Genomic DNA, 115,343 nt, shown 5'->3' on the forward strand with positions numbered 1-115,343 from the left:
AGCCTTGCTGGCGTACTTGATTTTGTCGGGTTGGTGAAAGCGGAACACGCGACCGTTCGCAATATCCGTCAGGCTTATCGCCACTACGAATGCAACCCGCATGGCCCGCATAGCGAGGCCTTTCGACGTCAGTTCTGCCATGATGACGTTAGGATCGAGATGGTCGGCGTCTGGGATACCGTCAAGGCACTGGGGATGCGGCTGCCAGTGTTGTGGCGAATGGCGGAGGCGCGACATGCGTTTCACAACCATCAACTGGGTCGAACCATCAAGAACGGATATCATGCGCTGGCCTTGGACGAAACTCGCCAAGTGTTTGAGCCCGTACTGTGGCAGTGTCCGCCCGGTTTCAGGGGGCGGATTGAACAGGTCTGGTTCCGCGGAACCCATGGCGATGTCGGTGGTCAGCTTGGCGGATTTGAAGAAGCCCGCCCCTTTTCAAACATCTCTTTGATCTGGATGTTGGAGAAGGCGGAATGGCATGGACTGCCCCTGCCGGAAAACTGGCGGGACCGATTTGTGAGTGATGCCAAGGCTCCGTCAGTCGGAACGTGGCGTGGTTGGGGGAAGATTTTTCTGCTCCGCCGCCGCCGGATTGTTGGGCGCGACCGAACCGAGCGTTTGCACGAAAGTGTTTGTCCCGAAGAAGTTCCGGCCCCCCTCATAGAACCCTTCCTGCGTGCCCCGCCTCCGCAGGACCCTCCGGTGGACAATTCTGATGTGGCTACGTCGACCTGATTTTGGTTTTCGCGACGATGTCCAATGCGCGTAAATACTGCACGCTGGGTTGGTTGTCGGGCTATCCTCTTGGCAAATCCAGAACGATACATGTCGTGGAACCGGTTGCATAAAGCCGATCGTCGTCGACGCCGCGGATCTCTCCATGGGCGACGCCAGTAGATCGACCGACGTGATCCGAGATGCCAATTGCGTCGACTTCGACTCCCAACGGGATCGCCCGTAGAATGTTGATCTTGTACTCGAGCGTTGTGAATGTGGTGCCGCGAGGGACCATGCTTTGGATCGCACAGGCCATTGCTCCGTCCAGCAACGTGCCATACCATCCACCATGCACGACACCCAGCGGGTTGCAGCAGTCGAAATCCGGCGTCCCGCGGAAAATCACGCGACCAGACTCGGCGGAAAAAAGACTGTAATTCAGCGGTTTGCCGATCGGAGGCGCCGGGAGCCGCCCATCCAGAATCCCTTGCAGGAATTCAAGACCGGACATTCCAGCCAAGTCGGTCGCTCCGGGCAATTGTTCCGGACTGTCTGCAAAAAACATCCTCGCCTCCCCTGTTCGGCCTCACGCTAGCAAGGCCGGGGGACCAGACAAGAATTACGCAACGTTGCGCAACTCGGCCTTGGGCGTGACGCCCAAAGCGTGGCAGACATCGCGGGTCAACTCGGGACGGTTGAGCGTGTAGAAATGCAGTTTGTCGACGCCGCCATCGATAAGATCCGAGCACAGCTCGGTGCAGATCGCGGTTGCCAGAAGATCCTCGCGGCCATCGCGCGTCGCCTTTTCGAAAGCGTCTTCGACCCATTTCGGGATCGAAGTGCCGCAACGGCGGGCAAAATTGCGGGCGCCTTTCCAGTTTTCGATAGGCAAGATACCGGGCGTAATCACTGATCCGTCGATCCCTGCCTTTTCGCATGCATCGCGGAAACGGAAGAACGTGTCGGCCTCAAAGAAAAACTGGGTCAGTGCTTCGCTCGCACCAGCGTCCAGCTTGCGCTTGAGCCAGTCGATGTCAGCCTGTGCGGATCCGGCCTCGGGGTGGATGTCGGGGTAGGCCCCCACACGGATATTGAACGAACCGGTTCCGGCCAGTGCTTCGATGAGTTCCACGGAATGGGCAAAGCCACCTGGATATTGGGTGAACGCACCCTCGCCCTTGGGAGGGTCGCCGCGCAACGCGACAATATCCGTCACCCCAGCCTTGGCGAAGTCTTGGGCAATCTTCAATGTCTCGTCCCGCGTAGCGTTTACGCAAGTCAGGTGCGCAGCAACCCGGAGGCCGGAATTCTTGTGGATCGTTGCCACGGCATCGCGGGTCAGATCGCGTGTCGTTCCCCCAGCGCCATAGGTTACCGAGACAAAGCGCGGGTCCAGCGGCGTCAACACCTGTACGGTGTCCCAAAGGCGGAAAGCGCCTTCCAGATTCTGGGGCGGAAAAAATTCGAACGAAATGGCGGGAACGGTCATCTGTCTGCTAAGTCCTTTGATTTCGGCTCTTGTCGCACGTGCAGCATTGTGAGACAACTTCATAATACTCAAGAACAACATGAGTCAGACCTCAGGATGCACATCGAGTTCCGCCATCTAAGAACCATCAAGGCCATTCATGACTGTGGGGGGCTTGCACGGGCGGCAGACCAACTGAACATCACCCAGTCGGCACTGAGCCATCAGATCAAGGGACTGGAGGATCAGGCCGGGGTTGAATTGTTCGTGCGCCGGTCAAAGCCGATGAAACTGTCGCCGGCGGGCCTGAGATTGCTCCGGCTTGCGGAACAGATCTTGCCGCAGGTAGAGGCGATGCAGGCAGAATTCTCTTCGTTGCGTGACGGGCGTACCGGCCGAATGCACATTGCAATCGAATGCCACGCCTGTTTCGAATGGCTGTTCCCAGTGCTCGAATCCTTTCGCAAGAACTGGCCCGACGTGGATGTGGACATCAAGCCGGGGCTCGCCTTCGACGCTTTGCCCGCGCTGAAAAAAGAAGAAGTCGATCTCGTAGTGTCTTCGGACCCCGAAGATCTTCCGGGCATCGAATTTGTTGAACTCTTTGACTATGCACCTGTTTTTGTCGCTTCCGCTTCACATCCCCTGGCCGAGAAATCATATGTCGAAGCCGAAGATTTCCGAGGTCAAACCCTGATCACCTACCCGGTCGAGCGCACGCGGCTGGATATCTTCAGCCAGTTGCTGATCCCGGCGAAAGTCGAACCCGGAGCTATTCGGCAAGTTGAGCTGACGGCGGTGATCCTTCTTCTCGTCGCATCAAACCGGGGCGTGGCGGTGCTCCCCGACTGGGTGGTGCGCGAGGTAAAATACAGCTCGGACTATGTGACCCGTCCGCTTACCAGGGATGGCGTCACGCGGCGACTTTTTGCTGCGGTTCGGACCGAAGACCTTGAAAAGCCATTTGTTCAGGAACTAATAAAGCTGGCCCGGTCCGAGGCGCGCAAGCTTCAGGCGGCCTAGCCCTGTTCCTCTGCAATTCGGAAATGCCGTTTCGGCCTTTCGGCCAGACCCATACACGATCCGTTCAGGCCTTGATGCCAGCCAAGGCGGAGGGCGAAGAGCAGCTATGCGCGGCTTGCCTCTTGGCAAGGGGCGATGTGGCAATTATACGCGCGTTCTGACCGAACAGGAGCTTCCGGATATGATTGGCAGTGCAAATCTAAACATCATGATCAAAGCCGCGCGCAAAGCGGGTCGGTCGCTGGTCAAGGATTTCCGCGAGGTGGAGAACCTTCAGGTTTCGACCAAGGGTGCTGGAGACTTCGTGTCGAAAGCCGATATTTCTGCCGAAGACATACTCAAGGAAGAACTGCGAACCGCTCGCCCAAGCTATGGCTGGCTGGGCGAGGAGAGTGGCGGAGAAGATGGAGAGGATCCGACCCGGCGTTGGATTGTCGACCCGCTGGACGGCACCACGAATTTCCTGCACGGGTTGCCGCATTGGGCCGTTTCGATTGCCTTGGAGCACAAAGGGCAGGTCGTCGCGGGCGTGGTGTTTGACGCCGCCAAGGACGAGATGTTCTATGCCGAAAAAGGGGCTGGCGCCTGGATGAATGACAGGCGAATCCGGGTCTCGGGGCGATCCCGAATGATCGAATCTGTATTCGCCACGGGTCTGCCATTTGGTGGTCGTACCGACCTGCCGGTCGTTCTGCAGGATCTGGCACGGATCAGCCCTGCGGTTGCTGGTATCCGGCGCTGGGGATCGGCTGCGCTCGACATGGCCTATGTGGCGGCGGGCCGATATGAAGGCTATTGGGAGCGTCGTCTGAATTCATGGGATATTGCCGCCGGGATCATTCTGGTGCGCGAGGCAGGGGGGCTTGTGCAACCGCTGGATCCAGCGGGCGACCTGCTGTCAGACGGCGAAGTGATCTGCGCCAACGAGCCAATCTTTGACAATTTTGCCAAGGTGATCCGGGGCTGACCATTCCGCCGACGACCCCATGACCTGTTTCTGCGCCCCGCCAGTCCAGTCTTTTGCATAGGCTTTGATCAACGCCGCGGGGGTTTCCCGGGCGGCTTGCGGTAGGTGCTGCGCCCGGCTCTCGGTATGCGCGTCGCCGAAAAACGATAGTCTGGTTCCGGATGCGGAGGGTGCCCCTCTGTGCGGGTCCAGAACGCCGGCCCTCCGCGCCGCAACCAGAGCGGCAAAGTCAGGACGAGGCCAACGAGAAAGCCACCCGTATGTGCCCAGTACGCGACGCCACCCTGATCCGGATCCGAGCTCAGGCTGCCCAGAAACTGCATGCCTAGCCAGACGCCCAGCATCACGAATGCGGGGATTGAAAAGACCCGGAAATACACGATCAGGATAAGCAGGATGTCGACCCGTGCCTTGGGAAACAGCAGGAGGTAGCCGCCCATCACGCCTGCAATGGCACCCGAAGCTCCGACGGTGGGCACCACCGAATAGGGCGACGAGATGATATGGATCAGGCCTGCGCCAATGCCGCTTGCAAGGTAAAAGGCGAGAAACAGCAGATGTCCCATCTCGTCTTCGAGATTATCTCCGAATATCCACAAGAACAGCATGTTACCTGCCAGATGCATGATGCCGCCGTGCAGGAACATCGAGCTCAAAACGGTTTCAAATCCGCCACCGTCTGTGATGCGGGCCGGGATCATTGCGTATTCCGAGAATAACTTATTAATCAGCTGAGGGTTGTCCATCATCCCCCAATAGCTGACAAAAACCAGAATGTTGGCTGCCATCAGAACATAGACAACGTACGGAGTGCGGCCGGACGGATTGTGATCGCGTATCGGAAAAATGGTGAGCCTCGTAGAGTCAGTGTTTTCAGGTGCTTAATTGGTTGTCTGCCGGATCAAGCCACCTTGATGTTCACCTTTATCCAGTAACAATTGGCTTCGATCAACCGGCAACACAAGTTTGGTCGAGGCGTGGACAGCGGCCGGGAGTCCAGCCCACCTGACGTCGATCATGGCGGGTGCGCGCATTGCCCGGCGACAAGCACTGGGCATTGGGGCAAGAAAACAATGCTGCCCATGAGATGCCGGCGTTTAGCTATCGGCGACTGTGTTTCCAGCCGAAGCGAAAAAAGCCGAGAGGTCGCCTTGAAAGAGCTCTGTCTGATCTGCCGCATAGAATGGGCGCCGGCGTTATCTCCAAGCGGGAGTGCATGAGCGCGTCAGCTCATGCCCCCCAACAAGGCGGCATTTCCCCCGGCGGCGGTTGTGTCGACACAGACATGACGCTCGCTGCGTACGCGGGTTAGGTCAGGCACCCCCGGCATCATCGGCAGAATTGGGCCATCCCGACGTGACAGGTGTTGTTCGATCCTGCGCGCGGTATCGTCATCCCCCCACCAGAGAACCCCTGAAATTCCCTGCACGTGCTCAAGCCGATGCAGATCAAGTGCGCCGGTTGCCCGGATCGCCGTGCCTCCTAGCTTTGCTACCGCTTCGGCTTGGATTGCCACTGCCTCTGGCCCCGGACCAAGGCAGAGCAGCGGCGATCGGGCACGCGTACTGAGGCGGTTGGATTCGCCGGTCGGTCCGGGCAGTGAAGACGTCTGCACCGAGGCTGCCCTGCCAGATGGTGCGGGCAGCTCGTTCATGACTGTTTTCCATTCGCCTTGGGTAAACTGCCTGTCTGGGGCGCAGAACCGGGCCATGTAGTTCGGCCCGCCTGCCTTCGGGCCGGTGCCTGATAATCCTTCGCCACCAAAAGGTTGCGAACCGACAATGGCTCCGATCTGGTTGCGATTGACATAGATATTGCCGGCTTCGACGGCATCGGTCACATGCTGCACGCGATCGTCGATACGTGTGTGCAGGCCAAAGGTCAGCCCATATCCCGTGGCATTGATCGCATCAATGATCCTGTCCAGATCCTCGGACCGGAAACGGGCAACGTGCAGCACCGGTCCGAATATTTCCTGTTTGAGCGCGGATATGCCGGGGAGCTCGATCAGAGTTGGGGCTACAAAGGTGCCGTGTTCCGGGATTTCGATTTCCTTGAGGATGCGTCCCTCGCTGCGCGCCTTGTCGACATGGCCTGCAATCCCGTCACGGGCGGCGCTGTCGATGACCGGGCCAAGATCGGTCGAGAGATGCCACGGATCTCCGGGCCGCAATGCCTCCATGGCGCCCTTGAGCATCGTCAGAAAATCATCGGCGATGTCTTCCTGAACATAAAGACATCGCAGGGCGGAGCATCTTTGCCCGGCAGATTGGAAGGCGCTCTCTATGATGGATTGAACAGCCTGCTCGGGCAACGCGGTGGAATCGACGATCATTGCGTTCAGGCCGCCGGTTTCTGCGATCAGCGGGGCGCCGGGACGGAGGTGCTCGGCCATGACAGAGCGGATCTTCCGGGCTGTGTCCGTCGAGCCAGTGAATGCAACACCGGACACGCGCGAATCCGAGGTCAGCGCCGCTCCGACCGCTGGCCCGCCGGGAAGAAGTTGCAATGCCTCGCGAGGCACGCCGGATTCATGCAGCAATTGTACTGCGCGGTGTGCAATCAGCGGTGTCTGTGGTGCCGGCTTTGCCAGAACAGCGTTTCCAGTTGCCAGCGCGGCAGCGATCTGACCCGAGAAGATTGCCAGTGGAAAGTTCCACGGGCTGATGCAGGTGAATATGCCTGCCGGTTTTGCCTCGGGGATGCGGGCCGCGTAATATCGCAGAAAGTCTACCGCTTCGCGCAACTCGGCCACGCAATCGGGGAGCGTTTTTCCTGCTTCTCGCGAAAGAAGGGCGAACAGCTCTCCGAAACTGGCTTCGTAGAGATCAGCGGCGCGGTTGAGGATCTCGGCACGCTCCGATGCTGGCGCTGACCACGTGCTGGCAGCTGCCAGCGCCTGCTCCACATCGCTGGCGCTGGCCGGAGCAACGATTCCCGGCCGATCGGCGGGGTTCGCCGGGTTAGAAACCGCCTCATCAGCCTCTGGAGAGGCCTCTTCGGCGGTCAGCGGCGCAGCGCGCCACTGGTGGGAGACAAACGGTCCGCGCGCCATTTCGATTGCCGCAAGGGTGGGCGTGTGGGTCAGATCAAAGCCTTTGGAGTTAATCCGTTCCGGAGCAAACAACTCCGGCCCGGAAACAAGAGGGCGCGCCGCGTGGACAAGTGCCTCAAAAGGGTCGGCGGCAACCACTTCGGGCGGCACGTCCTCGTCAACGATCTGATTGACGAACGAACTGTTCGCCCCATTTTCCAGCAGCCGACGGACAAGATAGGCCAACAGGTCACGATGAGCCCCGACCGGGGCGTAGATCCGGCAGCGTGACCGATTCCGAATGCGGACAAGATCATGCAAAGTTTCGCCCATGCCATGAAGTCTCTGAAACTCGAAAGGCGCATCGCCGGCCATGTGAAGGATTGCACTGACAGTATGCGCGTTGTGAGTGGCAAACTGGGGATAAACCCGGTCGGTCATGTTCAGCAATTTGCGCGCATTGGCGATGTAGGAGACATCTGTGGCAGCCTTGCGGGTGAACACCGGGAATCCGTCAACCCCTTCAACCTGCGCGCGTTTGACTTCGGTATCCCAATAGGCCCCTTTGACCAGTCGCACCATCAGCTTGCGATCGTAACGTGTGGCCATCTCGTAGAGCGCATCAATAACCTGCCCGGCACGTGGGCCATAAGCTTGCACCACGACGCCAAAGCCATCCCAGCCCTTGAGCGCAGGGTTGGCCATGACTGTTTCGATCACCTGTAGTGATAGCGACAGCCGATCAGCTTCTTCCGCATCAACGTTCAGACCCATTCCTGCCGCCTTTGCGAGCAATGCCAAGGCCTCGAGACGGGGAACAAGCTCGTCCATGACCCGCTGCTCCTGAGCCACTTCGTACCGGGGATGCAGTGCGGAGAGCTTTACCGAAATTCCGGGGTTGGCTCGGATATCTTCGCTTGAACAGGCTTCGGCAATGGCAGAAATGGCTTTGGAATAAGCAAGATGGTAACGGGCCGCGTCGGAGTCGGTTCGTGCGGCTTCGCCCAGCATGTCATAGGAGTAGGTGTATCCCTTATCTTCCATGGCGCTGGCCCGACCCATGGCCGAGGCAATGGTTTCGCCCAAGACGAACTGACGACCCATCTCTTTCATGGCGCGGGACACCGCCGTTCGGATGACCGGCTCGCCCAGACGTTTGATCGCCCCGCGCAAAGCCCCCACTGGGCTTGTGCTGTCCTCCAAAACCTTTCCGGTCAGCATCAAGGCCCAGGTTGAGGCGTTGACCAGCGGGGACGAGCTTTGTCCCAGGTGCCGCCCCCAGTCCGACGGGGCAATCTTATCTTCGATCAGAGCGTCGATCGTGTCGGCATCCGGCACCCGCAGCAGCGCTTCGGCCAGACACATCAGTGCGATGCCTTCGTCGGTCGAGAGGCCATATTCGGCAAGAAAAACCTCCATCATGCCCGGCGCTGAGCTTGAGCGGATATCGCGCACGAGATCAGCAGCGGACTGGCAGATCGCCTGGCGCTCACCTTCGGTGAGTTGCGCCTGTGCAATCAGTTCAGCAAGAACGGCGTCAGTATCGGCATAGGTGCCGACATCAATCCGGTGACGTAGATCGTTGGTCATCAGGCTCTCGCAATCCAAAGTGTTGAACGTTTTGGCCAGCATAGCGTTTGCGAGGCGGGACAATCGCCCGAATATTTGCTACCTTAAAGTCAATCAGACTTAATTTTGGCGAGGATGTGATCGAATGGACTTTCCGGGGCTTGATAGATTCGACCAGGCGATTCTGGCTGTTCTTGCCGAAGACGGACGGATATCCATCGCAGACCTTGCGCGTCGAATTGGTTTGTCAAAGTCTCCGACGCAGGCGCGGCTCAAGCGGCTGGAAGCCGAAGGGATCATTACAGGATACCGTGCAATGGTCGATCCGATCCGGCTCCGACTGGATCATGTCGCTTTTGTCGAAGTTCGCCTTTCCGATACGCGTGAGTCCGCGCTGGGCGCGTTCAATGCAGCCGTTTCCCGGATCGCGGAAATCGAACAAGTCCACATGATCGCTGGCAATTTCGACTATCTGATGAAAGTTAGAACGCGCTCGATGGCGGATTACCGCGCTGTTCTGGCAGAGAAAATTTCGACACTTCCGCATGTGGCATCAACAAAAACCTTTGTCGCCATGCAGGCTGTCAAGGAAACCGGGGCGCTGGGTCCGCTCGAAAACGTGAATTGACCCGTGCAGCAAAGGTGTCAGCATAAATGGTATGACGCCACGAATTCCGACTCTGATATTTGCGACAGCGCTGGCAGTGTCTGTGACCTGCGCAGCGACAGCCGAGACCTGCCCACCGGCACCAGACCATACCGAAGGACTGGATCTGTTGATCGCTGAAGTTAAGCAAGCCGACACGGAATTGGAAGCGCGCCGGATCGCCAACAAGATGTGGGAATTCTGGGCCGATGCGCCGAACGAACAAGCGCAAGAAATTCTGAAACGCGGCATGACCAAGCGGGCGGCGTGGGATCTGCTGGGAGCGCTGGAGGATTTCGATGCTCTGGTTGGCTACTGTCCGAATTATGCCGAAGGCTACAATCAAAGGGCGTTCGTGAATTTTCTGCGTGAAGATTTTGCCACGGCGCTGGTAGATCTGGACCGTGCTCTCGAGCTGTCTCCAAACCATATTGCCGCCATGAGCGGCCGGGCGCTGTCCCTTTTGGCGCTGGACCGGATCGATGAGGCGCGGACAACTCTGGACGATGCCCTACAGCTCAATCCATGGCTGCCAGAGCGACATCTTGCGGCACCCGGTGGTGTTCTGAACATCCCGGGACAGGAACTTTGACCGCAGGCGGCTCTTCCCGATGAACGCGGTCGCAATACGGCCCTACTTCTTCCAATAATGGCATGTTAACACTTTCGGGAAACTCAATGCAGGAGGCCCTATGGCACTGACAGTCAAGGACATGATGGAGGCTGCCAATGCGGTGGTCGAACGGATAGACGGCGCCCAAGCGCAGGAGCTGGTGGCAAACGGCGCCCTGCTGTTGGATATCCGCGATGCGCCAGAATTGGAGAAAGCGGGCCGGGCGGCCGCATCTCATCATATCCCGCGGGGGATGCTTGAATTCCGAGCTGACGCAAACACGCCGTTTCACGACCCCGAGCTGCAATCGGATCGAACGATCGTGCTGCATTGCGCCTCCGGCGGGCGCGCGGCGCTGGCGGGTAAGCTGCTCAAGGACATGGGCTATCAGACGGTCTACAACATGGGCGGTCTAGATGAATGGCGTAAGGCCGGCGGGGACATGATCGAGCCAGTTGACCCGGGGATGTAAGAACCTGCCAGCTTTGATCGAGGTCAATGCCGGACATTTTCAAATGTGGATTTGTCTGTGGTGCGACGCTGACGTCAGCGACGAACCCCGACGGGAGCAGAACATGCTGCGGCTTGCATCCATGATTTATTCTCTGATCTCGACCACTCTGGCCGGGACAGCCGTCGTTGTCGCTCTGGTCGCGGGTCTCTCGAGTCTGTCTTCGCTGCTGGCGGCTGCCGCGGCAGGGTTTGTCGTGGCGGCTCCGGTGTCATGGCTGCTTGCTCGCAAGCTCTATGACGATCGCTCCGTCTGACGGCTGCGCTTAGGCATTCAGGAAGGCCCGTACCGAAGCTTCGAACTCGCGCGGTCGTTCTGCGTGCAGCCAATGGCCTGCTCGCGGGATTTTGGCAAAGCGTGCGCGAGGGAACAAGCTGCGGATGCGGTCGCGATGCTCGGGGAGCACGTAATCCGACAGCGACCCCGACAGAAACAGGGCAGAGCCGTCCCATTGCCCATCTACGTCCGGAAAGCCGATGATCTTGGGCATCTCGGCTCGCAGTACGTCAAGGTTCAGTCGCCAGCGCTTGTTCGGCAGGTCGAGCGATTGGGTAAAGAAACTCTGAAGGGACTTGTCCACCCCTTTGGCCGCAAGTTGCGCTTCGGCATCTGAACGGCGCACCACATGGTCCAGATCGACTGAATTCATGGCTTCGATAAACTGGGTCTGATCGTGGCTATAGGCAACGGGCGCTATATCGGCCACTACGAGCTTGTTGATCATTTCCCCGTGTCGCAGCGCCAGCAGGATCGATGCCTTGCCGCCCATGGAATGACCAACGACGTCCGCGTTTCCGCCATGAGCGTTGATTACCTCGGCAAGATCATCGGCCATTGACGGGTAGTCATGCACCGGGTTCCACGGGCTTTGGCCGTGGTTTCGCATGTCGACAGCGATCACCTGGCCCCGATCCGACAGGCGCTTGGCGATGACGCCCCAATTCCGTCCCGATCCATAGAGGCCGTGAACAATGAGGAGTGGCGGCGCAGCGCCCGGGCTGCCATGGATGATCGTGTTCAGCATGGGCTGTGATACCCTTTGCGAACTCGGGCGACCAGCCCCTTCCTGCCGTGTTGTGGGCAATTGCCGGACACGGTAGGGTGCCAAGGTAAAAAGTGAAGGCTGACCATGGCTCAGGCTGACATCATCCAATCTGATATCGCGCAAGTTTCCGGACTTTTGCGCGAGAAACTGGGTAGCAACGGGGTAACCCTTGCCGCGGCGCTGAAGAAGGCCCGTCACCGCCTGCCGCGCAGAATTTACCGGCAGGGACAGAAGCTGGCTAAGGCCGAAGCTGTAGCGGGGCATCCGAAGCTGCGACTGACAGTTGATACGCCGGGCCTGCACAAGGCTGCCCGTGAAGTGAGCGCACATCTTGAGACCATTGATCTCGCCGACAGGCGCAAGGGGTGGTGGCTGGGAATGCTCGGTGGCATGGCTTTCAACATTCTCGCCTTCATAGCGGTATTGCTGATCGTGCTGCGCTGGCGCGGCTTTATCTGATATGACCGGCCTCAGGCGGCACAAAAAACGGCCCCGAAAACGGGGCCGCTAATCTGCAGGATGCGGGTTTGTTACAGATTGGGGTAGAGCGGGAAGCGCGCGCAAAGCTCACCCACTTCGGCCCTCACCTTCTCTTCAACCGTCGCGTTACCCTCTTCACCGTTGGCTGCCAGCCCATCGACGACCTCAATGATCCAATCAGCGATCTGGCGGAATTCGGATTCGCCAAAGCCCCGGGTGGTGCCGGCAGGCGATCCAAGCCGGATCCCCGAAGTGATGGTCGGCTTTTCCGGGTCAAAGGGCACGCCATTCTTGTTGCAGGTGATATGCGCGCGGCCCAGCGCCGCTTCGGTAGCATTGCCCTTGACGCCTTTGGGGCGCAGGTCGACAAGAACTACATGCGTGTCGGTTCCGTGGGTCACAGTGTCGAGGCCGCCTTTGATAAGCTGTTCGGATAGGGCCTGTGCGTTGGAAACAACCTGCTTGATGTAGGTTTTGAACTCGGGACGAAGCGCCTCACCGAAGGCCACAGCCTTCGCTGCGATCACGTGCATGAGCGGGCCACCCTGAATGCCGGGGAAGATGGCCGAGTTGACCTTTTTGGCGATGGATTCGTCATTGGTCAGGATCATGCCACCGCGCGGCCCGCGCAGTGTCTTATGTGTCGTGGTGGTCGCGACATGGGCGTGGGGGAACGGCGACGGGTGTTCGCCTGCGGCAACCAGACCGGCAAAATGCGCCATGTCGACCAGCAAATAGGCGCCGACCTTGTCGGCGATCTCACGCATCCGGGCGAAATCGATCTGCCGGGGAATGGCCGAACCGCCCGCAATGATCAGCTTGGGGTTATGCTCAGTGGCGAGTGCTTCGACCTGATCATAGTCCAACTGGTTATCTTGCTGGCGAACACCGTACTGAACGGCATTGAACCATTTGCCCGACTGGTTCGGCTTGGCTCCGTGCGTCAGGTGGCCACCGGCATCGAGGCTCATCCCCAAAATGGTGTCACCGGGTTTGATCAGCGACTGAAACACGCCCTGGTTCGCCTGGCTTCCGGAATGCGGCTGCACGTTGGCGTAGTCGCAGCCGAACAAGGTCTTGGCCCGTTCGATGGCGAGGCTCTCCGCAATATCCACGAACTCGCAACCGCCATAATACCGGCGGCCCGGATATCCTTCGGCGTATTTGTTGGTCATCACCGATCCCTGTGCTTCCATCACGGCAGCAGATACGATGTTTTCCGAGGCGATCAGCTCGATTTCGTCGCGCTGACGTCCGAGCTCCGATCTGATGGCGCCAAAGATATCGGCGTCGCGAGAGGAAAGAGATTCAGTGAAGAAACCGTCGTCACGTGGGGGCATGTTCATGGGAGCTCCGCAGAAAGAGGAATTGGCTTGGCGCGTTCCTATTTGAAACAGACGTTGGGAAAAAGGCTTTAAAGCGACGAAATGGCCTTCTGCGGCGTCAAGTCTGGCCTATGTCGCCAAGGTGTGCTTCTTTCGGAACCGAATGTTCAATACCGGAAACCCAAGTTCATGAGCCAGAAAATCGCGTTTCTAGCTAGCGATGCACCGGTCGCGCAAACTGCGCGTGCTGCACTGATCGGGCGGTATGGGGATGTCCCGCCGGAACAGGCAGAGGTTATCGTGGCCCTGGGCGGTGATGGCTACATGCTGCGTACCCTACATGCCATGCAGAACCTTCCGGCCCCGGTCTACGGCATGAACAGGGGAACCATCGGGTTTCTGATGAACGAATACAGCGAGACCGACCTGCTTGACCGCCTGGCTGCTGCCGAAGAAGAAGTCATCAACCCGCTTGCCATGACAGCGATGGATCGATCGGGGCGAATGCACAAGGCGCTGGCCATCAACGAGGTGTCGCTGCTGCGGGCCGGTCCACAGGCCGCCAAGCTGAAGATCACCGTGGATGGCCGGCTTCGACTGGCAGAGCTGGTCTGCGACGGGGCGCTGCTGTCCACCCCGGCCGGGTCAACGGCGTACAACTATTCGGCGCATGGTCCAATTCTTCCGATTGGTTCGGATGTTCTTGCTCTGACAGCTATTGCCGCGTTCCGTCCCCGGCGCTGGCGCGGTGCATTGCTGCCCAAAACGGCGCGTGTGCGGTTTGACGTTGTTGATCCCGATAAGCGGCCAGTCATGGCGGATGCGGATTCCATATCGATCACGGACATTGATTGGGTCGAAATCCGTTCGGATCCAGAAATCGAGCACAGAATTCTGTTCGATCCCGGTCACGGATTGGAGGAACGTTTGATTTCAGAGCAGTTTACCTGAGCTGTCAGGACCTCCGGCCCGGCGGATCACCAATCGGCTCGTGTTGGGGTGCAGCAAATTCGAAGTATTTGCCGAGATGGCATCTCATCGGATTAAGCGTGTGTTTTCCTTTGTGTGAACTAATTCACAGCATCCCTTGAAAGGGTCGTGCACACTGATCTTGCTGGTGTTAGCAGCTAGAGTTCTCATGATTTCTTCCGAGGTGTTAACTTAACGATTTGCTTTTTGTGCAACGGCGGATGCAGGGAGTGGCCTGTATCCGCCGCTTTTTTGTTGCGCTCAGCCCATGCGATCCCAGAGTGGAAGACACATCGTGCCAACACGATCTTCAATGGCTTGCATTGCATCGACAATCAGATCCTCGCGCCACCGCGGCCCAACCAATTGCACCGAAACCGGTTGAGGGCCGTTCGGAAGATCGGCAAGCCGGGTCGGGATGCAGCCCGCAGGCTGGCCGATGAAATTCATGGAATAGGAATAAACAGCCGAGCCCAGAGCCTCGTGTATGCCGTTCGACCCTTCGGTATCGCGGTCGGGGCCAAAGAAGGGGCGCGGCAGGAAGGGTGTTAGCACCAATGGGTATTTGGACAGAAACAGGGACCATTCCCGCGCGTAGTGGCTGCGCTTGGCCATCATCTCCAGTAGGTCCTTCTCGAGAAATGGCGGGAATTCGCGGAAATAGCCATCGAACACCGCGCGGATTGTGTCTGATCCATAAGCCTCGATGTCCTGTTTCATCAAGGTCCAGACTTCACCCATCAGCGCCCGGTAACCGGCGCGCCCGCATTCATACACGTTCGGTGGTTCGACTTCGTGCAGGTCGTAACCGGCATCCGTCAGGGCGTCCCTTGCCGCGTCCAGCGCAGCATCGACCTCGGGGTGGAGGTCATATTCAAAGGTGTTTTTAGTGAATGCAACCTTGACCGGTCCATTCGGATGATCGCCTCGCCACGGTAGCGGCACGTGAAACGGATCGCGCGGGTCCGGGGCGATCATGGTCGGCATTGCAAGATGCAGATCGGCGGCCGTTCGGGTGATCAGGCCCTGAACCGACATGGCCTGCGCAAGCATCCCGCGCTCTGCTTTCTGGCTGGGGTTCCACGCGGGAACACGGCCAAGACCGGGCTTGACCGTGACCGCGCCATTGGCGGCCGCCGGGAAGCGGAGCGAACCTCCGATGTCGTTGCCGTGTGCCAGTGCCCCGATTCCAGCCATCACGGCCGACCCGGCGCCACCCGAAGACCCGCCGGGAGAAATGTGGCGCCCCCACGGATTGAAAGTTCTTCCGTGAAGGGGGTTGTCGGTATCGGCTCTAAAGGAAAATTCAGGTGTGTTCGTCCGCCCGATGACGACTGCTCCGGCGCTCTGCAGATTGGCCACAAGGGGTGCATCATCGGGGGCTATCAAGTCCTTTAGTGCCGGAACACCGTTCGAAGTGGCATGACCTTTCTGATCCACGTTGATCTTTATCGTTACGGGAACACCGTGCAGCGGGCCGGTGCTTTCGCCATCATCGCGGGCCCGATCCAGGGCGTCGGCCCGGGCCAGAGCCTCGGCCCCCAGATCTTCGACCACCGCATTCAGTTCAGGATTGACCGAATTCATTCGGTCGAGCGCAGATGAAACAGCATCTCTCGCGGTGATCTCACCGGATTTGGTACGGGTGGTCAGATCGGTGGCGCTCAGCCGCCATAGGTCGCTTGATGACATGAAAAATCTCCCTGCGTGTAGATTAGGCGGATCGGGTCCACACGCAAGGTTCATTCGGATACGCCGTGGCGATGCCGGGTGTTCTGATGTTTGCCAATGGCCGCGCACAGGTTCCGGAGCTATGTGGCGCTGTGCCTCCCCTTTAGGCAGGAGCCAAACAAGGGGAGGCCAATGGGTGTTGTCCTATGCTGCGTAACCGATGGTTTTCAATGCTTCGGTGATCTCGTCAAGGATCGCCGGGTCGTCGATGGTGGCGGGCATCTTGAACGACTTGCCGTCGGCAATTGAAACCATGGTGCCGCGCAGGATCTTGCCGGATCGGGTCTTGGGCAGTCGATCTACGACAACAGCCAGCTTGAAAGCCGCAACGGGACCAATTTTCTCGCGCACCAGCTTGACCACTTCGGTGACGATATCGGAGTGTTCGCGGCTTGTGCCGGCATTCAGGCACAAAAATCCGACGGGCATCTGCCCTTTGAGCTGGTCCGTGACGCCAATCACAGCGCATTCGGCTACATCAGGGTGCGCGGCAAGCACTTCTTCCATTGCGCCGGTGGACAGGCGGTGGCCGGCAACGTTGATCACGTCATCGGTGCGCGCCATGATGTAGACATACCCGTCCTCGTCCATCATTCCCGCATCGCCGGTCTCGTAGTATCCGGGAAAGGTATTGAGGTAGGACTTCTGATATCGCTCTTCGGCGTTCCATAGGTTTGGCAGGGTGCCGGGCGGCAGCGGCAGTTTAATCGCGATCGCACCCAGCGTTCCGGGCGCAACAGGGTGCCCGGCGTCATCAAGAATGGTGACATCGTAACCCGGCATCGGCACGGTCGGCGAGCCCAGCTTGGTCGGCAGCTCTTCGATGCCCAGCGGGTTGGACGCGATTGCCCAGCCTGTTTCTGTTTGCCACCAGTGGTCGACCACAGGCACCTTTAGCTGATCCTGGGCCCAGACAATGGTATCCGGGTCGGCGCGTTCGCCGGCAAGGTAGACCTGCTTGAGACAATTCAGATTATATTTCTTGACAAGCTCGCCTGTCGGGTCTTCGCGTTTGACGGCACGAAAGGCGGTCGGGGCGGTGAAGAAACTCTTGACATTGTGTTCCGAGATCACGCGCCAGAACGTGCCCGCATCCGGTGTGCCCACAGGCTTGCCTTCGAACACGATGGTGGTGTTGCCGTGGATCAGTGGCGCGTAGCAGATGTAGGAATGCCCCACGACCCAGCCCACGTCCGAGGCGGCCCAGAACACGTCACCGGGGTCCACATTGTAGAGGTTCTTCATTGTCCAGTTCAGCGCCACAAGCTGACCGGCCGTGTGGCGGATGACGCCCTTGGGGGCCCCGGTGGTGCCAGAAGTGTACAGGATGTAAGCAGGGTGGTTGCCTTCGACCGGGACACATTCCGCAGGTTCGACGCCATACTGGAACCCGTGCCAGTTGAAGTCCCGGCCTTCGATCAGTTCGGCGACCTCTTGTTCGCGTTGGAAGATCACGCAGAATTCCGGCTTGTGAGTGGCCTGGTCAATGGCACCGTCCAGCAACGGCTTGTAGTGCACCACGCGACCTGGCTCTAACCCGCAAGACGCGGCAATGATCGCCTTGGGTTTCGCATCGTCGATACGCACGGCCAGTTCATTGGCGGCGAACCCGCCGAAAACGACCGAGTGGATGGCTCCGAGACGGGCGCAGGCCAGCATGGCTTCGAGCGCTTCGGGGATCATCGGCATGTAGATGATCACCCGGTCGCCTTTGTCGATGCCCTTGGCGCGCAGCGCACCGGCCAGGTTTGCAACTCGGTTGCGCAGTTCGACATAGGAGATCTCGCGCTTGGTATGGGTGATCGGGCTGTCGTAGATGATAGCGGTCTGTTCGCCACGTCCTTGTTCGACATGCCGGTCAACTGCGTTGTAGCAGGTGTTGACGCGGGCATCCGAAAACCACTCGTAAAGGGGGGCCGCCTCGTCAAACAGCGCCTTGCTGGGCGGCTGGACCCAGTCGATCGCTTTGGCCGCTCCCATCCAGAAGCCCTCGGGATCGTTTTTCCAACCTTCGTAGACGTCTTTGTAAGACATGCCATCCTCCTCCGAATAGGTTGAAACAGGTGTTAGGATGCGGGTCAGGCATCGGGCAAGCCCGCAGCGCAATCCAGCGTCAGATTATCGCAAAAAATTTGCAGAATCGACGAAATCGGCTCTGCAAAATTTGCAAACCGCCAACTTCGGAATAATTCTCGGCGAAACTGACTGATTTCTGCAAATCTGCAAACTCAACGGGTGCAAATTCGGCAAGCGGCTTGCGCCGGAGATTCGGATTGTCCGGCGCAGTTGTGCATGGACATTCGATCAACCGTAATGGGCGACCGGGGTTCCGGCAATCGCGGCCATGTTCAGAAGCCCGCGAGCGGTGATCGACGGCGAAACGATGTGCGCCCTGTTGCCCATTCCCATCAAGATGGGGCCAACCTCGAGCCCTCCGGCGCGCATTTTCAGGATGTTGCGCACTGCGCTTGCGGCATCGGCGTGAGCAAAAACGAGCACATTGGCCTCGCCCTGCAGTCTGGAGCTAGGGAAAATCCGGTCGCGCAGAGCCGGGTCCAACGCAGTATCCACCGGCATTTCGCCTTCATAGACGAAATCCCGTGGTGCACTATCCAGTATGGCAAGCGCGGCGCGCAGGCGTTTCCCGGCGCCTTCTTTCTGATTGCCGAACTGCGACTGAGAGCACAGAGCGATACGCGGTTCCAGTCCGAAGCGGCGCACATGCCGGGCTGCACCAATGGCAATGCGCGCAATCTCCTCAGGCGTCGGGAGTTGATGCACATGCGTGTCGGCGATGAACAGCGGCCCATCTTCCAGGATCATCAGCGACAAGCCGCCATGTGGGCTGAGTGTCGATGAGCCCAACACCTGAGTTACATAGTTTAGATGCCACCGATACTCTCCGAAAGTGCCGCAAATCAGGCTGTCGGCCTCGTTGCGATGCACCATGATCGCACCAATGGCTGTGGTGTTGGTTCGCATGATTGCCTTGGCCAGATCCGGCGTGACCCCGCGCCTTTGCATGATGTCGTAGTAACTGTTCCAGTAATCATAATAGCGTGGATCGTTTTCCGGGTTCACGAGCTGAAAATCCCGCCCCGGGCGGATTCCCAGTCCCATGCGCTCGCATCGGCTTTCGATAACCTCGGGACGTCCAATCAGAATTGGGGTTTCCGTGGTTTCTTCGAGAATTGCCTGCGCGGCCCGCAGTACGCGTTCCTCTTCGCCTTCGGCAAACACGATACGGCGGGATGCGGCTCGGGCAGCCTCGAACACCGGACGCATAAGGAGGGCTGATTTGAATACTGTCTGGTTCAGCTTTTCTTTATAGGCCTCCAGATCCGCAATTGGAGTTTTGGCGACCCCGCTCTCCATGGCGGCCTGTGCGACCGAAGATGAAACGACGCCGACAAGGCGCGGATCAAAAGGTTTCGGGATCAGGTAGTCGGCACCGAAGGTCATCTGCTCGCCCTGATATGCGGCGGCGGCCTCGGCGCTGGTGGTGGCGCGGGCCAGCTCGGCAATACCGTCAACACAAGCGATCTGCATTGCGTCGTTGATCTCTGTCGCACCGGCATCCAGCGCGCCCCGGAAGATAAACGGAAAACACAGCACGTTGTTAACCTGGTTCGGGAAATCGCTGCGCCCGGTGGCGATGATGGCATCCGGTGCCACCTTGCGGGCCTCGTCTGGCAGGATTTCCGGAACCGGATTCGCCAAGGCGAAAATAATCGGGCGGCTGGCCATCTTTGCGGCCATCTCTGGCTTCAGAACATTGGGGCCGGAAAGTCCGAGAAACAGGTCCGCACCCTCGATCACTTCGCCCAGCGTGCGCAGGTCGGTCTTTTGGGCATAGGCTGCTTTCTGCGGGTTCATATCCTCGGTCCGACCTTCGTAAACAAGCCCGTGAACATCGCACAGCCAGACGTTTTCCCGTTTGACGCCGAGCTTCAGAAGCATGTTGAGGCAGGCGATCCCGGCCGCGCCGCCTCCGGTCGAAACGATCTTGATGTCCTCAAAAGATTTTCCGGCCACGTGTAGCGCGTTCTTGGCTGCTGCTCCGACCACGATGGCGGTACCGTGCTGGTCGTCGTGAAAGACCGGGATGTTCATGCGTTCCCGGCAGAGCTTCTCGACGATGAAACAATCGGGTGCCTTGATGTCCTCGAGGTTGATGGCTCCGAATGTCGGTTCCAGCGCACAAACGATGTCAGCCAGCTTCTCCGGGTCGGGTTCGTTCAACTCGATGTCAAAACAGTCGATGTTGGCGAATTTCTTGAACAGAACGGCTTTGCCTTCCATCACCGGCTTTGAGGCGAGTGCTCCGATATTACCCAATCCCAACACCGCAGAACCGTTTGTCACCACGGCCACAAGGTTGCCGCGTGCCGTGTAGCGTTCGGCATTTGCCGCGTCTTCCTTGATCTCGATGCACGCTTCGGCCACGCCGGGCGAATAGGCTCGGGCGAGATCACGGCCATTCGCCATCGGTTTGGTCGCTTTGACCTCGAGCTTTCCGGGTTTCGGATGCTCATGGTAATGCAGGGCAGCTTGGCGGAGGTTCTGGTTTTCGGACATGTGGGCAACTCCGGGAAATTTGGTTTAGCGTTAAACTATTCTTGAGCGCAGGGGAATGCGTCTTTTGGGTCGGCATTTCGGCCATTGCTGTGGCTTGCAAACCAGTGTGAGCACGGCCAGTGTTTCGTCCGCAACCCGGAGGACAATCGTGAGCGACTCAATAGCAGAAATGCGCCTGCCTACACAGGAATTGCGCGATGACATTCCCTTTTACACGAATACATTGGGGATGCGGATGGACATGATCTATCCGGCAGATGATCCCAGAGTGGCGGTCTTTTCGGGGCACGGACTGCGCCTGCGCGTCGAAAGGGGGGCCGCTGAATCCCCCGGCACTATTCGAATCCTGACTGATGCTCCGGATGATTTTGCAAATGGAGAACGCGTTCTGATTGCCCCAAACGGCACCCGCGTCGAGATCGAGGAGCGCAATCCACCGCTGGATTTGCCGGTAACAGAGCATGCCTTTGTCGTTCGAAGGCTCAAGGATCAGGCGCCGTGGGTGATCGGGCGCGCGGGCATGCAGTACCGGGATCTGGTGCCGTCGCGGTTGGGCGGATCGATCATAGCCTCGCACATAAGGATACCTGACGGCGGGCCGGTTCCGGACATGGTGCATTTCCACAAAGTCGGGTTTCAGTTGATTTTCTGCATCAACGGCTGGGTCGATGTGCTCTATGAGGATCAGGGCGACCGGTTGCGCCTGACCCCGGGCGATTGTTTCATCCAGCCTCCTGAAATTCGCCATCGTGTTCTCGAAGCCAGTGACGATCTGCAGGTCATTGAGATCGGTGTTCCCGCCGAACATGTCACGGAAATCGACCACGATATGGAACTGCCTACACCGCATCTTCGGCCCGATCGGGAGTGGGATGGCCAGAAGTTCGTGCACAATCTTGCCAAGTGCGCGGATTGGCAGCCGTTCCGCGTGCCAGGCTTTGCCTGCCGGGATACGACAATCGCCGAGAACACCTCGGGTGTTGCTGGTGTTCAGGTTGTTCGCCGGGGCAATGGCGCACCACAGTGGGCGGCCCATGATGCCGATATTCATTTCACATTTGTCATGAACGGCCGTGTCAGGCTTGAGGGCGAGGGGCAGCTGCCGCGTGACTTGGAGCAGGGCGATGCTTTTGTCGTTCCGCCGGGAATGCGCACACGGCTGAGCAATCCGTCAGATGAGGTGGAGCTTCTGGAGGTCGCATTGCCCGGATACTTCAAAACCAGCTTGGGATGAGATCCGATTCGATGGAACCGGGCCGTAGGGCGCAAGCGGTGCTGTCCGGAACCGGTCAGGTACCGTTTCAACAAGGGGAGGCAATTCGTCTAGAAATGATACCGGCATTCGGTCGCCATAGTGATCTACATCTCCCACCCGGAGGTCGGATAGGGTATTGAGTTCTGACCAGATGATCAAAAAAGGGAATCGCCATGAGCCTCAAGAATGTCGCCCTCGAAGTTCGCGAGAACGCGCATGCACCCTATTCCCGGTTCAAGGTCGGTGCCGCAGTGAGGGCTGCCTCGGGAACCGTCTACGCGGGTTGCAACGTGGAAAACATCGCTTCGCCCGAAGGAACCTGCGCCGAGGCAGGGGCGATTGCGGCAATGGTGGCGGCCGGTGAGACCCGCCTCACCGAAGTCTACGTGGTCGCGGCCGGGCCGCAACCGGTCACACCCTGTGGCGGTTGCAGGCAAAAGCTGGCGGAGTTTGGCGCAGGCGATGTTCGGGTGACCATGGCCACGACGGATGGGGCAGAGACAGCGATGACCATCAACGAACTTCTGCCCGGTGCCTTTGGTGCCGGCCACATGACGGGCAACTGAGGCAATGGATGCCCGCGCGATCATCGCCAGGCTGCGCCGGGGCGAAACGCCCGCGGTTGACGAGCTGAGCTGGTTTGCCGAAGGGTTGGCCGACAACAGTGTCAGCGACGCGCAGGCGGGTGCGTTTGCTATGGCTGTCTGTATGAGAGGGTTGAATTCCGTCGGGCGGGCAGCGTTGACGCTGGCAATGCGCGACAGCGGCGATGTCCTGAGCTGGGATCTTGATGGCCCTGTGATCGACAAGCACTCAACCGGCGGGGTCGGTGATTGCGTTTCGTTGGTGCTTGCCCCGGCTCTGGCCGAATGCGGGGCCTTTGTGCCGATGATTTCGGGTCGCGGGCTGGGACATACCGGCGGTACGCTGGACAAGATGGAGGCAATCCCCGGTGTCACCACGCAGGTTGGGCCCAAGCGGCTGGCGCATGTCGTTTCTGAGGTTGGCGCCGCAATTGTCGGCGCAACCGCCCGCATTGCACCGGCTGACAAGCGGCTTTACGCCATCCGGGATGTGACAGCGACGGTAGAAAGCCTGGACCTGATCACGGCTTCGATCTTGTCCAAGAAGCTGGCCGCAGCCCCTGATGCGCTTGTGCTCGATGTCAAACTGGGCAGCGGCGCGTTCATGAAGACGCAGGAAGAGGCCCGCGCGCTGGCCTGTGCCTTGGTCGAAACGGCCAACGCGGCGGGATGCCGAACGTCCGCCCTAATCACAGATATGAGCCAGCCGCTGGCCCCGTCTCTCGGGAACGCGTTGGAAGTGGCAGAGGTGATGCGCGTGCTTACCCAAGGCCGGGAAAACCCCCTTGCTGTTCTTGCGGCAGAACTCGGAGGCGTCTTGCTGGCGGATGCAGGGTTGTCCGACACGGCAGAGGAGGGCTCGGCGCGTTTGGCGGACGTCATCCGGGATGGGCGTGCGGCGGAGAGGTTTGGCCGGATGTTGGTGGCGGTTGGCGGACCGCTCCACTTCGTAGAGAGCTGGCCCCGGTTCTTGCCTGAGGCGAATGTCATCCAGGAAGTGGTCGCGCGGGAAGACGGCTATGTCGTTGCCATGGACGGTGAGGCTCTTGGGCTGGCGGTTGTCGAGCTTGGCGGCGGGCGGCAGGTCGAAAGCGATGTGGTGGACCCGTCGGTCGGTATGTCGGGTGTGGTCCGTCTGGGTGACAAGGTAGACAAGGGCGCTCCGCTTGCGGTGATACATGCGGCCCGGGAGGATGCCGCCCGCCGCGCCGATCTTGCGATTCGGTCGGCAATAACTCTCGGACCCGAGCCGATTCCGGCACCCAATCTTGTGCATGAAAGGATCTCAGCTTGAGCCGGGCATTTCTTGTGGTCATGGATTCTGTGGGAATCGGCGGAGCGCCAGACGCCGCAGAATTCTTCAACGGTGCTGTGCCGGACACCGGTTCCAACACCGTCGGGCATATCGCCCAGGCCTGTGCCGACGGCAAGGCCGAGATCGGCAGGTCCGGGCCACTCCATGTGCCGACACTTGCAGGGCTGGGGCTGGGCCGGGCAGTGCATTTGGCCTCGGGGCAGGCAGCGCCGGGTCTGAGTGCTGAACCGACCGGCCTTTGGGGGTGTGCGCGGGAAACCAGCCGGGGCAAGGACACGCCATCGGGCCACTGGGAACTGGCAGGACTACCGGTGCCTTGGGATTGGCATTACTTCCCTGACACTGTTCCGGCTTTCCCGGATGACCTCACCCGCGCCGTGACCGAAGCGTGTGGATCGGATGGGATTCTTGGCAATTGCCACGCATCGGGGACAGAGATCATTGATCGCTGCGGCGCCGATCACGTCCGAACCGGCCGGCCCATCTGTTACACATCCGTCGACAGCGTTCTGCAGATTGCCGCACATGAAGAAAGCTTTGGCCTTGAACGCCTGCTGGACCTTTGCCAGGCCATTGCCCCGCGCGTTCACGAGATGAAGGTGGGTCGGGTCATTGCGCGTCCGTTTGTCGGTTCTGAGCAGGATGGTTTCACGCGCACTCCGAACCGCAGGGACTTTGCCATAACCCCGCCCGGACCGGTCCTGACCAACTGGGTGCAGGACGCCAGACGCCGTGTTTATGCCGTCGGTAAGATCGGCGACATCTTTTCCATGCAGGGGATCGACTGGGCTGTGAAGGGGCCGGATTCAAGGCTGATGGAACACCTGTCTGACCTCATTGACACTGCCGAAGACGGAAGCCTGACATTCGCAAATTTCGTGGAGTTCGACACCAATTTCGGCCACCGCCGCGATGTATCGGGCTATGCATGCGCATTGGAAAGGTTCGACGAACAGATAGGTGCACTGCTGCCAAGGCTCCGAGAGGGCGACATGCTTCTGCTGACGGCGGATCACGGCAACGATCCCACTTGGGTTGGCACCGACCACACCCGCGAACAGGTGCCGGTACTGATCGCCGGGAAGGGGCAGGGCGAACTGGGTCAGGTCGGTTTTGTCGATGTGGCAGCCGCAGTTGCCCAGCATCTGGGCGTTCCGTCGCAGGGGCCGGGAAGGAGCTTCCTGTGACGAGCAATGAGGACATGCCGGACCGGAACGTGGCGGATCTGCCAAAGGTAGAGCTGCATCTGCATCACGAAGGCGCAGCGCCGCCCGGGTTTATTCGGCAACTGGCCCATGAAAAGAAAGTGGATCTGAGCGGCATTTTCAGACCCGATGGATCTTATGATTTCAGAGATTTCGCGCATTTCCTGAGCGTCTATGAAGCCGCGTGTGAGGTGCTGACGGGCCCAGAGGAGTTTCGCCGTCTGACCCTTGCGGTTCTCGAAGAAAGCGCTGCCAATGATGTGGTCTACTCGGAGACATTTCTGAGCCCGGATTTCTGCGGGGGCGGCGATGTCGCTGCATGGCGGGACTATCTGGCGGCGATTCAGGATGCGGCGGATGAGGCCGAGGCAAAATTCGGCATAACCTTGCGCGGGGTGGTGACCTGTGTTCGCCATTTCGGACCCGAGAAAGCCAAGGCTGCCGCCTTATGTGCTGCGGAAACTTCCGGAGATTGGATTACCGGTTTTGGAATGGGTGGAAACGAAACCGTCGGAATGCAAGGCGACTTTGCATGGTCTTTCGATTGCGCCCGCGAGGCCGGGTTGCGGCTAACCACACATGCGGGCGAGTTCGGTGGGCCCGAAAGCGTCCGTGATGCAATACGCAAGCTAGGCGTTGAGCGTATCGGACACGGAGTTCGGGCGGTCGAAGATCCGGATCTGGTTCATGAGCTGGCCGACCGAGGCATCACGCTCGAGGTATGTCCCGGCTCGAACGTAGTGCTTGGCCTGTATCCCGATTTCTCATCTCATCCGATTGCGCGCTTGCGGGATGCTGGCGTCCGGGTAACGGTTTCCACCGATGACCCGCCCTTTTTTCACACCACCATGCGGCGTGAATATGAGATGCTGAACCGGGCCTTCGACTGGGGGGCAGAAGATTTTGCCGCGCTGAATGCGATAGCGCTCGACGCGGCGTTTTGTGACGAAGACACCCGTGAGCGGGTCAAGACAAGGCTGGAGAAACCATGAGCGAACATCTGACAATCGTTGATCACCCACTGGTGCAACACAAGTTGACCCTGATGCGGGACAAGGGAACATCCACAGCTTCCTTCCGCCAGCTCCTGCATGAGATCACGTTGCTGCTCGCCTACGAGATCACCCGCGAAATGCCGTTGACCACGCGCCATATTGAAACTCCGATGGAGGAAATGGACGCCCCGATCCTTGCCGGGAAGAAACTGGCGTTGGTGTCGATCCTGCGTGCGGGCAATGGAATGCTGGACGGGGTTCTCGAACTCATCCCTTCGGCGCGGGTCGGATTTGTCGGTTTGTATCGGGATGAAGAAACCCTTGAGCCGGTTCAATACTATTTCAAGGTGCCCGAGGGATTGCAGGACAGGCTGGTCATTGCGGTCGATCCCATGCTCGCCACTGGGAACAGCTCGGCGGCTGCGATCGATCTGCTGAAAGAGGCCGGTGCGACGGATATCCGGTTCCTCTGCCTGTTGGCTGCTCCCGAAGGTGTCGCCCGCATGAAAGAGGCCCATCCCGACGTGCCGATCGTGACGGCTTCGCTCGACCGAGAGTTGAACTCAAAAGGCTATATCCTGCCCGGATTGGGTGACGCGGGCGACAGAATGTTCGGCACGAAATAAGGCCGGCCCCTGAACAAGCCGACTTTACTCATGGTGGAATATGCTGCATCCTTGCCTCCACATCTTGTGGGGGCTGCCATGAACGTTACAAGAGCTATTGTCGGTGCCGTTGTCTTGGGGGCCATTTCTCTGGGCGGCGCCGTTGCGCAGACATCTGGCGCGGTTGCATCCAATCCTCTGACACCGCCCGCCGAGTTTCCGCCCGCCTCATATGCCGGCAAGCAGTATGTTGACAGCCGCGGCTGTGTCTATGTCCGCGCCAGTATTGATGGTGTCGTTGCATGGGCGCCGCGCGTGACGCAACAGCGACAGCAGGTCTGCGGCCAGAAACCGACGCGCGTTTCAGCCTCGGTGGCGACGCAGGTACAAACGTCAACCGCGCAAACGACCGGTGCATCTGTTCGCGTGGCACCTGCTGCAACATCAGGCGGTTCTGCCCGGGCTCCGGCGCGCTACATTGCCTGGAACTATGAGAACGGCCAGCGACAAAAGGTGGGGGTTCTGCTCAACGAGAACACGCGGGTCGTGCCCCGTCACGTCTACGATCAGCAGCGTCTCTCGCAGGACGTGAAAGTTCCGCGGGGCTACCAGAGGGTTTGGGACGACGATCGGCTGAACACACGCAGAGCAGAACGCTCGATGCGCCCACCTGTCTATACCAACCAGGCGAAACTGCCAGCGGGCTATCAACTGGTGGACCGGGAAGACGGCAGGCTGAACACCCGTCGTGGGATCCGCACTGAGCGCGGAGATGAAATGATGGGCGGAATATGGGATGGCGAAATCCCGAGACGGCTCCGGACGGTTCCCACGCAGGGTCGGGTAATCTCTGCACCGGACGTTCCAGCCTATATCGACGCGGCTCAGGCACCGGTTCTGGTGCGAATCTCGACGCGATCAGGGGCTGAGCCCCAAACCCCGTCCGGGCAAGGCCGTTATGTTCGTGTTGGGCGCTTCGTTTCGGACACAGAGGCTCAGGTGGTGGCGCAGGCACTGGTCCAATCGGGAATTCCAGCAAAGCCCGGCAAAGCCAGACGGGGGGAAGACGCATATCCCGTGGTTCTTGTCGGTCCATATGGCTCCAAGCGAGAGGCAAGGGCTGCGCTTAAAAAGGTCCGCCGCGCGGGCTACCCGGATGCGCGCCTCAGCCGATAGGTTTGTATCAACCGGGCAAAATACCGGACGAGCCTGAGAAAGATCGGCACACGCTATCATGAGTTGCCAACTTTCCAGCTGGAAATCTGGAACGCTTCAGCTACCGCAGATGCTTTGTAAAAGGACCCAGTCCCGGTCGGGAAGAACCTGCTCCAGCGTCCGACCCGCCATCGGGTCGGCTTCGATCAGGCCCAGTGTTGTTTCGCCGGTGATGTCCCGCGCATAGGCGTAGGGCGATGACGGGACTGCGGCTTGGGCAAAAACCGCCAATAGCGCCTCATCATCCGGCGTGGGTCGGGGCTCGGCCAAGACACGTTCCGTATAGCGATCGAGTATGCCGGGCGTGAGTTCGCCGGTGGTCAGCAAACGGAACGAGGCCGAGATCCCGGCGTGTTCCAGCAGCTCCGCAAGAGGGTCCTGTGCGTTTGCTCTGGCCCGCTCGGCGATAATGTAGCCGGCAGCAACAGCAGGTTCCTCATGGTCTTCGATCAGGGATATGTGCAACAGCACCGTGCCACCCGGCAGGAGCAGGCTTTCGGCAACGCCTGACGGTAGGATCACGACATTCCGAACGCCGGTTCGACCCGCCAGTTGGTTAAGTACGGGGACACTGTCTTCGGTGGTGCAGGCAGCGCCAGTCACGCGCTCGATCCGATCCAGAATGGCCGCTCCGATGTCCTGCCGTTTGATTTCCGGGACAACGCTGACCGCGTGACGCTGCATCGCGGACGGCAACCACAAAGCAAGTGCTGCCACGACGACCAGAACCATGCCAAGGATACTGACCAAACGCAGCCGGCCCGGGTGCGGCCGCGCGCGATCAATGGCGCTTCGCAGCCGCTCGATCGCCTCGATCATTTCTGATTCGTTTTCAGACAGTTCCAGCGTTTCACCATCGTCGCCATCCGGGTGATAGATGGCCGGGCGCTCGCCGGGGTTCAACCGTTCCACGGCCGCAAGCGACCAGTGGGTCAAGGGACGGTCGTTCATGTCAGTGACAGTGAGAGTGGCGTCGCCCATCGAGACGATCACTTCGCGCCGCTGCTCTTCGGGAGTGGCGCGCCACAGCCCGGTCGCTTCGATCCGCTCGTATTGAGTCAGCGCCGTCATTATCTGCTGGTTCTGCCCGTGTTGTTCTGCCCGTATCGGTTTTGTCACTAGCGTAGCACGCGCGCCGGGCGGGCGGCAAACAGCTTTGCCGCCTCATGTCGAGATCTCAGACGGTAGCCGCAAGTTTTCTGAGCTCGAACTTTTGTATTTTCCCCGTCGACGTCTTTGGCAATTCCTGAAAGACAACCTTCTTGGGGGTCTTGAAACCGGCAAGTGTCTTGCGGCTGAACGCGATGATTGCAGCTTCGTCGGCGCTAGCGCCCTGTTTCAGCTCGATGAAGGCGCACGGGACTTCGCCCCATTTTTCGTCCGGTTTCGCAACCACCGCAGCCAGCAAGACGTCGGGATGGGCCATCAATACGCCTTCGACCTCGACCGACGAGATGTTTTCACCGCCCGAGATGATGATGTCCTTGGCTCTGTCGGCGATCTGGATATAGCCGTCTGCGTGCTGCACGGCGATATCGCCAGAGTGAAAAAAGCCGCCCTTGAACGCCTCTGCCGTGGCCTCGGGATTTTTTAGATAGCCCTTCATCACCCCATTTCCGCGCATCACGATTTCGCCCTGTGCTTTGCCGTCCATGGGTATCTGCGCCATATCGTCGGCCATGACGGTGATTTCTTCCATGAAAGGCATCGCCACGCCCTGCCGGGCCTTGATGGCAGCCCGCGCATCGCCTTCGAGATGGTCCAGATGCGGTCCCCAGGTGCATTCGGTGGCAGGGCCATACACCTCGGTCAGGCCGTAAACCTGTGTGACATGGAAGCCCATCGGCTCAATTTTGGCCAGAGTTGCCGGGGCCGGGGGCGCTCCGGCCGTGAAAACCTCGACCACGTGATCGAAGGGGCGTTTTTCTGCTTCCGGTGCGTTTACCAGCATGTTCAGGACGATCGGGGCACCACCAAAGTGGGTTGCACCTTCGTCGGCGATGGCATCGAAAATCGCTGCAGCGGTAACATCCCGGCAACAGATCAGGGTGCCTGCCACCATCGGCATCAGCCAAGTATGGCACCAGCCGTTGCAGTGAAAGAGCGGCACAATGGTCAGATATCGCGGACGCAGCACCATTCCCCAGCTGATCACTTGGCCCATTGCGTTCAGATAGGCCCCCCGATGATGGTACACGACCCCCTTAGGGCGGCCGGTGGTGCCAGAGGTGTAGTTCAGCGCAATGCTTTCCCATTCGTCTTTGGGCATGATCCATTCAAAATCGTGGTTGGCATTTCCCAACACGTCTTCGTAGCAGGCATAGCGCCCGGTGGCGGGATAGCCGGCCAAAGCGTCAGAAACTTCGACAAGAGTGGGGCCTTCGCCGGCCATCGCCTCGATGGCCGCCTCTGCGACGGGAAGGAACTGTGTATCGACCAATGCGACACGGGCGTCGCCATGTTCGAAGATGTAAGCAACCGTTGCGACGTCGAGCCGGGTGTTGATCGCATTAAGGACCGCGCCGCAGGCTGGAACGCCGAAATGGGCCTCGGCTGCAGCTGGGATATTTGGCAGGATCGTTGCCACCACATCGCCGGGTTTTACGCCCATCGCAGACAGGGCCGAAGCCAGACGTGTGCAGCGGTCGTAGTATTCGGCATAAGTCTTGCGGTGGCGCCCGTAGACAACGGCGTCTTCGCCCGCGAAAACATGGGCCGCACGGCGCAAGCCGGATAGCGGCGTCAACGGAACATAATTGGCCGCGGTCTTGTCCAGCCCGGTTTCATCTGCCATCCAACCCATGAGAGCCTCCCAAAGTCATCTGCATTGTCGCTTTGAGAGCAGATATTGCGCAGACCGGAGGGCAAAGGGAAGTCCATGAAAGCAGGTAACCTCTCTCCGCAGCTTGCAGCTGGCATGATGATGCTGTGTGCGATGCTAATCCTTGGCATCATCGACAACCTGATCCCCCTTGTCGCGCGTGAGATCGGGCTCTGGCAATTCCACTTTGTGCGAACACTGATGGCGCTGCCACTGATCTGCAGCCTCAGCCTGTTAGGACTGGGGGCGGTGCGACCGAACCGTCCTGGCGTTTTGGTGTTGCGAAGCGCCTTGGTCGGAATGTCGATGCTGTTGTATTTCAGCGCCCTGGCCCTGATGCCGATTTCGCAGGCGCTGGCGGGGCTGTTTACCTCACCGATCTTCATTCTGCTGATCTCGGCAACTTTGCTAGGCCAGCGGATTGGGCCGTGGCGTGTTCTTGCGGTTGCAACAGGGTTTGTGGGTATTCTCTGCGTTCTGCAACCGGATCCGCAGGATTTCGAGCTGCTGGTTTTTCTGCCCGTCGGGGCCGGTTTTTTCTATGCGCTCGGGGCAATTGTCACCAACCGGTTGTGCAAAGACGAAAGCACGGTTGCATTGCTGGTCGGGCTTTGGGTCTTTCTGGGCATAATGGGCGCACTCGGACTGCTCATTCTGCAGGTTTGGCCAATTGATACACTTCCCGGCCCACAAGGGTTCGTCACGCGTAGCTGGGTTTGGCCAATTTGGCAGTCTTTTCCTTGGATTGTCGTGCAGGCCATTGGGTCGGTGTTTGCAGTTTTCCTGATCATCCGTGCCTATCAAGTTGGTGATCCGACCCGTGTTGGAGTATTTGAGTTCTCGATCATGATCTTTGGCCCGCTCTTTGGCTGGTTGGCTTTCGGGGCGCCGATCGGCATCTGGCAGATAGCCGGGATCGGTTTGATCTGCCTTGCAGGGGTGATCATTGCGCTCCGGTCGAAATGAAGTAGCCTGCCAGCCATGATCCTGAGCCAAGGGCGTCGCTACGTCTTTATCCATATTCCCAAGACGGGGGGCACTTCTCTGGCCCTGGCGCTAGAGCAAAGGGCCATGAAGGATGATGTCATGCTCGGCGATACACCCAAGGCCCGGCGCAGGCGCCGCCGGCTCGAAGGCGTCAAATCCGCCGGGCGGTTGTGGAAGCACTCGACGCTGGCGGATATAGCGGGGCTGATACCCGATGAGGAACTGCGTTCCTTCTTTGCCTTCACGTTGGTTCGAAATCCGTGGGACCGGGCGGTCAGCTATTATCACTGGCTGCGCGAACAGCACTTCGATCACCCGGCGGTGCAATTGGCACGCGATCTGGAATTTGAACCTTTCATCCTGCACCCGCAAACGCTTGCGTCTTTTCGAAAAAACCCGGCGCGCAGTTACATGCAGCACAGAGACGGATCCGAACAATGCGCGACATACATTCGCCTTGAGCATTTCGACGAGGATGCCAAGCCCCTGACCGATCATCTCGGTTTTGATCTTGACCTGCCCCGCATGAATGCCAGCACTCGGCACCGGGATTTTCGTAGCTATTTCACCGACCAGAGCGCCGAGGCTGTTGCCGAGTGCTGTGCCGAGGATATCGCTCGTTTCGGGTATCGTTTCGAATGGGATTGTTCCTGATCAGGGATCAAACCGGGCCACTTGAACTACATTACTGACGGCCACCGCAACATTGCCACAATCATGCCCTGCTTCTGACGCACGGGTGGCAGGTGCCTCGTGTCAGATAAAGGGAATCTCAATTCAACCGGGCAGATCTTGAAAGCTGCCAATCGAGAAGGCCGGTTTGATGATAAAATGGAAAGACAAGGCCGCCGATGGCGTGGCCAAGGCCGTGGAACACAACGCGGCGCTGGAGGGGATGTTGATCACCGGAAACGGCGGTTTCGTCGCCGGGACCCGAGTCGCGACCAGCGCAGGCTGGCGCGTGGCCGAAAAACTACGAGTGGGCGACAAGGTTCTGACCTTTGACCACGGAATGCGGCCGATCGTTGATATCCAACGGGAAACCGTGAACGTCGAAGACGGCTATCTGCCAGCCGCGCAACGCCCTGTCATGGTGCCGGAACATGCGCTGCACAACAGTCGGGCGCTGTGGCTGATGCCGGAGCAGGGGATGTTGGTGGAAAGCGAAGCAACGCTGGACATGCTGGGCGACCCTTTCGCCATCGTTCCGGCCCGCGCACTGCAGGGTTTCCGCGGAATCAACAGCGGCATTCCGGAAGGCGGTCTTCAGGTTACCACTGTGGCGTTTGCCCATGATGAAGTGATTTATGTAGAGGGCGGTCTGCTTGCATTCTGCCCGGAACCTCGCTGCATTCTGACCGAAGGGATCAGCGAACAGGATGATCTGTACAATCTTCTGCCCATGTCCGAGGCCCGGCCCCTTGTCGAGGCCTTGATCGCACTGGACGACGCGGAAGCCTTATCTTGCGACGTGGACGAGCTGGTCGGCATCCCCGATACAGTCAGGCCAAATCGTCCGATGCTGCTCTGAGCTGCATAGTCTGCAAGGGGACGCCCCGGTGAGATTGAGCCCGAGCCGGGGCGTTCTTATCGTTTTGTCGGATAAGGGCGAGGTGTTCCTCGCCTACCGGCGAATTTCCAGAGGAAACTACAAGCCAAAAACTCTGCGAGGTCGGTGTTGGCCTTGAATGCCTGCCGGTTGAGCTGGGGCAGAATACCTGAACCGATATCGGTTCGATGACCCTGAATGAGATCGTGGCCCGGATGATCCGGGCCACGGGATTTCAGATTAGGCAGCTTTCGCTTCGGGATCGAAACGGCCATAGAAGGACTGGCCCTTTTCGGCCATTTCCCGCAGCAGGGCCGGGCAGCTGAACCGCTCGCCATAAGCTTCGGTCAGCTGGTCGCAGCGTTCCGCAGCATAGGGCGCACCGATCATGTCAACCCAGCTGAGCGGGCCACCGGACCACGGTGCAAAGCCCCATGCGAGGATCGCGCCGACATCGCCTTCGCGGATATCTTCCAGAACGCCTTCTTCCAGCGCCCGCACAGCTTCCAGTACCTGTGCGAACATCAGCCGGTCTTGAACTTCCTGAAGCGAGGGCTGGCTTTCAGCCTCGGGGTACTTTTCGGTCAAACCTTTCCAGTAGCCCTGACGCTTGCCCTTCTCGTCATAGTCAAAAAAGCCCGCGTTGGCCTTGCGGCCGAGCCTGCCCAGCTCTTCCATCCAGAAGATCAGGTCGTCGGCAGCGCTTTCGGGATAGGCATCGCCCATCGCGGCCTTGGTTGCGCGCGCGATCTTGGCTCCGAGATCGATCGAAGTTTCGTCGGTCAGCTGAATCGGGCCGACCGGGAATCCCAGCTGCCGGGCTGCATTGTCAATCAGAACCGGCGAAACACCTTCGGTGATCATCCGTGCGCCTTCGTTGACATAGGGAATGATGCAGCGGTTGCAGTAGAAGAAGCGCGCATCATTGACCACGATCGGAGTCTTGCGGATCTGGCGAACGTAGTCCAGCGCCTTTGCCACGGCCCGACCGCCGGTTTCCTTGCCCTTGATGATCTCGACCAGAAGCATTTTCTCAACCGGCGAGAAGAAGTGAATGCCGATGAACTGCTCGGGCCGTTTGGAAGCCTTGGCCAGCCCCGTGATCGGCAGGGTCGAGGTGTTGGACGCAAAGATGCAATCCTCGGGAATGATCGCCTCGACTTTCTGGGTCATTTCTGCCTTTACGCCGGGGTCTTCGAAGACCGCTTCGATGATCAGATCACACCCTTTCAGAGCGTCCAGATCCGGTGTTGCCGTGACAAGGCTCAGGATGGCCTCTTTCTTGTCGGCGCTGACCTTCCCGCGTTTCATACCCTTGTCGAGGTAAGCTTCGGTATAAGCCTTTCCCTTGTCCGCGGCATCCTGATCCCGATCGATCAGAACAACTTCCATACCTGCCTGAGCCGAAACCAGGGCAATGCCTGCGCCCATCATGCCCGCGCCAAGCACGCCAAGTTTTTTGACCCGTTGATCGGGCACGTCCTTGGGGCGAACCGCGCCTTTCTCCAGAGCTTCCTTGTTGAGGAAAAGCGAACGGATCATGGCCGAGGACGAGGGGTTCATGAGGATTGAAGTGAAGTGCCGTGCTTCGATTCGCAGAGCCGTGTCGAAATCAACCAGCGCACCTTCGTAGATGGCGCTCAGCAGGGCCTTGGCAGCAGGAAAGGCGCCTTGTGTCTTGCCGTTTACCATTGCGCTTGCGCCAACGAAGGTCATGAAACCTGCTGGGTGGTAGGGGGCGCCACCGGGCATTTTGTAGCCCTTTGCATCCCACGGCTTCACCAGATCGGCGTCGGACGCGTTCAGAACCCATTCCTTGGCGGCAGCTACGGGATCATCCGAAACCGCGTCAACGATCTGGGCGCCTTTCGCCTTGCCCGGGTCCATCATCTTGCCTTCCAGCAGCACTGGCGCGGCGGCCATTGCGCCGACCATGCGCGAGTAACGGATGGTGCCGCCGCCGCCCGGGAAGATACCCAACAGGATCTCAGGCAGACCAATTTTGGCCTTGGGGTTGTCGGTCATGACCCGGTGGTGACAGGCCAGCGCAATCTCGGTGCCGATCCCCGCACAGGTGCCATTGATGGCGCAGGCGATGGGTTTTCCGCCCTTTTTGGTTTTGGGGTCCATGCCGGCCAGTTCCAGCTTACGCAGAATGTGATGACCGCCCATCACGAAATCGAACAGCGCTTGGGCAGGGTTGTCCCCGGCCTCCTGCCGGATGGTGGCAAGGGTGCTCAGATCCATGCCACCAGCAAAGGACCCTTCCTTGCCGCTTGTGATGACGATGCCCTTGACCTCGTCATCGTTCAGCGCCTCGTCAACCAGATCGCTGACAAGCTCGAATGCTTCGCGCGTCATCACGTTCATGGATTTGCCCTGGGCGTCCCAGGTGAGGAAGGCGACGCCGTCTGCGTCTTTGGTCAGTGTGAAATCACTCATTGTCGTCTCCGATCTGGTCAGCCGTCAGAGGGCTGCCATCCTTGCAGGTAAAGCGGGATCCGTCGGTATCCGTTTTCACCATCATGTCGATATCGCTGTAGTAAGCGGTTTCCGTCGGGGTGCGCGTGCCGACTACCAGAAAGGCGGCAGGCGCATCGGTTCTGTTGATCAGGTGGTGACCGTTCGGGTCACCGGCTGGGAAGGTGGCGCAATCACCGGGCCGCATTTCGTGCTCGCAATCATCATCGACAAGCACCAGTGTGCCTTCGATGGCCATGGCGAACTCGTCCTGCTCCAAGTGGTAGTGCCGCAACGAGGACATCCCACCCGGCTCCAGCCGCACCATGTTCACCCCAAACTGGGTGAGCCCGCCCGCATCTCCCAGACGCAAGCTGGAGCGACCATCCATAGTCGCGCGCAGCTTGCCCGGATAGGTCGAGCCGGTGCGACGTTCGATCCGAGTGAGGTCCAGCTTGGGCATTACACGCGCTCGATAATCGTCGCGGCGCCCATGCCCGATGCGATGCAGAGCGTTGCGAGACCGGTTTCCTTATCCTGACGCTCCAGCTCATCGAGCAGGGTGCCGATGATGATCGCGCCGGTGGCACCCAGCGGGTGACCCATGGCGATCGAGCCGCCGTTGACGTTTACCTTGTCCGGGTCCGCATCAAACGCCTGCATGAACCGCAGCACGACAGAGGCGAAAGCTTCGTTCACTTCGAACAGGTCGATGTCGCTGAAGTTCATGCCATTGTCGGCAAGGATTTTCTCGGTGACAGGCACCGGGCCGGTCAGCATGATTGTTGGGTCGGTTCCGATCTTTGCGGTTGCCCGAATACGCGCACGTGGCTTGAGGCCGTATTTTTCGCCGAACTCCTTGTTGCCAATCAACACGGCGGCAGCGCCATCCACGATGCCGGACGAGTTGCCCGCGTGATGGATGTGGTTGATCCGCTCCAGATGCGGGTATTTCATCATAGCAACCTTGTCGAAGCCCGGCATCTGCTCGCCCATCATCTGGAACGAGGCGTTGAGCGATCCGAGGCTCTGCATGTCGGTCTGCGGGCGCATGTATTCGTCATGATCGAGGATCGCCAGACCGTTCTGGTCGCGCACGGTGATAACAGATTTGGCGAACCGGTTGTCATCCCACGCGGCCTTGGCGCGACGCTGCGATTCCACCGCCAGTGCGTCGGCCTGATCGCGAGTGAAGCCGTATTCGGTGGCGATGATGTCGGCCGAAATGCCCTGCGGCACGAAATACCGGTCCATGGCAACCGATGGATCCACGGCAATCGCCGCACCGTCGCTGCCCATGGCCACGCGGCCCATCATTTCCACGCCACCGGCGATATAGGCCTCGCCGGCACCGCCCTTGACCTGGTTGGCGGCCAGGTTCACCGCTTCCATGCCCGAGGCGCAGAAACGGTTGATGGCAAGGCCCGGGATCGACTCATCAAGGTCAGAGGCCAGAACGGCCGAGCGCGCAAGGCATCCACCCTGTTCCATCACCTGGGTGACATTGCCCCAGATCACGTCCTCGACGGCGTGACCTTCGAGGTTGTTGCGCTCTTTGACTGCGTTCAGCGTCAGGGCTGAGAGTCGCAGCGAGGTTACCTCGTGCAGCGATCCGTCCTTGCGCCCCTTGCCGCGCGGCGTGCGCAGGGCGTCATAGATGTAGGCTTCGGTCATAGTTGGGTCTCCTCAAGCTCGATCCGACGGGTTGCCGGGCATCAGGTCATACGGGGGTTTCCAGCCGGGTAGTTCCGATATCCGGGTCAGCCAGGCGTCGATATTGGTCCATTCCGTTCGGTCGAAGCCGAACGGTTCGGGGTAAAACAGATAGCCGCAACAGCTGAGATCGGCATTGGTCACGTCGTCTCCGACGATCCATTCGCGACTTTCAAGATGGGCTTCAAGTGTCTGGTAAGCGGCGTTGAGCCGGCCTTTGTTGAACGCGATCACGTCGGCGCTGCGGTTCCATTCAGGAATGAAATTCATGACGAAACGGGTCATGCCCGCCATCGAACTGAGCTTATGGTTGTCCCAAAGGACCCAACGCAGAATGTCATAATTCTCTTCCCTGGTCTTGCCGCCGAATTTTCCTGATTTTTCGGTGATATATGCCTGAATTGCACCAGATTGACTGACGCGGAAGTCACCATCAACCAGAACCGGAGCCTCGCCCATTGCGTTTACGTTGGCCCGGTACTCCGGTGTCCGGGTTTCGCCGTTAAAAAAGTCGACATAGATTGGTTCCCATTCCAGTCCGGACAGCTCCAGTGCCAGAGCCGCCTTGTAGGAATTGCCGCTTTCGCCGAAGCAGTAGAGTTTGATGGTCATGAATTGGCCCCTCCCAAGGCGCGTTTGGCTATGTCGGATTTGAGTATTTGGAAAAAGATGAAGCGATCTCGGTTACTCATCCTTAACCCTCGTCTGTTCTTGTGGTCCCGCGGTACAGGCTGGAGAGCCGATGACCGCAAAAGGTGAAGTCGTCCCTGTCCTGATGGCGAGTGCGCCCGGTGGCAGGGACGCGCCGCCTGTTTCATCTTTTCTCAAATACTCCCGCCGGAGGCATCCGGCCTTGCGGCCCGGTAGTCGGCTTGCAAGAGCGCGGGCAGTTCACCGCTTGCGCGCCTCAAGTTCCGAATTGAACAAACGTAGCCGGTGGGTCAGGTTTTCCTCGTTGATAACGCTGTTGAAATTCTCGAACAGGAAAGACAGTGCTTCACCTTCGTCCAGCCCGGCCTCACGCGAAAAGTTCTTGAGGCGGCGATACCCATCTTCGGTCATTGCGATCGGAAAGCGTCGGGTCAGTCGAAAGCGTTTGGGCATGAAAATCCTCGTGAGCTGCTGGTTCCGCGAGGCACATCCCCGCGAAACCAGTTTCCGGTCAGAAGTTTGCCGCGTCCAGTGCCATCACAGTGTCGGCGCCGGTCTGGATTCGTGCCAGATGCATTGACGTGGCGGGCAAGCGGCGGGCCATGTAATAACGGCCAGTGGCGATCTTGGTTTCGTAGAACTCCTTGTCAGACGCCCCGCCATCCAGAGCAACCTGAGCGGCCCGGGCCATTTGCGCCCACATCAGGCCAAGGCATACATGGCCGAACATGTGCATGAAATCATACGAGCCGGACAGCGCGTTGTTGGGGTTGGACATACCGTTCTGCATGAAATACATGCCGGCGGCCTGCAGATCCTTGGACGCGGCCTTGAGCGGTTCGACAAACGCCGTGTCATAGGCCTCGTCCTGCCCGCCATTCTCCTTGCAGAAGGATTTGACCATCTCGAAAAACGCCATAACGTGCTTGCCGCCGTCCTGCGCCAGCTTTCGACCAACGAGGTCAAGGGCCTGAACACCGTTGGCGCCTTCGTAGATCATGGCGATCCGGGCGTCGCGTGTATATTGCGACATGCCCCATTCCTCGATGTAGCCGTGGCCGCCATAGACCTGCTGGGCCTGAACGGTCATGTCATAGCCTTCGTCCGTCAGAAACCCTTTGATTACCGGAGTCAGAAGCGAAATCAGACCGTCGGCATCCTTATCCTGAGAACGGTGCGCCTTGTCGATCATGGTCGCGCCCCACAGAATGAAGGCCCGGGCCCCTTCGGCAAAGCTTTTTTGATCCATCAGGTTGCGGCGGATATCCGGATGCACGATGAGCGGGTCTGCCGGGCCGTCGGGATTCTTGGCTCCGGTTACATCGCGGCCCTGCAGGCGGTCCTTGGCGTATTCCAAAGCGTTTTGGTATGCCGCATCAGCTTGCGCCAGACCCTGCATGCCGACGCCCAAGCGGGCTTCGTTCATCATCGTGAACATGGCGCGCATGCCCTTGTGCTCCTCGCCAAGAAGAAACCCGGTTGCACCATCATAGTTCATCACACAGGTGGAATTGCCGTGGATGCCCATTTTTTCTTCGATCTTACCAACCGAAACGCCGTTGCGCTCGCCCGGAGATCCGTCGTCGTTAACCATGAATTTGGGCACGATGAACAGGGACACGCCCTTGATGCCATCTGGGCCGCCGGTGATCTTGGCAAGAACCAGATGGATCACGTTGTCGGACATGTCGTGGTCGCCGGCGGAGATAAAGATCTTCTGACCCGTTATCTTGTAGGATCCATCCGCCTGCGGTTCCGCTTTGGTGCGCATCAGGCCAAGATCCGTTCCACAGTGCGGCTCTGTCAGGTTCATGGTACCGGTCCAGTCGCAGGCGACCATCTTGGGCAGATAGGTGTCCTTCTGAGCGTCGGTGCCATGCGCCAAGATGGCCGAAGCCGCGCCATGGGTCAGGCCTTGGTACATGGTAAAGGCCTGGTTTGATGCCGAGAACATCTCGCCGACCGCGGTTCCCAGCACGTAAGGCATATTCTGACCGCCGTATTCCTCGGGCATGTCGAGCCCGGTCCAGCCGCCTTCCTTCATCTGTTCAAAGGCGTCCTTGAACCCTGTGGGCGTATAGACAACACCGTTTTCCAGCCTACAGCCCTCGGTATCGCCCACAATGTTAAGCGGGTGCAGCACATTCGTGGCGATCTTGCCGGCTTCTTCGAGAACGGCTCCGGTGAATTCCGGTTCCAGATCCGAGTACCCGGGAATGTCCGAGGCGGAAATATTCAGGACATCGTGCAGGACAAATTGGGTGTCTTTGGTCGGTGCATTGTAAATCGGCATCGGAGGCTCCCTGGACTTTGATACCTAGTTTGGATGCGGTAGGTCGCCAGTTACTCGGCGGCCTTCTTGTCTTCGTTCATCGAGCTGATGATCTTTTCACCCCAGCTCAACTGTTCGCGCAGATCGTCGATGGCCTGTGTCAGCTCATCCTGCTGTGCTTCCATATCGGCAAGGCGTTCCTTGGCGATCTCATAGGTTTTGGCCAACTGCGTCTGCTGCTGGTCACCCATGTGATAGAGATCAAGAAGCTGGCGGATCTGTTCGAGGCTAAAGCCGAAACGCTTACCGCGCAGGATTAGCTTCAAGCGTGCCCTGTCGCGCTTGGTAAACAGGCGTTTCTGGCCCTCGCGGATCGGAAACAGCAGTTCCTTGGACTCGTAGAAACGCAGGGTGCGCGGTGTCACGTCATACGCGTCGCACATCTGTCGGATCGTTTTAAGATCTTCGGTCATGGTCTCATCACTCTATTGCACCTGTCGACTTGCCGGTCAGGTGCGATCTGCTGGACGCGTTTACAACACCTGATTGACGTTTACGTAAGTTGAACGTCACGTCAAAAGAGCTTTGACGTGGGATCATCGCTGAATCGAATGGGGGAGCACCATTCTCACCAGCAATGGCGCCGTTATATCAGTATGGATTACCGTACGTCACCTGCCACCTTGGTCTCTGGCCGGATATCAGAAGGAATCGGCAGGATCACCGTGTCGACGACGGGCTAACAGCCGAAAGCGCGGCTGGCGAATTTGGTTCAAAGTTTCTGAAGCGTGGCTTTTGTCGCGTCGCGCAAGGTGGAGAGTTCGTTCATGGCCTCGTCCAGCTGACTGCGCTGAATTTCCAGTTCCTTCATCTGGCGGTCGGCCATTTCGAGAAATGTTTCCATTTGCGCACGGTTGCCTTCGTCCTCATAGATCAGCAGCCACTGCCGGATCTCTTCCAGGGAAAATCCGAATTTTCGTCCGCGCAGGATCAGTTTCATCCGAGCGCGTTCCCGTGCACCGTAAAACCGGGAGCGTCCTTCGCGGTCGGGCTGGAGGAGTTCGATATACTCATAATATCTGAGCGTCCGCGGTGTAACGTCGAACTCCGCGCACATTTCTTTGAATGACAGACGTTGATCAGACATCGGCAAGTCTCCTCGTTTTGCAAACTAGGGCGTGTGCCAAACGAGCGCAACAGCCGGTCTTGCCCTTTCCGTGAAAGGTTGACCATAAAGGTTCAGGCCCGTCCGGAAGTGACATTGAATGGACAGGGTCGGAAAGGCTGGCTGAGGCGAACCCGATGATCGACAAGAAGAAACTGGCGCGGCAATTCATCGAGGCCATTCCCCATGCCTCCGCATTGGGGTTGTCGCTTGATGAAATCGGTAATGGCGAGGCCTCGATGACCTTGCCGTATAGTGAGGCCCTTGTCGGAGACCCCGAAACCGGCGTCATCCACGGCGGCGCGGTTTCGGCAATGATGGATACATGCTGTGGTGCGGCTGTAATGAGCCACCCCAAGGCGCCCGGCGGGACTGCCACAATAGACCTGCGCATCGATTATCTTCGCGCAGCGACTCCAGGTCAGACCGTGCATACCAAGGCGACTTGCTATCATGTTACCCGAAACGTGGCATTTGTTCGGGCGGTTGCCACCGACGATGACACAGAACATCCGGTCGCCACGGCTTCGGGCGCATTTACCATGGAGGCGAGGTTTTGAGCAGGAAACGTCCGGAGCCAATGCAGGTGGTCAAACAGCGGCGCGATGCAGCGCTGGCCGCGATGGTCGAAGGTGTGCCTTTCATTCGTTTTCTCGACATCAGTTTCGATCGCCGGGGCGACGAACTGACCGGCGTTCTCAACTTCAAGGACGACCACATCGGCAATCCGATGCTGCCAGCCATTCATGGAGGCGTGACGGCCGCCTTTCTCGAGGTCACATCCATCATAACGCTGGGCTGGTCCAACTTGTTTCCCCGCATCGAATCCGGCGAGATCGATGCGGATGCCGTCGCTGACGGAAAATTGCCGCGTCTGCCCAAGACTATTGATTTTACTGTAGACTACTTGCGTTCCGGCCTGCCTCGTGACGCCTATGCGAGGGCCACGATTTCGCGGGCAGGGCGTCGTTATGCTTCGGTACACGTGGCCGCGTGGCAGGATCACCATGACAAACTGTTTGCGCAGGCAACAGGGCATTTCTTGATGCCACCACCGGAGGAAGACGGCGATGGCTGACAGCCACTCGCCGGTGACACATCGGCGGGTTCTCAAGATCGCCGTACCCATTGTTCTTGCCAATGTCACAGTGCCAATACTGGGCGCGGTCGATACCGGCGTCGTGGGCCAGATCGGTTCTGCTGCACCGATCGGTGCGGTTGGGCTGGGGGCGATGATCCTGTCGGCCGTGTACTGGATTTTTGGCTTTCTGCGCATGGGCACGGTCGGGCTGACCAGCCAGGCCCGCGGGGCAGGTGACGACGCCGAGGTCGCAGCCCTGCTGAGCCGGGCATTGCTGATTGGCGCCGCGGGAGGCGTGGCGCTGATCCTGTTGAAGGTCCCTTTGTTCTGGGGTGCATTTCAGGTTTCGCCGGCCACGGCTGAGGTCGAACAGCTGACCCGGGGCTATATGGGTATCCGTATCTGGTCTGCCCCCGCGGCCATTGCCCTCTATGGCATCACCGGATGGTTGATCGCGCAGGAACGCGCGCGCGCTGTTCTGGCTTTGCAGCTGTGGATGAACGGGCTGAACATCAGCTTGGACCTGTGGTTCGTGATGGGGCTGGGCTGGGGCGTGCAGGGTGTTGCCATTGCCACCTTCCTTGCCGAATGGAGCGGGCTGGCACTTGGCCTGTGGTTCTGTCGCGGAGTTCGCCGCACCCCGGAGTGGCGCAACTGGGCACGGATCTTCGATGTCGAGCGGCTGCGTCACATCATGGCAGTAAACCGGGACATCCTGATCCGCTCGATGCTTCTCGAGGCGGTGTTTGTCTCGTTCATGTTTGTTGGGTCCGGCTTTGGTGATGTGACGCTGGCCGCCAATCAAGTTTTGTTGCAGTTTCTCCTGATTACGGCCTTTGCAATGGACGGTTTTGCTTTTGCTGCCGAGGCGCTGGTTGGGCACGCCTACGGCGCGCGCCGGCGCACCGAGTTGCGGCAGGCGGCATGGGTCAGCAGCCTTTGGGGGCTGGCGGTCGTTGTCACTCTGGCCCTTGGCTTTGCCATCGCCGGAGGCTGGGTGGTGGCCATCATGGCCAAGTCAGAGCCCGTGCGTGCGACAGCAGCCGTTTACCTTCCCTACATGGTGGTTGCGCCGCTTGCTGGCTGGGCTGCGTGGATGCTGGACGGCATCTTCATCGGAGCCACAGCCACGCGGGATATGCGCAACATGATGGCTGTCAGCTTTCTGATCTATCTCGCGGCGGCCGTGACTTTGGTTCCGCTTCTGGGCAATCACGGCCTTTGGTTGGCGTTGCTTCTCAGCTTCCTTTCCCGGGGCATAACACTGGCGCTGCGCTATCCTGCACTGGAAGCGCGAGCCGGCGGCTGAGCCGGTTCACCTGATCGGCTCGTAGGCCCCTCAGAGCAGCGCCTTCAGCGCTTCGGGAGGGCGACCGATGACGGCTTTGCCGTCCTTCTGCGCCAAGGGGCGTTCAATCAGCGCCGGATGTTCGGCCATTGCGTTCAGCAATATGTCGTCGCTGCTGTCGCGTGACAGGCCCAATTCCTTGAAGAGCTTGTCCTTGTTGCGCATCATTTGAGCAGCGGGTGGCTTGCCAAGCGCGGTGTGCGCGGCCGCCAGTTCGGTCCGGTTCGGCGCATCTTCAAGATACTTTCGAACTGTCACCTCGGCGCCGGCATCCTGCAGCAGGGCCAGTCCCTGACGTGATTTCGAACAACGGGGATTGTGCCAAAACTCGATCACAGCCATTCCTCTCTCTTGCTTCCGACCGCCTCGCCGACCGACGTGAACCCGTCGCGCTGAAGCAGATCATCCAAGTCCCGCACGATACGCGGCACCATCGACAAACCGCCATAAACCAGCGCCGTATACAACTGCACCGCACCCGCGCCGGCACAGATTTTTGCATAGGCTTGTGCGCCGCTGCTTACCCCACCCACTCCGATCAGAGGTATCTGGCTGTCGGTGAGTTTGCTGAGCCGGGCCAGAATCCGGGTGGAACGATCGAACAGGGGTGCACCGGACAGGCCTCCGGCCTCCTCAGCGTGACGGCTTTTCAACCCTTTGCGCGACAGCGTCGTGTTGGTTGCGATCACTGCGTCAACACCGCTCTCCATCGCCACCTCGGCCACGTCTTCCAGTTCCGAAAGTTCAAGATCAGGAGCGATCTTGAGAAACACCGGTATCCGCCGAGTGAGCGTGTCGCGCGTTTCGATCACCCCTGCCAACAGCCCCGAAAGAGCGGCCTTACCCTGCAGATCCCGCAATTTTTCGGTGTTCGGGGATGAAACATTTACAGTGGCGAAATCCAGATCCTTCGCGCAGCAGGCAAGAACCTTGGCGAAATCCGCCGGGCGGTCCGCGCTGTCCTTGTTGGCGCCTAGGTTCAATCCGATCACGCCTTCTTTTGGACGCCGGGACAGACGCGCCCCGATGGCTTCCATGCCTTCGTTGTTAAAGCCGAACCGGTTGATCGCGGCTTTGTCTTCAGTCAGGCGGAACAGGCGCGGCTTTGGGTTGCCGAGTTGAGGGCGCGGTGTGGCAGCACCCACTTCGATGAACCCGAAGCCGCTTTGCACGAGCGGCTCAAGTGCTTCGGCGTTCTTGTCGAAACCGGCCGCAAGGCCAAGCGGATTCGACAGTTGAAGACCGGCGATGCTGGTTTTGAGCCGGGTCGATGTTACCGGTCCTGGGGTCGCTGTGAGGCCTGCCTTGAGCGCCTTCATTGCCAAGCCATGCGCCGTTTCTGGATCTACCCGGTGCAGGGCCGCGAGGCCGATACGCTCAACGAAATTCATGCCAGATCCTCCGGGAACTGATGGGCGCCGTCGACCAGCGGCAGGGGCTTGGCCCACAGCACATCCTGTAGTCGGAGCGGGCCATAAAGGTGGGGAAACAGGTCACCGCCGCGTGACACCTCCCATTTCAGAGCCTCGCCCAGAGAACCGGCATCCAACGCCAGCAAGGTCAGCCCCTCGGCTCCGGTGAAATGCCTGGCTGCGGTTTCCGCAGCCTGTTCGGCCGTCGAGAAGTGCACAAAGCCATCGGCCAGGTCGACCGGCGCACCGTTTGATTGTCCTTCGGAACGAAGCGCAGACCATTCGTTTGCGCGCAGAATTTTGTAGATCAGCATGCCGGGGTCATGCCGATTAGCTGCCGCAAGATCAAGCGCCAATCCCTTTGACAAATGCGGAATGTGCGGCGCAGGATCGTTGAATAACAAAATAAGGGAGATATTGATGCTGACACGATTGCTGACCGCTTCTGCGGCACTTGCGCTTACAGCAGGGATGGCCGCGGCCGAATACAAGTTAACAATTCTGCACACCAACGATTTTCATTCCCGGTTCGAGCCGATCAGCAAATATGACAGCGGCTGCAAGCCGGAGGACAACACCGAAGGCAAGTGTTTTGGCGGCACCGCGCGTCTGGTCACTGCAATCGACGAGGCCCGTGCTCGAGCCGGAAACTCGATCCTCGTGGACGGGGGCGACCAGTTCCAGGGCACGCTGTTCTACACTTATTACAAGGGTAAGGTTGCCGCCGAGATGATGAACAAGCTCGGCTATGACGCGATGACCGTGGGCAACCATGAGTTCGACGACGGCCCCGAAGTCCTGCGAGGGTTTATGGATGCTGTCGACTTCCCTGTGCTCATGTCGAATGCCGATATCAGTGCAGAGAAACATCTTGCTGACAAACTGCTCAAGTCGACAGTAATCGAGATCGGCGGTCAAAAACTGGGCCTGATCGGCCTGACACCGCAGGATACCGATGAGCTTGCCTCGCCTGGTCCGAACATCACATTTGGCGATCCGGTGCCGGCTGTGCAGGCCGAAGTCGACCGCCTAACGGCGGAAGGTGTGAACAAGATCATCGTGCTGAGCCATTCAGGCTATGGCGTGGACAAGCGGGTTGCCGCTGAAACCACTGGTGTCGACGTGATCGTCGGCGGTCATTCCAACACGTATTTGTCGAATGTCTCAGAAAAGGCCGTCGGGCCTTATCCGACTGTCGAGAACGGAGTGCAGATCGTTCAGGCCTACGCCTACGGCAAGTTCCTCGGCGAGTTGAACGTAACCTTCGACGACGATGGGAATGTTACTGCTGCCTCGGGTGAACCACTGGTGATGGATGCCTCGGTGGCAGAGGACGAAACCACCGTTTCGCGTATTGCCGAACTTTCCATGCCACTCGATGAAATCCGCAACAAGGTGGTTGCCAGCGCTGCGTCTCCCATTCAGGGAGAACGGGATGTCTGCCGGGTGCAGGAATGTGCGATGGGCAATCTCGTGGCGGATGCGATGCTTGACCGTGTCGCGGATCAGGGGGTGACGATTGCATTTGCAAACTCGGGCGGCCTGCGGGCGTCGATCGACGCCGGTGAGGTGACCATGGGTGAGGTGCTGACGGTCCTGCCGTTCCAGAACACATTGTCGACCTTCGAGATTTCCGGGCAGGGGCTGATCGATGCCTTGGAGAACGGTGTCAGTCAGGTCGAAGACGTCAAGGGACGCTTTCCGCAGGTGGCTGGCCTGACCTTCACATGGGATCCATCGGTTGCACCCAATGAGGGCCGGATCCAGGAAGTCATGGTCGCCAGCGAAGACGGGTTTGCACCGATCGATCCGTCGGCCACCTATATGGTCGTTACCAATGACTATGTGCGCAACGGCGGTGATGGCTACAAGGTGTTCTCGGGAGATGACAAGAACGCCTATGATTTCGGCCCGGATCTTGCCGATGTAACGGCCGAATACCTTGCCGCGAATGCACCGTATCAGCCTTACACGGACGGGCGCATCAAGCAGAAGTAGTCAGAACTGTTACCAATAAATGAAGGCAGGGCAGCGAACGCCCTGCCTTTTTCTGTTCAGGTCATCTGGTTCTTTGGATCAGAGATTCGGCCACAGTTCGGGATCCAGCCCATCCACAAGCGGTGCAAGCATCTCGGCGTGCTGTTTCCAACCTCCGACTGACCTTGTGTGAACCTGCTGCCGCAACTGAGTAACGCTCATGGTCAGAACCTGTTCGACATTCTCGTTCGGGCGGGTCATCGGCGCTTCCCATTCCAGATCGCAATATTCTGCGAGGCTCTGGCTGTGCGAATAGATATCCGAGACCAGATCTTCGTAGGCAAGTGTCATCATCCGACCGGGGAACACCGAGTTCCAGTGCCGCATCAACTGTGCAAACAGATTGAAACGATGTGCCATCCATTTGAGGTCATTGATGTAGGAATGACCGCCATCGCCAAAGTTCGATTTCCACATTGAGAGGGCCACGTCGCGGGGATCGCGGGTAATGCTTATGATGCGCGCGTCTGGGTAGGCCGACAGCAGGAAGCCGACAAACCGATAGTTGTCGGGCATCTTGTCAACATAAGCCTGCGTTCCCGGCGGAAGCTCGGGCAGCAACGCCTGATCGCTCGCAACGAATTCCCGCATCTTCTCGGCATCGAAAGGCACGTCTCTTTCGATAAGCGGTTTCAGCAGTTTGTTAGTCGCCGACCGTTCGCCAAGCCCTTTGACCTTGGAATTGGCGCCGAGGACCGCCTCGGTCAGGGTTGTTCCGGACCGTGGAAGACCAAGCACATAGATCGGGCGTGGACCGGACGGCATGTCTTCCAGAGCGGGGGAGGTCCCATCAAACCGCGCCATGATCTTCTTGGCGTGTTCGGTATCCTGAACGGGATCATAGGGAATCTGCCGCGCCATGATCCGCTTGCCGCTGCGCCAAGCGTCTTCAGCGTCTTCGGTCCGTTTGTTCTGGTTCAGAACCCGGCCGAGTGCAAAGAACAATTGCGCGCTTTCGCTGGATTTGGGGGAATGCGCTGCCAGGGCTTGTTTGATCTGCGGCTCGAGGGCCGCATTTTCCTCACCGCTTTGCATGGCGACCAGCCGTTCCAGCGCGGCGGCATGGATCGGATCAGCTTCCAAGGTGGTTTGAAACCCGAGACGGGCCTCTTCGGTGTTTCCAAGTGCAAGATGCTGGGTCGCCAGCCAGTATCGGCTGCTGACATTCGCGGGATCAAGCGCGACCGCCCGCTCAAGCGCTTCAAGCGCCTCCTGATGCATCATGTGCTGCGACAGAGGAAGGCTGGCATTGAGCAGGATTTCAGCATCATTCGGCGCCAGACGCAGGGCTTCGCGGAAACACTCAAGCGCTTCGACGATCTGTCCCAGCTGCGACAGAATCAAACCACGCAGATTGTGGGCTTGGGCAAAGACTGGGTTCATTTCCAGTGTCTTTTCTACCGCTTCCAGCGCACCGTCGGGATCGGCACATTCAAAGCGCGCAAGCCCCAACATGTGCCACGCCTGGGCGTCTTGCGGCGTTCTGGTCACCAGTTTGTTCAGCATGCGATTTGCCTTTTCGTACTGCTTCAGGAAGAGCAGCGTCTGGGCAAGGTTCTTTCGGGCGTCGTGAAACTCCGGCTCCAGTTTCAGAGCTTTCTGAAAAAAGGGCACAGCCTTGTGATGTTCGTTTTGGCTGGCAAGTGCGATTCCGGCGAGATTGGGAAAAACCGGGTGCTGCTTGTGTCGTTTCATTGCCGATTTTGCGGTTTTCAATGCGGCGTTGTGCCGGCCTTGCCGCAGCTGGTCGGTGGTGATCTGGAAGTCGGACTGAATGCTCATGGGATTTGGTTAAGCGAAACCGGGCAAACTGCGCAAGTGACTGCCGCTTGCTCCGGGGAAAAAACCACATGAAACTTTCGATCCTGCTGCTAATCTCTAAACTCTCGGGAAAAAAACCGGCCTTGCCGATGAAAACGACAGGATAGACAAACGCGATGTGCGGAAGATTTTCTGTCACCTTGCCAAATGACGCTATGGCGCAACTCTTTGCGGCACAACCGGCGAATGCCTTGCCGCGGGTTCCGAACTTCAATGTTTGTCCCACAAATGCGGTGCATGTGGTTCGGTCCGGCGAGACCGGTCGGCAGCTGCTGCCTATGCGCTGGGGGTTCTTGCCGCATTGGTACAAAACTGAAAACGGCGGGCCGTTGCTGATCAACGCGCGCGCCGAAACTCTTGCAGAGAAACCTGCGTTCCGCGCCGCCTGCCGCGATCGACGATGTCTTTTGGTAGCAACGGGGTTCTATGAATGGACGAAGGATGCCGAGGGAAACCGGATGCCTTGGTACATCCACCGTCGGGACGGCGCGCCGATTGCGTTTGCCGGGATTTGGCAAAACTGGGGTAAGGACGACCCCAATCCGACCTGCGCAGTGGTTACGACCGCCGCCAACCTGACCTTGTCGGCAATCCATCACCGGATGCCGCTGATCCTTGAACCCGACGATTGGCCGCTTTGGCTGGGCGAAGCGGGCAAGGGTGCTGCGGCCCTTATGGTGCCGGGAAACGAAGAGGTTCTGGCGTTTCATCGCGTGGCGCGCGACGTGAACTCGAACCGGGCATCGGGCGCGCAACTTATCGAACCGCTCCCCGCCTGAAGCAGTTCATTTCCATCGCGGGCCCTGCCGCGACTTTCCCTTCCTTTTCTCACGGGGTAGATCTCGGCCATGCCGATTGAATACAAAACTCTGCCTCAGGTGTTGGCGCATGGGTTCGATACCGTCATCGACGTCCGCAGCCCGGCCGAATATGCAGAAGATCATCTGCCCGGTGCGATCAGCCTGCCGGTGCTGTCGAACGAAGAACGCGCCGAAGTCGGCACTATCTATGTGCAGCAAAGCCCGTTTCTGGCGAGAAAGCTTGGTGCGGCTCTGGTGTTCCGCAATGCCGCACGCCATGTCGAAACAGCTTTACGCGACAAGGAGGGCGGATGGCAGCCATTGGTCTATTGCTGGCGCGGTGGCCAGCGATCGGGATCCTTCGCGTGGATGCTGCAGCAGATTGGGTGGCGCGCCAATGTGATCTCCGGCGGCTATCGCAGCTATCGGCGGCTGGTGAACCGATACCTATATGACGATCCTCTGCCGCATCGGGTGATTGCACTTGACGGGTATACAGGAACCGCCAAAACAGAACTTCTGCATGTTTTGTCCGGGCGGGGTGTGCAGGTCGTTGATCTGGAAGGATTGGCCAATCACCGGGGATCGCTGCTGGGAGAGCAGCCGGGCGGGCAACCAACGCAAAAGTCTTTTGAGAGCAGACTGGCGCAGGCTTTTTGTGCTTTGGATCCGGCGCGACCGGTTCTGGTTGAGGCGGAATCAAGCAAGATTGGTGAACGTATTCTGCCACCTTCGCTGTGGACTGCGCTGTGTCATGCGCCGCGGATCGAAGTTGCCGCTCCGATCGAAGCGCGCACCGAATATCTGACGCGTGCATATGACGACATACTGTCGGACGCAGAGCGGCTGGAAGATCGCCTGAATCCGTTGCGCCGGCACCGCAGCCACGCGGTTGTGGATGGTTGGATCGAAATGATCGCCCGCGGGGACAAGGCCGGTTTGACGCGTGCATTGATGGAGCAGCACTACGACCCGGCCTATGAAAAGTCCCGCGGTTCCCACCCGAACCCCCGGCTTGCCCGGGTCGAGGCGCAGGGGCTCGATGCCCCGAGCCTCGATGCACTGGCAGGCGAAGTCGAACGGGTGATGTCTCAGGTTTGAAGGGTGATCCGAAGGGTGTCGCCGGACAGATGGCCTATGATGGCAGCTGGATACCCGGCATCGACCAAAGCGGTGAGAAGTGAGTTTGCAGACGCGGGATCAACTGCCGCCAGCAACCCGCCGGCCGTTTGTGGATCGAACAGCAGATCATTTTTTCCGCTTTCGGCGAGATCCATTGCCAGAACCCGGTTTTCCGGAAAAATGGTGGAACGTATTCCGGCTGATGACAGGTCTTCGGCCCCGGGCAGTGTCGGGATCGCAGCCAGATCCAGAATTGCGCCGCATCCCGATGCTTCACAGAGGCCGGCCAGATGCCCTGCCAGACCAAACCCGGTTACGTCGGTCATGGCGTGGGCGTTTTGCAAATGATGAGAGGCAGCACCTTGCGGCTGCATCATGGCCTCGTAGCAGGCGGTCACGTCTTCTCCTCGTGCCTTGCCCGCCATTGCGGCGGCCATGATGACACCGGTTCCGATCGGCTTGGTCAGGATCAACGCGTCCCCGGGCTTGCCGCCGGCAAGTGTCACGGGGTCAGTGTCGCACAGTCCGGTAACGGTAAAACCGATCGTCATCTCGTCGCCCATCGAACTGTGGCCACCGACAATTGCTGCGCCGGCGTTGGACATCACTTCGTCAGCGGCCTCCATGATCTCGCGCAGGGTTCGTTCCTGAAGCGCCGGAGCCATGCGTGGCAGGATCAGAGTTGCGGTTGCAGCCTGCGGTTTGGCGGACATCGCCCAGATGTCGCCAAGCGCGTGAATTGCGGCGATGCGCGTCATCAGGACAGGGTCCGGCGTCAGGCTGCGCAGGTGGTCGGAACTGATCACCTGCCGTGTTCCGCCGGTGAGCAGCAATGCGGCGTCGTCTCCGGGCAGGGCCGTGATGTCGTCCCGGTCAGAATGTGCCAACCCGGCAAGCCCGACCCGCAGCGCATTTCGGCCCAGTTTGGCACCACACCCACCACAGAACGGTTTTTCGCCAAGCGCTTCTGGTAGCCCGTCGGCATGAACAGGGGGCACTTCCGGGCCTTCCATTGCTGGCAGATCGCGGAACTTCTGCATGAACTTGCGGTCAATTCGATCCTTCCAGCGCCACATCAGAGGCCCTGAGGGTGTCATGCCGAACCTTTCGGCCAGGGCGGATTTGCCGCCAAGCGAGATGAGTTTCAGATAGTCCGACTGCGGATTGTAGGCGCGCAATTGGCCGCCGGACAGCGCGGCGCAGATATTGTCGTAAAGGACAGGCGCCTCCCGCACAGCATAAACACCGGCCTTCGGGCGGGGGGCGTGGTCAAGATGAGCACAATCGCCCACGGCAAAAACATGGGGGTCGCTGCTGCGAAGAGTTTCGTCGACGCGAATGAACCCCTTGTGCAGATCCAGACCGGATCGCGAAACCCAGTCATATGGTCGGGCACCGGCGGCGCCAGTTACGAATTCGGCCGGTATCTGTCTGCCGTCACTCAGGTCCACGCTCCCGGCTGTGATGCAGTTGATCTCGGCTTTCTCAACCAGTTCAACACCCAGATCGATCAAGGCAGTACGCAGCTTCGCGGCGGCGGTTTCGCCTATGGCGGCAAGCGCGGTGGTATTGTCGATTAGCACGACAGAAGCCGGCCGGCCTCTGTCTTTAAGCGCATATGCCATGCCGGCGGCAATTTCGGCCCCTGCAACCCCGCCGCCGATGACAACGACGCTTGCCGGGCCGCTTTGTTCGACATACGCGGCCCAGCGGGTAGCAAATGGACCGAGCGGTTTTGCGGGAACGGCATGTTCGGCAAACCCTTGGAGCGCGGGCATGCTTGATGTGATCCCAATATTGACAGAAGCGAGGTCGAAACCAATTGCCGGTCGCCCGGGAACGAGCACCTGCCGCACGGTGAGATCAATTTCCTCGACCTCTCCGATCACCACGCGCGCGCCAGCAAATTGTGCCAGCTGGACCAGATCGATATCCAACGCTTCACGGGGGTAGTGCCCGGCGACATGGCCGGGCAGCATGCCGGAATAGGGGGCGGTTGGACCGGGATTGATGACAGTCACGCGTACGCCCGGCAAAGGCCGCATTCCCCATTTGCGAAGCACGAGCGCATGCGTGTGCCCGCCACCGACCAGAACGAGATCACGCGTGGCAGGCAGATTTGAGTGTTTCATAGGAGCCTATGGACCTCGGTCAGTGTCACGCGCTCTTTGGGTGGTTCCCGTCGCTGTCGAGTTCTTCGATGTCATGGGTTGCCCAGATACCGTCTTCGCCGGCGCGTGGCAGGGTTTCCGGCTTTTCGTGGCGATGGATGTGCGCCTTTCCAATGAAATGGGCGGTTATCGGCGCGGTCAGGAACAAGAACAGCGTGATCAGCAATTCGTGCAGTGACAGCCGCTGTTCGATCGCAATCGAATGCAGGATCGAGGCGATCAACACGCCTCCGACACCCAGAGTGGTTGCCTTGGTGGGGGCGTGCAGGCGTGACATCTGATCCTTTAGCTTGAGCAAACCGAAGGAGCCGACGAATCCGAAGATACCGGACACGACCAGAAAGAGTGAAATCAGGAGTTCTGCTGCAGCTACCATTTCTGCCTCACTCGATGATGTTGCCGCGCAGGATAAAGCGCGCATAGGCCACGGTCGAAACAAAGCCCAGCATGGCAATGATCATAGCTGCCTCAAAAAAGATCTCGGTGCCAAGGGTCAGGCCGTAGAGGATCAGCAGTGCGATAGAATTGATCACCATCGTGTCGAGCGCAAGGATCCTGTCCACCACGTCGGGTGCTGTTGCAACCTTCCAAAGGTTCATCAACAAGGCTGACCCAAAACAGAAATAGGCGAAATAGAGGGCATAGGCGATCATTCGAAAATCTCCTTCAACCGGCGCTCATAGCGATCCTTGATCTCATCCCGGACGGCGTCCGGATCCGGTGCGTCAAGACAATGAACAAGCAGGCAATGTCCCTCGGCAGACACATCCGCAGAGACGGTGCCGGGGGTCATTGTGATAGTTCCTGCCAGAACGGTGATTGCTTCGGGGCGCAGCAGATCGAGCGGGATACAGATCCATGCCGGGCTGCGCTCTTCATCACGTTTGAACAGGATGATCCGGGCCACGATGATATTGGCCATGACGATATCCCAGAGCACGATCAGAATGTACTCAACGATCATCAGCCAGTTCCGAAGCTTGGGCCGATCCGGCCAGTAGGCGCGCGTCAGGAACGGGATGACGATGCCGAGGAACAAACCGAACAGCAGCGAATTCAGGCTGGCCCGGTTGGCCAGCAGCATCCATACCAACGTCAGCAGGATCGTCAGGTGAGGATGGGGGAAAATCCGGCGAAGAAGGGTCATTTATCGCTCCTCCCCAGCACGGTATCGATATAAGCCGCAGGTTCAAAGAGTTGATCGGCGGTGGCTTCGGCATAAGACATCATCGGCCCGGCAAAGACTGTCAGGGCAACAAGTCCGCCAACCAGCATGAACACAGCAGAAAAGGCGAGGCCGGGGCTGGGTTCTGGGGCGGGGAGGGGTTTCGCCCCGCCGTCGCGATCGTGTTGTTCGTAGCCAGGTTGGTCCACCGCATCCGGATCGTGGCTTTTCCAGAAGATCAGAGATCCCGCGCGGGCAAGTCCAACTATGGTTACCAGCGAACTGATCAGGATCACGGCCCAGATCATCCACACATCGTCGGCCCCGCGCGCCGCGTCCATCACGAGCAGCTTGCCGAGGAAACCCGAGAGCGGCGGCATGCCGGCGGTGGCGATTGCGGAAAGAAAGAACACGCCAGCCACCAGCAAAGATTGCGGCATTGGTGGTCGGGGGGCAATCTCACCGCCACGCCGTTCCATCACCAGATCGGCAACGATGAAAAGAAGAGCGGCAGCCAGCGTCGAGTGCACCGTGTAATAGAGCGCCGCGGCTGCAGCCTGAGGCGTGAACAGGGAAACGGCGATCAGCAGGGTTCCCATCGAAGCAATCGCTGCAAAGGCCGCAAGCCGCCCGATTTCCCGCGCGCCCAAAATGCCGATCGCACCGACCGCGAGTGTCGCTAGCGCTGCGGGCAACAGCCAGTCGCCCACGAGCCCTTCGGTCAGGGCCACATCGGGTCCAAAAACCAGCGTGTAGATCCGCAGGATCGCGTATGCCCCAACCTTGGTCATAATGGCAAACAGGGCGGCCACAGGGAGCGGTGCGTTGGCATAGCTGGCAGGGAGCCAGAAATGTAGCGGCAGGACTGCGGCCTTGATCGCAAAGACCAGCAGGAGCAAGACAGCCCCGACCCGCAGCAATGCGGTGTCTTCAGCCGGAAGCTCTGCAACCCGGACTGCAAGATCGGCCATGTTCAGCGTGCCAGTCACCGCATAGAGCGTTCCCAGTGCGAACAGGAAAAGAGTGGATCCCAGCAGGTTGTAGACAACGTATTGCACGCCAGCCCGTAACCGGACGGCACCGCCTCCGTGGATCATCAACCCGTAAGACGCAATGAGCAGAACCTCGAAGAAGACAAACAGGTTGAATGCGTCGCCGGTCAAAAAGGCACCGCAGACACCCATGATCTGGAATTGCAGCAAGGCGTGAAAATGCCATCCCCGTTCATCCCAGCCCGAACCGATGGAATAGAGCACGACGGGCAGTGTCAGTGTCGCGGTCAGCAGAACCATGAGTGCCGACAGCCGGTCGAGAACCAGAACGATACCAAAGGGTGCCGGCCAGTTGCCCAACTCATAGACCTGAACGGTTCCATCGGCGGCCTGCGCCGTCAGCATCAGCGAAATCGCAAGCAGTGCCACGCTTCCGGCGACCGAAAAGATCCGCTGCAGGTCAAGGTGGTGTCGCAGCACCATGATAATGAACGGCGCCAGGATTGCCGGCAGCACGACGGGGGCGATAATCCAGTGGTTCATGATGGTTCTCCCGTCCCGTCAGAGCCTTGTTCGTCAGGGTCGGGTGTCAAATCGATCCGGTCGGTCCGCGATGACAGATAGGCGCTGAGTGCAATCATCACGATCACAGCGGTCATTCCGAACGAGATCACGATCGCGGTCAGGACCAACGCCTGCGGTAGCGGGTCGGTATAGGCGATCTTTTCGTATTTATTGTAGATCGGAGGGGCGTTTATTGCCAGCCGGCCGGTGGCGAACAAAAAGATGTTCACCGCATAGGACAGCAGAGAAACACCCATGATGACCGGGAAAGTTCGACGACGCAGCACAAGGTAGATGCCGGATGCAGTCAGAATGCCAACGGCTGTTGCGAGAAGGATTTCCATCTCAGGCCTCCTTCTCTTCTTGGTCTTTGGTCTTGTCGGGCCCCTGAGCAGTATCTTTCCCGTCGGCTTCGGCGGCCTCGTCGCGGGCTGGGTCGATGTCCATCGGATGTTCGGACACCATTCCGGGTTGCCAGGCAAAGCGGGACAGGCTTTCCAGCGCCAGCATCACCGCTCCGACGACGGCCAGGAAGACACCGAGGTCAAAGGCCATGGCGGTTGCCAGTTCGAATTCTTCGAGCGGCGGCAGATGCACATAGCCGAAATCGCTGGTCAGGAAGGGTACGCCGTTGAACCACGCGCCCATACCAGTGACCGCAGCGATGAGGACACCTGAACCAATGATGCCATGATAAGGATAGCGTTGCCGCTCAACCGCCCAGCCAAAGCCCGAGGCCATGTACTGCATGACCACGGCGATCGCTGCCACCAACCCTGCGATAAATCCGCCGCCGGGCAGGTTGTGTCCGCGGAAAAAGATGTAGGCGGCCACCATCAGCGCAATCGGCATCATTACACGGGTGGCAACCACCATCATCAGCGGATGTGCGTCGCCGGCCTGCGGAACGGGCTTTCGGTTCAGCAGATAAGCCCGGACACGGGAACTCAACACGGCTTCGGTCAGGGCAAAGATGACAAGCGCGGCGATACCCAGAACAATAATCTCGCCAAATGTGTCAAAGCCCCGGAAATCAACGAGGATCACGTTCACCACATTGGTGCCGCCACCGCCCTTGTAGGAGTTTGCGAGGTGGAAATCAGAGATCGTCGGAAAGGCGAAGTCACGGGTGAGCAGTGCAAACAGGAGCCCACCGACCCCTATGCCGCCCAGAATGGCGAGGCCGCCGTCCCGAAGCCGGCGGGTCGGACTGCTTTCAACCGGGCTTTCCTTGGGCATAAAATTCAATGCCAGCAAAAGCAGAATGATCGTCACCACTTCGACCGAGATCTGTGTCAGTGCAAGATCAGGGGCCGACAGGTAGTTGAAGGCCAGCGACACGACCAATCCGACGACACCGACAAGGACCAGCACAAGCAGGCGGTTGCGGTGGAAAGCAACCATCGAGATTGTTGCCCCGACCAGGCAGACCCAGCCCACCATCGGCAAGGGCGGAACCGGCAGCAGCTCTCGTGTCGGCGCGCCCATTGAACCGGTGGAATAGGCATAGAACGCAATTCCAAGGGTGAACGCCACAAAGATAGCTGCATAGCGAGTAACAGCGCCGTTGTGCAGCAGGTCTGTGATCCGGTTACTGGCCGCTGTGCAGGCTCCGATGACAGCATCGAAGATCTGTTTTGCCTCGGGGCGTGGCAACGCGTTCCAGATGCGTTCAAGACGCGGATGAAGGGCCAGCAACAGAACGCCGCCCAGAACAGCCACGATGGACATGTAAAGCGCCGGCGTGAATCCGTGCCAGATCTTCAGCGAATAATAAGGCAGCTTTTCGGACCCCGTGACCGCCTTGGCGGCAACCTCTACGAGAGGGCCGACAATTGCCTTGGAGAACAGGCCGATAGCGACGACCAGCACCACGAGTATTGCTGGTGACAACCACATACCGGGGCCGGGATCGTGCGGCGTGGCAGGATAATCATCGCGCTTTGGTCCAAGAAAGACGTGCGCAATGTAGCGGTAGGAATAGGCCGCTGAGAACAGCGCTCCCAGAAGGGCGAGGCCGGGAACCAGATAGTGCGAGTTCAACCATACCGTTTCGGTGGTTTCTACCAGCATCATTTCCTTGGATAGGAACCCGTTGAGCGGCGGAAGGCCCGCCATGCTGAGCGAGGCAATCGTTGCGATGGTGAACGTCACAGGCATCAGGTGCCGCAGCCCGCCCAACCTCTTGATGTCGCGGGTATGCGTCTCATGATCGACAATACCGGCGGACATGAACAATGCCGCTTTGAACGTCGCGTGGTTGATTATGTGAAACACTGCAGTCAGGGCGGCGAGCTGTGTGCCGAAGCCGAGCAGCATTGTAATCAGGCCAAGGTGACTGACCGTAGAAAACGCCAATAGTGCTTTAAGGTCGTCCTTAAAGAGCGCGATCACCGCGCCCAGCACCATTGTCACCAGCCCCGTGGTAGCCACGATGTAGAACCATTCCGGCGTGCCCGCCAGAACAGGCCACATCCGGGCCATCAGGAACAATCCCGCCTTCACCATCGTGGCCGAATGGAGGTAAGCCGAGACAGGTGTGGGCGCCGCCATCGCATGCGGCAGCCAGAAATGGAAGGGGAACTGCGCCGACTTGGTGAAACAGCCCAGAAGTATCAGAATCAACGCAGGCAGATAGAGGGGCGAGGATTGAATCAGGTCCTTTTGCTGAAGGATCACGCTCAGATCATAGCTTCCTGCAATCTGGCCCAGAATCAGCATGCCCCCGATCATGGCCAATCCGCCAGAGCCGGTTACCGCAAGCGCCATCCGGGCACCCTGACGACCCGCCGGAAGGTGTTTCCAATACCCGATAAGCAAGAATGACGACAGCGACGTCAACTCCCAGAAGACAAGCAAAAGCAATATGTTATCTGACAAAACGATTCCGACCATCGCCCCCTGAAAAAGCAGGAGATAAGAATAGAATTGCCCCATGGCGTCTTCGCGCGACAGGTAGTACCGGGCGTAGATTATGATCAGTAGCCCGATCCCAAGTATTAGTCCGGCAAACAGGAACCCCAGCCCGTCCAGCATGAAATTGGCATTCAAGCCCAGTCCGGGAAGCCAATCCAGCCGGGCGGTGATCACTTCACCCCGAAAAACCGCCGGAGCATTGACCAGCAAGCCGATCAGGGCAAGCAAGGTTACCGAACCAGCTGACGCGGCAGAAACATTGCGCCCGGCCCGGATCAGCAGTGCTGGGAAAACGGCGCCCAAGAATGGAAGGGCGGCGATCAGGAACAGGGACACTGGCGGTTCTCCGTCAAGTCAGTTCAAATCAGGCATCATGCCTTTTTAGGGATTTTTCCCGATCAGTCCAAGTATCGCAAGATCGTAAGTTGCAGAGGAAGAAAGAAATTCCGAATTTTGGGCGCGGCCGAAGACAAGGGTACTTGTTCTGACGTGTTCTTGAACAAACCGTTGCAATGAGCAGCGGAAATTCTGGTCTCATTGTGCTAGTTCCCCAAGCATACGGCGATCTGGGGAGGCACCTTGATGCGACAATACTCAATTCTGACCCGCCGAGTGTTTCTGGCCCTTGCCTGCGTTCTGGTTGTGGCGGCCGGCGCGGTCTACTTCTCTGGTCGTTACGCCTATTTCGAGACGCTGAGCCCGGACTATTCCGGTAAACAGTTGACTGTTGAGGACGCGATGCAGGGTGCCTTGTCAGGCGAAGTGATTCTTGTCGACATTCGGACACCTCGGGAATGGCGCACAACCGGGGTACCTGCCGGTGCGCATCCTCTTGACATGAGACGGCCGGATTTTGCGCAGGCGCTCGTCGCCTTGGCGGGAAACGACCTCAACCGGACCATTGCCCTGATCTGTGCCAGGGGCGTGCGGTCCGCCCGACTGGGAACCGCATTGAGCGCCGCCGGATTCTCTGACATTCGCGACGTCCCCGAAGGTATGCTGGGTTCACATTCCGGACCGGGCTGGCTTGCCGGTGGGCTGCCTGTGGTCGCTTTCAAGGAAGACGCCGGATGATCCGAACCTTTGTTTTGGCAGTCGGGCTAAGCGTTGCCGCCGAAGATGCACTGGCCGTTTGCGCTAAAGAGCCTGATCCTTGTCCCCTAGGGAATGGCGACTATCACTTGCGGCTGCCTGAAGGCGTGGAATCGCCGCCGGCGGTGATGTTCCTGCATGGAGCCGGCAGTTCGGGGGCGGCGGTCATGCGTAACTCGGCATTGGTTTCCGGTCTGCTGGAGCGGGGCTATGCGGTGATTGCTCCGACGGGCAGCAGGCAGTTTCGTCAGAGCAAGGGATATGTCTGGAATTTCTATCCTGGATGGGAAGGGCGAGACGAGCCGGGTTTTCTGGCGGAAGTGGTAAACGATGTCGCGCAAAGGTTCGGTGTCCGATCCGAGCAGGTGGTTCTCGGTGGCTTCTCGGCCGGTGGCTTCATGGTAAACTATCTTGCCTGTGCGACGCCCGGTGCATTCGCAGCCTATGCGCCAGTTGCCGGCGGGTTCTGGCGTCCGCATCCCGAGACTTGTGCCGGACCCGTGCGCCTGCTGCACACGCATGGCTGGGCCGATAAGGTTGTTCCGCTTGAGGGGCGGTTTCTCGGTGGAGGCCGTTACCAGCAGGGCGATATCTTTGCCGGGCTTGAGATTTGGCGCCGAGCGAACCAATGCCCGGACAACCGGCCGGACAATTTTCCCGGTGCAGGTGAGGCGCTGCGCCGGGAATGGACGGGATGCGCCAAAGACAGTGCGCTGGAGTTCGTTCTTTATCCGGGCGGGCACGGGATCCCTGCGGGTTGGCCGGGGATGATGCTGGACTGGTTCGAGGGACTGCCGGAGCCGAACTAGCCGACAACTCGGCGTGCACCGCGATGTCTGAAAAATGCGGCGACTGTCGGCGAGATCAGGCTGTCACGGTTTCTTACTCGGCAGGGGTGGCCGTGTGTTGCCCTTCCAGCCAGTTTCGGAGTTCGTCGCGATAGTGCCGCGCGGCCCGTGTGATGGGCGGCTCACGCATCTCGTTGCGGGTCGCCATCCAGCGCCGTGCGGGGGTGTGACCGCTCAGGGCCGAAAGGGGTATTGCCAGGGCAAGGCTCACCGCGATCGGCAACAGCCAGGCCGATACCAGCCCTGACAGGATTCCCGCCATCAAGGCCCAGCCGCTGACGGTTTCCAGCATATGCGCCACCGCCAGTGTCCGCAGCCCGTATCGGCCACCTTCGCGCATTTGCGGCGCCCAGCCCTTTTGCAGGCCCAGAACGGTGCGGAAAACGCCGATCATCTGCTGAACCATCAGGATCGGGGCATAGAGAATGGCGAGGACCAGCTCGGACAGGAACGAAATAGCAAATCGACCCGGACCGCCGAAATCAGCCAGCCGCGCTCCGGTCAGTGGTAGCGCCGCGGCGCCCAAAACCTTTGGCATCAACAGCATGGCATACATCACCACGATCAGCAGCATGTGACGCGGTTCGGTGATTTCTGGCCAAACAGGCATCAAAGGGCTGGCCTCGTTAAAGTAGGTCAGAACCGAAGCGTCTTCACCGTGGCCGATGAGCGCCCACATGATCAGCAGGGCAAACCAGATCGGCGACAGCAGATACCCGATCGCCCCATGAAACATGTGAAACCTTGATATTGATCGGAATCCGCGGGATCTGAGCAGACGCAGATGTTGCAGGTTGCCCTGACACCAGCGGCGGTCGCGCTGAATGTGATCGGTCAGAGTTGCCGGGGTTTCTTCGTAAGACCCACGGATGCGAGGCAGAAAGCGTACGGTCCAGCCGGCGCGTCGCAGCAGGCCCGCCTCGACGAAGTCATGGCTCATGATCAGTTGGTTCCGTCCCGAGTAGGACCGCAGATGAGGCAACCCGGCCGAATTGGCAAAAGCGCGGGTGCGAATGATTGCGTTGTGACCCCAGTAATTGCCTTCCTGACCGCACCACAGCGCCAGACCTTCGGCAAGGGCCGCGCCATAGACGCCATTGGCGAATTGCTGAGCTCGTGCGAACACCGATTTGGCACCGATCAACTGTGGAAAGCTCTGGATAAGCCCGGCACCGGGATCACGAGCCAGCGCATCCGTAAGCCGGGCAATAGCGCGGCCAGTCATCAGGCTATCAGCATCAAGCACCAGCATCGCGTCCCAATCGGCGCCCCAGCGGCGCACCCAGTCGGTGATGTTGCCAACTTTTCGGTCGGTGTTCTCGGCCCGTCGACGGTAGTAGATCCGAAGGTCCGGCGTCAGCGAGGCGCGCAGGGCTTCGATGCTGGCCTGTTCCTGTGCGGCGATGGCCGGATCTCGTGTGTCGGAAAGAACGAACATAGCATAGTCATGCTGTCCCCCTCTGGCTCGTAATTCCTCCAACATCGAACGCGCGTTTCCGAGCACATACCATGGAACCTCGTTGTGCACCGGCATCAGCAATGCCACCCGCAAGGAGTCAGTTCGACCCCGGTCCGGGCGCGATGGCTGACGGCTGAGAGAAACGATGCCGAGACACACCGTGCTCACAGTGAAACTGATCCAAAAAAAGTTGAAGGCGATAAGTGTGAGCAGGACAGCTTCGGTCCAGCTTATTCCGCCGCCTGAAAACCAGTCGCGCATGAGCCAGAACAAACCGCCGGTGGCGGCAATCGCCGGGGCAAACGCCAGCAATCTCCACAGCCCCGGCCTGCCCGAAGAAGGAGATCCGGGCGCCAGCTGGTCGTGGAAATCCGCGGCAAAATCCTGCTCGGGCATCGCCAGCGGGGCCTCGGGCGGCATGATGTGCAGATCTGGGCTCATGCCGTCCACCGATAAAGCCAGACTTCGGAAGCGGCTGCGCCGTCTTTGCGCAGCTGGGCCCGTAATTCCACGTGGTCGCGCTCGGCCGGATCAAAACCGAATGCCAGCCGCATGCCACCGGTATCGGGGTTGCGTTGCAGCACACCCTGTGTGACTTCGGCGTGAGGCGATTGAACATAGATTGCCATCGCATCGGGCCCGTCGTCGAATACCGGGTTGGCTTCGAACTCCACGATGGCAAGGCGTCCCTTTCCGAAAGTATGGGCGCCCATGGAGCTCTCGATCACACGGGGCAGATCGGTGCGGTGGGGCTCTTCCCCCCACGTCAGACGGTAAGAGAGGTTGACCATCTCGCCAGCGGCAAACGGGGCTGCCGGACGCCAATAGGCGACGATGTTGTCGTAGATTTCCTTGTCGGCCGGGATTTCGACCAGTGTAACCGTCCCTTTACCCCAGTCGCCCAATGGTTCGACCCACAGGCCAGGGCGTTTGTGATAGACGGCTTCGAGATCGTTGAAATCCGAAAATGCCCGTGCGCGCTGCATCAGGCCGAATCCGCGCGGGTTTTCATCCACGAAATGCGACAGTTGCAAGGTTTTTGGGTTGGCCAGCGGGCGCCACAGGATTTCTCCTGCGCCGTTTGCGACCTGCAGCCCGTCACTGTCATGCACCGCAGGGCGAAAATCATCAAAACGCGTGCGATTGGTTGCGTCGAACAGGAACATCGACGTCAGCGGCCCGATCCCCACGTTGTCCAGCTCTTCTCGCGGAAAGAGCGTGGCCTCGACATTCATCACGCAATCTTCGCCGGCGGTAATGTCGAACCGGTAAGCGCCGGTAACCGATGGGCTGTCCAGCAAGGCATGAACCACCATGTTGGTCTGGCCTGTTGCCGGGCGTTCTAGCCAAAAACGGATGAAATCCGGAAACTCTTCGCCGCGCGGGTCGCCGGTGCGGATGGCCAGCCCGCGGGCAGACAGGCCGTAGGCTTCGTGCAATCCAATGGCACGAAAGTAGCTGGCCCCCTGAAAGACGCAGAACTCGTCAGTTTTGCCCGGCCGGTGCATTTCGGTCCGCAGGCGCAACCCGGAGAAACCCAAAGTATCGTCCACGGGCAAATGCGGGACTTCCTTGCCTTTGTCGAACATTGCAAGGTCAAACCCAACGGGCCGTGCCTGTCCGTCCTCTACCTCGAACACCTTGACGGCATGGGGGAAGTAGAGGCCCGGTGTAAAAAAATCCACGTTGAAGGGCGTGGGCGTTTCATACCAGAGCGCCTTATCGAGTCGAAACCGGATCGAACGGTATTCCTCATAAGTCAGATCCTGCCACGCCTGCGGCACCTTTGGGCGCTCGGCATAGGGGCGGGACGCGAGATCGCGGGCTTCGGCCACGACCAAATCCCGGTCAAACGGCATGGATGCAGCCGTTGCCGATCCGGATCCGGGCAGAGCGGGCAACAAGGCAAGTGCCGAAGCAGAAGTCAGGAAACGGCGACGCGACAGGCTCACTTCCTGGCCCTCCAAGGCTGAGATTTGAACCAGGCAGCTGTGTGCGCGACACAGATGATCATGGCAAATCCGATGAGGTTTGCCGCCAGCACCGGCCAGAATTCGCGGCCCGTTTGATCAAGCGCGACACCAATCAGGCGCGCGGCGGCCATGGAAAACACAAAAACTGCAAGAGACTGCTGACCAACCTTGATGATCTGTGCCAGCACAAACTCCCATATTTGCGACAACAGCCCCGACCCGCTGGCCTTGAGCCGGGCGCCCTTGGGGCCTGCAGCCACCCAGCCGAGATAGGCCAGAGACAGGAAATGCAGGTATCGAAGCAGGCCGAACTCGGTTTTGTTCCGAAGCCCTTCGGTCAGCGGCCAGACCTTGCGGATCTGCGCGGCAACATCTGGGTTCCATGCGTCAATCCAGAGGAACACTTTCCACGACCCGAAAGGGGCAGACAGCACGACAAACGCCGCTGAGATCCAAATCAGGGTCTTTGAAACCGGCGGGGCCGGAATCCAACCCCTCATGAAACCGAACCCGGTAAAGAACAGAAGTTGCCAGCCGAACGGGTTGAAGAACCATTGCCGCTCGGACCAAGGTTCGGCAGGCAACGCCAGTGCACCTGTTTGCGCCACCGCCCAGATCGCTACGGAGGTTGCTGCCACGGCCCAAAAACTCAGCCCGGACAAAGCCATGAACAGCGGCATAAGCGCCAGAACCACAAGATACATCGGCAGGATGTCAAAGTAGTTTGGCACATAAGTCAGCGTGAACAGGCCGACTATCTGCGGAATCGGATCGTTGAAGAAGTGCTGCAAATTCAGAGAGTTCACATACGTTTTTTCAAACATCCCCGAAAGATCCAGCGCTGCCATCGACATCGCCACGAAGAAGAACAGGCAGATATGCGCCCAATAGACCTGCCAGACCCGGTACACCACTCGTGCAGTGCCCATCCTCCAGCCTTGCCGGGCAAAACAACCGCCAAAGGCAATGGCCGACGCCATCCCCGAACAGAAAACAAAGATCTCGGTCGCGTCCGAATAGCCAAAGCGCGCCGGGATCCATTTTGCCCAAGGATCGCTGGGAATGTGGGCGATCAGGATGATGAACATCGCAATGCCGCGATAAAAATCAAGGCGCGGATCGCGCACGCGTCCCTGTGCCTGCACTTGGGCAGGAGATCGGCTCACGCTCGAGCCTGTTCCAAAATCACTTGCGGGCGAAGTGGTCGCCATTCTTTCCTCGGTCTTTCAACGGTTGTGGCTATGCTGACATGTGCGCGGCGGCTTCATTCAGCCGGAACACTGCAGATATCGCTGCCGCTGCCGCGCCCGGCCTGAATCAACGCCCTGCGCCGGCTGGCATAGTTGTCCTCGCGGCCGCCGCGTTTCTGGCGGCGGTCGTCAAGTATTTCTTCGACGGCGTCAAGCCGTCCCGCACGCAATCCGGCATCGATGGTAATCCGCTCGAACACGTCGCGCTGGGCATGACTACCGCCAGCGGCCTGCATATGCGGCCGGGACAGCGCAAGATGCTTAAAGGCCTCGTCAAAATTTCCGTCTCCGAACGCGACCAATCCTTCGGCAGCAGAGGCTCCGGGTGATGCCATGCGTTCCGCCATGTCGCCGGAGCCGGATTCGGCATCGCTATGAATGCGACGCAACATCGTCACCGCCGCTTCGTCGCGCCGCTGTCCAGTCAGCGCCAGCAAATAATGAAGGTCGGCAAAAATCAGGCTTCCATCTTCGGTGCGCGCGGCGCTCAGATCGGCCAATTCTTCCCAGCGGTTGCCGACATTCACCCCGTCCAACTCCAGACGCATCAGCAGCGAAGCCGCATTCGAAATGTCCCGGTAGTCATCGGTCCGGTCCTTCCGGATCTCGGTGTCATATAGATCCAATACCCGGTCGACCTGACCGAGATCCAAATGCATCAGCGCCTTGTGCCACCAAACGTGGTAACGGAAGTTGTTGCAATGCGCCCATGCGTCTTCACGGCCGGCCAGCCAGTCCAACCCGGTTTTTGCATTTCCGGTCATGTCGTGCACATGGGCCACGGCATGCAAACCCCAGGCGTCGTCCGAAACCATCCAAAGCGCCTGCCGGCCCGCGATTTCTGCTTTGTCATAGGCCCCGGTCTCTTCGAGGGCGAATGCGTGACATCCCAACAGGTAGCCCCGACCCGGATGATCAGGTGCATAAGACGGCATGACACGTTCGATCGACCGGCGCATTCCCGAGCAATCGCCCAAAACGAACCGGGTGGCATGGGACAGCTTCATTGCCAGCGTATCTTCGGGATGAACGCGGAGGATGTGCTCGAAACACTGAACCGAATGTGTGGGCTGTCCGTCGAGCCAGAACCGGAGCGCATCGATATAAAGCTGTTCCCGAACACTGATGCCACCCTGAGCCGCTGTCTGTGCTGAAACGAGAGCCTCGCGGGCGACCTCCAGCACTTCGCGCCGACCAAGCAAAACAGTGAACAGGCCCTTTACCGCGTGTCCGAGCGCGAACTCCGGTTCAGCCGTCAGAGCGGCTGCGAGATGTTCCGGCGTGACCGCGGCATGGGCCATGAAGCCCAGAAGAACACCGTTCCATGCCTCCGCCCCTTCGGCCGTATGCAGGCTGTTCATCTGTCCGAATAGGTCTTGTTTCATCCTCTGGTCCATTCCCTGTGTGGAACCCGCCTCTTGCGTGGTCTGTCCTGACCATATTTGACGGAAACAACAGATACGACGCCGCTCACGAGGTGGTGAAGGGGTGTGTAGGGAAAAGTGTGGAAAATCGCCGATTTACGGAAATGTTTCAGGCGGGTTTCCGCGCCCGGCGACAAAGTGTTTCAGTCTTCGAACGGGTCGTTGGATCCAAGCACGTCCTGGGTATCGGCTCCGAACTCCGGGGGCGGTCGGCGATACGTGACGGGGGTGCGCGACAGTTTCAGCGGGTTGCCGATCAGCTCGACTTGGCCGGGCGCAGCCTGCATCGCGAACCGCATACCCCGCGCGGCCACCTGATCGCTATCAAAGACCTGATCGAGTTGCTGAACCGGCCCAACCGGAACCTTCTTTTCTTCGAGCCCGGCGATCACCTCGGTCATCGACAGCGCTGCAAGCGCAGGCCGCAGCACGGCGTTCAGCGCATCCCGGTTTTCCAATCTGTCCGGGTTTCTGGCAAACCGGGGATCATCCGCCAGCTCCTCCAGTCCGAGAAACTGACAGAACCGCTGGAACTGTCCGTCATTTCCCACCGCGATGATCACGTGCCCGTCGGAGGTTTCGTAAACATCGTAGGGAACGATGTTGGGATGTCCGTTGCCGCGCCGCTGGGGGACCTGTCCTGACGTGAGATAATTCACGCCCTCACTGATCAGCCAGCCGATTTGTGAATCGACGAGGGCAAGATCGATGTGTTGGCCTTCTCCGGTCTGATCCCGATGGCGCAAGGCAGCGAGAATTCCGACAGTCGCGTACATTCCACACATGACATCGGCAATCCCGACTCCGACCTTCATCGGAGCACCGTCTGCCGCACCAGTCAGGGACATGATGCCGCCATAGCCCTGCGCCATAAGATCATAACCCGGTTTTGAGGCGTTGGGACCGGTCTGGCCATATCCCGAGATGGAACAATATACGAGGCGCGGGAACTTCTGAGACAAGGTGGCATAGTCCAGCCCGTATTTTGCCAGCCCGCCCGGTTTGAAATTCTCGATCAGGATGTCCGCGTGCGCCGCGAGGCGCAGGATTTCGGCCTGACCTTCGGCAGAGGCGATATCCAGCGCAACCGATTTCTTGTTGCGGTTGGAGGACATGAAATAGGCAGACAGATCCGACCGATTGCCGTCTTTGTCCTGCACGTAGGGTGGGCCCCATTGGCGGGTATCATCACCCTCGGTAGAGGGGTTTTCGACCTTTATGACGCTGGCCCCCAAATCCCCCAGAAGCTGGGTGCAGGTGGGCCCGGCCAAAATACGGCTCAGGTCCAGCACTTTGACGCCGCTCAGGGCTCCCTCAGATCCGGCCATCATATCCTCCCGGTTCAATCTCGGCAGCGATCACAGAAAAACGGTCGGCCTGCAATGCCTCTTGTAACGCTTCGCGCAATTCCTTGCGGTTGCGAACCGTGTGTCCATGACCCCCGAGGGCGCGGCCGAGCGCGGCAAAGTCATGGCGGGCAAAGTCGACACCGCGATTTGTCATTTGACGTTGACGTTGTTTGAGTTCGATCAGCGCGAGGGACGCGTCAACATAAACAAGGAAAATCGCATTTCCGCCCAACTCGGCGGCGGTCGACAGTTCCCCGGCCACCATCAGAAAGCCTGCGTCGCCGGAAAAGCTGATAACCGGGCGGTCCGGTTCAGCGAATTTCAACCCTATCGCCATCGGTACGGCGCAACCCATCGTGCAAAGCGCCGACGACTGGATCAGTCCGCGCGGTTCGGGGGTGCGCCACATTTGCGATAGCAGGATACGATGCGCGCCGCTGTCAGCACTGGCCAGCGTGTCGTCTGGCAGAACCGCCCGGGCTTCGGCGATAACACCGGCTGGACCCCAGTCATCGTCATCCGGAAATGCCTGGGCCAAAGCGGTGCGGGCCGCTTGCGGCTCGCCGTCGGGCCAAGTCGCTCGCCCGGGGATGCCTTTGGCCATCGCCTCCAGCGTGGCGCCGGTATCTGCAACAAAATTCAAACCGGCCTGATGCATATAGTGGTCGTTTGGGACTGCGGATATGTCGATTACCCGCTGTCTGCCCGGATCCCATGCTTCGCGCCAGCCCGGCCGCATTTCTATGGGATCATAGCCGAGGCACAGGATCAGGTCTGCATCCGCCACCAACGGCAGCAGATGTCTGTCGGCCAAAGGCGACAGTCCCACACCGCCGAGGCAGAGAGCATGATCCTCAGGAACGATGCCCTTGGCCTTGTAGGTGGTTACAAAGGGGATGCCAAAATGTTCCAGAAAGGCCCGGACAACCCGATGAGATCCGTCCGAGAGCACATCAAGACCGATTATCGCAAACGGGCGCCGGGTTTCGCCCAGCCAATCCCGGGCCTGCTCGAGTTGCGATCCCTGCGGCAGGACCGGAGCAGCAGGTGTCAACCGGCGCAGACGCGGCGGCGCCACGGGCGCATCGGCAACCGAGATTGGCACATCAATGTGAACCGGCCCGGGTCGGGATTGTGTCGCCAGCGAAACCGCCTTGTCGGCCACAATGTCAGCCCCGTCGACCGAAAGACGAAAGCTGCCTTTGGTGATCGGGCGGAAAACCTGTTCGTGATCCATTACTTGATGGGTGTAGGTCAGGGCTTCGTCGGCGTCGACGCAGCCGGTCAACACGACCATTGGCACCCTGTCCTGAAGCGCGTTGGCCACGACGTTCACGCCATTCATTGCTCCGGGGCCCAGCGTTGCCACAAGGATCGCGGGGGCCCCGTCGCGGTGATGGACAGCTTCGGCCATGAAACCGGCCGCGTTCTCGTGTTTTGCCAGATGAAAGGCGATGCCCGCCTTCTCCAGCGCGTCAACGAGGGTCAACACTTCTCCGCCTGGCATACCGAAGGCGTGGCGGCATCCGGCTTCGTAGAGCCGCCGGGCCAGGAGGTCGGCTGCGCGGAGGATGGTGTCCTGCATCAAGTTCGCTCCGTTGGTCTTTCTCTGCCGAAATTGCTGAGCGCAGAGGCAGGTGCAAGCCCGATCACGCTACTGTGACGGATTGACTGCGGTTTCCGCAACCTTGCGGAACGCGTCGTCCAGTTCGCTTGCGATCCCCGCGAGCGTGTCACCACCTGCATCAAGATAGGGGGCAAAGACATGGCTTGGTCGTTTATAGGACAGGATCGCAGTTCCGTCCTTGTTTTCGGTGACATAGAACCGGATGGGAGCCTCGATCATGGCCGCCGTCGAGGTTTCCAGAACTCGAACGGCAAAATCATTGTTGAACGCGCCGATCACGCGGTTCCCGGGGATGGTGATACCGCGGTTCGCCGCCGCCTTGGTCGGGCCCGCCTGTGTCACGACGATGAGCCCGTTTGCCGTGATCGCATCTACTGTCGCGCCGACCAGTTCAGAGTAACTGAGGCCGGTTGCGTATACTGCCCATCCCGGCCGATCGGCGAGATCGGAAGCCGAAGCGCCAATGGGCGCCAGTGCAAGCAGAGTGGCGAAGGAAAAACGCAGCATTGATGGTCCTCCAGTATTGGGGTCCCTTCCGTGATGCCAGTTTTTTTGACTTCGTGGGGTCACATTCGCGTGCCCGTTTACGCAGCGTAGGATCCGGCTTAACGTTCGCGTCAACACGGAGGGATCCCTATGTCGGAAATGAATGGTGCCGAGAGCCTTGTGCACAGCTTGTTGCGCAATGATGTGGATCTTTGCTTCACCAATCCCGGTACGTCTGAAATGCATTTTGTGGCGGCGCTCGACACCATTCCGGGTATGCGGTCGGTTCTTGCCTTGCACGAAGGCACCGCGACCGGCGCGGCAGATGGGTACTGGCGATTGGCCCGGCGTCCGGCCTGCACCTTGCTGCACCTCGGGCCGGGTTTGGCCAATGGGTTGTCGAACCTGCACAACGCGCGCAAGGCCGGGTCAGGCGTGGTCAATATTGTCGGCGAACATGCGACTTCTCATCTAGAATTGGACGCTCCGTTGGCGTCGGATATCGAAGGAATCGCCAGACCGGTTTCGCATTGGGTCGAGACTTCTGGACATCCCGCTATGGTCGGTTCCGATGCCGCGCGCGCTGTGCAGGCCGCGCGCACCGAACCGGGGCAGATCGCGACACTGATCCTTCCCGGTGATACCGCATGGCCTGCGGGGGGGCAGGTGGCCGGGAAACTGGAACCGCCGGCGCCAGTGGTTGCCGAGGAGCACCTTGTGGATCAGGCTGCGAACCTGCTTCGCAGCGAGGACAGCTTGCTGTTGCTCGGAGGCGAAGCCCTTACCGAACGCAACCTGCGGCGCGCCGGTGAGATAGCGGCAAGCACCGGATGCGCGCTTTTGTCGGAATGGTCCAATGCACGCACCGAACGGGGGGCTGGCCGAGTCTGGGTCGGCCGTGTGCCTTATCCGATTGATATTGCTATAGAGACTCTGTCGCGCTTTCGGCGGATCGTGCTGTTGGGTGCACGCGCGCCAATCGGGTTCTTTGCATATCCCGACAAGCCGGCAAAACTAACCCGCCCTGACTGCGAAATCCTGACCTTGGCGGATCCCGCAGCAGATCTGGCTGGAACCCTCGAGACCCTGCATTCCGCTCTGTGCTCCGGCACCAAGCAGACCGCCCGATTGGCCGAGCGTCGGTTTGCAGGCATCCCCGTCGGAGCTCTGACACCCGAGAGCATCGGCGACGTGCTGTGCCATTCGATCCCAGAGAATGCGATCGTCGTAGATGAATCGATCACGTCGGGCCGGGTATTTGGAACCGCGACAGCTGGCGCTGCACCGCATACGTGGCTCAACAACTGCGGGGGATCAATCGGGTATTCTTTGCCAGCGGCAGTGGGTGCCGCACTGGCATGCCCCGACCGAAAGATCCTGACACTTACCGGTGATGGCAGCGGCATGTATAACCCGCAGGCAATCTGGACGATGGCGCGCGAGGGGCTCGACGTCACCATGCTGATCTTTGCCAACCGGTCCTACGAGATTTTGCGAGGTGAGCTGACCAATGTTGGAGTAGCCAATCCGGGGCCGCGCGCCATTGATATGCTGTCGCTGGATCGTCCCGCACTCGATTGGGTCGCCTTGGCCCGTTCGATGGGGGCCGAAGCCTGCAGGGTCGAAAGCAACGTAGCACTGGTCCGGGCGCTCGAAGCCGGGTTCTCCACCAAAGGGCCGGTTCTGATCGAGGCTGTTCTTTAGATCTGATCAACCGGGAAGAGGCGCGGTGCGGAACAACCTGACCTTCAATCCGCCATGCGCCACGGGCGGGCCGGTTTCAAGGAATGGCAGTCCGGTGGCCTTGGCGAGCCCGCTCTCCGATGTCACGATCCCGACACGCCACCCCGAAAAACGGTCCATCAGCACTTTGCCGAGACTTCCGTAAAGCCCATAGAGAAGCTTCTTGTTGCCTATCCGGGCCCCGTAGGGCGGGTTGACGATCACCAGACCCGGCGGGCCTTCGGGGCGCTCAAGATCCGAGAATGCGGCCTGACGAAACTCGACCAGTCCGGATACCCCGGCCCGGCTGGCATTCCCCTCGCACCCACGGATCGCGCCTGCATCCCGGTCGGATCCATAAAACTTCAGGTCGGTGTGAGCTGTAGGCACGCTATTGCGTATAGCCTCCCACTTGGTCCGATCGAAGCTGGCGAGTTGTTCAAAGGCGAAGCTCCGGCTTCGGCCCGGTAACAACCCGGCGGCAATCTCAGCCGCTTCCAGCACGAAGGTGCCTGAGCCACACATCGGGTCAAGCACAGGTTCAGTTCCGTCAAAGTCGCATTGGCGAAGGAGCAGCGCCGCCATAGTCTCGCGGAGAGGGGCCTTACCGACAAATTCCTTGTGGCCGCGCCTGTGCAGGCTTTCACCGGAGGTGTCGAGGCTGAACGTGCAGAGATCGTCTTCGATCCGCGCCTTGATCTGCAGAGGGGCGTCAGGTGCAATCTCAACACCAAGGCTTTCGCGCAGGGCGGTTTCGATACGCTGTTTCGCGGCGCCAGCGTGATAGATGCGAGACTTGCGGCACGTTACCTCTACCCGGAGTGGCACTTCGGGGCTCAGGGTTTCCTGCCAAGGAAACTTGCGGGCGCGTTTGTCGAGCTGCGCCAGATGCATGGCGCGAAAGGAACCCAGACGTACCAAAACGCGTGTCGCTCCGCGCAAGGTCAGGTTCGCGCGCCAAATCTCGGGCCAGTCGCCGCGCATCGATACGCCGCCGGGCACTTGCTTGACTGCGGAAAAACCCGCTGATCGCGCTTCATCTGCTAGGGCGGCTTCAAGACCTGGGAGGCCAACCAGAAAGATTTCGAATTCCGATGCGTGTTCCATGGCGTCTGTCTAAGTGGAGTTGGCCCGGGTTGCGAGGCTCATTCGCCTGTCAATCCGCCACAGAGACCAGAAAGCCCTGCAGCGTTGCCGGATCGATTGGCTTGTGGAGCAGCGGCACACCCAATTCCCGTGCCTCGTGCAGAAGCTCGGGATTGCGGTTGGCCGAAATCAGGCATGCGGGAAGAGGGCCGCAGCGTTGTCGAAGTCGACGGATTGCGCCGGATCCTTCGCTTCCGCCATCCAGCTGCATGTCGGCTACGATCACATCAGGCGCCACGCCGATTTCGTCCAACAGCGCGAGCGCTTCGCTCTCGGTTTCACTTGGCAGGACGTTCACCCCCCACTTTTCCATTGTCAAAGTGAGTGCGTCCCGCAGATCGGTATCGTTTTCGATCAACAGAACTATCAGATTGTGCAGTTTGCCGCCTGAAATCTCGCTGTTTTCGCGGTCTCTGCCGCCTGTTTCGGCATCTGCGACATCTTCCTTGGATGCGCGGGGTACGTCCACCCGGAATACCGATCCGCGGCCGACCTCTGAAGTGAGCGCCAGAGGATGGCGCAGCAACGCGCAGGCCCGATCAACGATAGCTAATCCCAATCCCATCCCATCTGCGGCGCTGGCCGAGGCGTTCAGTCGCTGAAACTCGCCGAAGATCGTTTCTTGCTCGCTTTCAGCAATGCCGGGGCCGGTATCCCAGACCTCCACCCGCACGGTGCGGCCCCGCTGTCGGGCACCGACCAGAACCCGGCCCTCGTCGGTGTAACGGATGGCATTCATCATCAGATTTTGGAGAACCCGGCGCAGATAGGTTGCATCGCTGCGCACCAGGGCCCCGGTGGGCAGAACGCGAAAATCCAGCTGTTTGGCTTCGGCCATCGGACGCAACTCGTCCCGCAACTGTCGCAAAATCAGGTCGAGGCTTACCGTCGTCACGTGAACGCTGGCTTGACCGGAATCCAGTTTGGAGATGTCCAGCAGAGCCGACAGGATGTTTTCGACGCTTTGCAGCGCGGCTGAAGCCCGGCCCACCACAGTACGGGCTTGCGCATCCTGCACTTCCGGCTCCAGCGACGCGACATAGAGTTTGGCCGCCGAGAGGGGTTGCAGAAGGTCATGCGAGGCAGCCGCCACAAACCGAGTTTTTGAGGCATTGGCCCGTTCTGCTTCCGACAGGGCGTCTTCCAGTTCGAGTGTCCGCTCCAGCACGCGTTGTTCCAGGGTTTCTTTTGCCTCAGCCATGGCGCGAATAGCCTGCCGTTCCGCCGTTACGTCGGTGAAACTGATAACAAACCCGCCATCGGGCATCTGCTGCATGAACACGGTCAGGACCAGCCCCGTGTTGCTCTGGATTTCAAAGGATAGCGGGGCGCGCTTACCGTCCAAGCTGGGCCAGGCTTCGATCTGCTGGTGAGAAACTTCGCCGATGAATCGGTAATCGTTCTGCATTCGGTCGAGAATGGTGCTGAAACGGCTTCCGATGTGAAATCGCCCAACCGGAATGGAAAGCAACTCGCCGACTCGGCGGTTCCAGCCGACGAGATGCCCGAGGTTGTCGAAAATGCAGACGCCCTGCTTGAGATGCTCCAGCGTGGCCCGGATCAGACGCGCCTGATCGTCAAGGATCCGTTCGCGTTCCTGCCGTTCCAAGCGCATGATGTCGGTGACGTCGGTTTGCAGGATAACCGTGCCGCCGTCAGGTGTTCGACGTTCACTGACCTGAACCCAGCGCCGCCCAGTCATCCGCACGTTGAAGATGACACTGGGCTCGGCGTGATGCGCCATTCGCTGTCGGGCCCAGTCTTCGGTCGTGCTGTTTTCGGGAAGGGACAGGAACACGCTGCCGGATACGGTCTGAACGTAGTCTGAAAAGCTCAGCCCCGGGTTCAGATCCCGGCGAATGTCGGGCATGTGCATGCCAAACCGGCTGTTGCACATGACCAGCACGTCATCCGGGCTGAACAGGGCAAAGCCCTCCTGCACGGTTTCGATCGCGTTTGCCAGATTCTGGCGTGCGGCTTCGGTTTCACGATTGGCGACGGCGAGCTGAGCGTTTGACTCGTTGAGCAGTTCAAGTGCCCGCTCCAGATCACGGGTCCGCGCCCGGACTTCCTCCTCTAGCAAAACCGCGCGCTGGAACTGCGAATAGGCAAGACCAGAAGCGTTCGTATCCTGTTCAACCCTTCGCATCAGGGTTTCGACAATCTTCAGCAGCTTCTCATTTTGCCGAGGCAGGCTGTCGGAGGGGTTGATCAGAGAATGCGTCACCAGTTCACACCTCAGCCGGCGGGTAGATCGCAACCCCGGTCAGGGTCTGGTTCACATGCATAGAGTTTACCTGCTCGCCGTAGGTGCAGAACCCGACGACCCGGTTGTCTGCAAGGATCTGCGAGATTTCCCGGGTTTTCTGCTTCTGCTGTGCTTCCATCCTGCGGAGTATGCAGTCACAGGCGAGGATGATGTCTGGGCGGGCAGATGCCGATAGTCCATGCATCTCGGATTTCAGGTGTTCGACCATGTCCTGAGTATCGGCCAGCGTCAGGACCACGCCTTCGTCGATGGCGGAAAAGAACACCAAGTCTCCGTTTTCGGCCACACGCTGTATCGACCGAACGTGGTGCTGATCTCCGAACCTCACAACAACAGGGTGGGCCGCAAAGGTGAATGTGGTCAGTTGTTCGGAATCCTTGCCCAGCAGGCGGGCATATTCGCGCGCTGCAGGTTCGGCATTTATTTCGTGCACAATTCGCGCCGCGGGATTTGCACCGGTAACCACCATTCGCTGCTCGGTTGGAACCAGATGATCGGTTTTGAACACCTTGATCGGGCACCGCGTGCGGATTTGAACCAATACAGCGGCGTTCGTAACTGCCCGGCCACCGCAAAGGATGAAGGTCGGGCCAAAAGCCGTCCCGTCGCCTGCCGATCCGCCAAACAGTGGCACCGGGCCAAGGCTTGGTCCGAGATTGGCAACCAGTGCATCTTCCTTGAGCGAATGCCCGTCCACTAGTAACAGGGCGAATTCAGAGGCCCAGTCCGGTTCCTCTCGGATCATCTCGTTCCGGTTGCGGACGTTTTGATCGTTCAGGGCTTCCGTGTCATAGCCTGAAAGATCCGGGATTGGCAGGATCCGGGAACAGAAATGGCTGCGTGGCAGCAGTACGGCAACGATTCCACCGTCGGAATACCCCTGATCGGCAAGCTCGCCTGCCGTAGTGCAGCCGACGACCCGCGCGGGTGCAAACAGTCTGTCGGCCTCAGCCGCCAGATGATTGATGTCCTTCGTAGGCGATACGAACAGAACGACGAGATCACCAGCCCCGGCAGCAAGGTCTCGGGCAAGATCTGAGAGGGAATTGGCCGCATTCGTGCTGGCAAAAGCCGATCGCACGATTTCTCCGGCGCCGGAAAGCGCCTGGACAAGCCCATGACCCATCAGAACTCCTCCCCGGTCATCCGTCCGCGAATGGTATGCAGGTCAGGCGCGGTCTTGCAAGACGTTGTCGAAACTCGTTTCCTTGGCAATCAGGGCCGCTTGCGTCCGGCTTTGTACACCGAGTTTCCGCATGATGGCGGTGACATGCGCCTTGACCGTGGTTTCGGCGATCGACAGGTCATAGGCGATCTGCTTGTTTAGCTTTCCCTCGCAGATCAATTGCAGGATGCGGGCCTGTTGGTTCGTCAACGACGCGAGCCGGGTTGCGGCATCGTCCGGGTCTGCCGACTCCTCCCGGTCCAGCAGCACATATCCGGGTGGTATGAAACGCTGGCCCTTGCGAAGGGCCTCGAAGGCCGCGCGAAATACCTCTCGCTGGCTGTGTTTTGGCACGAAACCTGCTGCCCCGGCATGGATGGCCGAACTTATAACCCGATTGTCGGCCATCGACGAAACGACGATGATCGGAACTTTGACGACGTTTTTCAGACGGATCAGTCCTTCAAGCCCGTTTACGTCCGGCAGGTTCAGATCCAGAACGATCACATCTGGGGAGCCGTCTCCCGAGATTTTCTCAAGTGCAGAAACAAGATCGGGTGCAGTATCCGACCTGTTCAAACCGATCGTGGCCTGAAGCGTCATGGCCAGCGCGTCGCAAAAGAGCGGGTGATCATCCACGATCAGGGCCGAGTGAAATACTCTTTCGGAATGATCTGGGTGTTCGGGCATCTGGACCATGGATTGTTACGGGCGCATTCAAATTGGTTTGGTGTGAAGGCAAGCCTAACAAGGCACCGATAAGGGCACCAGACGTCGAAAAGTCGTAGCTGAGCGGGAAGGCCCGGATTACCCCTCGGCCTCGTCTATCAGTCCGCGCAACCATCGCCCAGCTAGCCATGTGGCCGGAACGCCGAGCGGTATCGCCCAGAGGATCGCCGGGAGGGGCGGCAAAGCCGGCCAGCCCAGCACCTGCCACATCAGGCCAAGCAGAAACAGGTTGATGGCAACGGTCAGGGCAACCGCCGGATAGAGCAGCAGCGCCAGTTTCCAAACCGGCCAGCGCCCGTTTTTCGGGTTGCCCTCAGGCACCCGTGCATTTCCTGACGGAGATTCGGTCGAAATCATTCTATTCCCCTGATTGCTTGAACATGGGCGGCCGTTTCATCTTCGCGCGGGTATTGTTCTCATAAATGATCAATGCGCCAGCATCGTCCGTGGGCGTCCAGGGACGCCCGGCGATACATCCAATAAGGCCGTCATTGGGGCTGTGATTGCCAGCCCGGTTCGGCAGTTGACGCATTTGTTCTGTCAGGCGGAACATGGTTTCAGCCTTTCGATTTCAGAGGCATCCCGGTCCGTCACGCGAAGCGCAGGATGTAGAATGTCATGGCCCCGGCAGACAGTTTCCGAAGGCAGCCCGAGTCTGGCATTGGCGAGACCGCGCGTTCCTTGACTTTCGTTAAGGAGGAGGGCTGCGGCTCAGCATAGCACAGAAAGAACAAAGAACTGGGGCACTTGAACAAGAGCGGCCCGCCGGAGCCCCGTCCGCGCGGACAGGAGACACACCATGGCCGACATTCCCCGCGCGAATGTAACACCTCCGGGCGCGGATCAGAAGATGTTCGCCCGTCTGTTCACCGAAGGGTTCCGCGTGTTTTTTCTGTCAGCAGGTCTGTTCGGGCTGTTTGCCGGAGCGATCTGGACATTGAGGCTGGCCGGGGTCGGCAATGGGCCGGAACTGGCGCAGTCGCCCGTGGGTTGGCACGCACATGAGATGATCTTCGGCTATGCTACGGCGGCGATCGGAGGGTTCTTTCTGACCGCTGTTCCGAACTGGACCGGAACGCCCGGCGCGAGGCGAGGGTTTCTAATGCTGTCCGCGGGCCTGTGGTTGAGCGGGCGGCTGGCCATCTGGTATAGCGGTGTATTGCCGCCGGTTTTGGTCGCAGTTCTGGATCTGGCCTTCTTACCGGTTCTGGCGGCAAAGATCCTGAGCCAGCTTGTCAAACGTCCAAAACCGCAGAACGTGATGTTTCTGCTGTTCCTGTCCTATCTCTGGGCTGCCAATCTGCTGGTGCATCTGGAGTGGACCGGTGCGACGCTAAGCACCGCAGAGACCGGTCTGCGCGCCGGACTGATCACGATCTGCGCTCTGATTTCGATCTTGGGTGGCCGTGTGACGCCCGCCTTCACTCGAAATGCGATGAAACGGGCGGGGGTGTCTGAAGAACGCTGGCCGCAAAACACCAAGCCCGTTGACAGGATGGCTCTCGGTCTGGCGGTCCTCGTGCCGCTTCTGGTTCTTGTCGGTGTGCCGGGCGTCATCGCAGGTCCCGTGGCACTCCTTTTCGGCTTCGTCCAATTCGCCCGGTTGTCCCGCTGGGGCGGCAGGTGGTGTCTGAACCAACCAATCCTCTGGTCACTGCACTTGTCGCTGGCGATGCTGGGATTGGGTCTTGTGCTCTGGGGACTGGCGGGTATCGGGATCGGGGGCGAAGTAGCCGGACTGCATGTGCTGGGTATCGGTGCGGTGGGCGGCATGACCCTGGCGGTTATGAGCCGCGCGGCGCTAGGGCATTCCGGCCGCCCGCTGATCGCGCCGCGTCCGATGGCGCTGGGCTATGCCATGATCGCAATGGCGGCGCTCATGCGCTGGGTCGGTGGTGCCCTTCCGGCGCTGTATCAACCGGCAACAGTGGCCAGCGGCCTGTTCTGGTGCGGCTCCTTCATGCTGTTTCTCTTCGCAATCTGGCCCGCTCTGACCGGGCCGCGAGTGGGTGCCGCAACCTGACACGAGACGGGACATGACGGCTGTTGATCCTCCGTTCGAACCCAACTCGGACCGCACTTTCCGGTCAATCGTTGACTTTGGCTTAGGCATCCTTTGGGCGACGCCGCGAAGTTTCTGTCCATCCTCAAAGCTGCGCCAAGAGTAGTACGATGCGTGAAGTCCTGACCAAATGCACGGCCAGCACCATTTTCAGGGCGGTCACTGCGCCTCATTTCCGCCGTGTCAATGCTGCGCAAAGAGGTCATTGAACCCGGAGCAGCAGCGACTCTGGCGGAGTGATGAAGATGGACGGTTCAATGAAACTGAAGACAGCGGTAGCTGCTGTCGCCTTCAAACATTGCGCAGGGCGGCGAATGCGATGTCGTCGCCACCGCGGCTGCAACCAATCTGCCGGTTCTGCTGAAAGAGCCGACAAGATGCTCAGACCTCGTTTCATCGCATATAGGGCCGCGCGGCTCGGCCAGCTTTGCTCCTGATCCCCTCGCAAAACTTGTTCATGCTCACTTTACGACCTGCGTCACCCTATTGCCGTGATACCGCATTGGCGGTGAGAAGCCCGCAGGCTAAGCCGCTGATACTATACGGTTTCCGAGAAATTTTTCCTGCCGCCGCCTCACTGGTGAATACCCGGTTTGCGGTTCCACCGGCACGGTTCGCCAGTCAAAGCCGTTGAAACCTAACACCCGACAGGTTCATCCGCGTAAATCCGTTCTCTTGCAACGGTTTGATCGCCGACAGGAAAACAGATCTTCTTGCAGACATGCCTTCGGGATTCAGTGGCTGGTCCCTTCAGAGAAGGTGATTTTGTTCCAGACATTATATTTTCCGGACGGTTTGCGCATCGGCAGGCGCTTGACTTCTTCCAACGTGGCTGCATCGTAGACAATGACAGCACCATCATCTTCCCAGATCGAAACCAGCGCGTGTTTGCCGTCACGGGTGAATTCCACATGCGCCACGGTCGCGCCCGGCTCAGGACGCAGGGTGCGTACGATCTCGAGGCTCTGCTTGTCGATCACATGCATGGCGTCCTTGTTGGGGCCAAAGAACACGTCGGCCCAGACATACGGCGAGTTTTCATGGCTGCGCATGAAAAATCCTGGCCCCTCGGTCTTGATCCGCTTGACGGTGTCCCAGCTTTCCATGTCGATCACCGAAATCACGCCATCCTTCAGATGCGGTGTGGCCATCACCGTGCTGTCCCCATGTTTCCAGGTGATGCCCGAGCCCAGATGCGGCATGCCCGGCAGGTCGAGATCCGAGACCTTCTGCCCGATCACCAGGTCAATGACCTGACCACCATCGCCCTTGCGCGAGGCGCCCATGACGTATTCATAGCTCTGATCAAAGAAGAAATCGTCGAGGTAGTCCGGCGTGGTGATCCGACGGATCGGGAAGTCGGTGTCCTGAGGCACGGGGCCTTCGATCTTCCAGTCATGGGCCAGCCCGCCTGCAAATATGTTCATGTCCGGAAATTTGGCGTAAGAGACTTCCCAGATCTCGGGCACGTCCTTGAGCGCCAACACAAAGCTCTGCCGGGGCGGCGCCTGATAGACTGCGCTGACGCGGCTGGGGGTGCCGTCCTTGCCCTTGATCTCATGCACTTCGGCCACCGACAGGTCTTCGGTGGACAGGATGGTGAGCGTATTGGGCAGGTAATTGGCCACGGCCAGCCATTTTCCATCACCGGACATGGCGATGTTGCGGCTGTTCAGGCCCGCGCGCACCCGGCCCACCTGTTTCAGCGACCAGATGTCGTATTTCTGCACCCAGCCGTCGCGCGACATGATGAAGACGAACCGCCCCTGAGGGTCGAATTTCGGCCCGCCATGCACGGCAAAGGGGGTTTCGAACCGATCCAGCACCTCGAAGGTGTCACCATCCAGAACCGAGACGTGGTGATCGCCGGTTTCCACCGCCAGTGTGATGTTCATCGGGTCGCTGTCCCAGATGGGTGCGTCGGCGGCCACATAATCCTCGTCCAGTGTGCGGCTGGCGATGATGTCGGCCTCGCCCCAGTCCGGCACCGTTTCCAGTGGTGATTTCAGCCAGCCGGCCAGTTCCTCGATGCGCAGCGGATCCAGCTCCGCCTCAAAGCCCGGCATCTGGGTGGCCACCCGCCCTTCGGCGATCACCGCCGCAATCCGCGGCCCGCGCATGCGCTTGAGGGTCTCGGGGATCAGCGCCGGACCCACCCCGCCAAGCCGGGCTTCGCCGTGGCAGTCGGCACAGAGGTCGGCATAGTCCGCCGCCGGGTCCGCCTTTGCGTTTGTCGCCAGAGCCGCGAGCGCCAGCATGCTCACCGCCGCCCCCCATTTCATTTTTTCCAAAATACTCCCGCCGGAGGCTCCCGAAGGCGCGGATAGCGCAACGCTGGCGGTTCCTGCGTTGTATTTCTCAGTAAAACCGATGTGCCGGATCATGTGATTTCCCCCGGAATGGTGTGACGGTGAGGCGGTCGGCCTCATCCACGCCAATTTCTTCATTGCTCAGGTAACAGGCCGGATCTTCGGCCCATGGGTCCCCGGTCAGTTGCAGCGCCCGGATACGAGTGTTGCCGCCGCAGACGTCCTTGAGTTTGCAGGCCCCGCAGCGGCCCTTGAGCGGGCGCGGGCGGGTGCGCAGCATGGCGAGCATCTTGTCCTCGCCGGTCCAGAGCTCGGAGAACGGCGTCTGTTTCACGTTCCCGATGGTGTAATCGGACCAGTAGGTGTCGGGATGCACGCGGCCGAGATTGTCGATGTTGGCGACCCCCAGCCCACTGGAATTGCCGCCCCAGGCGCTCAGGTGATCGCGCACATGGGCGACCCTGTCGGCATCGAAGCGGTCCTGCGCCCATTGCAGGAAATAGCCCGCATCGGCGTCGTTGTTGCCGGTCACGATATCCAGTGGATTGCCGCCCGATGCCGCCTCCCAGGCGCGGTCAAGCAGCAGGTCCAGCCCCCAGCGGGTGCGGGCATGTTCGGCGTCCTCGCCGCGGTTCTTGTCGCCGCGACCGGCATAGACCAGGTGGCTGAGGTAGAACTTGTCCACCCCTTCGTCGTCGCAGAGTTTCAGCAGGTCCGGCAGGTGGTGCTTGGTGCCCTCGGTCAGGCAGAACCGCAGCCCGACCTTGATGCCGCGTTTTTTGCATTCGCGAACCCCGCGCAGCGCATCGGCGAAAGCGCCGTCTACGCCGCGGAACCAATCATTGGTCTCGCCGATCCCGTCCAGAGATATTCCGACATAGCTGAATCCCACCTCGGCAATCCGATCGGCAACCTCGCCGTGGATCTTTGTGCCGTTGGTGGACAAGGCCAGCATGGGCACCAGCGTTCGGGCGCGGTTGGCGATCTCGAAGAAATCGAACCGGTCGAGAGGTTCCCCACCCGAGAGGATCAGGGCCGGGACGCGAAACTGGCCCAGATCCTCAAGGGTTGTCATGGCTTGCTCATTGCTGAGCTCGCCGGGGAAGGCCACATCCGCCGAAACGGTGTAGCAATGGCGGCATTTCAGGTTGCAGCGCCGGGTCAGGTTCCAGATCACCACCGGTTTCACGGGGCCGGAGCCGCGGCGGTGGCGCACCGGGGTCGGATCGACCAGCTGGTGCATGTATTCGGTGAGGCGGAACATGGTTTCAGTCTTTCTGTTTCAGGCGCAGCCCGGTCTTTTTCAGGATGCGCGTCGAATAGAGAATATCGCTGCCGGAACAGGCCGCACCCAGGAGGTCGGCGATCTGGGCGCGCTTGGCCTCGACCTCGTTGCGGTCCGAGCCATGCACCATGGCAAACAGGTTATAGGGCCAGTCGGGCAGGGCACGCGGGCGTTCGTAGCAATGGGTGACAAAGGGCAGGGCGCCGATTTGTGCGCCCAGTTCGGCGATGCGCGAGTCCTCCACATCCCAGACGGTCATGCCGTTGGAAGTCATACCCAACTTGTAGTGATTGGGCGCAGCGGCGATCCGGCGGATCACACCGCTTCCCTTCATCGCCGCGATGCGCTCCATTACCTGATCCTCGCTCAGGCCTACCTCTTCTGCCACGGCGGCAAAGGGGGCGGGCACCAGCGGCAATCCGCCCTGAAGGGCGGTGATGATGCTGCGGTCTGTGGCGTCCAGTGTCATGCGGCAACCCGAAATCCGATGAAGAATTCCTGCAATTTGGGAAATTGAAGCACCTTGTGCCCGGTTTCCCGTTCGATGGAGTCAGCGGCGACCTGGATTCCCTCGGGCGTTTCGGTTGCCAGAACGAACCACATGTTCAGCCGGTGACTGCGTTCATAATTATGCGCCACTTCTGCATGTTCATTGACTTTGGTCATGATCGCTTCGAATTGGTGCTCCGGAACCGCCATCGCGCAAAGGCAAAACGCCCCACCCATCGCAGCAGCGTCGAAGAAAGGGCCAAAGCGGGTGATCACCCGGTCCGAGTTCATCTTCTGCAACCGTTCCAGCAGGTCATTTTCGGAAATCCCAATTTCTTCGGCCACGGCAGCATAGGGATGCGAAGTCAAGGGCAGGTCGTCCTGCATTCGATTCAGGATTGCGCGATCGGTTGCATCCAGCGGGCTCATGCGGCCACCTCCTTCGCTTGAATCAATGCGCCGGTCTGCTTGAAACAGCGTGTTGAGAACAGAACCTTGTGCCGCGCCCCGACCAGTTCCGGCAGTTCTGCCGCACCGGAGAGAACCTCGCGCGCCTCCTTGCGAGATCGGGCATGAATCATCGAATACAGGCGATAGGGCCAGACACCCTCGACCGGCCGACGTTCGTAGCACAGGGTAACGCCGGGGTGGTCGGCGAGGGCCGGTCCGGCGCGGTCGATCTGTTCAGGGGAAAGATCCCACACGACCATGGCATTTGCCGACCACCCCAGAGCCCTGTGCCGAACGATGACGCCGAGGCGCGAGATGATGCCGGCATCATGCAGAACACGAACGCGGCTAATCACGTGTTCCTCTTCGCGGTTCACCGATCGGGCCATTGCGGCAAACGGATCTGCCACAAGCGGCAGTCCGGTGCTCAGAGTTTGCAACAGATCTCGGTCACCATCTTGCATGACTGAACGATCCACCTTGCGGGCGCCCGGTACGCGTCGCGATCTGCCGGACATGCGGAAGCCGAGATCCACGTTGAACGGGCGCACCAGCCGCAGGTCAAGAACCCGCAACCCAGTCTTGTGACCGATCCGCGACAGCGTGCCATTGACATGTTCGCGATCGGGCCCGGTGGCCACGAACCACAGGTTCCAGTCGTCTTCGCGCTGGTAATTGTGATTCACACCCGGTTCCGCGTCGATCATCGCGGCGATCTCCTCCAGACGATCTTCGGGCGCAGCCACGGCCGCCAGTGTGCTTGCCGACACGGCGCCGGGCGCGATGGTGGCACCCACTCGCGTTATCCGCCCGGCCGCACGCATGCGGGCAAGCCGGTCGATCACGTCGCCCTCGCTCAGCTCGAGCTTTTCGGCCAGAACCTGAAACGGACGCCCGGTGACGGGAAAATCACGCTGCCAATCGTCCAGAAGGGCGCGGTCGATGGGATCGGAAATATGGCACATCGCTCACAGCCCCGTTCTGTGTGCACGGGCAGTGAAAAAAATGCCGGAGGGGCTGTCCGCATCTATTTCTCGCAATTTTTCAAATGTTTGCGTGTCGTAGACCATGACTTTGTTGGCGTCGCGGACGCTCAGCCAAACCTCGTGCCCGCGCGGAGTGAATTCCATGTGCAGCACGGCCGGGCCGGGTTTGAACTCGTGAATGATTTCCTTGCTGACACTGTCAATCACCTGGATTGTGTCGTTGAGCGGGTGTGCGAAATTCACCCAGACCTGCCGCCCGTCGGGCCGCGCCATTGCAAAGACCGGCTGTCCGTGGGTCTTGGTTCGGCCGGTTTCCGAAAGCGTGTCGGCGTCGACCCAGAGAACCTCGTGATGGCCCACTGCTGGCAGAACGAATTCACCGCCGGTATGCGCCCAGCCTTCCAGATGGGGCATCTTGTAGACAGGCATCTCCTCTTGCCCGCGGCCATAGTTGGGCAGCACGCGGATCGGTTCCGGGGTTTCTGACCACAGATCCAGCGCGGTCAGCCCGTCTTCACCGAACAGCCCGGTGATATAGGTGCGGCCATTTGCGGTGATCAGCGCGTCATAGGGGTTCTTACCCATGTCAGCGATTTTGGTGATCTGGGGCTCACCCGTCGAAAAGTCAGCGATCCAGGTCTCGCCGGTATCCCACATGGTGAACACGAACCGGCCGCCGGGCGCATCAACCAACCCGATCGTCTTGCTGTCGGTCGGGATGTCGGCAACCATCTCCAGTGTGTCCGCATCGAACACGCGCACGCCGCCGGGTTCGTAGTTCGACACCGCAACGAGCTTTCCGTCATCCGAGATCGCTCCGCCGATAGCGTTACCTGCCTGGACGACACGGTTAGCGATTTGCCTTGTCACGATATCGACCTTTGTCAGACCACCATCGCGACCGAACACATATGCAAAGCGTTCATCGGGCGAATAGACCAACGAGGCATGGGACAGATCGCCCAACCCTTCGATCCGCGCCAGAGCAGCGCGGTCGGACTGGTCGACCAGCAGGACCGAGCCTTTGGCCCGTTCGATCACCAACCCCAGATCGCCGGTTGCCGCGGGTTCGGCATGTGCTGCGGTCACCATGAGAGTTGCCGCAAGGCCAAGGACGAGATTTTTCATTGTGCCTCCAGGTTCAGAAGGTATCGGGCGATCCATTCGGCCTCGGCGTCACTCATCAGCGGCCGCCAAGGCGGCATGGCGGTGTCGGGAATGCCGTCAAGGATCACCGATTTGAGCACATCGGGCTCATAATGTGACAGGCTTTCGGGCCGCAGGTCGGGGCCCAGTCCGCCCTTGAGGGACAGCCCGTGACACGAGCCGCAATCCTGATGCACAAGGCGTTTCAGGCCGTTGGTATCGAGCGGTTCAGCCGCCAGAGCCGGTGTGGCCGCCGCAACCGCAAATGCAAAGGCAGCGCGGATCGTCCAGCGGGTCAGATCGGTGCCGCTGGCAGATGCCGATGGTCCCTTGCGGGTGCGGTGGCCGGGGCTATGCATGGGCCTGCACTTGGTCCAGCAGATCTGCAACTGGCTGATCCTGATAGAGCGATACAACCCTTCCAATGATGAACAGGGTGGGAGTGGTCAGACCTGCATCGCGCACATCCGTTGCCAGCCGGTCTAGCCGCGACACCATTCGGAACTCATCGGGTGTGGTCGCTTTGCCCACGGCCAGAACGGGCGTCCCGCCGGGCAGGTTTTCTGTCATCAGGCCGATGGCGATCTGGCCGATATTGGCCACGCCCATATAGACGACCAGCGTAGACTCCGGATCTGCCAGCCGTTTCCAGTCGAGATCCAGCACCTTGTCGGCCTGACGGTGGCCAGTGACATACTGGACCGAAGTTGCCAGACCGCGATGGGTCAGAGGCACTCCGGTCGAGCAGGAGGCGCCCTGTGCTGCCGTGATTCCCGGCGCATAGGCGACGGCAACGCCGTGACCCATAAGATAGGCCGCTTCCTCGGAACCGCGGCCGAAAATCATCGGGTCGCCGCCCTTGAGGCGCGCCACGGTGTGACCCGCGCGTGCCTGTTCCAACAGGATTTCGTTGATCCGGTCCTGTGGAACGGTGTGGCATTTGGGTGCTTTGCCGACCGGGATCAACCTCGCTCCTTCGGTATGCATGGAAAGGATTTCGTCCGAGACCAGACGATCGTAAACCACCACATCGGCCTCGCGAAGCATCCGCAGGGCGCGCACCGTCATCAACTCGGGGTCACCCGGTCCGGCGCCGATCAGAAAAACCTTACCGCTCATGAGCCAACTCGCTTGTTCTGAATGTCGTAAAAACCCGGTTTTCCAAGCCATCTGTGCGACTTGAAATCTTAGCGAAAACAGTGTTTTGCTGGCAATTCGGGTGTGTCATAGCGAGAGAGTGGCCCAATCGCCACACAGCCTCCTTGACTTTCGTTAAGAAGCGCGGGAATTGCTCCCGCGCTTCTCCTACTTGCCTGCAATCTGCCTCGGCTCAGGGGTCGACTGTGATCATTCCGATCATGTTCTGGGTTTCCCAATGCGGCCCGCAAAGGTAGTCAACCGGGCCAGGAGCGATGAAGGTCATCTCCACGGTTTCCTCCGGAAAAATCCGATCGCTTTCCGGTTCACTGCCATCCTTCAGAAGAACACTGTGGCTGGTGCGTTTGTCCACATTCACCCAGCGCACCGTGGTGCCGACTTTGACGGTCAGCGCGGCGGGGCAGAAACTGTATTTGTACATCAATACGATTTCCGCATCCTCCACAGCTTCGGAGGCCGATCCGAACAACTCGACGTAGCGCTCTTCCGCTTCGGCGCAAAGAGCAGCGGCTTCGTCGTCCGCGGCCAGTCCGGGCGTAGCGATAATCAGCAGCAGAGCAGCGGGAAGAAGGCTATGGGTCTTCATTGTCCAACACTCCTTTTCAGGATGGAAAGGGGCCGGATCTACCGGCCCCCTTTTCGTTATTGTCCGACCACGTTCACGGTGGCAGTTTCGTCATCCAGCGCAAGGCTGGTGTCGAGCGTCACATGGTGGAACCGTGCCGCGGCATAGTCGTCGTGGATCGCAAAGCCGACCGTATAAGTCTGACCGGCTTCCAGTGGCACGTCACCGGGGGCGCCGTTGGCCAGAGGCCGCGAGAACACCACGGTCCACATGCCGGCGGCCAAGTTGGCAGAGGCTGCCATTTCGCCTTCGTTCACGATCCGCTGTTCCAGAAGATACCCATTGCTGGAGCTTCCATCCGCATAGACGCGCATCAGGTCGAGGATGGTGCCATCGGCGAGGTACTGCTCGATCTCGGCTTCGGCCTTGAGCTGGTCCCAGCCGCCCAGAGCCTTGCCGCGACGCCCCTTGACTTCAACCTTGGTCCGGCTTTCGGACAGATACTTGGTCACAGTGCCTTCGGCGGTCAGGCGCCCTGCGACATCTGCATTCGCGGCAATCGCTTCGGCGCCCGGATCAAAGGGCATAAAGGTGTTATCGGCGTGGCAAGAAGCCCAGCAGCCAGCCTGTTCACCGAGTTCGATACCAGCGCCGGTGATCATCATGGCGACCTTGATCTGGTTGTCAGGATCCATTTTACCTCCATCGACGAACGGGGCAGGGGAGTGACCAGCATCCGGCCATTGCAGACGAACGTAGAGGGTCTCTCCGTCATGGGCGGCCTGAACGGTCGCGTCGATGACGCCGCGCTTGCCGGGGATCGGCGTCGGTTCCAGTTCACCACCTGCAACAATCTTGTTGCCGATCGTGTCCAGTTCCTTGGCGTGACAAGTCGAACAGGCATCGCCGCCTTTGGTCAGCGGACGGGCACCGCCGTGCATTTTGCCATTCTGCACCCATTCAAACGAGGCCTGACCGGGATAGAACAGCTTCAGATCTGCGCTGGCGACAGAGTTCCAGTCGATTCCCGCTGCCACATCTTCGCCGCCGCCTGCGCCAGAGGCAGGAGTGGCTTCGCCATTGGCTTTGGCACGTTCTTCGGCCACAGCTGCATCCACGGCGAATGCGATCTGTGCCTGAACCGATTCCTGCTGCGCCTGTTTGGCGGCTTTCTCGGCCTCGGCCTCGGCGGCCTCCTTGGCTTCGACGCGCTCGAGGCTCACCAGATATTCCGGCGGGATCGGGCGGGCGAATGCAGGGTTCGGAGCTTCGAGCTCTTCAAGATACTCTTCGGCAGCACGATCACGCAGGTTCGAGTGCGCAATACCTTTGTGACAGTCGATGCAGGTCTGTCCGACTTCCATCGCGTTCAGGTGCTGCTGGCGCGCACGGGGTTTCTGGAATTCGGGCATCATCGATTCGAAATCGTGGCAGTTTCTGCATTCGATCGAATCTGTGGATTTCATCCTTTCCCATTCGTTCATCGCCAGATGGAGGCGTTTCTTGTCGAACTTTTCCGGTGTGTTGATGGTGCCGACCATCTTGCCCCACAGCTCTCGGGATGCTTTGATCTTGCGGATCATCTTGTGGGTCCAGTCCTTCGGCACATGGCAGTCGGAACAGACCGCTCCCACACCGGACCGGTTCACGTCGTGAATGGTGCCTTTGTATTCTTCATACACATATTCGCGCATCTCATGGCACGACAGGCAGAATTTCTCGGTGTTCGTGGCTTCCATTGCGGTGTTGAACCCGCCCCAGAAGATGATGCCTGCGGCAAAAGCACCGGCAATCCCGGCAACGGGCATTCCCCACAGGAAATACCGGCGCCAGATCGGTTTTTTCTTATCCGTTTCGGACTGGGTCATATCCAGGCTCCGTTTTTGTCTCGTCTGGCCTCAGGTAGTCAGGCCCATGGATTTGGCTGATTGGTGACCGGGAGCTGTGTCCCGAAAAACAGGAAGAGGGCGGGCGAGCAGCCCGCCCTCTCCGAATTCACGCAACCGATCCGTCAGGTGACGTGGTTCGAACGGTTGTAGACGTTGAACTTGCCAGTCGGGGCGTAGAGACCCTTCACCCGGCCGATTTCTTCAAGCGTCTTGGCGTCGTAGATTACCATTTCGCCGTTCGGCTCTTTCGAAGTTGCACGGTTCCACTTGGAAACCCAGACCTCGGTGCCATCCTTGTTGAACTCGAAGTGAACGGCGACGTTGCCTTCCTCTTCGGTGATCTGGATGGTTTTAACGATCTCACCGGTCTCTTTCGAGATGACCTGAACGGACTGCTGCACTTCGGGTTCGGGGTGCTTGGTCTGGTCAGCCCAGATGTAGTCCGAATTCGGGTGCGTCCGGATGAACAGGCCTGCGCCGTCGGTTTCAACTTCGTAGCAGGTCTTCCATGCTGCGTCCGGATGACCTTCGGGGTCGTTACCCCAGACGGTCACGGTGCCTTCGCCGAGGTGGGTCGTACCGGCAACCGGACCACAGTTCGGGTCCATCCAGTTGGCGCCCGGGCCGGGGTGCGGCAGCGGTGCGGTGTCGATCATGGCCTCCAGCTTGTGGTCCTTGGTGTCGACAACAACCATCTTGTTCGACGCGTTTGCGGCGATCTGGAAGTACCGGCCTGTCGGGTCGAAGAACCCGTCATGCAGGAACTTGGCCGAGTTGATCTTGTCGATCCGCAGGTTGTCGAGATCGGTGTAATCGACCTGCCACAGCTGGCCGAGTTCTTTCACGGCAACGATCCAGGTCGGCTCGTTCGGGGTGGTGTAGATTGCGGCCACACGGGCTTCTTCCACATAGTCGCCGTCCACGTTCACGCCGCGGGTCGAAACGACCTTGACCGGTTCCATGGTTTGTGCATCGACAATGGCAAAGTGCGGAGGCCAGTAGGCGCCGCCGATGACGTATTTACCGTCGCCGGATACAGCCACGTCGCGGGCGTCATAGCCAATGGAAACTTCGGAAACCAGCATCTTGTCCGGCGTCTGCCAGAGATCGATCTTGGTCATCTTGCCGTCGCGGCCCATGGTGTACCAGAAGCGGCCCGGGTTTTCCGGTTCTTCCAGCTTGTGGTGCTCGGAGGCCTTAAGCACGTGCACCGCGTAACCGGTCGGAATGTGCGCCAGCACTTCCTTGGTGTCGCCGTCAATCACGGCTACCTTACCTACGTCACGCTCGATAACGACGAAGAAGTTTTCCCAGTTGCGGCCATGCAGCGGCTCGGTCGGGTAATCTTCGGGCTCAACATAAACCTTGCGGGTCTGTCTCATCTGCTCGAGCGACATTTCCGGCGGCTTCGGCGGCTCCATCATGATGTAGGTTGCCATATCGCGGATCTGATCCTCGGTCATGATGTCCGAGAAGTTGTTCATCCCGCCTTCGGTGCCCCAGGCAATGATTTTTTCAAGACGCTCTTGGCCGAGTTTCAAGGTGCCGGATACGGTCATGGTGCCGTCGGCATTCTTGACTTTCACTTCCGGCTCGAGGCTCTTGCCGGTGGCGCCTTTCCGCAGGACGCCGTGGCAGCCCGCGCACCGTTCAAAGTAAAGTTGTTTGGATGCTTCGAACGCTTCTTCGCTCAATTGAGGCCCTTCGGCAAAGGCCGGTGCGGCAACGCTGCCCAGCAGCATTGCCAAACCAACCCCTAAAGCGCGGCCGGTTTTGTTGTAGCTGATTCCAAGTGACATGATCACTCTCCAATATGCGTGGTGAGGCAAGGCGGAGACTGAGACACTCAGAGGTCGCGCTCCTTGACCAAAGTCAACGAGAGAGACAGAAACCGATCGGATCGAGACGCCGCACGCACCTGAAAAACTTGACTTTTTGATGCAACTTACGTGGTTCTTCTGCAGGTCGGATCTCCGCCGGGTTCGCTGATCCAAGATGATCTGAATCTTCGGGACATGCGTATGGCGGCAGGTTCGCAGCACCAGTTCTAGGGGTGGCAGCAGTCTTTGTCATACAATCGTCGAGCGACCGGAGTCAGGCCCATCCGAACCAGGATTTTGGCCTGATCTTTCTAGTCTGGAGATTTCTCCGCCGAATTCTTGACTTTGGTTAAGGCGTCTTGGGAGCGAGGCCGCGATGGTTCTGTTCATCCTCAACGCTGCGCAAAGGAGAGCGCGATGCGCGAAGTCATGACCAAAAGCATGGCCCGCAACATATTTTATGGCGGGTCACTGTTCTTCATCATCATCTTCCTGGGCCTGTCGGCCCATTCACACCGCTATATCGTCACCACCTCGACCAACGCCGAGACGCTGACGGATAGTGTCAAAGCGGGCAAACATATTTGGGAAAAACATGCCTGTGTTAACTGCCACTCGATTCTGGGTGAAGGAGCATACTTTGCCCCTGAGGTCGGGAATGTCATGGAGCGCTGGGGCGTTCTGGATGATCCCGACGGAGCCTATGAGGCGCTCAAGGTCTGGATGGAATCTCAGCCTACCGGCATCGAGGGACGCCGGCAGATGCCCCGGTTCGACCTGAGTGACGAGGAAATGCGCAATCTGAGCGACTTCCTTCTCTGGACCAACACTATCGACACTCAGGGCTGGCCGCCCAACGAGGCCGGCTAAGGAGGACGCAAAATGAAATACGAATCTCAAAAAATTGCTCTGGTCTACTTTGCTGTAGCCATGGGGCTGTTTGCGATCCAGGTGATCGGCGGACTTTTAGCAGGCTGGATCTACGTCGCTCCGAACACGCTGTCGGAATTGCTGCCGTTCAACATCGTTCGCATGTTGCACACAAACTCGCTGATCGTGTGGTTGATCCTCGGTTTCTTTGGCGCCGCTTACTTCCTGATACCGGAAGAGGCGGAGCGTGAAATCCATTCGACCAAGCTGGCTTACATCCAGCTCGCGATTCTGGTGCTTGGCACGCTTGGCGTCGTCGTCACCTATGTCTTCAACCTGTTCGAAGGCAACTTCCTGCTGGGCAAGGAAGGCCGCGAGTTCCTTGAACAACCCAAATGGGTCAAAGCAGGTATTGTCGTTGCCGCGCTGATCTTCCTCTACAACGTCTCGATGACGGTTCTGAAGGGCAAGAAGACGGCGATCACCAATATCCTGCTTCTCGGCCTGTGGGGACTGGCATTGCTGTTCCTGTTTGCCTTCTACAATCCGTCCAACCTCGCGCTGGACAAGCAATACTGGTGGTACGTTGTCCACCTGTGGGTTGAAGGTGTCTGGGAACTGATCATGGCGTCCATTCTGGCCTACCTGATGCTCAAGCTGACCGGTGTTGACCGTGAAGTGGTTGAGAAATGGCTGTATGTCATCGTCGCCGCGGCATTGTTCTCGGGAATCCTCGGCACCGGCCACCACTACTACTGGGTCGGCGGACCCGGCTACTGGCAGTGGATCGGCTCGATCTTCTCAAGCCTCGAAGTGATCCCCTTCTTCGGAATGATGGCTTTTGCCTTCGTCATGGTCTGGAAGGGCCGTCGTGACCACCCGAACAAGGCCGCTCTTCTGTGGTCGCTGGGCTGCGCCACGCTTGCCTTCTTCGGCGCCGGTGTCTGGGGCTTCCTGCACACGCTGCATGGGGTGAACTACTATACCCACGGTACCCAGATCACGGCCGCACACGGTCACCTAGCCTTCTTTGGCGCCTATGTTGCCCTGAACCTGGCGATCTTCAGCTATGCGATGCCAATCCTTCGCAACCGAGATCCCTACAATCAGGTTCTGAACATGGCTTCGTTCTGGCTGATGACAAGCGGCATGGTTTTCATGACCTTCGTGCTGACCTTTGCCGGCACCATCCAGACCCACCTGCAGCGCGTTCTTGGCGACTACTTCATGGACGTGCAGGACCAGGTCGCGATCTTCTATTGGATGCGCTTCGGGTCCGGGTTGGTCGTGGTGATCGGCGCACTGCTCTTCATCTACGCAATGTGGGTGCCGCGCAAAGAGGTCATTGAACCCGGCGCAGCCGAAACCCCGGCGGAGTGATGAAGATGGACGGTTCAATGAACCTGGAGACGGGGGCGGCCACCGCCCCCTTCTACCTCGCGCAGAGCGACGAATGCGATGTCTTCGCCGCCGCGCATGCGAACAACCTGCCGGTCTTGCTCAAAGGGCCGACGGGCTGTGGCAAGACCCGGTTCGTAGCCCATATGGCCGCGCAGCTTGGCCGCCCGCTTTATACGGTCGCCTGCCACGACGATCTGGCCGCTGCCGATTTGATTGGCCGGTACCTTCTGAAAGGTGGTGAAACTGTCTGGGTGGACGGGCCTCTGACCCGCGCTGTGCGCGAAGGCGCGATCTGCTATCTCGATGAAGTGGTCGAGGCGCGCAAAGACGTTACTGTTGTGCTGCACCCGCTGACAGACGACCGACGCATTCTGCCAATCGACCGCACCGGCGAAGAACTGGAAGCCGCCCCCGGCTTCATGCTGGTGGCCTCCTATAACCCTGGCTATCAGAACATTCTGAAAACCCTGAAACCTTCGACGCGCCAGCGCTTTATCTCGTTGGAATTCGATTTTCCCGCGCCGGATCTGGAAGCAAAGGTCGTCGCCGAGGAAAGCGGTCTCAGCCTTGAACGCTGCAAGCCGCTGGTGCGGCTGGCGAACAAGCTGCGCGGTCTGAAAGGGCAGGACCTTGAAGAAGGAGTCTCCACCCGGCTTGTGGTCTATGCCGCAACCCTGATCGCGCAGGGCATGTCTACCGATCGCGCCATACTGGCTGCTATGATCGAACCTCTGACTGATGACGAGGATATCAAACGCGGGCTCCTCGATCTTGTCACGGCCGTCTTTGGGTGAGGCCGGCCAATGGTCAAGATCGACTTTGAGCCATGGGAACCCGAAGAAACAATCGGGAAACTGTGGCACACCCTTGCCAGCCGCCTGGATGCACCCAAGGTGCACGATGGAGCCGGTGTCGACCTTTCAGAGGTCGGCGGGCGGCTGGCCGTTCTTTTTCGCGGGCTGGGCGGAAGTCCGAAAGTTGAAATCCGCCCGGTCTCGCCAGAACTATCCCACCACAGGCTGAGCTGGCGGCGCCGGCTGGCCACCGAAGCGGAGCTGTTGCCACGCACCAGTTTTGACGGCGAAGTACTGCGCCTGCCGGACCGTCTGGCCGTGTATCCGTCGCGAGAGGCGAATGGCGCGCTCTATGTCTGGCTCGCTGCCGCCGCTGCTCATGCCGGGGCGCGGGTTTCCGAAGATGATCCGCTCCGTGCTGATCTGAGGGCTCTGGACGCGGCCCGGGATATGGTCGAAGAGACCCTTGACGATGCGCCGGGTTTGCGCCCGCTCTACACCGAGCTGTGCAAGGGGCTGTTGCACCATCGCGCTGAACCCGATCTTCCACCGGCCGAAGCTGCCGTGGAAGCCCTTGTGCGGAATATGTTGGGCGACCCGACGCCGCTGGCGCCGGAAGTCGAACACTTGATGGGTGCACCAGAGAATTCAGCCGCGCCGCGCGGGTATCAACCTTTCCGGCCTGTGCCGTTGTGGCCTGAACTGCGCGAGGTCGGCTTTTCGGAACACCACGAGGCCGAGAGCCGCGACACTGAAGGTCCGCCCGAGGAATCAGGGGAAAAGACCCACCGCGCCCGTCGGCGCAAATCGGATCAGGCCGAGCGAAACGACAGCTTCATCCTGCACAAATTCGAGGCCATTCTCAGCTGGGCCGAGTTCCTCAATCTCAACAGGCGTGTCGACGATGATGATCCCGACAATGCCAAGAAGGCCGCGGACGATCAGGATGAGATCGGTTTGGGCCAAATTTCCAAAGCACCGCCCACACGGTTGAAACTGCATCTCGATCTTGCGCCGGAGGATGTTGACCGCGAACGCCTTTCGGGTCGCGTTCTCTACCCGGAATGGGATGTCCGGACGGGGCAGTATCTACCGGATCATGTCAACGTTCTGACCTCTGACGCGGAAATCCGCGAGGATGCGGCCGAGTTTGGCAAGGACCCTGCCACGGCCCGCCGCGTCCGGGCCGTGAAACGCCAATTCGAGGCGCTGCGGCCGGGGCGCGTGATGACCCGCGGGCATCTCGACGGCGATCAACTGGATATCGAAGCCGCAGTCCGGGCTCAGGTTGATCGACAGGCAAACGGAGAGGCAAATGAAAGGGTCTGGTTGCAATCTCGGCCCGAAGCACGCGACCTCGCTGTCTCCATCCTTCTTGATGTGAGCCGCTCCACCGAAAGTGCGGTCGCGGATCGCGCCGTGATCGACATCGAACGCGAAGCACTGGCCGCGCTGGCTTGGGGGCTCAATGCCTGTGGTGACGACTTTGCGATCCACGCCTTCAGTTCGCTGAAACGACAGCGCGTCTACGTGCAACGGTGCAAGGCCTTCGACGAACCGATGGGGACGTTGGTTGAACAACGGATCGCCTCGCTTCGCCCGGGTTTTTATACTCGGTTGGGCGCCGCCATACGGCACTGTTCGGCCGATCTGGCGACGCAGTCCCGCAAACGGCGGTTGTTGCTGGTGATTACAGATGGCAAGCCCAACGATCTCGACCATTATGAGGGGCGGCACGGCATCGAAGACACCACGATGGCTGTTCGCGAGGCCCGCCGGGCAGGCCAGTCGGTCTTTGGCGTAACCATCGACAAAACCGGGAAAAGTTGGTTTCCACGTATGTTCGGGCAGGGTGGGTTCGCGGTTATCCCGGATCCGAACCGGCTGACCATGGCCTTGCCTCAGATCTATCGGCAACTGGTCGGAGCATGAGCGACGCCTCGCTGGTTGATGACCTGCCGGGCGAATTGCTCATGTGGGTTCTTATCGTCAGTGAGTTGCTGGTCTTTGGCGCGGGGCTTGTCGCATTCATGGCCGTGCGTCTGACCGATCCTGTCGGGTTCGCCGAGGCACAGACGCACCTTCACCAGACCGGAGCAGCCCTGAACACCGTCGTTCTGGTCACTTCGGGCTTTCTTGCCGCCAAAGCCTTGGTGTGGCGTCGGGCAGGCCGGCGCGGTGCGGCAAAGTCCGCGCTTGGAGTGGCAGCCGCGTTGGGCGTTGTTTTCCTCGTCGTGAAGGGTGTGGAATATGCTGACAAAGCCGGGCAGGGGATCACCCCGGAATCGCATCCGTTCTTCATGTTCTATTACCTGCTCACCGGATTTCACGCCGCACATGTGCTTGCCGGGGTGTTCCTTCTGCTGCTGGTGGCCTTACGGGATCACCCGCGAAACATCGAAGCCGGTGCGCAGTTCTGGCACATGGTGGATCTGGTCTGGGTTCTGTTGTTCCCCGTCGTCTATCTGTTGGGGTGAAAAACATGCCAACTTCGTCATCAAAAGAACGACCCATTCGCCAAAGGCATTCGGACCCGCTCGCAGCAGCCTGGCTTTTGCTGCTTGTGCTGAGTCTCACGGCTGCGGCCCTGACAATGTTGCCCGTGCCGCCTAAAGCAATTGGTGTGGGCATTCTGCTGCTGGCATTGGTCAAGGCACGAGTCATTCTGAGCCGCTATCTTGAGCTGCGGCGGTGCCCGGTCATTTTGCGCGGCTTCACGGTCACGCTGACAGGGTTTGTTCTGCTGGTCGGTGCGCTTTTACTGCTATGATCATGATGCAGCGGTGGCCGCCACTGCACGTTCAGTTTAGTCGGCAAACGCTTTGGACAAGTGATCGGGCAATTCGAATTCCGCCAAGACCAGTGCCCGACCTTCAGCCGACATCTTGCGTGCGGTTTTTTCAACGATGCGTTGAATTTTCTCCGGGGTATGCTTGGCCGCAAACGGCGCGAAGTACCATTTCAAGAAAACTAGACAGATGACGTCTTCCAGTGCCTGCACCTCAGTATCCCGCTTGATACCTTCCTTGCGAAGCATGCGTCCAACCGCGTCGACCTCTGGCGCTTCGTAACCTGCGGCCATCATCATTTTCGCAATCACTTCTGCATGGTGAACAGCCTGCGCCTTGCGCCATGCCAGGTAACCGGCACGGCCTTCAGGATACGCGCTGCGGGGCAGTTTCCAGCGTTCGACATGCTGCCCGCGCGCCGCGATCTGCAACAGTTCCGACGCATCCGGCAGTCGTTCCGCCAATTCCGCGCTCATGCGTTCTCCGTAAAGCAAAGCCTCGGGCTGTCCTTCGTCGGTTTTAGGGTCGACGGCATTGGCCGCGTCGATCGCGTTCAGAACGATCTGCATCCGGTCACTCATGACTTGCTCCAGCTTTCGGCAGGATCGGCTTCGGCATAATCGCGCAATGCGGAAACATCCGAGATTTCGGCGTGGTTGCGTTTGACCACGACGCCCGCCGTTTTCAACCGGGTAAAGGCGCGGCTCAAGCTTTCGGGTTTCATGCCCAAACGTCCTGCGATCAGCATCTTGTCGTAGGGCAGCGTGACGTCGCAGCTAATTGCCTCGTCGTCGCACAGGGTCAGCAGAAACTCGGCCACCCGCTGGGCTCCGGTCTGGGCTTTCAGCTGCTCCAACTGCGCCACAAGAGAGTGCAGATGTGTAAATGTAGAGGCCAGGATCGAAACGCAGATTTCGGGATCCCGTTTCATCAGGGAGGTAAAGACCTGAGCCGGGATCTGCATGACTTCGCATGCGGTCACAGCCTGCGCCGAAACCGGATAAGGCGAGTTGCGGAGTGCGACAGCCTCGCCAAAGCTTTCGCCGCGGGTAAAGACGCTCACGACAGCTTCGGAGCCCGTGGGCGCCATCCGAAACAGCTTGATCCATCCATCCAGAACCACATGAATCACCTTTGCGGTTTCTTCCTGAAGAAACAGGGTTTCTCCGCGTTCGTAGTGCCGCCAGCTGGCCTGAGACAGCAGGGTTTCCACATGCTGTTCCGGAAGTGACTTTATCAGCAGCGAATTGCGGGCAATCGCTTTGTGGGCTTCATGCGCCAAAGGCCGGTTCCTTCCCGTTTCCGACAACTCGATCAGTCGCCGTGCGTTTTTTAGGTTGCCGCACAGACTATGCCAAAGTCTCGCCCTTCGCACCCGGTAATTTGGCCCGGCGGAATCTCCGGCCCTTTGCTTGACTATAGTCATGTAAAGGATCGGGATCGGCGCCTAGCCTTTCTCCCAACATGCAATGTGTCGGGAGCGCGTCATGGATTTCGATCGATTTTTCACACAAAGCCTGAACAGTTTGCGCGAGGACGGAAATTATCGGGTTTTCATCGACTTGCAACGTCGTTGCGGCGCCTTTCCAAATGCCAGCCAGACTGACGGCGCTGTTCGACGTGACGTGCGGATCTGGTGTTCCAACGACTATCTCGGCATGGGCCAGCACCCCAAGGTATTGACCGCCATGCACGATGCGCTTGATCGCTGCGGCGCGGGGGCAGGTGGGACACGAAACATTTCGGGCACCACCCATGACCATGTATTGCTGGAAGCTGAGCTTGCGGACCTTCACCAAAAGGAGGCCGCGCTGCTGTTCACCTCGGGTTATGTGTCGAACTGGGCGGCATTGGGAACACTGGCATCAAAGATCCCCGGCATGATCGTGTTCTCCGACGCCCTCAACCATGCCTCGATGATTGAGGGTGTCCGCCATTCCCGTGCACAAAAGGTAATCTGGAAACATAACGATCTTGCTGATCTCGAAGAAAAACTGGCGGCAGCGGACCCCGACGCGCCCAAGATGATCGCGTTTGAATCCGTCTACTCAATGGATGGAGATATTGCTCCGATCGCGCAGATCTGTGATCTGGCGGACAAATACGGCGCGATGACCTATCTCGATGAGGTTCATGCAGTTGGCCTGTATGGCCCGAGGGGCGGCGGAATTGCCGAACGCGAGGGCCTGATGCACCGCCTTACGGTCATCGAGGGAACGCTTGGGAAAGCCTATGGTGTTGTCGGAGGGTACATCGCGGCTTCTGCCGCGTTGTGTGATTTCGTGCGCAGCTTTGCCAGCGGTTTCATATTCACCACGGCGCTTCCTCCGGCGATTGCAGCGGGTGCAGCAGCTTCGATTCGTCATCTGAAGGTGTCGCAAGTTGAACGCGAGGCGCAGCAAGCGCGGGTTGCTCAGGTCAGAGCGCGTCTTGACGCGCAGGGGATCCCGCATTTGCCGAACCCCAGCCACATCATCCCGGTCATGGTGGGCGATCCGGTGAAATGCAAATTCCTGTCCGACACGCTTTTGGACGAGTTTGGGATCTACATTCAACCGATCAACTACCCGACGGTGCCCAAGGGAACCGAGAGGCTGCGGATCACTCCGTCACCCGTTCACACGGACGCTGATGTCGATCATCTGGTGGCTGCCCTGTCCGACCTCTGGCAACGATGCCAGATTGCCCGGATGCCGATGGCTGCTCAATAAATTCAAATACTTAAGGCTTACCCAAGGGCATGATCAAAATTTCTCTTCGCGCATGACAATTGTCAATTCGCGCGGGGCTTGGTGGGCCTAAACAAGCACTGTAGAAAACTGAAACCGGTTCGTTCCATGTTCGCGCGGCTCCCTTTGCCAAGTTATGAGAGACAGTCCATTCCTCCCCGGGCTGGTTCCGCTCGGGTTCTGTCCGGTTTGTTGGGGGTGCTGGCGTTGGTTTTGCAACTGCTGGTGCCCTCCTTTTCTTCTGCAGCTCCGTATTCCGCCGGTGATTGGATCGAAGTTTGCGCCGATTTGGGCGTGATCCTCGTGCAGATCGACCCGGAAACCGGCGAGCCGGTCGAAGGGGAATGCCCGAAATGCGATAGCTGCACGATGTGCGCCGTGGGTGGTGGGCTGCTCAATTCGGCGGCGAAAACCGCACAGGTTCCCGCCCGTCTGGCAGAGGGCTCCCTGATAAAGGCACTGGATGTGGTTCCTGCCAGCTCTGCGCCTCTGTGGCCATCTGGCCGCGGCCCCCCGACTGGACCCAATGACATAAAACAACGCGCGATGTGCGCGTTCGCGGCTCCAACTTTCAAGACAGGAGGTGTGCCGTGGACATGACGCGCATCCTCAGATCCGGCCTGACCATTGTCGCAGTTTTACTGGCTAATCTGGTCACCAGCCCGGCGAGCGCGGACAGCCTCGCTTCCTTCCTGCCCGATATTATTCCGTCAGAGCTTGCACCCGGCGCCGATGCGTTCGGACCGGTGCGCGAGGACGTCAAAGTCGCCCCTGTTCTGAAGGGTGGCGAAACAGTTGCCTGGGCATTTCTGACATCGGATTTTGTCGGCACAACAGGATACTCGGGTAAGCCCATTCATGTGGTCGCCGCCATTGATGCCGATGCGGTTCTGACCGGTGTCAAGCTGGTCGCTCACTCCGAACCAATCGTGCTGATCGGAATTCCCAACTCGAAAATGGTCGCTTTGACCGAAGGATATGCAGGTCTGGATCTCAAGCGAGAAGCTGAGACTGGCGGTGAAGGGCACGACCTCGACATCATTTCAGGCGCAACCGTAACCATCATGGTAATCGACGACAGCCTTGTGCGCGGTGGCCTCAAAGTGGCGCGTGCGCTGGGACTTGGTGGCTTGTCGCCCCTGACACCGGGCGGACCCAAGCGCGAGATCGATATGGGGAAGCAGGGTGTCGAGGATTGGCACACGCTATCCGGCGACGGCTCGGTCCGGCGGATGACGCTGGATGTTGGGCAAGTCAACGCGGCCTTTGAGGCCACCGGAGACCAGCGCGCCATCAAGCGACCGGAACCCGGCGAACCGGACGATACGTTCATCGACATGCACATGGCGCTTGTTTCGGTCCCTTCGATCGGTAAGTCGCTGCTGGGCGAAGCCGAATACAAGAACCTGACCGATTGGCTTGAAGAGGGCGAACATGCCATCCTCGTTCTTGGCCGCGGTTCCTACAGCTTCAAGGGGTCGGGCTATGTGCGCGGCGGAATTTTTGATCGTATCCAGCTGATCCAAGGGGATCGCTCGGTCCGGTTCTTTGACAAACAGCAAAGACGTCTCGGTGAGGTTGCCGCCGACGGCGCCCCCAGCTTCGTCGAACTGGATGTCTTCAAGATACCCGCCGATGCGGAATTCGACCCGGCGGAGCCGTTTCGGCTTCAGCTTCTGGTGCAGCGGGCCATCGGAGCGGTTGAGAAAACATTCCTGACTTTCGACCTCGGCTATCGCCTGCCAGAACAGTACCTGTTGCCGGTCGCAGCACCTGCTGTGGTCGACGATGCCAGCAGCGAAGCGGCAGCCAAGTCGGCGCTGTGGCAGCGAATCTGGCGGGACCGGCAGGTCGAAATCGCAGCACTGGGTGTCATGCTCGCTGTGCTGACCGCCGTGTTCTTCTTCCAGTTTCAGGCCACCGCCAATGCACGAGTCTTTTATTGGTTCCGTGTCGGTTATCTGACGGTCACCCTGTTCTTTCTCGGCTGGTACGCAAACGCTCAGCTCTCCGTGGTCAACCTAATGGCACTGGCCGGGTCGCTGCGCAGCGGTTTCACCTGGGATGCCTTCCTGCTAGATCCGCTGGTTTTCATCCAGTGGTTCGCTGTAGCGGCTGCACTGATCTTCTGGGGGCGCGGCGCCTATTGCGGCTGGCTGTGCCCATTCGGCGCCCTGCAGGAGCTGACCAACAAGATTGCGCGTGCGCTCCGAGTTCCGCAATGGACCTTACCCTGGGGCCTGAATGAACGGCTGTGGCCGCTGAAGTACATGATCTTTCTGGGGCTTTTCGGGATCTCAATGGTGTCGATATCTATGGCGGAAACCTATGCTGAGATCGAGCCCTTCAAGACCGCGATCATCCTGAAATTCATGCGCGATTGGCCGTTCGTGGTCTTCGCCCTGATCCTGCTGTTGATCGGCCTGTTCGTCGAACGTTTCTATTGCCGCTACCTGTGCCCGCTGGGCGCGGCGCTGGCGATCCCTGCAAGGATCCGCATGTTCGACTGGCTCAAGCGCTACAAGGAATGCGGAAGCCCCTGCCAAACCTGCCGTAACGAGTGCCCCGTTCAGGCGATCCATCCCACGGGTGAGATCAACCCGAACGAATGCGTCACCTGCCTGCATTGTCAGGTTCTCTATCAGTCCGAGAGCAAATGCCCCGTCATCATCCGCCAACTCAAGCGGCGGGCAAAGACCGGGACAACCGACCCGGCGGGGTCTCTCGGACAGCCACCGGCGAACCATCCGAACGCCAAAAATACAGTCGTTTCCTAAAGGAGGAAGATATGTCGGAACACGAAAACAAACTGAACTTAACCCGTCGGGGCCTGTTGGGTGCCAGCGCAACCGGGGCAGTTCTGGCCGGGACCGGTCTCGGTGCCACGCTGATGACCGCAAAGGAGGCCAGTGCTGCTGCAAACGCCAGCCTCGCACCGGGTGAATTGGACGAGTATTACGGCTTCTGGTCGTCAGGCCAGACCGGGGAACTGCGTATCCTTGGCGTGCCGTCCATGCGCGAACTGATGCGGGTGCCGGTGTTCAACCGCTGCTCGGCCACCGGCTGGGGTCAGACCAACGAGTCGCTGAAAGTGTTGACCGAGGGCCTGCTGCCGGAAACCAAGCAGTTCCTCGCAGCCAACGGCAAGGTCACTTATGACAACGGCGACTTGCACCACCCCCATATGTCGTTCACCGACGGCACCTATGATGGCCGTTACCTGTTCATGAACGACAAGGCCAACACGCGAGTGGCGCGCGTCCGCTGCGACGTGATGAAATGCGACAAGATCATCGAAATCCCGAATGCGCATGACATTCACGGCCTGCGACCGCAGAAATATCCGCGTACCGGTTATGTCTTTGCCAATGGTGAGCACGAAGCGCCGCTGGTCAATGACGGTCAGATTCTTGACGATCCGTCGCAGTATGTGAACATCTTCACCGCAATCGATGGCGACACCATGGAAGTTGCATGGCAGGTGATCGTGTCGGGCAACCTCGACAACACCGATTGCGACTATCAGGGCAAATACGCCTTCTCGACCTCCTACAACTCGGAAATGGGTATGAACCTGGCCGAGATGACCGAAGCCGAGATGGACCATGTCGTGGTGTTCAACATCAAGGCAATCGAAGAAGCCATTGCCGCGGGCAATTACAAGGAGATGAAAGGGGCCAAGGTTGTCGACGGTCGCAAGGAAGCGGGCAGCAACTTTACACGTTACATCCCGATCCCGAACTCGCCCCATGGCGTGAACGCGGCACCTGACAAAAAGCACATCATGATCAACGGCAAGCTGTCGCCCACCGTCTCGGTGATCGACGTCGAAAAAGTCGATGCGCTGTTTGCCGATGGTGCCGACGAACGCTCCTGCATCGTGGCCGAGCCGCAGCTGGGCCTTGGCCCGCTCCATACTGCGTTCGATGGCAAAGGTAATGCCTACACCACGCTGTTCCTGGACAGCCAGGTTGTGAAGTGGGACATCGCCAAGGCGATCGAAGCCTTCGCCGGTGCTGATGTGGACCCGATCGTGGACAAGGTCGACGTGCATTATCAGCCGGGTCACAACTCGACCTCGATGGGTGAAACCGCCGAAGCCGACGGCAAGTGGCTGATCTCGATGAACAAGTTCTCTAAAGACCGGTTCCTGAACGTGGGTCCGCTGAAGCCAGAGAACGAGCAGTTGATCGACATCTCGGGCGACAAGATGAAGGTGGTTCACGATGGCCCGACTTTTGCCGAACCGCATGACTCGATCATCGTCCACCGTTCCAAGGTGAACCCAGTCAATGTCTGGGACCGCAACGACCCGACTTGGGAAGATGCGCGTAAACAGGCCGAAGCCGATGGCGTGAACCTCGACGACGGTGCCGACGAGCCAATCCGGGACGGCAACAAGGTGCGGGTCTACATGACTTCGACAGCGCCGACCTTCTCGATGGAGAAGTTCACCGTCAAGCAGGGTGACGAGGTGACGATCTACGTGACCAACCTCGACGATGTGGATGACGTGACCCACGGGCTTTGCATGGCCAACTATGGTGTCGCAATGGAGATCGGGCCGCAGGCAACCGCCTCGATTACATTCATTGCAGATCGTCCGGGCGTGCATTGGTTCTATTGCCAGTGGTTCTGCCACGCGCTGCACATGGAAATGCGCGGCCGGATGTTCGTCGAACCCCGCGGAGCATAAACCGATGCGTTGGCCCCTGATCCTATCGTTACTTGTCTGCATGCCTCTTGGTGTTCCTGCCTGGGCGGCGGATTGGAACGTGCCGAACCGGGCAGGGGCCATTGCCGAAACTCTGGCGCAGGCGGAGGAGGGTGACGTTCTCCGCCTGTCGCCCGGCACATACAATGAGCAGTTGGTTCTGGACCGGCCCGTCACAATTGACGGGCAGGGACAAGCCACTATCGACGGGCTGGGCTCGGGCAGCGTGATTACCGTGACCGGTCCGGGTGTGATCCTGCGAGGGCTGACAGTAATCGGTTCCGGCTCAGATCACGAAAATATCGACAGCGGCATCAAGCTGACCAAGTCGGCGGTTGCGCCAATCGTTGAAAACAATGTTCTGCTCGGAAACCTCTATGGCGTCGATGTCCACGGTGCAAAGGACAGCCTTGTAAAAGGCAACCGGATCGAAGGCCGACAAGATCGCCACATGAACGCGCGTGGCAATGGAATATATATATGGAACGCGCCGGGTGCAGTGGTCGAGGAGAATGACGTCCGATATGGCCGCGATGGCATCTTCGTGAACTCTTCGAAGAAGAACATTTTTAGAAACAACCTATTCCGCGACCTGCGCTTCGCTGTGCACTACATGTATGCCGATCATTCCGAGGTTTCTGGAAATGTCTCGATCGGCAACGATCTAGGCTATGCGGTCATGTTCACTTCGCGGGTCAAGGTGATTGGCAATGTCTCTGTCAACGACCGAGAACACGGCGTGATGCTGAACTACGCAAATCGCAGCGAGATTTCGGGGAATGTCGTGATTGGTGCAAAAGAGAAATGCACCTTCCTCTACAATGCGAACAAGAACTCGTTCACCGACAACTGGTTTCAGGGCTGCGGTATCGGTATCCACTTTACAGCCGGGTCCGAGGGCAACCAGATTGTTGGCAACTCGTTCGTTGGAAATCGTACACAAGTCAAATTCGTTTCGACCAAGTGGCATGAGTGGTCAGTGGATGGCCGTGGCAATCACTGGTCGGACTTTGCCGCTTTTGACGTGGACGGCAACGGAATCGCCGATGCGCCCTATCGTCCGAATGACAGCATGGATCACGTGCTCTGGACGCAACCTGCGGCCAAGCTACTGCTCGGTTCCCCCGCCGTGCAGTTGGTGCGCTGGTCTCAATCCGCCTTTCCAGCCCTGTTGCCGGGCGGCGTGATCGACAGCAACCCACTTATGACCCCCAATTCACCCCCAGCTATACAAAAGGTGCCTCATGACCGATAAGGCCCTGACAATCAGAAATGTTTGCAAGGATCGCGGAAAATCACGCGTCCTGAGCGATATCGACCTGTCTCTTGTACCGGGCGAGCGCGTTGCGCTGCTTGGGCACAATGGAGCGGGCAAATCCACCCTTATCAAATCCATTCTCGGACTGACTTCGGTCGGAAGCGGATCCATCCAAATTGGAAAATCCAAACCCGGTAGCGCAGCGGCGCGACGGGACACCGCCTATCTGCCCGAAGCCGTGTCATTCCACCCGGCCCTGACAGGGCGCGAACAACTGACGCTGTTTGCCCGGCTTTCGGGTCAAAAGGCTGACATTGCCGGCCTGCTGGAGCGCGTCGGTCTGAGCGCGGCGCTGGATCGACGGATCGGCACCTACTCCAAGGGCATGCGTCAGCGACTGGGTCTTGCCCAGGTGTTGCTAGGGCGACCGAAACTGGCGTTGCTCGACGAGCCCACAAGCGGCTTGGACCCTATTTCGCGTCAGGATCTTTACGCAATCATTGACGAGCTGGCAGGGCAGGGGACGGCGGTTCTGATCGCCTCGCACGCGTTGACCGAGGTGGAGGCGCGCACAGACCGGATCGCAATTTTGCGAAACGGGGTGAAGGTCGCCGATGATACGCTTGCCAACCTTTCGGAACTGGCCGGTCTACCGATCCGATTGAGAGTTCGCGCAGCCGAAAACGCGGATGCACTGGCCGCAGAAATCGGCGGCACGCGCGTCAATGGTGCCTCGGTTGAGTTGCTTTGCTCCCCGGCAGACAAGATGGAAGCCCTGCGTCGCATTGCCGGGCTGGGCGAGGCCGTTGCGGATGTCGAGATGACGCCGCCGCGCCTCGAAGATCTCTACAGACATTACGCACGGGAGGGCCTGCAATGACACGCTTCCTCGCAATCGCAAGCGCCGAGATGCTGATCCTGCGTCGCAACCGCTGGCTCTTTGTCGCGACCCTGATCATGGTGTTGTTTGCATTGGCCCTGACCTTTGCCGGCAGTGCACCAACCGGCACGCTAGGGGTCGACATGCTGACCGTTTCAGTCGCGTCCATGACAACCCTTTCGGTTTACCTCGCCCCGCTGCTGGCCCTGATGATTTCGTTCGATGCAATTGCAGGTGACGCGGATCGCGGGTCTCTGGCCTTGCTATTGTCGTATCCGGCCGGTCGCGGTGAGATCCTGCTGGGAAAGTTTACCGCACATCTGGCGGCTCTGGCCTTTGCGATGATCGTCGGTTTCGGAACCGCAGGCGCCGTCGCCGCATGGTTTGGTGGTGCTGGTACCGATAGCCTTTTGGCCTTGTTGCGGTTGATACTCACGTCGATTCTGCTGGGCGCGGTCTTTCTCGCGCTGGGTTACCTGCTGTCTGCCCTCGGTGGGGGAGCCACGGCGGCGGCAGGTCTGTCGGCCGGGCTCTGGCTCATCTTCGTTGTCCTCTATGATCTCGGTCTGCTGGGGGCCGTAGTCATGGATGGCGACGGCACATTCACCCGCACGGTGTTTCCCTGGGTGATGGTGGCCAACCCGGCCGACGCATTCCGCTTGTGGAACATTTCCGCGACAGAAGGTGTTGCCATGGCATCTGGTATGAGCGGTGCTGCGCAGGCGTTGCCCGCTTGGGCGGCCCCGGCCTCGCTCTTGATCTGGCCGGTTGTTGGCTTTGGCCTTGCCCGTGCCGCATTTCGGAGGGTGGAACCATGAGGCACCTGTTGATCCTGACACTTGTTGCGCCCTTGGTGCTGTCGGCCTGCAAGGAAGACGTGGCTGACGTGCCGCCGCCGGCCGAATTGTCCGAGGAGACTTTGAGTTTCTTCTGCCAGATGAACGTTGCAGAACACGGTGGCCCCAAGGGGCAAATACACCTGGCGGGTTACCCGCAACCTCTCTTTTTTGCGCAGGTGAGGGACATGGTGGCGTATCTCAAGAGCCCAGAGCGTGATGCCGAGATTACAGCCGTCTATGTTAGCGACATGGCACAGGCAAATAGCTGGAAAAACCCCGGTACAGGCAACTGGATAACCGCCGAAGCCGCAACCTTCGTGATCGGGGCCGGTGTCGCAGGGGGAATGGGTGCCCCCGAAATCGTCCCCTTTGCTACCGAACAAGGGGCCGCAGAATTCATTTCTCGTTACGGCGGAGAGCCTGTGCCGCTCTCCGCGATCCCTGACGAGGCTGCCCTTGCACCTGTCGATCTGACGCAAGTTTTGGAGACACCGGCATGACGAGGTTGAATCGGCGCCGCTTCTTGACCCTTGCCGCTTCGGCCGCGGCGCTGCCGGGTTACGCCGGAACTGGACAAACAGCCTATTGGCGCGGAACCGCTTTGGGCGCATCGGCAACGATGCAGCTTGAAGGGCTGACGCAGGAAGCTGCCAATCCGGTCTTTGCCGCGGTCGAGGCCGAATTGTTGCGTTTGGAGAATGTCTTCAGCCTTTATCGTCCGGGCTCGCAGATCAGCCAGCTCAATCTTAATGGAGAGATAACGACGCCCTCTCCGGAACTGCTCGAAGTGCTGAGCCTGTCTGCCTCGTTGCATCGAGCGTCCGGTGGGGTTTTCGATCCGACGGTCCAGCCGCTTTGGCTTGCCAGCGCGGAGGGAAAAGGGATGCGCCGAGCGCGTGCTGCTGTGGGATGGAGCAAGCTGCGGGTAGACCCGAAGCGCATTGCCTTCTCTGAACCGGGCATGGGGCTGACGCTAAACGGAATTGCCCAGGGTGCCATTACGGACAAGATCGCAGCGCTACTGCGCACTTACGGATTGCGCGATGTATTGCTGGATACGGGGGAGGTTGCGGCCTTCGGCCGTAAATCGGACGGATCATTCTGGAATGCCGGGATAAGTGACCCGGATGGAAAGGTGCGCCATCGAATAATTTTGCAAGACCGTGCCCTCGCAACGTCGGCACCGGTATTCGCGATGCCCGGAAATGAGCAGGTTTCAAGGCACATCTTGCGTCCCAACGGAGAGCAGGCGCTGCGCAAACTGGTCTCGGTTTCGGCGCCGACCGCGGCCCTGGCCGACGGGCTTTCGACCGCGGCTTGCCTACTGTCCGACCAAGGCTTGACGAGCTTGATGGCAGAGTTTCCCGCGGCCAATCTCGAACGGGTTGTGTAAGGCCGGAAATTTCGCTGATTGAAACTTTTTCAGGCTGGCGGGAACTGAGAATGCGCAATGCAGTTCAGTCACGGGCAAACTAGGGTAGGGGCCGCTTGGAGCATACTCAATTTTCGGTTTGCCAGCAGTGAGAACTTGGAATAGAAGGCACCCCAGCGTCGTTCCGGCCTTGTCTGTAGCTCAAGTTCACCAATCTTGAAATCGACAATTGACACCGGTGCATTGCTCAGCCAGAAGGCCAAAAGCCTTGCGGCTTGCCCCTATAGCTCAGCTGGTAGAGCAACTGATTTGTAATCAGTAGGTCCGCGGTTCGAGTCCGTGTGGGGGCACCACTTCACCTTAGCAAGCACCTGAAAGCTAAGGAGATAAGGCCTCCCGCGTCATTCCTGTAACACATTGTGTAACACAGGGCGGACACATATATGGCTCTAATGACCAAACTAAAGCACGTAGATCGACTCAAGGACGGGTCTCTCAGATATCGCCGTAGGATTCCCCTAGCAGTTCAGGAGGCCGTGGGAAGGAAGGTCTTTCAACAGCGCTTTAGGGCCAAGGGAGGTTCCGCCCTGATCAAGGAATATGCCAAGGTGGAGAGCCTTGAGCCTCGTTTGTTCCGATCACCCGGCACGCTTTCATTATCAAACTGAATGCCTCGCGCCGGTTCTCAACACCGCCGGCAAGCTGGTTGGCATTCGTTTCACACAGTCTAGGAAGGTTTTGGACTACCGCGAACCGGCGGCATCCGAAAGATCACTCTGGCAGCCTTCCAACCAGAACCTGAGCCGCAGCGTGAGAGGCGCAGCAGAGGAAAAACTCGTTCGCGTATTGACGATGCCGGATGCAGATTATCCGGGCGAGTCCGTATCACGGGCGGCGGCCAACTACCTTGCACGCGCCGTCGTGAGCGAAGCCTTGGAAAACGCTGTTTGCGCGCAAATTCCCGGACCTCCTCGAATCGCTCGCGGGTGACGGAACGTGCATCGACCTTCGGACAGCACTTCTCCTTCGCAGGGCAGATACTGCAAACCATCTTGCTGGCGCGGTATTTGCGCCGCCCCGTCCGGGGCCGCTTGTTGCGTGGGTCCTTGTGGTATTGCCGGGTGCGCTTCAGTTCTTTCCCTTCGGGAAAAAGATACCTGTCATTGTCGGGATCCCAGGTGAAATCAGAGCGCGACCACGTTCCATCCTGACGTTTCGATTTGTTGAAGACAGGGATGAACGGCAGGATTTGTCGATCCAGCACGAGCCAGACGAGGTTCTCTGCGGAGCCGTAGGCGGTATCGGCAGTAACCCAGTCCGGCTTCAGCCCGAACCGTTCCTTGGTCCAATTAATCATCCTACGCAGCGCGCCCACTTCGGCTGTGTTAACTGATCGACTGGCCTCCACGTCGACAATGATCCCGTGATCGGTATCGATCAGGTAGTTGTCCGAATAGGCAAAGAACGCTGGACCTTTCCGGGCTGCCGTCCATAGGCCTGCAGGATCGACATGGGCCGTGAACTTCGGCTTCACCTCGCTGGCGGCCCCAAACGCTTCATCGTCGAGCACATCTAGATACTCGCGCACTGCGCGGGGAGCATCTGCAGGATCAATCTCACGAGCCGCCCAGTCCTCAGGATTACTCGAGTTCTGCTTTTGAACATCGGCACTGATCAGGCTGGCATCGACGGCGAAGCCATGACCACCAACCAACCGTTCCGCCAAGCAACGCGCGACAGTTGTCTCAAACACATGGCGCAACAAGTTGCTCTCGCGGAAGCGACCGTGGCGGTTCTTTGAAAAGGTCGAATGGTCCGGGATGCGATCCGTCAGGTCGAGGCGGCAAAACCAGCGGTACGCCAGGTTGAGGTGCACCTCTTCACAGAGCCGTCGTTCTGACCGGATGCCGAAGCAGTACCCAACCAACAGCATCCGGATCAGCAGTTCAGGATCGACTGATGGGCGACCCGTGTGGCTGTAGAAATCCGCAAGGTGTGCCCGGATGGTGCTCAGGTCGACGAACCGATCAATCGACCGCAGCAGGTGATCATGCGGAACATGCTCCTCCAGCGAGAACTGGTAGAACAAGGCCGATTGCACCTCTTGCCTCCGTCCCATCATCGCAAACCCTCCCGCCCGTCAAGAGAATTGAATCAGTCGCTGGCGACCCGATCAAGGGAGAGTTTTTCAACGGAAACCGGACATTGCCGTCGTTCGAAAGCCATATCCCCGAGTGCAGTGAGGCAGTACTAGAAACTTCAGGTTTTCTGGACTCCTGACGCTTTGTCATATTTACTGACATAATGTCAAAAAGTGCCAAGCCCGTTTCTACAACACATCCATCTTCGCGTCACATGCTGCCAAGCAAGGCCGCGTTGACCCGCTCGGCTATCCTTGACGCTGGAAGCGCGTTTTTAGAGACCCGACCGTTTAGAGATTTGACGGTTGGCACTCTAATGGCAGCCACAGAATACAGCCGTCCGACGTTCTACCTCTATTTCAATGATCTGCATGGATTGTTGGAAACGCTCTTGGACGAAGTTAAGGGCGGCATCGTCGAAGGGGCTCAAACGTGGCTGTCAAACGAAAGTGACGGGGTATCAGATTTGCAAAAGAGCCTGAGTTCACTTGTCGATGTTGGCTATGAGCATGGGACTATTCTCAAAGCGGTCTCGGATGCCGCGCCGAGCGACGAAAGACTTGAACACGTTTGGGAGACCTTCCTGAAGTCATTTGACGAGGTGGTTACAGCACGCATCAAGCAGGACCAAGCCATTGGTGTCACTCCGGAGTTTGATGCTCTTCCAGTTGCACGTGCCTTGAACCGAATGGATGCCGGCATTTTGATCAATGCGTTTGGTGCGCATCCAAAGGCTGAGAAAGAGGAAGTTCGATCCGCCATCACACGTATTTGGCTGGCTGCGCTTTACCCGTTCGACGCGCAATTCGTTATTGGAAACAAAAGCGATGGGAGCGCTTAAATTCTTCAGCAGTCAGTCTTTGAACAACAGTTAATTTTTGTCCAAATCAAGGGAGAGAAAGATCTATGAAACTCAGAAATCGGCTTGCAGGTATTACCTGCTTTGCAGCCATAATTGGAGGATTGGGGCTGTCACCCGTCTGGGCACAAGAAGTTTCGAAAATGGAGATGACGACTGTCATACCCGAAGGGATAACGACACCGGACAACATCCAGACGAGGGTCGGCGAGCTTAACTTTTTTGACGGTGTGCCGGATGTGGAATCCGCTCAGAAGGTTTACAACCTTCTGGACTTTACACACGCGTATCAAGCTTTTCTTGACGGCACCAAAATTGCTTCGATGGATGCGATCCGAAAGGGAATTCTTGAATTCGGACCTGCGAATACAACGGCCGTTCTGTTCGAAGGGCTGATGGATTCAAAAGCGCTGTTTCTGACGGCCAACACAACCAGCGTCTATATGTTCTCATGGCTGGAACTCGGGGACGAACCGATGGTGATCGAAACACCACCGAATGTGCTTGGGTTTATTAACGATCACTGGTTCAGATACGTGATCGACTTTGGCAACCTTGGCCCAGACGAAGGACAAGGTGGTAAGTTTCTTGTGCTACCGCCAGGCTATGACGGCGAAGTACCAGAGGGATATCACGTCGCTCGTACGAACACCTATGGCAACTGGGTGTTATGGCGCGGTTATCAAAAAGACGGAACAACCGATTTGGCAATCAGCCAGACCAAGGACATGTTCCGCATGTATCCGCTCTCTCAAAAGGACAATCCGCCTGAAATGACTTTCGTAAACGCGTCAGGAAAGGAGATGAATACAATCCACCGGATGGATGCAGAGATATTCAACGAGATCAATGACGTGGTTCAGGCCGAACCTCTGATGGGCGAAAATCCTGAACTGCTTGGTCACCTCGCGGCCATCGGTATCGTGAAGGGCCAGCCTTTTGAACCCGATGAGAGAATGCAAGCCATCCTGGACGCGGCTGCCAAAGCAGGCTCGGTTACAGTCAAAACGATTATCTCCAAACCAAAAGATGAGCGGTTCTATTGGTATCCGGGTGAAAGTTATTGGCAAACGGCGTTTCCCGGTGGCGCATACACCTGGGAACTGGACGGCGTATCAATTCAGGATATTCGTGCCGCGTTCCATTTCTACGCGACAGGCATCACACCTGCGATGGCTTTGAAAAAAGTCGGGAAAGGCTCACAATATGCCTTCACCTACGTCGATTCTAACGGCAATCCTCTGGATGGCAGCAGGACCTATAAGGTCAACGTTCCTGCCAACGTACCAGCGAAAGACTTCTGGTCTTTTACATTGTACGACAACCAGACGCGCTCAATGCTTCAAACAGACGCGCAGTTCCCGGCCATCGGTAGCAACGACACAGGTGTTGTTCAGAACGAGGACGGATCGTACGACATCTACTTTGCGCCTGAGGCTCCTGAAGGAAAGGAGAGCAATTGGGTTCAAACTGTGCCGGGCAAAGGCTGGAACACAATCTTCCGTCTTTACGGTCCACTTGAATCATGGTTCGACCAGACATGGCGTCCGGGAGACATTGAACTGGTTGAATACGCTTCCTCAGAGGCGTCATCAAACACCGAAACCGCCAAAGACATTTCACTGCGCATAGCGGTCGATGGACGCGTGGCGGTGTACGGCGTTCAGTTTGATACCGGCTCCACTTCAATCCTGCCGGGTTCGGAAGATACCTTGGCTGCGATTGCCGAAATGATGTCCGAGCTACCGGATCTCAAAATTGCGGTGGTCGGTCATACAGACAATGTTGGTGGCTATGACAGCAATCTTGACCTCTCCAAACAGCGTGCTGACGCCGTTGTTGCCGATCTGATCAACACTTACGGCATCGACAGCGCGCGTCTGTTCGCCGCGGGTGCAAGCTTCCTTGCCCCTATTGCAAGCAACGAAACAGAAGAAGGGCGTGCGCTAAATCGACGTGTAGAACTCGTCAGAGCTCCCTAAAAAATGGTGAACGGGGCGCGCTAGCGCGTCCCGTTCAAAACTTTGGTTCGATGCAACCCAAAAAATTTTGAAGTCTTGAGCCAAGGCACGTCATTGTTTGTCGGGCCGACCTGTCGATCAAGTCGGATTTTTGCAAGACGCCCAGAATTCGTTTGGACTGCTTTGGGCTGATGCTGTTGAAAAACTCCTGCTTGATTGAGATTTAACAGGCAGATTCACTTCCAACATTGATGGAGGTGGTTTGCGATGATGGGACCGAGGCAAGAGGCGCAAGGCGCGCTGTTCTACGAGTTTCACTGGAAGATCATGTGCCGCTGGATCACCTTCTGCGGTCCATCGACCGGTTTGTCGATTTGGGTGGCATGCGCCGCCATCTTGCCCCTTTCTACAGCTCGACAGGAAGGCCCTCAGTCGATCCCGAGTTGATGATCCGGATGCTGATAATGGGTTATGCCATGGGCATCCTGTCGGAGCGGGGGTTGTGCGAAGAGGTGCATCTGAACCTGGCGTATCGCTGGTTTTGCCGCCTTGATCTGACCGATCCGGTGCCGGATCGCTCGACCTTTTCGAAGAACAGGCACGGACGGTTCCGTGAGAGCAACCTCTTCCGGCGTCTCTTCGAGGAAGTGCTGACACGCTGCATTGCGGAGGGCCTGGTGGGAGGTGAGAGCTTTGGAGCGGACGCCTCACTCATCAAGGCAGATGCCAGCCGCTATACTAAGGTGGACTTCGCTTAGTGGTCGGTAGCCGGCGTTGCAAATCGGGCGACGCAGGAATACCTCAGCATGCTCGATGATGCGGCCTTCGGTGCAGTGACACCAGTAAAGCCGAAGGCAATCTCTCCCGCCGACCCGGCAGCGCGACTGACCGGGGCCAATGGCGACAGACCTTTCTTCGCTTACAGCACCAACTACCTTGTCGATCTGGACAATGCGGTCATCGTGGATATCGAGGCCACCGCACCGATCCGGCAGGTCGAGGTTGATGCAGTGCGCGACATGCTGGTGAGAACGCGGAACCGTCCTGTTCGCGAAGTGCACAATCCAAGGGCAAGCCCTGGATCTTCCGCCGGTTGCGCTGGACACCATCATCGATCTCAGTGAACAGCTTTTGACCC

101 protein-coding genes, 1 tRNA gene and 2 pseudogenes (1 of these 104 only partly in view) are annotated in these 115,343 nt (G+C 59.1%); 48 read left to right on the plus strand and 56 right to left on the minus strand.

Annotated elements, in window-relative coordinates; genetic code table 11:
• A protein-coding gene (locus ACP15U_RS13180; RefSeq protein ID WP_425045611.1) for a DUF2235 domain-containing protein crosses the window boundary here: on the plus strand, window positions 1-738 show its 3' portion. It extends 378 nt beyond the left edge of the window; 738 of the gene's 1,116 nt are visible here — the last part of the coding sequence; its start codon lies beyond the left edge, outside the window; it ends in the stop codon at window positions 736-738.
• A 61-nt stretch (window positions 739-799) separates the two neighbouring features.
• Here ACP15U_RS13180 and ACP15U_RS13185 read toward each other — a convergent pair whose 3' ends face one another.
• Together ACP15U_RS13185 and metF are read right to left on the minus strand one after the other, a co-directional pair.
• On the minus strand, window positions 800-1,285 hold the full coding sequence (locus ACP15U_RS13185; protein ID WP_425045612.1) for a PaaI family thioesterase: 486 nt from the start codon (window positions 1,283-1,285) through the stop codon (window positions 800-802).
• Between the two features lie 54 nt (window positions 1,286-1,339).
• Window positions 1,340-2,209, minus strand: a complete 870-nt coding sequence (metF, locus tag ACP15U_RS13190) for a methylenetetrahydrofolate reductase [NAD(P)H] (protein WP_425045613.1) — start codon at window positions 2,207-2,209, stop codon at window positions 1,340-1,342.
• A gap of 96 nt (window positions 2,210-2,305) precedes the next feature.
• Here metF and ACP15U_RS13195 point away from each other — a divergent pair, with 96 nt between their 5' ends.
• On the plus strand, window positions 2,306-3,211 hold the full coding sequence (locus ACP15U_RS13195) for a LysR family transcriptional regulator (protein ID WP_425045614.1): 906 nt from the start codon (window positions 2,306-2,308) through the stop codon (window positions 3,209-3,211).
• 181 nt (window positions 3,212-3,392) lie between these two features.
• Complete coding sequence (locus ACP15U_RS13200; protein ID WP_425045786.1) at window positions 3,393-4,178, plus strand: inositol monophosphatase family protein; 786 nt, start codon at window positions 3,393-3,395, stop codon at window positions 4,176-4,178.
• 68 nt (window positions 4,179-4,246) lie between these two features.
• Here ACP15U_RS13200 and ACP15U_RS13205 read toward each other — a convergent pair whose 3' ends face one another.
• Complete coding sequence (locus tag ACP15U_RS13205; protein ID WP_425045787.1) at window positions 4,247-5,026, minus strand: rhomboid family intramembrane serine protease; 780 nt, start codon at window positions 5,024-5,026, stop codon at window positions 4,247-4,249.
• Between the two features lie 377 nt (window positions 5,027-5,403).
• A complete protein-coding gene (putA, locus tag ACP15U_RS13210; RefSeq protein ID WP_425045615.1) occupies window positions 5,404-8,802 on the minus strand; it encodes a bifunctional proline dehydrogenase/L-glutamate gamma-semialdehyde dehydrogenase PutA in 3,399 nt (1,132 codons plus the stop codon).
• A 124-nt stretch (window positions 8,803-8,926) separates the two neighbouring features.
• On the opposite strand from putA, the gene ACP15U_RS13215 reads away from it, so the two are divergent.
• From ACP15U_RS13215 to ACP15U_RS13230, 4 genes are all read left to right on the plus strand, one after another.
• Window positions 8,927-9,409, plus strand: coding sequence for an Lrp/AsnC family transcriptional regulator (locus ACP15U_RS13215; protein WP_425045616.1), 483 nt, complete (start codon window positions 8,927-8,929; stop codon window positions 9,407-9,409).
• Between the two features lie 31 nt (window positions 9,410-9,440).
• The gene (locus ACP15U_RS13220; RefSeq protein ID WP_425045617.1) at window positions 9,441-10,019 is read left to right on the plus strand and encodes a tetratricopeptide repeat protein; all 579 of its coding nucleotides are present in this window, start codon (window positions 9,441-9,443) and stop codon (window positions 10,017-10,019) included.
• A gap of 100 nt (window positions 10,020-10,119) precedes the next feature.
• Entirely contained in the window at window positions 10,120-10,512 is a 393-nt protein-coding gene (locus ACP15U_RS13225; RefSeq protein ID WP_425045618.1) for a rhodanese-like domain-containing protein, read from the plus strand.
• A gap of 103 nt (window positions 10,513-10,615) precedes the next feature.
• Complete coding sequence (locus ACP15U_RS13230) at window positions 10,616-10,807, plus strand: hypothetical protein (protein ID WP_425045619.1); 192 nt, start codon at window positions 10,616-10,618, stop codon at window positions 10,805-10,807.
• 9 nt (window positions 10,808-10,816) lie between these two features.
• Here ACP15U_RS13230 and ACP15U_RS13235 read toward each other — a convergent pair whose 3' ends face one another.
• Window positions 10,817-11,575 carry an alpha/beta fold hydrolase gene (locus ACP15U_RS13235; protein ID WP_425045620.1) on the minus strand — a complete coding sequence of 253 codons (759 nt, stop codon included), beginning with the start codon at window positions 11,573-11,575 and terminating at the stop codon, window positions 10,817-10,819.
• A 105-nt stretch (window positions 11,576-11,680) separates the two neighbouring features.
• On the opposite strand from ACP15U_RS13235, the gene ACP15U_RS13240 reads away from it, so the two are divergent.
• Window positions 11,681-12,055, plus strand: a complete 375-nt coding sequence (locus ACP15U_RS13240; protein WP_425045621.1) for a hypothetical protein — start codon at window positions 11,681-11,683, stop codon at window positions 12,053-12,055.
• Window positions 12,056-12,126: 71 nt separating this feature from the next.
• Here ACP15U_RS13240 and glyA read toward each other — a convergent pair whose 3' ends face one another.
• On the minus strand, window positions 12,127-13,422 hold the full coding sequence (gene glyA, locus ACP15U_RS13245) for a serine hydroxymethyltransferase (RefSeq protein WP_425045622.1): 1,296 nt from the start codon (window positions 13,420-13,422) through the stop codon (window positions 12,127-12,129).
• 168 nt (window positions 13,423-13,590) lie between these two features.
• Here glyA and ACP15U_RS13250 point away from each other — a divergent pair, with 168 nt between their 5' ends.
• Window positions 13,591-14,352, plus strand: coding sequence for an NAD kinase (locus tag ACP15U_RS13250; RefSeq protein ID WP_425045623.1), 762 nt, complete (start codon window positions 13,591-13,593; stop codon window positions 14,350-14,352).
• Between the two features lie 279 nt (window positions 14,353-14,631).
• On the opposite strand, the gene ACP15U_RS13255 is transcribed toward ACP15U_RS13250, so the two are convergent.
• From ACP15U_RS13255 to ACP15U_RS13265, 3 genes are all read right to left on the minus strand, one after another.
• Window positions 14,632-16,062 (minus strand): amidase family protein, encoded by a 1,431-nt coding sequence (locus ACP15U_RS13255; protein WP_425045624.1) that lies wholly within the window; start codon window positions 16,060-16,062, stop codon window positions 14,632-14,634.
• Window positions 16,063-16,245: 183 nt separating this feature from the next.
• On the minus strand, window positions 16,246-18,135 hold the full coding sequence (gene prpE / locus ACP15U_RS13260; protein WP_425045625.1) for a propionate-CoA ligase PrpE: 1,890 nt from the start codon (window positions 18,133-18,135) through the stop codon (window positions 16,246-16,248).
• A gap of 270 nt (window positions 18,136-18,405) precedes the next feature.
• Window positions 18,406-20,679, minus strand: a complete 2,274-nt coding sequence (locus ACP15U_RS13265; RefSeq protein WP_425045626.1) for an NADP-dependent malic enzyme — start codon at window positions 20,677-20,679, stop codon at window positions 18,406-18,408.
• 148 nt (window positions 20,680-20,827) lie between these two features.
• Here ACP15U_RS13265 and ACP15U_RS13270 point away from each other — a divergent pair, with 148 nt between their 5' ends.
• The 7 genes from ACP15U_RS13270 (at window position 20,828) to ACP15U_RS13300 (ending at window position 27,814) form a co-directional block, all read left to right on the plus strand.
• Complete coding sequence (locus ACP15U_RS13270; RefSeq protein WP_425045627.1) at window positions 20,828-21,913, plus strand: cupin domain-containing protein; 1,086 nt, start codon at window positions 20,828-20,830, stop codon at window positions 21,911-21,913.
• 194 nt (window positions 21,914-22,107) lie between these two features.
• Window positions 22,108-22,500 (plus strand): cytidine deaminase, encoded by a 393-nt coding sequence (locus tag ACP15U_RS13275; RefSeq protein ID WP_425045628.1) that lies wholly within the window; start codon window positions 22,108-22,110, stop codon window positions 22,498-22,500.
• Between the two features lie 4 nt (window positions 22,501-22,504).
• Window positions 22,505-23,812, plus strand: a complete 1,308-nt coding sequence (locus ACP15U_RS13280) for a thymidine phosphorylase (RefSeq protein ID WP_425045629.1) — start codon at window positions 22,505-22,507, stop codon at window positions 23,810-23,812.
• The gene (locus ACP15U_RS13285) at window positions 23,809-25,020 is read left to right on the plus strand and encodes a phosphopentomutase (protein WP_425045630.1); all 1,212 of its coding nucleotides are present in this window, start codon (window positions 23,809-23,811) and stop codon (window positions 25,018-25,020) included. Before ACP15U_RS13280 ends, ACP15U_RS13285 begins: the two co-directional genes overlap by 4 nt.
• A gap of 14 nt (window positions 25,021-25,034) precedes the next feature.
• Window positions 25,035-26,030, plus strand: a complete 996-nt coding sequence (locus tag ACP15U_RS13290) for an adenosine deaminase (RefSeq protein WP_425045788.1) — start codon at window positions 25,035-25,037, stop codon at window positions 26,028-26,030.
• A complete protein-coding gene (gene upp, locus ACP15U_RS13295; RefSeq protein WP_425045631.1) occupies window positions 26,027-26,659 on the plus strand; it encodes a uracil phosphoribosyltransferase in 633 nt (210 codons plus the stop codon). Before ACP15U_RS13290 ends, upp begins: the two co-directional genes overlap by 4 nt.
• A 78-nt stretch (window positions 26,660-26,737) precedes the next feature.
• Window positions 26,738-27,814: an SPOR domain-containing protein gene (locus ACP15U_RS13300; RefSeq protein WP_425045632.1), complete on the plus strand. Its 1,077-nt coding sequence runs from the start codon at window positions 26,738-26,740 to the stop codon at window positions 27,812-27,814.
• Window positions 27,815-27,910: 96 nt separating this feature from the next.
• Here the strand turns inward: ACP15U_RS13300 and ACP15U_RS13305 are convergent, their stop codons facing one another.
• Together ACP15U_RS13305 and ACP15U_RS13310 are read right to left on the minus strand one after the other, a co-directional pair.
• Window positions 27,911-28,924, minus strand: a complete 1,014-nt coding sequence (locus tag ACP15U_RS13305) for a hypothetical protein (RefSeq protein WP_425045633.1) — start codon at window positions 28,922-28,924, stop codon at window positions 27,911-27,913.
• Between the two features lie 106 nt (window positions 28,925-29,030).
• A complete protein-coding gene (locus ACP15U_RS13310; protein WP_425045634.1) occupies window positions 29,031-30,656 on the minus strand; it encodes an AMP-binding protein in 1,626 nt (541 codons plus the stop codon).
• Between the two features lie 75 nt (window positions 30,657-30,731).
• Between ACP15U_RS13310 and ACP15U_RS13315 the strand changes: the two genes are divergently transcribed.
• From ACP15U_RS13315 to ACP15U_RS13325, 3 genes are all read left to right on the plus strand, one after another.
• On the plus strand, window positions 30,732-31,640 hold the full coding sequence (locus ACP15U_RS13315) for a DMT family transporter (protein ID WP_425045635.1): 909 nt from the start codon (window positions 30,732-30,734) through the stop codon (window positions 31,638-31,640).
• A gap of 15 nt (window positions 31,641-31,655) precedes the next feature.
• Window positions 31,656-32,315 carry a sulfotransferase family 2 domain-containing protein gene (locus ACP15U_RS13320; RefSeq protein WP_425045636.1) on the plus strand — a complete coding sequence of 220 codons (660 nt, stop codon included), beginning with the start codon at window positions 31,656-31,658 and terminating at the stop codon, window positions 32,313-32,315.
• 169 nt (window positions 32,316-32,484) lie between these two features.
• The gene (locus ACP15U_RS13325; protein WP_425045637.1) at window positions 32,485-33,192 is read left to right on the plus strand and encodes a Hint domain-containing protein; all 708 of its coding nucleotides are present in this window, start codon (window positions 32,485-32,487) and stop codon (window positions 33,190-33,192) included.
• 258 nt (window positions 33,193-33,450) lie between these two features.
• Here the strand turns inward: ACP15U_RS13325 and ACP15U_RS13330 are convergent, their stop codons facing one another.
• The 8 genes from ACP15U_RS13330 to ACP15U_RS13365 form a co-directional block, all read right to left on the minus strand.
• Complete coding sequence (locus ACP15U_RS13330) at window positions 33,451-35,652, minus strand: 3-hydroxyacyl-CoA dehydrogenase NAD-binding domain-containing protein (RefSeq protein ID WP_425045638.1); 2,202 nt, start codon at window positions 35,650-35,652, stop codon at window positions 33,451-33,453.
• A complete protein-coding gene (locus ACP15U_RS13335) occupies window positions 35,645-36,133 on the minus strand; it encodes a cupin domain-containing protein (protein WP_425045639.1) in 489 nt (162 codons plus the stop codon). The genes ACP15U_RS13330 and ACP15U_RS13335 overlap by 8 nt, the downstream gene beginning before the upstream one ends.
• Window positions 36,133-37,344 carry an acetyl-CoA C-acetyltransferase gene (locus ACP15U_RS13340; protein WP_425045640.1) on the minus strand — a complete coding sequence of 404 codons (1,212 nt, stop codon included), beginning with the start codon at window positions 37,342-37,344 and terminating at the stop codon, window positions 36,133-36,135. The genes ACP15U_RS13335 and ACP15U_RS13340 overlap by 1 nt, the downstream gene beginning before the upstream one ends.
• Window positions 37,345-37,356: 12 nt before the next feature.
• Window positions 37,357-37,995: a glutathione S-transferase family protein gene (locus tag ACP15U_RS13345; RefSeq protein ID WP_425045641.1), complete on the minus strand. Its 639-nt coding sequence runs from the start codon at window positions 37,993-37,995 to the stop codon at window positions 37,357-37,359.
• 279 nt (window positions 37,996-38,274) lie between these two features.
• Complete coding sequence (locus ACP15U_RS13350) at window positions 38,275-38,487, minus strand: hypothetical protein (protein WP_425045642.1); 213 nt, start codon at window positions 38,485-38,487, stop codon at window positions 38,275-38,277.
• A 58-nt stretch (window positions 38,488-38,545) separates the two neighbouring features.
• Window positions 38,546-40,327, minus strand: coding sequence for an acyl-CoA dehydrogenase C-terminal domain-containing protein (locus ACP15U_RS13355; RefSeq protein WP_425045643.1), 1,782 nt, complete (start codon window positions 40,325-40,327; stop codon window positions 38,546-38,548).
• A 50-nt stretch (window positions 40,328-40,377) separates the two neighbouring features.
• Window positions 40,378-40,779, minus strand: coding sequence for a MerR family transcriptional regulator (locus ACP15U_RS13360; RefSeq protein ID WP_425045644.1), 402 nt, complete (start codon window positions 40,777-40,779; stop codon window positions 40,378-40,380).
• Window positions 40,780-41,078: 299 nt separating this feature from the next.
• Window positions 41,079-41,453: a MerR family transcriptional regulator gene (locus ACP15U_RS13365; RefSeq protein WP_425045645.1), complete on the minus strand. Its 375-nt coding sequence runs from the start codon at window positions 41,451-41,453 to the stop codon at window positions 41,079-41,081.
• A 155-nt stretch (window positions 41,454-41,608) separates the two neighbouring features.
• Between ACP15U_RS13365 and ACP15U_RS13370 the strand changes: the two genes are divergently transcribed.
• Genes ACP15U_RS13370 through ACP15U_RS13380 form a run of 3 tightly spaced genes read left to right on the plus strand, consistent with a single transcriptional unit; the run spans window position 41,609 to window position 43,861 of the window.
• Window positions 41,609-42,031, plus strand: a complete 423-nt coding sequence (locus ACP15U_RS13370; RefSeq protein WP_425045646.1) for a PaaI family thioesterase — start codon at window positions 41,609-41,611, stop codon at window positions 42,029-42,031.
• A complete protein-coding gene (locus ACP15U_RS13375) occupies window positions 42,028-42,549 on the plus strand; it encodes a PaaI family thioesterase (protein ID WP_425045647.1) in 522 nt (173 codons plus the stop codon). Before ACP15U_RS13370 ends, ACP15U_RS13375 begins: the two co-directional genes overlap by 4 nt.
• Complete coding sequence (locus ACP15U_RS13380; RefSeq protein ID WP_425045648.1) at window positions 42,542-43,861, plus strand: MATE family efflux transporter; 1,320 nt, start codon at window positions 42,542-42,544, stop codon at window positions 43,859-43,861. The genes ACP15U_RS13375 and ACP15U_RS13380 overlap by 8 nt, the downstream gene beginning before the upstream one ends.
• 30 nt (window positions 43,862-43,891) lie before the next feature.
• Here ACP15U_RS13380 and arsC read toward each other — a convergent pair whose 3' ends face one another.
• The 3 genes from arsC to ACP15U_RS13395 are packed head-to-tail and all read right to left on the minus strand — an operon-like array spanning window position 43,892 to window position 45,626.
• On the minus strand, window positions 43,892-44,236 hold the full coding sequence (gene arsC / locus ACP15U_RS13385; RefSeq protein ID WP_425045789.1) for an arsenate reductase (glutaredoxin): 345 nt from the start codon (window positions 44,234-44,236) through the stop codon (window positions 43,892-43,894).
• Complete coding sequence (locus ACP15U_RS13390) at window positions 44,233-45,291, minus strand: quinone-dependent dihydroorotate dehydrogenase (RefSeq protein ID WP_425045649.1); 1,059 nt, start codon at window positions 45,289-45,291, stop codon at window positions 44,233-44,235. Before ACP15U_RS13390 ends, arsC begins: the two co-directional genes overlap by 4 nt.
• Window positions 45,288-45,626, minus strand: a complete 339-nt coding sequence (locus tag ACP15U_RS13395) for a DUF952 domain-containing protein (protein ID WP_425045650.1) — start codon at window positions 45,624-45,626, stop codon at window positions 45,288-45,290. Before ACP15U_RS13395 ends, ACP15U_RS13390 begins: the two co-directional genes overlap by 4 nt.
• Before the next feature lie 106 nt (window positions 45,627-45,732).
• Here ACP15U_RS13395 and ACP15U_RS13400 point away from each other — a divergent pair, with 106 nt between their 5' ends.
• Entirely contained in the window at window positions 45,733-47,310 is a 1,578-nt protein-coding gene (locus ACP15U_RS13400; protein ID WP_425045651.1) for a bifunctional metallophosphatase/5'-nucleotidase, read from the plus strand.
• Window positions 47,311-47,388: 78 nt separating this feature from the next.
• Here the strand turns inward: ACP15U_RS13400 and ACP15U_RS13405 are convergent, their stop codons facing one another.
• Window positions 47,389-49,131, minus strand: a complete 1,743-nt coding sequence (locus ACP15U_RS13405; protein WP_425045652.1) for a sulfotransferase — start codon at window positions 49,129-49,131, stop codon at window positions 47,389-47,391.
• A 155-nt stretch (window positions 49,132-49,286) separates the two neighbouring features.
• On the opposite strand from ACP15U_RS13405, the gene ACP15U_RS13410 reads away from it, so the two are divergent.
• Together ACP15U_RS13410 and mnmH are read left to right on the plus strand one after the other, a co-directional pair.
• The gene (locus ACP15U_RS13410) at window positions 49,287-49,949 is read left to right on the plus strand and encodes an SOS response-associated peptidase (protein WP_425045653.1); all 663 of its coding nucleotides are present in this window, start codon (window positions 49,287-49,289) and stop codon (window positions 49,947-49,949) included.
• A 69-nt stretch (window positions 49,950-50,018) separates the two neighbouring features.
• On the plus strand, window positions 50,019-51,071 hold the full coding sequence (gene mnmH, locus ACP15U_RS13415) for a tRNA 2-selenouridine(34) synthase MnmH (RefSeq protein WP_425045654.1): 1,053 nt from the start codon (window positions 50,019-50,021) through the stop codon (window positions 51,069-51,071).
• On the opposite strand, the gene selD is transcribed toward mnmH, so the two are convergent.
• From selD to ACP15U_RS13450, 7 genes are read right to left on the minus strand one after another with little or no spacing between them, the layout of a single operon-like run.
• Window positions 51,062-53,224, minus strand: coding sequence for a selenide, water dikinase SelD (gene selD / locus ACP15U_RS13420; protein WP_425045655.1), 2,163 nt, complete (start codon window positions 53,222-53,224; stop codon window positions 51,062-51,064). The genes mnmH and selD overlap by 10 nt on opposite strands.
• 25 nt (window positions 53,225-53,249) lie before the next feature.
• Window positions 53,250-53,639 carry a Na+/H+ antiporter subunit G gene (locus tag ACP15U_RS13425; protein WP_425045656.1) on the minus strand — a complete coding sequence of 130 codons (390 nt, stop codon included), beginning with the start codon at window positions 53,637-53,639 and terminating at the stop codon, window positions 53,250-53,252.
• Window positions 53,640-53,646: 7 nt separating this feature from the next.
• Window positions 53,647-53,916, minus strand: a complete 270-nt coding sequence (locus tag ACP15U_RS13430) for a K+/H+ antiporter subunit F (RefSeq protein WP_425045657.1) — start codon at window positions 53,914-53,916, stop codon at window positions 53,647-53,649.
• Window positions 53,913-54,410, minus strand: coding sequence for a Na+/H+ antiporter subunit E (locus ACP15U_RS13435; protein WP_425045658.1), 498 nt, complete (start codon window positions 54,408-54,410; stop codon window positions 53,913-53,915). Before ACP15U_RS13435 ends, ACP15U_RS13430 begins: the two co-directional genes overlap by 4 nt.
• Window positions 54,407-55,963, minus strand: coding sequence for a monovalent cation/H+ antiporter subunit D (locus ACP15U_RS13440; protein ID WP_425045659.1), 1,557 nt, complete (start codon window positions 55,961-55,963; stop codon window positions 54,407-54,409). The genes ACP15U_RS13435 and ACP15U_RS13440 overlap by 4 nt, the downstream gene beginning before the upstream one ends.
• Complete coding sequence (locus tag ACP15U_RS13445; protein WP_425045660.1) at window positions 55,960-56,328, minus strand: Na+/H+ antiporter subunit C; 369 nt, start codon at window positions 56,326-56,328, stop codon at window positions 55,960-55,962. The genes ACP15U_RS13440 and ACP15U_RS13445 overlap by 4 nt, the downstream gene beginning before the upstream one ends.
• A 1-nt stretch (window position 56,329) precedes the next feature.
• The gene (locus ACP15U_RS13450; protein WP_425045661.1) at window positions 56,330-59,236 is read right to left on the minus strand and encodes a monovalent cation/H+ antiporter subunit A; all 2,907 of its coding nucleotides are present in this window, start codon (window positions 59,234-59,236) and stop codon (window positions 56,330-56,332) included.
• A 246-nt stretch (window positions 59,237-59,482) separates the two neighbouring features.
• On the opposite strand from ACP15U_RS13450, the gene ACP15U_RS13455 reads away from it, so the two are divergent.
• Window positions 59,483-59,974, plus strand: a complete 492-nt coding sequence (locus ACP15U_RS13455; protein WP_425045662.1) for a rhodanese-like domain-containing protein — start codon at window positions 59,483-59,485, stop codon at window positions 59,972-59,974.
• A complete protein-coding gene (locus ACP15U_RS13460; protein ID WP_425045663.1) occupies window positions 59,971-60,801 on the plus strand; it encodes an alpha/beta hydrolase family esterase in 831 nt (276 codons plus the stop codon). Before ACP15U_RS13455 ends, ACP15U_RS13460 begins: the two co-directional genes overlap by 4 nt.
• Window positions 60,802-60,874: 73 nt before the next feature.
• Here the strand turns inward: ACP15U_RS13460 and mdoH are convergent, their stop codons facing one another.
• The 7 genes from mdoH to ACP15U_RS13495 form a co-directional block, all read right to left on the minus strand.
• Window positions 60,875-62,740 (minus strand): glucans biosynthesis glucosyltransferase MdoH, encoded by a 1,866-nt coding sequence (mdoH, locus tag ACP15U_RS13465; protein WP_425045664.1) that lies wholly within the window; start codon window positions 62,738-62,740, stop codon window positions 60,875-60,877.
• Complete coding sequence (locus ACP15U_RS13470) at window positions 62,737-64,251, minus strand: glucan biosynthesis protein (RefSeq protein WP_425045665.1); 1,515 nt, start codon at window positions 64,249-64,251, stop codon at window positions 62,737-62,739. Before ACP15U_RS13470 ends, mdoH begins: the two co-directional genes overlap by 4 nt.
• On the minus strand, window positions 64,248-65,483 hold the full coding sequence (locus ACP15U_RS13475) for an OpgC family protein (protein WP_425045666.1): 1,236 nt from the start codon (window positions 65,481-65,483) through the stop codon (window positions 64,248-64,250). The genes ACP15U_RS13470 and ACP15U_RS13475 overlap by 4 nt, the downstream gene beginning before the upstream one ends.
• Window positions 65,484-65,536: 53 nt before the next feature.
• Entirely contained in the window at window positions 65,537-66,907 is a 1,371-nt protein-coding gene (locus ACP15U_RS13480; RefSeq protein WP_425045667.1) for a tetratricopeptide repeat protein, read from the minus strand.
• 182 nt (window positions 66,908-67,089) lie between these two features.
• Window positions 67,090-68,274 (minus strand): CaiB/BaiF CoA transferase family protein, encoded by a 1,185-nt coding sequence (locus ACP15U_RS13485; protein ID WP_425045668.1) that lies wholly within the window; start codon window positions 68,272-68,274, stop codon window positions 67,090-67,092.
• Entirely contained in the window at window positions 68,261-69,880 is a 1,620-nt protein-coding gene (locus ACP15U_RS13490; RefSeq protein ID WP_425045669.1) for a thiamine pyrophosphate-binding protein, read from the minus strand. The genes ACP15U_RS13485 and ACP15U_RS13490 overlap by 14 nt, the downstream gene beginning before the upstream one ends.
• A 69-nt stretch (window positions 69,881-69,949) precedes the next feature.
• The gene (locus tag ACP15U_RS13495) at window positions 69,950-70,429 is read right to left on the minus strand and encodes a DUF302 domain-containing protein (RefSeq protein ID WP_425045670.1); all 480 of its coding nucleotides are present in this window, start codon (window positions 70,427-70,429) and stop codon (window positions 69,950-69,952) included.
• A gap of 138 nt (window positions 70,430-70,567) precedes the next feature.
• Between ACP15U_RS13495 and ACP15U_RS13500 the strand changes: the two genes are divergently transcribed.
• Complete coding sequence (locus ACP15U_RS13500) at window positions 70,568-72,112, plus strand: acetolactate synthase large subunit (protein WP_425045790.1); 1,545 nt, start codon at window positions 70,568-70,570, stop codon at window positions 72,110-72,112.
• 6 nt (window positions 72,113-72,118) lie between these two features.
• Here ACP15U_RS13500 and ACP15U_RS13505 read toward each other — a convergent pair whose 3' ends face one another.
• The 5 genes from ACP15U_RS13505 to ACP15U_RS13525 all read right to left on the minus strand — a co-directional run bounded on the left by ACP15U_RS13505 (window position 72,119) and on the right by ACP15U_RS13525 (window position 77,796).
• Window positions 72,119-73,237 (minus strand): THUMP domain-containing class I SAM-dependent RNA methyltransferase, encoded by a 1,119-nt coding sequence (locus ACP15U_RS13505; RefSeq protein ID WP_425045671.1) that lies wholly within the window; start codon window positions 73,235-73,237, stop codon window positions 72,119-72,121.
• 49 nt (window positions 73,238-73,286) lie between these two features.
• Window positions 73,287-75,503: a PAS-domain containing protein gene (locus ACP15U_RS13510; protein WP_425045672.1), complete on the minus strand. Its 2,217-nt coding sequence runs from the start codon at window positions 75,501-75,503 to the stop codon at window positions 73,287-73,289.
• A 4-nt stretch (window positions 75,504-75,507) separates the two neighbouring features.
• Window positions 75,508-76,671, minus strand: coding sequence for an FIST N-terminal domain-containing protein (locus tag ACP15U_RS13515; RefSeq protein ID WP_425045673.1), 1,164 nt, complete (start codon window positions 76,669-76,671; stop codon window positions 75,508-75,510).
• A 42-nt stretch (window positions 76,672-76,713) separates the two neighbouring features.
• Window positions 76,714-77,400: a response regulator transcription factor gene (locus ACP15U_RS13520; RefSeq protein WP_425045791.1), complete on the minus strand. Its 687-nt coding sequence runs from the start codon at window positions 77,398-77,400 to the stop codon at window positions 76,714-76,716.
• A 117-nt stretch (window positions 77,401-77,517) separates the two neighbouring features.
• Window positions 77,518-77,796, minus strand: coding sequence for a hypothetical protein (locus ACP15U_RS13525; RefSeq protein WP_425045674.1), 279 nt, complete (start codon window positions 77,794-77,796; stop codon window positions 77,518-77,520).
• Window positions 77,797-78,238: 442 nt separating this feature from the next.
• Between ACP15U_RS13525 and ACP15U_RS13530 the strand changes: the two genes are divergently transcribed.
• The gene (locus tag ACP15U_RS13530; RefSeq protein WP_425045675.1) at window positions 78,239-79,462 is read left to right on the plus strand and encodes an NnrS family protein; all 1,224 of its coding nucleotides are present in this window, start codon (window positions 78,239-78,241) and stop codon (window positions 79,460-79,462) included.
• 773 nt (window positions 79,463-80,235) lie between these two features.
• Here ACP15U_RS13530 and ACP15U_RS13535 read toward each other — a convergent pair.
• The 11 genes from ACP15U_RS13535 to ACP15U_RS13585 form a co-directional block, all read right to left on the minus strand.
• A complete protein-coding gene (locus ACP15U_RS13535; RefSeq protein WP_425045792.1) occupies window positions 80,236-81,783 on the minus strand; it encodes a cytochrome D1 domain-containing protein in 1,548 nt (515 codons plus the stop codon).
• Between the two features lie 76 nt (window positions 81,784-81,859).
• The gene (gene nirJ, locus ACP15U_RS13540; RefSeq protein ID WP_425045676.1) at window positions 81,860-83,074 is read right to left on the minus strand and encodes a heme d1 biosynthesis radical SAM protein NirJ; all 1,215 of its coding nucleotides are present in this window, start codon (window positions 83,072-83,074) and stop codon (window positions 81,860-81,862) included.
• Between the two features lie 4 nt (window positions 83,075-83,078).
• Window positions 83,079-83,564: an AsnC family transcriptional regulator gene (locus ACP15U_RS13545; RefSeq protein WP_425045677.1), complete on the minus strand. Its 486-nt coding sequence runs from the start codon at window positions 83,562-83,564 to the stop codon at window positions 83,079-83,081.
• Window positions 83,561-84,013, minus strand: a complete 453-nt coding sequence (locus tag ACP15U_RS13550; RefSeq protein ID WP_425045678.1) for an Lrp/AsnC family transcriptional regulator — start codon at window positions 84,011-84,013, stop codon at window positions 83,561-83,563. The genes ACP15U_RS13545 and ACP15U_RS13550 overlap by 4 nt, the downstream gene beginning before the upstream one ends.
• Complete coding sequence (locus ACP15U_RS13555) at window positions 84,010-84,999, minus strand: AsnC family transcriptional regulator (protein ID WP_425045679.1); 990 nt, start codon at window positions 84,997-84,999, stop codon at window positions 84,010-84,012. The genes ACP15U_RS13550 and ACP15U_RS13555 overlap by 4 nt, the downstream gene beginning before the upstream one ends.
• A gap of 3 nt (window positions 85,000-85,002) precedes the next feature.
• A complete protein-coding gene (locus ACP15U_RS13560; RefSeq protein WP_425045680.1) occupies window positions 85,003-86,148 on the minus strand; it encodes a cytochrome D1 domain-containing protein in 1,146 nt (381 codons plus the stop codon).
• Window positions 86,145-86,525, minus strand: coding sequence for a c-type cytochrome (locus ACP15U_RS13565; protein WP_425045681.1), 381 nt, complete (start codon window positions 86,523-86,525; stop codon window positions 86,145-86,147). The genes ACP15U_RS13560 and ACP15U_RS13565 overlap by 4 nt, the downstream gene beginning before the upstream one ends.
• Entirely contained in the window at window positions 86,518-87,285 is a 768-nt protein-coding gene (gene cobA, locus ACP15U_RS13570; RefSeq protein WP_425045682.1) for a uroporphyrinogen-III C-methyltransferase, read from the minus strand. Before cobA ends, ACP15U_RS13565 begins: the two co-directional genes overlap by 8 nt.
• A 211-nt stretch (window positions 87,286-87,496) precedes the next feature.
• Window positions 87,497-87,910 carry a cupredoxin domain-containing protein gene (locus ACP15U_RS13575; RefSeq protein WP_425045683.1) on the minus strand — a complete coding sequence of 138 codons (414 nt, stop codon included), beginning with the start codon at window positions 87,908-87,910 and terminating at the stop codon, window positions 87,497-87,499.
• A gap of 56 nt (window positions 87,911-87,966) precedes the next feature.
• Window positions 87,967-89,757, minus strand: a complete 1,791-nt coding sequence (locus tag ACP15U_RS13580) for a NapC/NirT family cytochrome c (protein WP_425045684.1) — start codon at window positions 89,755-89,757, stop codon at window positions 87,967-87,969.
• Between the two features lie 143 nt (window positions 89,758-89,900).
• The gene (locus tag ACP15U_RS13585) at window positions 89,901-91,577 is read right to left on the minus strand and encodes a cytochrome D1 domain-containing protein (protein WP_425045685.1); all 1,677 of its coding nucleotides are present in this window, start codon (window positions 91,575-91,577) and stop codon (window positions 89,901-89,903) included.
• A 438-nt stretch (window positions 91,578-92,015) separates the two neighbouring features.
• Here ACP15U_RS13585 and ACP15U_RS13590 point away from each other — a divergent pair, with 438 nt between their 5' ends.
• From ACP15U_RS13590 to ACP15U_RS13615, 6 genes are read left to right on the plus strand one after another with little or no spacing between them, the layout of a single operon-like run.
• Window positions 92,016-92,468, plus strand: a complete 453-nt coding sequence (locus tag ACP15U_RS13590) for a c-type cytochrome (protein WP_425045686.1) — start codon at window positions 92,016-92,018, stop codon at window positions 92,466-92,468.
• Between the two features lie 12 nt (window positions 92,469-92,480).
• Window positions 92,481-93,848 (plus strand): cbb3-type cytochrome c oxidase subunit I, encoded by a 1,368-nt coding sequence (locus tag ACP15U_RS13595; RefSeq protein WP_425045687.1) that lies wholly within the window; start codon window positions 92,481-92,483, stop codon window positions 93,846-93,848.
• Between the two features lie 5 nt (window positions 93,849-93,853).
• A complete protein-coding gene (locus tag ACP15U_RS13600; RefSeq protein WP_425045688.1) occupies window positions 93,854-94,663 on the plus strand; it encodes a CbbQ/NirQ/NorQ/GpvN family protein in 810 nt (269 codons plus the stop codon).
• Between the two features lie 9 nt (window positions 94,664-94,672).
• Entirely contained in the window at window positions 94,673-96,595 is a 1,923-nt protein-coding gene (locus ACP15U_RS13605; RefSeq protein ID WP_425045689.1) for a nitric oxide reductase activation protein NorD, read from the plus strand.
• Window positions 96,592-97,140 (plus strand): cytochrome c oxidase subunit 3, encoded by a 549-nt coding sequence (locus tag ACP15U_RS13610; protein ID WP_425045690.1) that lies wholly within the window; start codon window positions 96,592-96,594, stop codon window positions 97,138-97,140. Before ACP15U_RS13605 ends, ACP15U_RS13610 begins: the two co-directional genes overlap by 4 nt.
• Window positions 97,141-97,145: 5 nt before the next feature.
• Window positions 97,146-97,433, plus strand: coding sequence for a cytochrome C oxidase subunit IV family protein (locus ACP15U_RS13615; protein WP_425045691.1), 288 nt, complete (start codon window positions 97,146-97,148; stop codon window positions 97,431-97,433).
• 36 nt (window positions 97,434-97,469) lie between these two features.
• Here ACP15U_RS13615 and ACP15U_RS13620 read toward each other — a convergent pair whose 3' ends face one another.
• Together ACP15U_RS13620 and ACP15U_RS13625 are read right to left on the minus strand one after the other, a co-directional pair.
• On the minus strand, window positions 97,470-98,033 hold the full coding sequence (locus ACP15U_RS13620; protein ID WP_425045692.1) for a DUF4202 domain-containing protein: 564 nt from the start codon (window positions 98,031-98,033) through the stop codon (window positions 97,470-97,472).
• Window positions 98,030-98,734: a Crp/Fnr family transcriptional regulator gene (locus ACP15U_RS13625; RefSeq protein ID WP_425045693.1), complete on the minus strand. Its 705-nt coding sequence runs from the start codon at window positions 98,732-98,734 to the stop codon at window positions 98,030-98,032. Before ACP15U_RS13625 ends, ACP15U_RS13620 begins: the two co-directional genes overlap by 4 nt.
• A gap of 205 nt (window positions 98,735-98,939) precedes the next feature.
• Between ACP15U_RS13625 and hemA the strand changes: the two genes are divergently transcribed.
• The 10 genes from hemA to ACP15U_RS13675 all read left to right on the plus strand — a co-directional run bounded on the left by hemA (window position 98,940) and on the right by ACP15U_RS13675 (window position 109,597).
• The gene (hemA, locus tag ACP15U_RS13630) at window positions 98,940-100,163 is read left to right on the plus strand and encodes a 5-aminolevulinate synthase (RefSeq protein ID WP_425045694.1); all 1,224 of its coding nucleotides are present in this window, start codon (window positions 98,940-98,942) and stop codon (window positions 100,161-100,163) included.
• 225 nt (window positions 100,164-100,388) lie between these two features.
• A complete protein-coding gene (locus ACP15U_RS13635; RefSeq protein WP_425045695.1) occupies window positions 100,389-100,781 on the plus strand; it encodes a hypothetical protein in 393 nt (130 codons plus the stop codon).
• Window positions 100,778-102,958 (plus strand): 4Fe-4S binding protein, encoded by a 2,181-nt coding sequence (locus ACP15U_RS13640; protein WP_425045793.1) that lies wholly within the window; start codon window positions 100,778-100,780, stop codon window positions 102,956-102,958. Before ACP15U_RS13635 ends, ACP15U_RS13640 begins: the two co-directional genes overlap by 4 nt.
• Window positions 102,959-102,969: 11 nt before the next feature.
• Entirely contained in the window at window positions 102,970-104,877 is a 1,908-nt protein-coding gene (gene nosZ, locus ACP15U_RS13645) for a TAT-dependent nitrous-oxide reductase (RefSeq protein WP_425045696.1), read from the plus strand.
• Between the two features lie 4 nt (window positions 104,878-104,881).
• Window positions 104,882-106,150: a nitrous oxide reductase family maturation protein NosD gene (locus ACP15U_RS13650; RefSeq protein WP_425045697.1), complete on the plus strand. Its 1,269-nt coding sequence runs from the start codon at window positions 104,882-104,884 to the stop codon at window positions 106,148-106,150.
• Complete coding sequence (locus tag ACP15U_RS13655) at window positions 106,140-107,033, plus strand: ABC transporter ATP-binding protein (RefSeq protein WP_425045698.1); 894 nt, start codon at window positions 106,140-106,142, stop codon at window positions 107,031-107,033. Before ACP15U_RS13650 ends, ACP15U_RS13655 begins: the two co-directional genes overlap by 11 nt.
• On the plus strand, window positions 107,030-107,851 hold the full coding sequence (locus ACP15U_RS13660; protein ID WP_425045699.1) for an ABC transporter permease: 822 nt from the start codon (window positions 107,030-107,032) through the stop codon (window positions 107,849-107,851). The genes ACP15U_RS13655 and ACP15U_RS13660 overlap by 4 nt, the downstream gene beginning before the upstream one ends.
• A complete protein-coding gene (locus tag ACP15U_RS13665) occupies window positions 107,848-108,372 on the plus strand; it encodes a nitrous oxide reductase accessory protein NosL (RefSeq protein ID WP_425045700.1) in 525 nt (174 codons plus the stop codon). The genes ACP15U_RS13660 and ACP15U_RS13665 overlap by 4 nt, the downstream gene beginning before the upstream one ends.
• Complete coding sequence (locus ACP15U_RS13670) at window positions 108,369-109,265, plus strand: FAD:protein FMN transferase (protein WP_425045701.1); 897 nt, start codon at window positions 108,369-108,371, stop codon at window positions 109,263-109,265. Before ACP15U_RS13665 ends, ACP15U_RS13670 begins: the two co-directional genes overlap by 4 nt.
• Before the next feature lie 256 nt (window positions 109,266-109,521).
• Window positions 109,522-109,597, plus strand: a tRNA-Thr gene (locus ACP15U_RS13675).
• Between the two features lie 596 nt (window positions 109,598-110,193).
• Here the strand turns inward: ACP15U_RS13675 and ACP15U_RS13680 are convergent.
• Window positions 110,194-111,366, minus strand: a pseudogene (locus tag ACP15U_RS13680) (transposase); the annotation flags it as partial.
• A gap of 335 nt (window positions 111,367-111,701) precedes the next feature.
• Between ACP15U_RS13680 and ACP15U_RS13685 the strand changes: the two are divergent.
• The 3 genes and pseudogenes from ACP15U_RS13685 to ACP15U_RS13695 form a co-directional block, all read left to right on the plus strand.
• Complete coding sequence (locus ACP15U_RS13685; RefSeq protein ID WP_425045702.1) at window positions 111,702-112,226, plus strand: TetR/AcrR family transcriptional regulator; 525 nt, start codon at window positions 111,702-111,704, stop codon at window positions 112,224-112,226.
• A gap of 65 nt (window positions 112,227-112,291) precedes the next feature.
• Entirely contained in the window at window positions 112,292-114,226 is a 1,935-nt protein-coding gene (locus ACP15U_RS13690) for a DUF1214 domain-containing protein (protein ID WP_425045703.1), read from the plus strand.
• A 246-nt stretch (window positions 114,227-114,472) separates the two neighbouring features.
• Window positions 114,473-115,236: pseudogene (locus tag ACP15U_RS13695) on the plus strand (transposase); the annotation flags it as partial.
• Window positions 115,237-115,343: the final 107 nt, after the last annotated feature.

Origin of the sequence: Primorskyibacter sp. S87 (assembly GCF_049801055.1) — a bacterium.
Lineage (GTDB): Bacteria > Pseudomonadota > Alphaproteobacteria > Rhodobacterales > Rhodobacteraceae > JBNAGF01.

Bases quoted from the DNA above. Each gene is read 5' to 3' on its own strand.
- ACP15U_RS13185 (WP_425045612.1), bottom strand. From the start codon at position 1,285: ATGTTTTTTGCAGACAGTCCGGAACAATTGCCCGGAGCGACCGACTTG.
- metF (WP_425045613.1), bottom strand. From the start codon at position 2,209: ATGACCGTTCCCGCCATTTCGTTCGAATTTTTTCCGCCCCAGAATCTG.
- ACP15U_RS13195 (WP_425045614.1), top strand. From the start codon at position 2,306: ATGCACATCGAGTTCCGCCATCTAAGAACCATCAAGGCCATTCATGAC.
- ACP15U_RS13200 (WP_425045786.1), top strand. From the start codon at position 3,393: ATGATTGGCAGTGCAAATCTAAACATCATGATCAAAGCCGCGCGCAAA.
- putA (WP_425045615.1), bottom strand. From the start codon at position 8,802: ATGACCAACGATCTACGTCACCGGATTGATGTCGGCACCTATGCCGAT.
- ACP15U_RS13215 (WP_425045616.1), top strand. From the start codon at position 8,927: ATGGACTTTCCGGGGCTTGATAGATTCGACCAGGCGATTCTGGCTGTT.
- ACP15U_RS13220 (WP_425045617.1), top strand. From the start codon at position 9,441: ATGACGCCACGAATTCCGACTCTGATATTTGCGACAGCGCTGGCAGTG.
- ACP15U_RS13225 (WP_425045618.1), top strand. From the start codon at position 10,120: ATGGCACTGACAGTCAAGGACATGATGGAGGCTGCCAATGCGGTGGTC.
- ACP15U_RS13230 (WP_425045619.1), top strand. From the start codon at position 10,616: ATGCTGCGGCTTGCATCCATGATTTATTCTCTGATCTCGACCACTCTG.
- ACP15U_RS13235 (WP_425045620.1), bottom strand. From the start codon at position 11,575: ATGCTGAACACGATCATCCATGGCAGCCCGGGCGCTGCGCCGCCACTC.
- ACP15U_RS13240 (WP_425045621.1), top strand. From the start codon at position 11,681: ATGGCTCAGGCTGACATCATCCAATCTGATATCGCGCAAGTTTCCGGA.
- glyA (WP_425045622.1), bottom strand. From the start codon at position 13,422: ATGAACATGCCCCCACGTGACGACGGTTTCTTCACTGAATCTCTTTCC.
- ACP15U_RS13250 (WP_425045623.1), top strand. From the start codon at position 13,591: ATGAGCCAGAAAATCGCGTTTCTAGCTAGCGATGCACCGGTCGCGCAA.
- ACP15U_RS13255 (WP_425045624.1), bottom strand. From the start codon at position 16,062: ATGTCATCAAGCGACCTATGGCGGCTGAGCGCCACCGATCTGACCACC.
- prpE (WP_425045625.1), bottom strand. From the start codon at position 18,135: ATGTCTTACAAAGACGTCTACGAAGGTTGGAAAAACGATCCCGAGGGC.
- ACP15U_RS13265 (WP_425045626.1), bottom strand. From the start codon at position 20,679: ATGTCCGAAAACCAGAACCTCCGCCAAGCTGCCCTGCATTACCATGAG.
- ACP15U_RS13275 (WP_425045628.1), top strand. From the start codon at position 22,108: ATGAGCCTCAAGAATGTCGCCCTCGAAGTTCGCGAGAACGCGCATGCA.
- ACP15U_RS13280 (WP_425045629.1), top strand. From the start codon at position 22,505: ATGGATGCCCGCGCGATCATCGCCAGGCTGCGCCGGGGCGAAACGCCC.
- ACP15U_RS13290 (WP_425045788.1), top strand. From the start codon at position 25,035: ATGCCGGACCGGAACGTGGCGGATCTGCCAAAGGTAGAGCTGCATCTG.
- upp (WP_425045631.1), top strand. From the start codon at position 26,027: ATGAGCGAACATCTGACAATCGTTGATCACCCACTGGTGCAACACAAG.
- ACP15U_RS13300 (WP_425045632.1), top strand. From the start codon at position 26,738: ATGAACGTTACAAGAGCTATTGTCGGTGCCGTTGTCTTGGGGGCCATT.
- ACP15U_RS13305 (WP_425045633.1), bottom strand. From the start codon at position 28,924: ATGACGGCGCTGACTCAATACGAGCGGATCGAAGCGACCGGGCTGTGG.
- ACP15U_RS13310 (WP_425045634.1), bottom strand. From the start codon at position 30,656: ATGGGTTGGATGGCAGATGAAACCGGGCTGGACAAGACCGCGGCCAAT.
- ACP15U_RS13315 (WP_425045635.1), top strand. From the start codon at position 30,732: ATGAAAGCAGGTAACCTCTCTCCGCAGCTTGCAGCTGGCATGATGATG.
- ACP15U_RS13320 (WP_425045636.1), top strand. From the start codon at position 31,656: ATGATCCTGAGCCAAGGGCGTCGCTACGTCTTTATCCATATTCCCAAG.
- ACP15U_RS13325 (WP_425045637.1), top strand. From the start codon at position 32,485: ATGATAAAATGGAAAGACAAGGCCGCCGATGGCGTGGCCAAGGCCGTG.
- ACP15U_RS13330 (WP_425045638.1), bottom strand. From the start codon at position 35,652: ATGAGTGATTTCACACTGACCAAAGACGCAGACGGCGTCGCCTTCCTC.
- ACP15U_RS13335 (WP_425045639.1), bottom strand. From the start codon at position 36,133: ATGCCCAAGCTGGACCTCACTCGGATCGAACGTCGCACCGGCTCGACC.
- ACP15U_RS13340 (WP_425045640.1), bottom strand. From the start codon at position 37,344: ATGACCGAAGCCTACATCTATGACGCCCTGCGCACGCCGCGCGGCAAG.
- ACP15U_RS13345 (WP_425045641.1), bottom strand. From the start codon at position 37,995: ATGACCATCAAACTCTACTGCTTCGGCGAAAGCGGCAATTCCTACAAG.
- ACP15U_RS13350 (WP_425045642.1), bottom strand. From the start codon at position 38,487: ATGCCCAAACGCTTTCGACTGACCCGACGCTTTCCGATCGCAATGACC.
- ACP15U_RS13355 (WP_425045643.1), bottom strand. From the start codon at position 40,327: ATGCCGATTTACAATGCACCGACCAAAGACACCCAATTTGTCCTGCAC.
- ACP15U_RS13360 (WP_425045644.1), bottom strand. From the start codon at position 40,779: ATGACCGAAGATCTTAAAACGATCCGACAGATGTGCGACGCGTATGAC.
- ACP15U_RS13365 (WP_425045645.1), bottom strand. From the start codon at position 41,453: ATGTCTGATCAACGTCTGTCATTCAAAGAAATGTGCGCGGAGTTCGAC.
- ACP15U_RS13370 (WP_425045646.1), top strand. From the start codon at position 41,609: ATGATCGACAAGAAGAAACTGGCGCGGCAATTCATCGAGGCCATTCCC.
- ACP15U_RS13380 (WP_425045648.1), top strand. From the start codon at position 42,542: ATGGCTGACAGCCACTCGCCGGTGACACATCGGCGGGTTCTCAAGATC.
- ACP15U_RS13390 (WP_425045649.1), bottom strand. From the start codon at position 45,291: ATGAATTTCGTTGAGCGTATCGGCCTCGCGGCCCTGCACCGGGTAGAT.
- ACP15U_RS13395 (WP_425045650.1), bottom strand. From the start codon at position 45,626: ATGCTGATCTACAAAATTCTGCGCGCAAACGAATGGTCTGCGCTTCGT.
- ACP15U_RS13400 (WP_425045651.1), top strand. From the start codon at position 45,733: ATGCTGACACGATTGCTGACCGCTTCTGCGGCACTTGCGCTTACAGCA.
- ACP15U_RS13405 (WP_425045652.1), bottom strand. From the start codon at position 49,131: ATGAGCATTCAGTCCGACTTCCAGATCACCACCGACCAGCTGCGGCAA.
- ACP15U_RS13410 (WP_425045653.1), top strand. From the start codon at position 49,287: ATGTGCGGAAGATTTTCTGTCACCTTGCCAAATGACGCTATGGCGCAA.
- mnmH (WP_425045654.1), top strand. From the start codon at position 50,019: ATGCCGATTGAATACAAAACTCTGCCTCAGGTGTTGGCGCATGGGTTC.
- selD (WP_425045655.1), bottom strand. From the start codon at position 53,224: ATGAAACACTCAAATCTGCCTGCCACGCGTGATCTCGTTCTGGTCGGT.
- ACP15U_RS13425 (WP_425045656.1), bottom strand. From the start codon at position 53,639: ATGGTAGCTGCAGCAGAACTCCTGATTTCACTCTTTCTGGTCGTGTCC.
- ACP15U_RS13430 (WP_425045657.1), bottom strand. From the start codon at position 53,916: ATGATCGCCTATGCCCTCTATTTCGCCTATTTCTGTTTTGGGTCAGCC.
- ACP15U_RS13435 (WP_425045658.1), bottom strand. From the start codon at position 54,410: ATGACCCTTCTTCGCCGGATTTTCCCCCATCCTCACCTGACGATCCTG.
- ACP15U_RS13440 (WP_425045659.1), bottom strand. From the start codon at position 55,963: ATGAACCACTGGATTATCGCCCCCGTCGTGCTGCCGGCAATCCTGGCG.
- ACP15U_RS13445 (WP_425045660.1), bottom strand. From the start codon at position 56,328: ATGGAAATCCTTCTCGCAACAGCCGTTGGCATTCTGACTGCATCCGGC.
- ACP15U_RS13455 (WP_425045662.1), top strand. From the start codon at position 59,483: ATGCGACAATACTCAATTCTGACCCGCCGAGTGTTTCTGGCCCTTGCC.
- ACP15U_RS13460 (WP_425045663.1), top strand. From the start codon at position 59,971: ATGATCCGAACCTTTGTTTTGGCAGTCGGGCTAAGCGTTGCCGCCGAA.
- mdoH (WP_425045664.1), bottom strand. From the start codon at position 62,740: ATGAGCCCAGATCTGCACATCATGCCGCCCGAGGCCCCGCTGGCGATG.
- ACP15U_RS13475 (WP_425045666.1), bottom strand. From the start codon at position 65,483: ATGGCGACCACTTCGCCCGCAAGTGATTTTGGAACAGGCTCGAGCGTG.
- ACP15U_RS13480 (WP_425045667.1), bottom strand. From the start codon at position 66,907: ATGAAACAAGACCTATTCGGACAGATGAACAGCCTGCATACGGCCGAA.
- ACP15U_RS13485 (WP_425045668.1), bottom strand. From the start codon at position 68,274: ATGGCCGGATCTGAGGGAGCCCTGAGCGGCGTCAAAGTGCTGGACCTG.
- ACP15U_RS13490 (WP_425045669.1), bottom strand. From the start codon at position 69,880: ATGCAGGACACCATCCTCCGCGCAGCCGACCTCCTGGCCCGGCGGCTC.
- ACP15U_RS13495 (WP_425045670.1), bottom strand. From the start codon at position 70,429: ATGCTGCGTTTTTCCTTCGCCACTCTGCTTGCACTGGCGCCCATTGGC.
- ACP15U_RS13500 (WP_425045790.1), top strand. From the start codon at position 70,568: ATGAATGGTGCCGAGAGCCTTGTGCACAGCTTGTTGCGCAATGATGTG.
- ACP15U_RS13505 (WP_425045671.1), bottom strand. From the start codon at position 73,237: ATGGAACACGCATCGGAATTCGAAATCTTTCTGGTTGGCCTCCCAGGT.
- ACP15U_RS13515 (WP_425045673.1), bottom strand. From the start codon at position 76,671: ATGGGTCATGGGCTTGTCCAGGCGCTTTCCGGCGCCGGAGAAATCGTG.
- ACP15U_RS13520 (WP_425045791.1), bottom strand. From the start codon at position 77,400: ATGCCCGAACACCCAGATCATTCCGAAAGAGTATTTCACTCGGCCCTG.
- ACP15U_RS13525 (WP_425045674.1), bottom strand. From the start codon at position 77,796: ATGATTTCGACCGAATCTCCGTCAGGAAATGCACGGGTGCCTGAGGGC.
- ACP15U_RS13530 (WP_425045675.1), top strand. From the start codon at position 78,239: ATGGCCGACATTCCCCGCGCGAATGTAACACCTCCGGGCGCGGATCAG.
- ACP15U_RS13535 (WP_425045792.1), bottom strand. From the start codon at position 81,783: ATGAAATGGGGGGCGGCGGTGAGCATGCTGGCGCTCGCGGCTCTGGCG.
- nirJ (WP_425045676.1), bottom strand. From the start codon at position 83,074: ATGTTCCGCCTCACCGAATACATGCACCAGCTGGTCGATCCGACCCCG.
- ACP15U_RS13545 (WP_425045677.1), bottom strand. From the start codon at position 83,564: ATGACACTGGACGCCACAGACCGCAGCATCATCACCGCCCTTCAGGGC.
- ACP15U_RS13550 (WP_425045678.1), bottom strand. From the start codon at position 84,013: ATGAGCCCGCTGGATGCAACCGATCGCGCAATCCTGAATCGAATGCAG.
- ACP15U_RS13555 (WP_425045679.1), bottom strand. From the start codon at position 84,999: ATGTGCCATATTTCCGATCCCATCGACCGCGCCCTTCTGGACGATTGG.
- ACP15U_RS13560 (WP_425045680.1), bottom strand. From the start codon at position 86,148: ATGAAAAATCTCGTCCTTGGCCTTGCGGCAACTCTCATGGTGACCGCA.
- ACP15U_RS13565 (WP_425045681.1), bottom strand. From the start codon at position 86,525: ATGCATAGCCCCGGCCACCGCACCCGCAAGGGACCATCGGCATCTGCC.
- cobA (WP_425045682.1), bottom strand. From the start codon at position 87,285: ATGAGCGGTAAGGTTTTTCTGATCGGCGCCGGACCGGGTGACCCCGAG.
- ACP15U_RS13575 (WP_425045683.1), bottom strand. From the start codon at position 87,910: ATGAAGACCCATAGCCTTCTTCCCGCTGCTCTGCTGCTGATTATCGCT.
- ACP15U_RS13580 (WP_425045684.1), bottom strand. From the start codon at position 89,757: ATGACCCAGTCCGAAACGGATAAGAAAAAACCGATCTGGCGCCGGTAT.
- ACP15U_RS13585 (WP_425045685.1), bottom strand. From the start codon at position 91,577: ATGTCACTTGGAATCAGCTACAACAAAACCGGCCGCGCTTTAGGGGTT.
- ACP15U_RS13590 (WP_425045686.1), top strand. From the start codon at position 92,016: ATGCGCGAAGTCATGACCAAAAGCATGGCCCGCAACATATTTTATGGC.
- ACP15U_RS13595 (WP_425045687.1), top strand. From the start codon at position 92,481: ATGAAATACGAATCTCAAAAAATTGCTCTGGTCTACTTTGCTGTAGCC.
- ACP15U_RS13600 (WP_425045688.1), top strand. From the start codon at position 93,854: ATGGACGGTTCAATGAACCTGGAGACGGGGGCGGCCACCGCCCCCTTC.
- ACP15U_RS13605 (WP_425045689.1), top strand. From the start codon at position 94,673: ATGGTCAAGATCGACTTTGAGCCATGGGAACCCGAAGAAACAATCGGG.
- ACP15U_RS13610 (WP_425045690.1), top strand. From the start codon at position 96,592: ATGAGCGACGCCTCGCTGGTTGATGACCTGCCGGGCGAATTGCTCATG.
- ACP15U_RS13615 (WP_425045691.1), top strand. From the start codon at position 97,146: ATGCCAACTTCGTCATCAAAAGAACGACCCATTCGCCAAAGGCATTCG.
- ACP15U_RS13620 (WP_425045692.1), bottom strand. From the start codon at position 98,033: ATGAGTGACCGGATGCAGATCGTTCTGAACGCGATCGACGCGGCCAAT.
- hemA (WP_425045694.1), top strand. From the start codon at position 98,940: ATGGATTTCGATCGATTTTTCACACAAAGCCTGAACAGTTTGCGCGAG.
- ACP15U_RS13640 (WP_425045793.1), top strand. From the start codon at position 100,778: ATGACGCGCATCCTCAGATCCGGCCTGACCATTGTCGCAGTTTTACTG.
- nosZ (WP_425045696.1), top strand. From the start codon at position 102,970: ATGTCGGAACACGAAAACAAACTGAACTTAACCCGTCGGGGCCTGTTG.
- ACP15U_RS13650 (WP_425045697.1), top strand. From the start codon at position 104,882: ATGCGTTGGCCCCTGATCCTATCGTTACTTGTCTGCATGCCTCTTGGT.
- ACP15U_RS13655 (WP_425045698.1), top strand. From the start codon at position 106,140: ATGACCGATAAGGCCCTGACAATCAGAAATGTTTGCAAGGATCGCGGA.
- ACP15U_RS13660 (WP_425045699.1), top strand. From the start codon at position 107,030: ATGACACGCTTCCTCGCAATCGCAAGCGCCGAGATGCTGATCCTGCGT.
- ACP15U_RS13665 (WP_425045700.1), top strand. From the start codon at position 107,848: ATGAGGCACCTGTTGATCCTGACACTTGTTGCGCCCTTGGTGCTGTCG.
- ACP15U_RS13670 (WP_425045701.1), top strand. From the start codon at position 108,369: ATGACGAGGTTGAATCGGCGCCGCTTCTTGACCCTTGCCGCTTCGGCC.
- ACP15U_RS13685 (WP_425045702.1), top strand. From the start codon at position 111,702: ATGGCAGCCACAGAATACAGCCGTCCGACGTTCTACCTCTATTTCAAT.
- ACP15U_RS13690 (WP_425045703.1), top strand. From the start codon at position 112,292: ATGAAACTCAGAAATCGGCTTGCAGGTATTACCTGCTTTGCAGCCATA.